Genomic DNA, 115343 nt, shown 5'->3' on the forward strand with positions numbered 1-115343 from the left:
GACTGCATTATACCTTTAGCAAATTCTCCGTGACTAGCAAGAATAATTCCTACCATGTTTTATACCTCCTATTTTTTTATTTGTTACCAAAACAAAAAAAGACATAAACACTCGGAAATAAAATAATACAATAGTTGTTTATATCTCATCACATTTTTGTACACTGAATTTAATCATGTAAAATAGTATAATACCTAAATAGTAATGTACAAAACGTGTAATATTATAAACAAATATTACATTTATTCTATTATTTTCCTCATGCTTATGCCTGATCGAATCAGTAACACGCTAAATATTATTTTTTTATTGCAGTCATTTAGGAGCTTTCATTAGGCTTCCTTTTTGACTACGTTTTCAGTTTATCACTTTTTTAGCTCCATGTCAATACATTCTACATATTTTTGGTTTTTAAGTAGTTTATTGAGAGAATCATCATGGTTTTTATGACTCATAAAACATTTCCTTTTCTATTATACTAACCTTAAATAAGGGACGTAGAAAGTTTAGATTGGAATAACCGAAATAAAGCTCTTATGTGTGGCTCGCTTGCTACAAAAATGAAGCTAAGAATTCAAACATGCAGACATTGTACCCACAAATGTTTGCACCAATGTAAAATTGGACAAACAATTGTGGAACAAGTCTACATGAAGAATTCTAAAGCGTCATTTTTGAATGCAAGACACCGCCAACATAAGAGCTTTATTTCTTTGTTTCATCTAAATTCAGAGTAGTGGTATTATTGTTGCTATACATAAATACATTTTTAAATTAAGGAATAGTTATTTATATATGTTAAAGATTTAAAAGGTTAATATTTTATCATTTTTAAAAAGATATAGATTTATAAATATCAGAATATATATTCTTACGAATTTGCTTATTCTATGCTGGTTAATGTGATTTTTATAGTAACTTCATAAGTTACATCCATTGATTAGAAGATATACTTTAAGGCATAGAATATAAAAAACATTAATCATAATTAAAATAAATTGAGTATATATGATTTTAGAGAAAAACAAAGAAATTCAATATATGAATATGCGTAGTATTGTATTGGAAATTTCAGCTTTTAAATTCTTTGGCAGAGGCTGTTCCAAAATTGTTTGTCCAAAAACTTGCTTTTTGGAGCAAACATTTTTGGACGCAGCCTCTGCCATTAGAATTTTTAGCTGAAAATTCCCTACAATCAGCATATCATATATTGAATTTCGGTTATTTCCCACTAAACTCTGATTCTACACAATATATTTATTTCATGTAAAATAACCCTGTTTTTCATAATATCTAATGATTTTTATCGATATCTAAAATTGTTTGCAATAATACATTAGCACCTTTCCAACATTGTTCAATAAAATCATTTTTTTTTGTACGTGGAACAAGTATCATTGCAGTGGGAATAATATCAGAAATAAATTTCGAGTTATATTCACAATCACTATATATTTTCGTACTTGTATATCCATACTTTTCTATATTTTTCTCAATACTTTGAATAAATTCTGGATAAAAAATTTTTTTGTCATTAGAGCCTTCAATAATTCCCATATCAATATCTTCTTTTTCAAGGTCTCGCTCTTGCTCTATGGCAACCTCTATAAATCCTATATATTTTTCTGAATTCACCCTATTATCAATTGTTCCCATATATCCACTTGCTTCTAGTGCTTCCTTAAATGTAACTCCTTCTGAATCTATAGAATCTATCATAACGCTCTTCTCAAATTTACCACAAATGATACCAGATGCCATCATAGGGGGATAAAAACGTGAACCTTTTGTATTTGTCCATACAACAAGTGTTATTGAATGTCTATGAGGTATTTTCTCTTTTACAATTGTTTCAATAACTTCAAGAGCCGCTAGAACACCTATTGTTTCATTATGCTCTTCTTCTTTAGCAGAATCTAAATGAGAACCAGTTATTATTGATGAATCAAATAAATCGCCTTTAAGTGTAGCATAAATATTAGCCATGTCATCTGTTTGTATCTGCATTCCGAGGTTTCTGCATCTTTTACATAACTCTTCTCTTGCCTCTAACTCTTCAGGTGATAAAGAAAGCCTTGTTATTCGACCATTCCCTGTATCTCCAAATTTATTAAATGTTTCTATTTTATCAGCCATTCGTTCTAAATTTGTTGTTAGCATCTCTCAATCCTACCAAGCTATTGTTTTACAAATCTTATTTATTAGATTTGTAAATATTATTTCTTTGGGAGTCTTTTCCCTTGTTTAATAGCTTCTGCTGGACAAATTGTAACACATAACTGACATCCTACACATTTATTAACTATGAGAACAGGTTTATTATTTTTTTCACTTATTTTAATAGCCTGATGTCCTCCATCATAACAAGATAAATAACAACGACCACATCCGATGCACTTCTCCATATCAAATCTCGGATAACAAATACTATCTCTTTCTAACTTATCTGCAGGTACAATATTAGGTAATGCTTTTCCAATAATATCATTTACACTTTTATAGTCATTTGAAGATAAATATAATTTTAATCCATTTATTAAATCATCAATAATTCTGTATCCATATTGCATAACTGACGTTGTTATCTGTAGATTTTCGCATCCTAATGTTAAAAACTCACATGCATCTCTCCATGTTTCAATGCCGCCCATTCCACTTATGGGAGCATTTTTTAATTTCTCACATTTCTTCATATCGTTTATAAAACGTAATGCAATAGGCTTTACAGCTTTTCCTGAATATCCACCTATACTTGTTTTTCCTTCTACACTCGGTTCTGATTCAAAGTTAGTTAAATTTACATTCATAATACTCTTAATGGTATTTATAGCAGCTATCCCAGTTGCTCCTGCTTCCATTGCCGCCATTGCTGGCACTTCCATGCGTCCAACATTAGGTGTCATTTTTGCTAAGATTGGAAGCTTTGTCCCTTTTCTTGTTGCTTTTGTATATATGGCTACAAGTTCTGGATTTTGTCCAACATCAGATCCTAATCCTTCTTCAACCATTTGTGGACATGAAAAATTACATTCAATTATATCAGCACCTGCTTCAGTCATTATTTCTGCAAGCTTTGTCCATTCTTGTTCATTTTGTCCCATAATTGATGCTACTATTACTTTTGTTGGATAGTTCTTCTTTAACTGCTTTATAAATCCTACATTTTCTTCAAGTGTATGATCTGATATTTGTTCAATGTTCTTAAATCCAACAAATGGAACATTTTCTTTAGTTAAAGCCGCAAATCTTGGTGAAACTTCTTTAGGTACAAATAAACCTATTGTTTTAAATGCAACACCTGACCAACCCATTTCAAATGCTTTTGCTACCATTTCATAATTGTTTCCAACTACTGATGAAGAAAGAAAAAATGGATTCTCACAATGAACATTACAGAAATCTATTGATAAGTCAACTTCTTTTTCTTTTATCTTAGTTTCATCTGAAATATTTTTCATTATTCTATCAATTTGTACAGGAGTATTTAGTTTTCCTTTTAAACAAGCTTCCTTACATGGTTTATCTTCACAAGTATCACAAGGAAGTACATCTGGCAGTTTATTAACTGACCCTGCCTTATTTTCAAATCGCAGTGAACGTATAATTTTATCCACTTCTACCATGTAGGGGCAAGCTTTTGTACAAGGTGCATCTCTGCAAAGTAAACATCCTGCTACATCTTCTCTTAAAGTAATATCCTTATATAAACTGCTCATCTTTATGCCTCCTAATATTAGTAATTTTATTTTCTGCCTTCTCTCTTCACAAATTCTCCAAGTCCTGGCTTTCCAACAAATTCACCATTATCATATACTAAATTTCCACGCACATAAGTCATTACTGGATATCCATGAAGTTTTTTACCTTCCCAGATTGTATGATCATAATCTGAATGCATATTATCTATTGAAATTGTAAATTCCTTTTCAGTATCATAAATAACAATATCAGCATCCTTTCCTACAGCTATTGAACCCTTTTCAGTACATCCAAATATTTTAGCTGGATTAAAAGAACATAATTCTACTACTCTGTTGAAGCTTAACTTACCTTCATTAGCTGCTGATAGCATATATGGATATAGATTTTCTACACCTGCACATCCATTAGGAATCTTTGTGAAATCATCTTTTCCCCAGTCTTTTTCATAGCTTTGGAATGGGCAGTGATCTGTAGCTACTGTATCAATTGCACCTGTCTTTAAAGCTTTCCAAAGTGCATCTTGACTTTCTTGTCCTTTCATTGGTGGTGAACATACAAAGTTTCTTCCATCTTCTCTTTTATAAACATCACATGTAAATTCCAAATATTGTGGACATGTTTCAATATATATATCATTTCCATCCATTTTAGCAGCAATTGCTGCTTCTAATCCTTCTTTGTCTGCCATATGAACCAAATACAATGGCGCATCTACTGATTTTGCCCAGTGAATTGCTCTTTTATCTGCTTCTGCTTCTACAAATTCTGGTCTGCTTAAATAATGATACCAAGCTGAAGTTTTTCCTTCCTTTAAGAACTTTTCAATATTTAAATCAATTACATCTGGATTTTCTGCATGGATATTTGTAATTGCCCCTGTTTCTTTAGCTTTTAAAAGAATTTTAACCAAAGTACCATCATCCACCATCATTCCTTCTTTTTTATAAACCAAGAAACATTTAAAACTTGTTACACCATAATCTACAGCATCTTTAAATTCATCTAATATAGCCCCATCATTTAAATCTGTTATACAGCAATGGAATGCATAATCTACACATGCCTCTTCGTCACACATTTCTTTTCTTGCTTCAATTGTTTCAATTATTCCACTGCCTTTTCTTTGCATTGGATAATCAAAAACTGTAGTAACTCCACCACATGCTGCTGCTCTTGTTCCTGCAAGATAGTTGTCTGCTGATACTGTACCTCCAAATGGCATTGCAAGATGTGTATGTGCATCAATTGCTCCTGGTAATACAAGCTTTCCTGAAGCATCTACAACATTTGCTCCATCTTCATTGAAAGCAGTTCCTATTGCACATATTTTCCCATCCTCAACTAATATATCAGCTTTATAACTTTCAGATTGTGTTACTATTGTTCCATTTTTTATAATTAATTTCATATTATATTCTCCTCCCTTAAATGTATTTAATAAGCTATTTAACTCTTTTAAACCATATTTAGATTTATAATTTATAAAGTGAAAATTATACTTTCTATTTCTTACAAGATTTTATATAGTTCAATCTCTAGGATTTAAAAAGCAATCCTAGAGATAAATTAACTTCTATTTTGTAGCTTCATCCCAATACTTTGAAGCAAATGTTGTATCATCAACTACTGGATCACCTGCTAAGTCTTTATTGTAAAGTTTTAAGAATTTAGCTGTCTGTTTAACAGCATCCATATCAATTTGACCAATTTTACTTGAATCAAATCCTTCTGGTGATACTAACTTTGCAACTTCTTGTGCCATGTAAGTTTGGTGTTCTAAAGAAACTGATTGATCTACATCATAAACAATCTTTCCTGCTGCATCTGGATCTTTACATGCATCCTGCCATCCTTTAATTGAAGCTCTTAAAAATCTAACCAATACATCTTCATTTTTAGATGCCCATTCAGAATTAACAAATAAGCAATCTTCAAGCATTGCAACATCTTCATCATTCATGTCAATTACATTTAAATCATCTTTTGAAATACCATTTTCAAGTAATAAACCAAATTCATTATAAGTCATAGCTGATGCTACATCTATTGAGCCTTCTTGTACTTGATCCATTGTGTAATCTTGTTGTACCAGCTCTAAGTCTGAATTTTTATCTAACTTATATTTTTCTAAAAGTGCAAGAACTTCATATTCATTACCACCAAACCAGTTACCAACTTTCTTTCCTTTTAAATCTGCTGGTGAATTTATTCCTTTATCTTTCTTAGATACTAATAAAAATCCTGATTTTTGAAATGGTTGTGCTACTTCTTGAAGCTCATATCCTTGAGCTTGATATGTCATTAAGCTTGATACCCATGTTACACCAATATCAGCTACGCCATTATAAACATTTTGTTCTGGAATTATATCACTTCCACCTGGAAGTATCTCAACATCAAGTCCTTCTTCTTTATAGTATCCTTTATTTGCTGCTACATAATATCCCATGAATTGAGACTGTGGAAGCCATTTTAATTGAAGTTTAACTTTGTCTAATTCCCCGTCTTTCTTTTCTGTATCCCCACTTTCTTTAGTTTCCGTTTGAGTACCTTGTGCATCAGAAGATTTTGAATCAGAAGATCCACATCCTGCAAGCATCATAACCATCATTCCTGCTGCTAAGAGCATAGATAATATTCTTTTTTTCATAATATTTCCTCCTTTTTAAACAAACATAATTTATCGTTGTGAAGCATGCCATTTAATAGCTTTGCGTTCTACCAATGTAATAATTAAATAAAGAATAATTCCAACTATAGCTGCCATTATTATGTATGACCAGCCCATTGCCATCATTCCTTTTCTCAAATTGTCTTTTATTCCAAAACCTATTCCTGATGTTGATGCTGCAAAGTATTCGCTGATCATAGCTGCCATAAGTGCAGATGCTGCATTAATTTTTAAAGCTGTTAATATACTTGGAATACAATTTGGAAGACGAAGTTTAAAAAATTTAGTCTTAGTATCTGCTGCATATGAATCCAAAAGATCCATTGCAAATGGTCTTAGATTATTCAGTCCATCATAAGCATTTATTGCCATGGCTGCCATACACACAACTGTTACAACTCCAACTTTTTGTCCAAAACCATTTTCAAACCATCTATTCATAATAGGTGATAATGCTACAATTGGAATTGCATTAAATGCTGATATTACTGTAAGTCCTGTATATCCCCATTTTGGAAATAAAGTAGCTATTACTGCAACTATAAATCCAATAAAACACCCTAAAGCAAGTCCTGTTAATGCTCCTGAAACTGTAATCATAGTATCAGACAATGCTTTTGCAAAATTTGTATGCAGTGTTTTTATAATCATAGATGGCACAGGTAATTGAAACGGCTTAAACCCTAGCAAATCATGAATAATTCCTATCTGCCATATAGCAATAATTAATATTCCAAAGCCTAAAGGCCATAATACACTTTTTATTTTTTCTGACATTTGCTCTCACTCCTTCTTACGCTGCTTCTTTTCTCCATGGCATACATATCTTTTCTAAAAATACTATTATGAAATAACTTAAAATCCCCATAAGAGCACTTGTAAGCACAGAACTCCAAAATATGTCCTTTGTTCCTGAATATAATGAATAAAGAAGTTTTACTCCAATTCCTCCACTTGATCCAAGCATGTCTACTAATATTGATGCTGTTATTGACATTGGTGCTGCTATCTTTAATCCTGCAAATAAATATGGAAGACAATAAGGAATCATAAGCTTACAGTATATACTTGGTTTCTTTGCTGCATATGAATATAAAAGTTCCTTCTTTTCACTTTCAACACTATTTAATCCACTGAGCATATTTACTGAAACCGGGAAAAATGTAATGTATCCAGATATTATTATTCTTGATAAATTCATATCTTTAGCAAGTGTAAATATAATCGGAGCAAGTCCAAGTACTGGTATCATTTGTGAAACAACTAAATATGGAAGTGCTATTTTTTCAGCAATTTTTGATAAGCTCATAATAATTGCCAATACAAATCCAACTAATGCACCAAGGGCAAATCCCATAAATGCTCTTGAAAGAGTAAGACCTGCTGCACTCATTAAATCAGAAAAATTCTGCATTAAAGATATAATGACCATATGTGGATATGGAAGTTTGGCCTCTGCCATTGGGTCATGTAATACACCATCTAGAAGGAATGCTGTAAGTTCCCAGAGAACAAAAATTCCAACAGCCCATACTGTATTAATCATGTATTTTTCTTTCTTACTATTCATTCTTATACCCCCTCAAAGCTGTTTCTTATCTTGGTAATATAATCATAAAATTCAGTTGTTTGCTTTGACTCCATATCTCTAGGTCTTGGCAGATTTATATCAATTACTGTTGAAACCCTTCCTGGATGTGGTGAAAGAACAACTACCCTATCTGATAAAAATACTGCTTCTGAAATATTATGAGTTACAAAAATTACTGTTTTATTTGTTTTTCTCCATATCTCTAAAAGGTCAACATGCAATTTCTCACGAGTAAATTCATCTAATGCTGAAAAAGGTTCATCCATAAGAAGAATTTCTGGATTAATAGCAAGAGCTCTTGCTATACCAACTCTCTGCTGCATACCACCACTTAACTCATAAGGATATCTTTTTCCAAAGTCCTGAAGTCCAACTAGATCAAGCATTTTAGTAACTTGTTTAGTACGCTCTGCTTTCTTCATTCCCATAAGTTCCATTGGCATACATATATTTCTTCTTATTGTTCTCCAGTCATATAAAACTGGATTTTGAAAAACAACTCCATATTTCTTTTTAAGTCTTATATCTCTTGGAGTCTCTCCACGTACTGTAATTTTTCCCTCGGTTGGCTGGAGAAGATCAGCTATGATTCTAAGCAATGTTGTTTTTCCACATCCTGATGGACCTAATAAGGAAATAAATTCTCCTTGTTTAATGTCTAAATTTACATTTTGAAGAGCTGTAACTGGCTCCCCACCATTTTTATTTGGATATTTCATACTCAGATTTTCTATCTTTATTTCTGTTTTATTTTCTATATTTTTTGAGTAATCTTTTTCTTCAAATTCTGTTTCCATATTATTCAATGTAGTATTCATTAATAATTCCTCCTTTTCCAAAAGCTCTGAGCTTAACTCTAAATCAAAGGCAACTTGGCATATAACACTTAGCGAGATACTAGCTTAGTGGTATAGCCCTCCTAGGCATATAACACTTAGCGAAGATTGAGCTTAGTAGTATAGCCCTCCTATGAACGGATGTGAATAGGAGTTTCCTTGGCATATAACACTTAACGAAGAATGAGTTTAGTGGTATAGTCCTCCTATGAACGAATGTTAATAGGAGTTTCCTTTTATACAAGTTTTATCAGGGGTTCCATCACTAGCTTCTTGAAACCTCTGATGAAGCTTTATTTTTACGCATATGCCTTTTCAAACGCATGTGAGAAAAATCTGGCAAGTGAATAATTTTTTGTTCTTTAGGTGCTATTAACCTGATATATAGCCATACTTCTCTAAATGTTATCCTCAGTTTGTTCAGCAATATAATTTCTTAAAGAATAAAAAAATGACGCAAAACCCATATGTTTTGCGTCATTGCAAAGTTATTCAGTTACCATAACTTTTCATATATCTTTACTAAATCTTCTTTAGTGACCTCTTTAATTGTATTTGATGGACTTCCACTATCCATTGCATCTTGTGCCATCTTATCTACAACTTTATCAAATTCATTTTTATCAATTCCATATTCCTTTAAAGTTGGAATTTCAACTATTTTGCAGAGTTCACTAAGTTTTTCTAAAAACTTCTCTGAAGCTTCTTTATCACTATCATTTTCATCTGCTACATTTATATCTCTTCCTATATCTGCAAATCTCTCATATACTCCATCTAACACATAAGATAAGCATTCTTTTATAAGCATGGCATTAGAGATTCCATGAGCTACATGAAAAAGTGCTCCTATTGGCCTGCTCATTCCATGAACTATCGTTACAGATGCATTATTTATACATACTCCTGCTTCAAATGCTGCAAGTGCCATTTCTTCTCTTGCTTTTTTATTATCACCATCTTCATAAGCTAGTGGAAGATACTTAAATATTCTCTTTATTGCTGCAAGTGCATAAGTATCTGTTAATGGATTTGCTTTTCTTGAGGTATAAGCTTCTACTGCATGTGTAAGAGCATCCATACCAGTTGCTGCTGTAACTTTTTTAGGTGCAGTTATTGACAATGTATAATCAATAATAGCTAAACTTGGCAATAAACTTTCACCTTTTAAAAGCATTTTTATATCTTTTTTTGAATCTGTTATAATTGTAAACTTAGTAGTTTCAGAGCCTGTCCCAGCTGTAGTTGGTATTAATACTAATGGTGGAAAATCTCCTTCTATGGTTTTTCCCATATAATCTGAAATGTTTCCATCTAAAGTAGTCATTGCTACAATTGCTTTACCACTATCTAATCGACTTCCTCCACCTATAGCTATACAAAAATCACATCCAGTTTCCTTAAAAGCTTTAACACCGGCTTCAATCATAGTATCTGTTGGTTCGCCTGTAATATCATTAAACACTTCATATTCTATTCCAATACCTTCTAAACAGTCTGTTAATAATTTTACAGTTCCCATCTTAGTTACAATTTTTCCAGTTACAATGAATGCTTTTTTACCAAGCTTTTTTAAAATTGATTCACTGTCTTTTAATGCATTTTCCCCAATAATAGTGCGTCCTGGCAAACTAAATTCGTATGACATATTGTTCTCCTACTTTCTAAAAATAAATCTAGTTAATTTTATATTTAAATAAATTTCTCATCTATAATTTTAAGCACTTCATCTACTTTAGCAAGTTCTTCTACTAATTGTTCTTCTGTAATTATTAATGGTGGTGCTATAAGTACCATATTTTCATGAGAATATGTCATAAATTTTCTTTCTTTAAGCATACCAATTATTTTTCCCATTATTCCATCAGGATCTTTACCATATGGAACCATTGGTTCTTTTGATTTCTTGTCTTTTACAAATTCTATTGCTGAAAATAATCCAATATATCTTACATCACCAACACATTTATATTTTTCTTTGAATTCTTCTAATTTCTCTCCAAGCACTTTTCCTACTTTATTAACATTCTCTAAGATATTTGCTTCTTCATAATAATTAACACATGCAACACCAGCTGCACAAGCTAAAGGATGTCCACTATAAGTTAATCCACAAGATAATAAATTATCATCAAAATAAGCTGCAATTTCTTTACTTACTACAACTCCTCCAAGTTGAACATAACCACATGTAACTCCTTTTGCAAATGTTACAATATCTGGTTTAACATCAAAGTTCTCAAAGGCAAACATTTTACCAGTTCTACCCCATCCAGTCATTACTTCATCACATATGATTAGTATATTGAATTCATCACATAATGCTCTTACACCTTTAAGATATCCTTTAGGTGGAATAATAACTCCATTTGAGCCTGTTATTGTTTCCATTACTATTGCTGCCACACTGTCTGGTCCTTCATATAAAATTTGTTCTCTAAGTTTAGCTAGATAATACTTTGTTGCTGCTTCCTCAGATTCAAATTCTATTGCTTCTCTATATACGTATGGATCAAAGAACTTAACGAATCCTGGTATTCCTGGCTCAAGAGCATATCTTCTTGGTTCACCTGTTAAATTACCGGCACCAAATGAAGATCCATGATAACTTCTATAACGACTGAATACTTTTGATTTTCCTGTAAACATTCTTGCCATTTTTACAGCATTTTCATTTGATTCTGCTCCTGCATTTGTAAAAAATACTTTTCCCATATTGTCAGGCATTAGCTCTATTATTTTTTTTGCAAGCTTTGCACGAGATTCTGCACCATAAGATGGCCCTACAAAACAAAACTTATCAACCTGCTCTTTAATTGCATCTCCTATTTTCTTATTTCCAAATCCTAAATTCATATTAACTAGTTGAGCTGACATATCAGTATATCTATTGCCATCATAATCCCAAAAATAAATTCCATCAGCTTTTTCAACTGGAATAGGATCAATATTTCTTTGTTTACTCCAAGATTGTAAATTATATTTTTTTAATGTGCTTTTAATTTCTTCACCATTCATTTTTATCCACTCCCATCAAATAAAAAAACGGAACTTATTTTTTATAAAATAAGCTCCGTTGCTTTGTTTCTTTATTTTCTTGTTTTCTATAATCATATTATATACTCCAGTACTTATGTGTTTCAATGAATAACTGACTAATTATATATGTGCAGCTGCACATATTAAATAAAGGACATAATATCAGAGTTTAGTTTTAAATAACCGAAATTCAATATATGATAGGCTCGATTGCGTAAATGTTTCATCTAAACTCATATCACAGTAAATGCCGTTTAGAGCATCTTTATGGGCAAAAACCCTAATTTTTATTTACATAGATAATATTTTTTATTCATACATTGGGTATATTTTATTACCATATTAAGGTTCATAAATCTTCTGTAACCCGCAATAAATAAGTAAATTCTTAAGATTTTTTAAATTTTTCTTTTTAAATTTATATATTGATAAAATGGAATATACTTAAGAATAAGAAAATATTAATCTTTTACTTTTTAATATATTTAAATATTTAATGCTTAATTCAAGAATATATTTGTTTAATTATAAATTAACTGAAAAAATTTTTTAGTAAGAGAAAACAAAGAAATAGAGCTCTCAGATTCTGCGGAGTCTTTGCATTCAAAAAATGAACTTTAGAATTCTTACATCAATGATTGTTCCAAAACTGTTTGTCCGATTTTACATGGTCTCAAACGGTTTTGAGCACAATCGTTGATGTTTGAATTCTTAGTTCATTTTTTGTAGCAAAGCGAGCATAAGCAGAGAACCCAAATCTTGCATTTGGTGTGAATCGCTTACTCAGAGAGAAACTGAGAGCTCTATTTCGGTTGTCATACACTAAACTTAGTTCTACGTACTTTTTATATAATGTCTTTAATATAAAATGATAAATATAACCTAAGTTTATCATCTAAGTTCATTAAATTACATCCTATGATTTTTTCTATCTTTTTAACCTGATTATTGACTGTATTTCTATGAATATACTGCTTTTCTGCAACACGACTTTGGCTTCCATTGTTCTCTAGATACATGTACAAAAAATCCATTAAATCTGTATTATTTTCTTTATCATACTTCTCCAATATTCCTAGGGTAGTATCATAATATTCCCTTAAAACACTCTTCTCTTTTGTGTTTAAAAGTACTTTATAAATATCAAGTTTATCATAAAATATGACTCCATTACTTTTCTTTTTAGCCATTTCTAACGCCAGTAATGCTTTATTAAAATTCTCTGCCTGAAATTCAATTCCATTTTGATTCTTACTAACTCCAATATTAATTTTACACTCATTCTTAGCTGATTGTTCACTCTTTAAAAAAGTGTTTAGAAAATTATCAATATCATGATCGCTATAGTTTACAAGAACTAGCATCCAATATTCATTATATGAAAAACATATATACAATTCATGAATACTTCTTGCTATTCTTTCTGAGCACTTTTTTATTCTGCTAGTAACAAATTCATTTGTTTTTTTATTTACAAAATCAAAAGACATAGCTATAAAGCAAAAATTGCTGTCTCTTTGATACCCATATCTCTCCATTTGTAATATTTGTGTCTGCAGATCTCCAATTTTAAAAATAATATTCTTAATTGTTGTAGCAAGACTTATTTCCACTTGTTCCTTTTGCATGATACGATAACATATATCTCTTGTTACATCCACCATTCTAGTTTCCCACGGCATAGAATAAAGTGGCATCTTAACTTCATTACAAAATTCTATTACATCTTTTGATATTGTTTTAGTATATGGTCCTAGGTTTACAACAAATGCACTGGTCCCTGATTTATATAGCTTTTCTGCATACTCTAAAAGCCACTTTTCATTATTATTTAAAATCCCTGAAGTGAACACAACTTCATTGCCATGAAGAAATTTACTTACCTCATCATTTTCAATAATATGTACCCATTCTACAAGATTATTAAGGCCCTTTCTTCCGGCTAATAATTTCATTTGATATAAGATTGTCGCATTTCCAAATAATTTTCCCACTGTAATCGCCATATTAATTACCATTATAAAAATTACATAAACCTAACATATAAATTATTTCTTATAGAAATTTATTTTTAGGTTTAATTTTATAATGTCCCCCTTTCATTATTAATAAAATGCTATATATTTATATATTCAAAAAAGCAATAAACATTTTCTCATGCTTACTGCTTATTAATAATTGGTTACAAAAAATTATTTAGCCCAAGAAGCAAATACATAATTAAATTTTTTCTATAGGTTCATCACACTCTTTATATATTATTATCTTTTTGCTAATTTCATACATTAATATAATTATAAGTATAGTTATTATAATGAACTGTATTATACTTAAAACATTCAATTCTATCACCTCAGACACCATCCTATAATTTAAATTTATATTATAATACAATCTTATGTTATCGCTTTCACATTTCTTATATAAATAATACCTAAGTTATATTTTTTTAAATAAAAGCAGTTTTATATATAAAAAAAGACAAAGGCTCTAAAAACACCCTCGTCTTATAACATATATTACTATTTCAACTTGTTATTGTCAATAATTTAATATTAATTATTCTGCATCAGCTTTTAAAACTGCATTAAGCATTACTGTTGCACCTTCAGTACAATGTTCTGGTGTTGAATATTCTGGCTCACAATGTGATAAGCCATCTTTTGATTGTACAAATATCATTGTAGTTGGAAGCATATATGCTGCAAATTGAGCATCATGCCCTGCACCAGAGTGAATATATTGATGTTTAATTTCTGCTTCTTCTGCTGCTTCTTTAACGTATCCTACAAGTTTTTTATCCCAATATACAGTATCTCTATTCCATGCCTTTTCTACTACACACTTACATCCTGCCCATTCTTTCTCTTCACAGCTCTTCACAATGCTCAATACTTTTTCAAGTGCTTTTGGATCTTCATGTCTTGCATCTATTGAAAAATCAAAGAAATCTGGAATAACAGTATGTACACATGGATGGCATACAACTTCACCTGTTGTATAAACCAACTCAGGTACCCCAAGTTTATCAACTTCATCATGTATATAACAAAGTGCCTGTGAGGCTGCATAAAATGCATCTTTTCTTTTTGTCATTGGAAATGTGCCTGCATGAGCCGCTTGTCCATAAAGCTTCACTCTATAATTAAACATTCCAAGTACACAATCAACAACTCCAATATCATTTCCTGCGTCTTCAAGAATTGGCCCCTGTTCTATATGAGTTTCAAACATATATTTATATTTTTCTGGATTTATTCTATACTTCTTGTCTCCTTTAAAACCTGATTTTTCTAGGGCTTCACCGAATGTTTTTGTTGAATCAAGAATACTCTTAGAATTCATCATATCTTCATATTTAAATTTACCTCTTATGTCTTCTGGTAAATAATCATAACATACAATTCCTGAACACATCATTGCAGGTGGATATAAAGAACCTTCTTCATTTGCCCATATCATAGCAGTAAGAGGATGCTTATGTGGTATGTTTTGATCAGCAACTGTTTCAAGTACTTCCATAGCAGACATAACACCAAGGATACCATCATAGTTGCCACCATTTTTTACTGAATCGACATGTGATCCCATTACAATTCTTTTTGCATCTTTATCAGTTCCAGGAAGTGTTGCATACATATTTGCTAAATCATCTATTTCAATTATAGCTCCAATAGCTTCCATTCTCTTTTTAAATTCTTCTCTAGCTTGAATAGCTTCAGGCGATAGTGAATATCTTGTTATTCCCCCATGACCTGCATCTCCAAAAGTCGAGAATGTTTTAATCTTATCTGTCATTCTTTCTAAACTACATTTATACATCTTTCAAGACCTCCTTAGGTAAATACAATTTTAAAATAAGCCAAAAAAAGCAATGAAACTTATCAACATAAATAAGCTTCGTTGCTTTTTCGTATATAATATTAACTATATTTATTATAATCTTAATTTCATTTATGCTTCAACAAATCAGTGCACATATTTAGATGTGCAAATGCACATTACTATAATTCAAACATCCATATAAATGCTCAAATTTATATAATTACTATAATTAATAATCTATTTTATATATGCAAAAATTTCATGTATATTCCCATCCGGATCAGCAAATAATGCTGTTCTTTGATTCCAAGGCATATCTTCTGGAGCATGTATTGCTCTTGCTCCCATAGAAATTAATTTTTTAAATGATTCATCTACATCCTTTGAGTTTTCACATGGAAAAGCCAGCTCAAAAGCCTGCCCAATTGATGATTTATTGTATTCTCCGCTATAGTCATGCATAGTATCTCTTGTGCATATTGCAAATCGCACACCACTATTTTCAAATTCAACATAGCCACCAAGATCACTTTTAATTTTAAATCCAAGAACATTTTTGTAAAAATCTTTCATATTCTCTATATCATCCGTCCAAATTGTAATAAGATTTATTTCTACCTTCATTATCTTAACTCCTTTAAATAAATTTCATAACTTTTTTAAAGATATTATATTTCAATTCTTTCAAAGTTTCTTAATAACATCATCTTCTCAATTGCTTTATATGATTTCCACCAATTTTCACTAATTGCAAACTCCTTAGGGTATTTCTCATTATTATCAAACCAAGACCATGTTATGTTCCAAACATTATTTTCTGGTCTTATTTCTATTAAATAATCCAGTTCTTTTTGCATAATATCTTCATTTTCCTTATAAAAAATGCTGTCAGGTGAGATTATATATCTAGAGGGAGTGTCAACGTAATACTGCCATTTTGACATATCTCTTTCTATTGAATCATTCACAAGTTTTTTAATTTTCATTAATGATATATCGTAGTCAAAGTATTCTTTAAGTGTAGTCTCTTTTATTGTGTCTAATAAAACGCAATATCCGCCAATCCCCATTTCACCAAGGTTCTTTTCTGTATTCAACTTATTAAGAAGCTTCTTTCCTATAGATAATGCCCTTTTATATAGATTGCTTTCAGAATTACAATTTTTTAAAATAAAGCTTACGATTTCTGCGCTTAAACCTATGCTTTGTATTCTGCTTTCTTCACTGCTATATGTCATCCATGGCGCATGTGCATAATTATCATTTGATGGAATAGTAAAAAACCAGCCTTCTTCATTACAGTCTTCTGTGTTTTCTAAATATCTTAATATACCTTTGCAAATTTTATGATCAATCTTTATAAAGTCTATATGTTTTAATATGTTAATTGCATATAATGTTGTATACGGGGATGAATTTGGATTCAAACTATCAGCTTCAAGTGCATTTCCAAAACCACCATCTTCATTTTGATAAAAAGTTAATGCTTCTACCACATCTTCCTTATTTCCATTTTCAAAAAAATACTTCCATAAACTTAACTCAATTGTTCTTGCATTGCGATATATCCAAGTTCTGATTTCTTCATATGATTCTTTATTTATGATCTTCATTTTCTTTCCTCCATCCACACCTTATTTCTTCTCTTTTTTCTTCTTCAGCTTTGGTAATGGTAAGTTTTCACAAGTTAGAGCTACTATTTTTGTAAGAAACTCTTTATCTTCTAAATTTTCAATAATATATGATGGCTTTGCACCTTTATAGGCTGGTCCTTTATCACAATTAGAAAGCAAATTTTCTGCACCTTTTGTTATTTTCAAGTAAAATGTATTATCACATATCAGTCCTATAACCTTTTCATTGCAGTATATACAATACTCTCCCATCATCTTTCTATATCTTATATTTCCTGCATCACTTATCTGACCACACACATATTCCACAAATTCCTCGCTAGATGCCATAATACTTCCTCCTTAGCCTTGTAATTTTATAATATTCTATTCTTTTATTTTTGTATTGAAAAAAAACGACATTTACACATTTTTTATATACATAATGAAACCATTATAAGTTTTAATTTATTTATTTTCATATGCATATTTAAGTGCATTTATAGGCGTTAATGAATGATATTTTTTAAATGTATTTATTAAATGAGATTGATCAGAAAATCCATATTCATGCACTGCATCCTGCATATTATTTATTCTATTATTAACAATATCAGTCCATAAAATCTGATATCGTACTAAATCTTCAAACTTCTTAGGACTTGTCCCAATATTTTCTTTAAATAGCCTTTGAAGCTGCCTATCACTTACAGACGAATATTCACAAAGATCTTTTATAGATACCCTTCCCTTTGTATTTATTATTTTGTATACAGCATTCATTACAACTGCATTTTCACGTTTCTTATTAAGACGCTTCATTAACACTTGTTCTGTTATGTCTATTTTCTTATGTATATCTAGGTTTTCGCTTATTCTTTCCTGCAGTTCCTTCTTCAAATTCTTAAAATAAACTTCTATATCTATAGCAGAATTTAAACAATGTTCCATACTATCATCTGCAAAGAGAATTACTGCCCATGCATAAAATCGTATTCCAAAGGTGCTTATTTTTGATGTGCTGCTTTCATTTATGGAAATAAAGAATTTATCCTGTATTCCAGAAAATATATTGCTGCTATAATTCTCAGTATGATTAGTATTTATTATTATATCCATGCATGTGTCTGGAATTACTAAATCATTTTTTAATTGAGAATATTCACTTGTAGAAATACTTTCACTCGTCCCCCAATAACAGCATATATATGGTGCTAGTGCAGGACATGGCGAAATTTCTGTATACATTTTATTATTGCGAAAAGGATTAGCTGTAATTGGTCTATATATTTTTGATAAATCCACTTATATAAACTCCCTTCTTATATATTCTCCAAGTTAATAACTTTACTTTTTCAGTATATAATCGGAAACTCCTATTCACATTCGTTCATAGGTGGCTATACCTCTAAGCTCATTTATTCGATAAGTGGTATATTCATATGATAATTTTAACATAAATAACATAATCAATAATATTCTAAAATTAGACTTTATTGATCTATAGTATAAAACATTTCAAATACATTTCATTATTGTATCCATACATTTTACAGATGTATTATCATATGATAATTTAGTATAAAAGTAAAGGAAACTCCTATTCACATTCGTTCATAGGAGGGCTATACCACTAAGCTCATTCTTCGCTAAGTGTTATATGCCGCAGAAAGGATATTGTTTATGAAAAATAAATTTGTTTATACTCCAGGACCTACTTATGTAAGAGAAAATGTCAGACTTGAGAGAGCTGTCACTACAACAAATCCCGATGTAGATGTTGAGTTTGTAGAATTTTATAAAAATACATGCGATAAAATTGCTAGTATTCTACATACAAAAAATCCTGTATACATCTTAAATGGAGAAGGAATTTTAGGGCTTGAAGCAGCTTGTGCTTCACTTACTGAACCTGATGACAGAGTTCTTGTTATTGACAATGGAATCTTTGGAAGAGGATTTAAAGATTTTGTAGAGATTTATGGTGGGCAAGCAGTTCTTTTTGAAAGCAGCTATACAAATACTATAAATGTTAAGGACTTAAAGGCTTTCCTTGAAAAAGATCACAACTTTAAATATGCAACAATTGTTCATTGTGATACTCCAACAGGTGTAATGAATGATATATCTAAGATTTGTCCATTGCTTAATGAATATGGAATATTAAGTGTTGTTGATTCGGTTGCTGGAATGGTTGGAGAAGAAGTAAAAGTTGATGAATGGAAAATTGATATAATCATTGGTGGTTCACAAAAGGCTCTTTCAGCACCTCCAGGACTTACAATAGTCGCATTAAGTGAAAATGCACAAAAAGCAATAGATAATCGAAAGCTTCCTGTAACAGGCTTTTATTGTAATTTAAATATATGGAAAACTTATTATGAAGATAAGTGGTTTCCATATACAATGCCAATAAGCGATATTATGTGTCTTGATACTGCTGTAAATAATATTTTAGATGAAGGTCCAGAAAATGTTGTTTTAAGACATAATACTACTGCTATTGCTGTAAGAAAATCTATTACAGAATTTGGTCTTCAGTTATTCTTAGAAAATGGATATTCAAATAATGTAACTGCTGTTAAAATTCCAAAAAGCATTGGAGCATTAAATTTAAAAAGTCACATGGAAAACAAATATAACACTTTAGTTACTACTACTTTGAAGCCATATGAAAATGAATTATTGAGAATCGGTCATATGGGGGAAAATTCTCACTATGATAGGACAATTTTTGTATTAAATGTTCTTGATAAAGCAATTAAAGATTTAGGTTTTGAAAGTGATAAAAATCTTGTAGTTCTATTTAACAAGTATTATGAAGGAAATAGATAAAATACATATGTTTAAATAATAAAATTACATTTAAGATGTTTACAATCTAAGTAAATGTCAGGATACAAAATGTAGAAAACTAATTGCAATATATATAATAAGCAAAATATTAAATTAAATAATAATATAAAAGGTGGGCTATATTTATGGAAGCAAATAAAGAAAGAAGTAAATTTTCAACTAAAGATCTAGTAGAAACTGCATTATTAACAACATTGGTATTTGTAGCAACTGCATTTATCAATATCAGACTACCAATTCTCTCAAGTGGAGGGTTAGTTCATTTAGGAAATGTTATTTTATTTGCAGCCGCAATTCTTTTTGGAAAGAAAAAGGGTGCAATAGCTGGCGCTGTTGGAATGGCTATATTTGATTTATCATCAGGCTGGGCACTTTGGGCACCTTTCACATTGGTTGTAAGGGGTATTATGGGCTACATAGTTGGGACCATTGCATATAGCAATAATAAAAATGGAGATAACTTTTTAATAAATATTTTAGCTGTATTTGTATCTGGAATATGGATGATTATAGGTTACTATATTACTGAAGTAATTTTATATGGAAACTTATTAGCTCCTGTTGCCTCAATTCCTGGAAACATAACTCAACTTGTTGTTGGACTAGTTCTTGGATTACCTTTAGCTAAAATACTAAAAAGATATACTCGTTATTTATAAAATATATAATATCAAAGTTTAATCAAAAAACAGAAATTCAATATATGAATACTGGTTATATTCATATATTGAATTTCTGTTTTAAATTTCTATTTTAAACTTATACGTATCTTATTGATTTTCGCTTAAATTATTTGCTATAGAAATATCATTTTCTAAAAATTCATCTATATTATTTTTAAAACATTTTGTTAATATTTTTAGAACCATTCCAACACATATGGCTGAAATAACTGTTCCTTCCCTAACGCTTCCAAGTTTATTTAAAGATATATAACATGTAACAGCTGAAATCACAACCATTGTTACATCAAATCCAATTTTACATTTTGAAAATTCTATTTTAGTTTTATAAGATACTGCTTGCATGATTCCTTCACCTGCTAATGGAACTAAATCACTGGACATATATAATAAAATTCCAAGTGAAACACATATTATACTAATAAATAAAAATATAATTCTAAATAAATAATTTGATGGATCAGGCAAAAGAGACATTAAATTATTTGAAAATGTTGTAAAATATCCAAAAGCTACGCCTACAAAAACCTGAAGAAGATTCTTTATTTTAAAATCTTTTCTTAAAATTAATATTTGTAATAAAACTAACACAATATGAAATAATATAGTTGCTCGTCCCATTTCTATTCCATATATTAGTGTTATAGTATATGGTATTGTACTAACAGGAGATACTCCTAAGTTAGATTTAACAGACATTCCAATGCCTATTGTCATTATAAATAATCCCAGAAAATAAATTATAAATCTCTTAATTGTACTATTCATTATTTGCTTCTCCTTTTTACTCTATATTTTTCTATGTCTAAGCTACAATAATACTTATTTATTCTATCAAAAATAAATATATTAAAATGTTAACTAGTTAACATTTTAACAAAAAAGATATATATTTATATATAGAGCATTTAAAAAGGGGGATTTTCTATGTATAACATTAAATCATTAATAAAATCAATTTCTATGGATGAAATGTGTAGCTTGTTTGAAAAATCCAAACCAGCTAAAGTTTATAAAAAAGATTCACATTTATTTCATCAAGGCGAAAAAGCCGACTGCTTTTATTTTCTTAAATCTGGAGCTGTAAAAGTATTTTCCATTTCTCCTGATGGTCATGAAAGAACTGTTTTCGTCCATAGAAAAAAAGGCATATTTGCGGCATCTTCCTTTTTCAGTGATGAAATAAGGCGCTCTTCTGCAGTAACACTCAGTAAATCAGAAATTATTTCAATAGATAAAAAAATGGTAGATACTTATATAACACAAAATCCAAAGTTTGCTTTATGCATTATACAAGATATGTCTATAGATATAAACCTTATGTTTGATCAAATCACTTCTACAAGCTTTTTGAATTCTAAAGAAAAGGTTGCTTCATTTATTGTAAATTGCATTGATAATAATAAATATTCCATAAGAGATGATATGGTATGCTTAAATATTGGACAAGATGATATGTCTAAATCACTTGGATTATCTCGTCCAACTATAAACAAAACTTTATCTTATTTTCAAAGAAATTGCTGGATCAAAACCCAATATAAATATATATTAATTTTAGATTATAATTCTTTAAAAGCATATTGCACAGAAAAGCTTTAATATTTATTAATTTATGTTTTTCAAGACTAAATAACGGTTTTATAGATATATTCACTACTGTTTAATCAATGCTTAAAATTACCATTTACTTTTCGAAAAATTGTGTAATATCAGATGTGGAATATATATCTAACAAAATTGAATATAACAACAGAATTTTTTGTGGATATTTTTTCTTATTAATACTATATTTTCACTTCTGAATTAGGAGCTATTGAAAATATAAGACCAATTAAATTGATCAGCTTCATAAATCTCGAAGAGATTAGCTTTTATAACTCTTTTAATTTCAATTAGTTTAGTTTTTGTTTCAATTAATGGTTCTATAAGTTTAAATATAGCGAAGGTCATAATCCCAGTGATTATCTGAATCATCACTGTGTTTAATGATCGTCCTACAAAAGTTTTAAATTTTAGATTTTGTTTTATCCACTTAAAAAAGTTCTCTTTACCTGTTTTATCTACAATTTTTATAAGTCGGTATTCTTGTTTTGTTTGATAAGTATATTTAGATCCAATCTTTACTATTTTGTCACAGATTATTTTAGTTCCTACATCTAAAAGATGTTCATAACTATGACTTATTTTTAAGTCCTTGATTTCTGTAATTACTGCATTATGCTTTAATCTAGTTACAAAATATTTTTCGTCTTTAGTGTATTGATCAAATTTTTCATAATCTAAATACCCCTTTCTATATCTCGTGTACATAATTGTACACAGAGGTAATTTATTTATTTTATACATATGGTGTTAGTATAAAAGTGTAAACACGAACAGATAGTTTTTAGTGATATAATATAAAGGAAGTATCTGCAATGTTAAGGAAAGTTAGAAGTTATACACAAGAATACAAAAGTACAATTGTTGGTCTATTTAACAGTGGGAAAACTTATGCTGAACTTAGCGACGAATATGGAGTGCCAAAAACAACTATAAGACAATGGGTTAATAAAGACAATAATACCGATAATGATAATATGCCTAGTGAAAAAGAGGTTAATATTAAAGTTATGCAGAAAAGAATGGCTAAATTGGAACAGGAAAATGAAATATTATACCAAAGGCTAGCAGAGCCAAAAAGCACTCTTCATATTCCTAACAACAAAATAGAAGAAATCCATAAATTTATTGATGATTATAAGGGCTATTAAGGATATCCTTATGACAATGTTCCAATGGAATCTTTTCATTCCTGCTTTAAAAAAAGAAGATAAAAGAATGAACAAATATATTGATTTTAATGATGCTAAGATATCAACTTTTCAGTATATTGAAAGTTGGTATAACAGGAAAAGAATTCATAGTAGAATTGGATTTATGACTCCACAAGCTTATGAAAATCTTATTATAAAGTCAACTTAAAAAACTAAAAAAATGTGTCTACTATATTGATATAGATCCACACATCGTTGTATAGATGTGTTAACCACAATGGAATTTCACAAGAAACTGCTATTGGTAGCATAAAAATATTGCTCAGTTTAGACTGGACAACACAAAAACTTTGTATTTTTTCAATTGTCTACTTGACGGGATGCACACCATTTAGTGCGACATCCCCATTTTACTATTATATCAAATATTTTTTTATCAAATATACAGGTGTACACCCCCATGCATGACAATAACTGCTTACAATAGAATTTCCATATGGTGAATAATCAGGCTTATCTGGATCAAACGCCTCCCAAAAAGTATCCGCACCCATTTTTATCATCTTTCCCCAGTAAGATTTAATTAAATTTATTGCTTCATCAGTCATGCCTGCTATAAATAATGCTTCTGCAACATGATGATACATATATGGTGTTGCTATCCCTTTAACTGGAAACAATTCTTTAACAGCTACTTCCATAATTGTATGACTTTCTTTTTCTGACATAACTTTGGCAAGAATCATCCATACCTGACTTGCTATATTATATTCTTTATTTTTTCCTGATACAAAAAGATGTCTTCTTTCATCATATAATTCTTTTCTCGAAAAGCTAATCATACTATCTAAAATTTTCTTATATAATAGCAAATCTTTTTCTCTCATCATTTCTGCTAATGATATAAACTGTCTTAATGCATATATACAAATTGCTTGTCCTGCTGTATCCTTATCAAATTCATTTGACCAGTCAACAAATACAGGATATTCATCAGTAATCTTTAACCTTCCATTTTCATCAATTTGCTTAAGTGTAAGATCTATCTGTGTTTTCGCAACCTTATATAAATCATGTAAAACTTCTTTATCATCCGGATGAGCATTTATATAATCATAAAGTACTGATATAAAAAACAAACTATAATCAAGCAAAAATGTATCATCTGGCTGTATTTTAGGTTTCACAAATACATTTGCAGATATCTTTCCTTCTTCTGTTGGCATAGCACCAAACAGATAAAGACATCTCTTAACAATATCTTTGTTATCAAATGTAGCATAACCTGCTAATGCTTGTAATCTAAGATCTCCAATCCAAAGTCTTCTATCACGCTTTGGTCCATCTTCAAATACATCCTGCATACATTCTGCTAATGTTCTTATACTTACATCACATATATTTTTTAATTCAGTATCATTTACTGAATTATTTTTTAACTTTGAATAATCTGCTGAAGTTTCTGAACATACTTCAGGATTTAAAAAAACAGTAGCATATTTAGGAGATGTGTCCATAACTTTTATTTCTACATATCTAAAACTGTAGCGACGTGGTAGTCTTAATTTCTTAGGTAGTTCATCAAGATGTATATATTCCTCCTGAATCCATGATCTGCTTAGCCATCCATCATAATCTGAAGATTTTTCTGCAAGTTCTGCTGGAACTTCCGCAAATTTAATACGCAGAAATAATGGTGCATCCATTGGAGATCCTGTATAATCTAAGTCAATTGAAAAATATCCTACATAGTGATTTCCAAAATCTAAAATTATTGAATCATCCCTCTTTAACTTATATGATGATAAATTTTTTATATCTCTTTGACTTTTTTTTATTCCATATCCGCCAAGTTTTTTATCATCATTAATAAGTTCAGCAATACACTCTGGTTTCACTGTTTTATGCTTAATTTCAGGCGTATTTTCTTCTGCCTTAATTAACAATTTTTCATCGTGTTTAAATTTAACATCATTATTTATTTGAAATGTAAATGCCATAATACCACCTACTTATTAGTTCTTTCTTTTAAATATTTTTTTTGCATAAAGATCATAGTAAAACCTGCTAAAGCACTTACTACAACAATGCCTGAGAATCCAAACATAGTAGTTCTTATATGTTCTGGAAGAACAAGGACAGGAGTTATAAATGCAAACAAACCACAGCATAATCTTGAAAAACCATTAATAAATCCTTGTAATGCTGCACGATTTTCTGATGGGAAAGATTCTTGAGTCCAAACTTTATAAATTGCTTCTCCAGCAACCGGATTACCTAAGTTATAGCATCCAATGCAGATTACTATTGTCCACAAAGCACTTCCGCTTAATGCCATTCCAATCATTGCACAAAATTGAATTAATACCCCAACTGCAAAAGCTTTATTACGATATTTACTACCTGCTACTGATGCAAATATACTTGTTGTTATTAAACTAATAATATTTAATACAATTCCAGTACCAGTTGCAAAACTCTGAGTAGCATTAGCCTTCACTAATGTATATGTCTGAAATTGTCCCCATGTATTGGCTAATAAATTCCAGCATACATAAAAGACAATTATACAAGTAAAAAAGCTTAAATATTCTTTCTTTTTATTTCCAAATAAAAGTTCTTTTATTGAAACTTGTTTTTCATTACCTTCTGCATTTTCTCTCTCTTTTTCTCTATGTCTTTCGCCTTCTTCATGAAGAACTTTGAACTTTGATGATGTGCTTCTCCATACAAATGTTACTACTGCTATTAATGCTAAAATTGCAAACATAACTCTTGCACCAATCGCTCCAGTCATATGTGATACTACAAATGAACATATATAAGACATAAATACGCCTATCTGCCAGAATATCTGCGTAGATGAAACCAAGCTTGCAGATATTTTTTTATCAGGTGCATCATGAGATACTACAGTCAGACTTATCGGAAGATCTGCACCAGAAGCAAAACCTGTAATAATCAAACCAACAAGTAAAGTATAAAAATTAGGTGATAAAACAGCAATAACAGCACCTATTGCATAAAATAAATTCATCATGTTAAATGCTGGAATTAACCCAAATATATTGGTAAGCTGGCCGGCAAACAAAGAACCAAAAGCAATTGCAAACGTTAAAGCTCCTGATAAAATTCCAACAGCACTATTGCTCAAATTTAATCCATTCTGCCACACAGTTATTGTTGCAGATAATCCTACAATAATTCCTGAACCAAGCATTGAACCGATACCTGCTCCCAACACTAAAGTACGATATTTTCTTGGCACACTATTTTTTTCATTCATAAAATAATTCTCCTTTTTATCTTTCTTCTTCAATAAATTCTTTAAAATATGTTTCAAAATTTTTATTATCTTCTGTTTGAATATAAATTGGCTTTTCCATATCAAGACAAAATATTCCCATAATTGACTTTGCATCTACAAGATATCTTTCTTGTGCTAAATCAATATTGCCTGGATAATTGCAGCATAATTTATTAAATTTCTGAACATCTTTAGTAGTCATTGATTTAATTTTTCTCTTTATCATCTATAATTACTCCTTTAATAACTATTGATTATGGCGTTTTTCAATTTCCTCCTTTATCTCTGGATATTTCTTATCTAAATCATAAAAACTCATTGTAATAATAGAGCATATTAATAATATTATTGGGATATATATATACATGACACGAATTGCTAAAACAGCTTTTGCTCCCTGAATCAAAGCATCACTATTATATGAACCCCATGCAAGAAGAACTCCTCCAATTCCTCCTGACACTGCCTGTGCAACTTTTCCTAAGAAGCCATTAACAGCAGATAGAGAACCAGATGCATCTATTCCCGTTTTCCATATACCATAATCTACTGGATCAGCCTGCATTGAAAAATAAATACTTTCTTTAGCACCATACCCTGCTGCAGTAACTAAAGCACCTATAATAATTCCAATATAATTTACACCTGAAATCCAAATAAATATAATACCTGTAAGCTGAATTAAAGCTGCTGATATATAAAGATTCCTTTTTCCAAGTTTTCCTGCCAAAAATGGAACAAAAAAATTTGCCATCAAAGGAACTACAGACATTATGCTTGCTACAGTTATTGATAATTCCTTGCTTCCAACTACAGACTTATAGTAATAGACCAATGCAGCTGTTTGCATAAAATAGCCTGTCCACATAAATAAAATATTAATAGCAAAGATAACCCATGGCTTATTTCTTATTAATGATTTTAATGTATCACCTAAAGTTACATGTGGTGATATTTGTGAAACTCTTTCTTTTACATTTGCAAATGTAATCCAGAATAAAATACATCCAGCAATACCAAATAATATCATTACAACTCTGAACCCAAGTGCCTCATTGCTTCCTCCAAAAAATTCAACCATCTTTAATGCCATTGTACTTACAATTGTTGCTCCAAGAAATCCAAAAAACTTTCTTGAAGTTGAAAGTGCTGTTCTTTCTTTTGAATCCGCTGTAAGGCTTGGCAATATTGAAGCCATTGGAATATTAACTATTGTATATGCAAAAGACAAACCTATATAAGTAATGTAAGCATATACTAACTTTCCATATTCTGAAATATCAGGCACAGAAAATGCTAAAATTGCAAACAATGCAAAGAATGGACCTCCAAATAAAAAGTATGGACGTGATTTCCCCCATCTTGTGTTAGTGTTGTCAATCCAATACCCGACAAGCAAGTCTGCTCCTCCGTCAATTAATCTTGCTATAATAAGCATTGTTGCCAAGGAAAGTGCATTTAATTTCATTACATCTGTGTAAAAATACATCAGATATAACGTTATCATCTGCCATATCAAATTAGCAGCTAGATCTGATATCCCATATCCAAAACGCTGCCGCCAAATTTGAAATTTAACTTTGTCTTCTATTTTCATATTCTCCCTCCCATTAATTTCTTACAGATTAATTTTATTAAATTATTTATAAAGTAGCTATTGATTATCTTAATCAATTTTATTGATATTTTTTAAACATATTGTTACAATTATGCTATTAAGGATGGGGTTAAATTGACAAAAAATGAGATTCTTTTTCATTTGCAGGAATTCAACAAATTTTATTTTGTCTTCTATATTTTATATTCTCTCTCCCATTAATTTCTTACAGATTAATTTTATTAAATTATTTATAAAGTAGCTATTGATTATCTTAATCAATTTTATTGATATTTTTTAAATACATTGTTACAATTATGCTATTAAGGAGGGGTTTAAATTGACAAAAAATGAGATTCTTTTTCATTTGCAGGAATTCAATAAAGATGAACTTTTTTATCAAAAATATTATAACGCTCAAAGTCAACAATGGATGTTCGATAAATTTTTAGAAGAACAGAATACTTCTGAACTGATTAAACGTCAGCTTATTGTTCCTGAATTATCAAGTTCTTTTAACCCAACTAGTTATCTTGCAAAGGATTTTTTTGAAAATGATAATACAAATTGTATTGTATTTAGCAAACATAACAGATTTACACCTCCATTTACTCATTATCATGATTTTTATGAAATGATATATATTTTTGAGGGTGCATGTACTCAGAAAATAAATCTGGATAGTATTTCATTGAAAAAAGGCGATTTCTGCATTATTACACCTGGCACACGTCATTCAATCAGTGTATTTGATCCCAGTCTGGTAATTAATATTTTAATCAGGAAAAATACATTTGAAGATATATTCTTTAATTTAATACGTGAAAGCAATGCAATTTCATTTTATTTTAATCAGACATTGCATTCTGATTTATATAATGATTATTTAATTTTTTCTACCGAAAATGATGCAGATATACAGGATCTTATTTTAGAAATGATACTTGAATTTGAAAATCATAAAAAATACTGTGATTCTATTTTGAACAGTATGATGATGATTCTTTTTTCTATTATACTAAGAAAATATGAAAATACAGTCAAAATATCTCAAGAAAGAAAACATTCAGACATAAAATCCATAGAAATATTAACTTACATAGAAAATAATTATCAGAATATTACTCTGCAGGAACTGGCCGATCACTTTCATTTCTCTATACAATATTGTTCTAGGCTTTTAAAACAAACTACAGGGCAGACTTTTTCTAAAATTCTTCAAAGCATAAGATTTAACAGAGCAAAAACTCTGCTTAAAACTACTAATATATCAATTGCAGATATAAGCACACAGGTAGGTTTTCAAAACCCAGAACATTTTAACCGATGCTTTAAGAAACTTTTTAAAATAACACCTGGCGAATACAGAAAAAATAAAATATGAAAAATTAGATGTCATGCTAGTTTTCTATGCATGACATCTAATTTTATTTAATCAATTTCATCTTTTCTAGCTAACTTCTTAATTTGTCTATATCTCTTTGTATAGTCTTTTCATCAACATTATATTTATCAACCAATTAACTTGCTCTGTTTTGAGCCAATTTTTATTCCGTATTTTCAGTATATTGAAGGAAGAATAACAGCTTAATTTTTGACGAATGATACATTCTAAAATTCAAAAAAACTGCCCACTAAGTTTAGATGGACAGTTTCTATTATAAATTCCTTATTCTTTTTCATTCATTAATCCAAGCTTATCAAATATAATAAAGCTAAGATTTAAAATAATTGCCACAATTGTAGCCAATCCCATTCCTGTAATTTCAAAACTTCCCATTGTAAGCGTAATTCCACTTATCCCAACAATAAATATTACTGATGAAAGTATTAAATTTCTTGATTTAGAGAAATCTACTTTTTCTTCTATGAATGTTCTTAATCCAGATACTGCTATTGTACCAAACAACAAGAAACTAACTCCTCCAATAACTGGTGTTGGAATTGTTCTTATAAGTGCTGACATCTTACCAGAAAACCCTAAAATTATTGATATTAATCCTGCTCCACATATTATATAAACACTATATATCTTTGTTAATGCCATAACTCCAATGTTTTCTCCATAAGTTGTAGTTGGCACAGAACCAAACATTCCTGAAACAATAGTTGATAGTCCATCTCCAAGAAGTGATCTATGAAGTCCTGGATCTTCCAAGAAGTCCTTTCCTACTATACTGCTTGTAACCTTTAAGTGTCCTACATGTTCTGCTATTACAACAAAGGTTGCAGGTAATATTGTAAGTATAGCATTTATGTTAAAATGTGCAATTTTTATGTTTGGAAGTACAAAGAAACTTGCGTTACTTACTAGTGAAAAATCAACTATTCCCATAAAATATGATGTAATATATCCTACTATTACTCCTATTAATAGTGGAATGACTTTTAAGAATCCTCTTAAAAGAACATTGCATAATATTACAGTTAATAGTGTTACCATTGATACAATAACCCATGATACATTTAATGTAGGTGAATTACTTCCTCCAACTGGAAAACCAGCCATATCTGCTGCAGTGCCAGCAAGTTCTAAACCTATTAGTGTAATAATTGATCCCATAGCTGCTGGTGGAAATAATTTATTTATCCATCCAATACCTATATACCCTACAATAATAGCTATAATTGAAAATACTACACCTACTAATACAAAGCCTCCTTGTATTGTTTGAAAATCATAACCTTGCCCATATAGTAGTAATACTGGAGATATAAAAGCAAAACTTGAACCCAAATATGCTGGAATTTTTCTTTTTGTTATAAATGCATAAAGTAATGTACCTATACCGTTAAAGAATAATACAGTTGTAGGATCAATATTAAATAATAGTGGTACAAGAACTGAAGATCCAAACATTGCAAACAAATGCTGAATACTTAATGGAATTGCCTTAAGTAAAGGAATTTTTTCATTTACTTCTATAGAGTCATTTTCATCTTTTAAAATTTCATTATTCATAATAATATTATCATCCTTTCTTAGTTTCACTGAACTAATTTAAAAGTACCCTACCCAAAATATCACTAATATGCATGCCTTGTCAATATTTGTGATATATTTTTTTCATTCTTAAAATAAAATGTAGATAATTTTAAATGCTTTTTAAGTTGTGATTTTTCATAATCATCAAATTTAGACAAAATAAAAACTTGTTAAGATGTAATATTACAATTATGTTCTTAACAAGTGTTATTTTTTATAGATTTAAATTGAATAGACTCTTCAATTTCCCAATAAATAAGCAAATTCGTAAGAATTTGTATTTATTTGTGTATAAAATTCTATATTTATAACTATATATATTTTTATCTTTATGAGTGTATAGAATCTTACATTTATAAGTGAATATCTTCTATACTTTGTAGAATTCTAACTTCATAAAAGCTTTCATTTTAAAAATCAAATATACATTAAATTAATCATTTTTTTCTTCTAAAGTTGAAAAAAATCCACAATCCTTAGTTTGAAATCATATATATTATGTAATAGATTAATAAAGGATGAAAGGATTTGATATGTATGGCAAGAAAAAATTCTATAAATATTCCAAAAAGTGATTTTGATATTGATGATAATGAATACTTATTTACTTTTACTGATGAAGCAATAAGTGATGGAAAATGCCTTGCACAATTTACTTTTGACCCTGATGAGGACTTATCTTCTCATGATGCTACTTCACCAATATTAAAATTAAGTACAAATAATAGTACTAATGATTGTTCTTTAGCAAACTCTGATACTGCAATTATTATAAATAATAATGATGATAATACTGCTGCTATCACAAATAATAATAATGCTGGTAACATAAAAAATTCTAATATTATTAAAAATACAGCTAACCAAATTATAAATTCTACATCTGATAGTACTGAAATTTCCTGCCAAAATATTTCTCAGAATAAATATATGCAGATAAATACTTATGCAGAAAAACTATTTGATAACCGTACAATTTCTATTCCTAATGGTGCTTCTCCTCCCATTAATGGTGAAACTCCAACTATTAGAAGATCTTATATCTTTAGAGCTTCTACCATAAGAAAACTAAATGAATTAAAAAGCATTCATCCTGATATTAATGCTTGTGTCAGCACAATTGTTGATGTTGCACTTGAACATTATTATGCCTATATAACAAAGCAAGGTGGCAGCCAATAACCATAATGTGTAAGCTTTCAAATTTCATGCAAGTTTTCCTTAAAAGCTATTTTTAAACCATATATCTTATTTGAGCAAGTAAGAAAGGAGGAATTTAAAATGGCAGTAAACAAAATTATTGATTCAACTTCTCTAACAATTGAAATTCAAAATGGAGTAGATAAAGCCGGGGATCCAACCTACTCAAAGAAAACTTTTCCTAATGTAAGAAACGATGCTGAATCACAAAGTCTTTATGATGTTGCTGAAGCTATGAAACTTGTTATTGATGGTGGCACTAGAGACACATTAGTAAATGTAACTTCAAATCTTATTAACTCTTAATAAAGAAACTTCTAAAAATTTATTGAAAGGAGGTTTAACTTATGGAATATATTTTAAGTATGAGCTTTACAACTGAAGGTGGAAAATCTACCAGTTTAAACCTTAGTGGCGTTAAAACTACATTAACTAAACAAGAAGTGTTTGCGCTTATGGACTTAATCATAGAGAAAAATATCTTTGTTGTTAGTTCAGGTGCTTTGGTTGCAAAAGGTGGTGCTAAATTTACTGAAAGAAAAGTTACAAAGTTTGATGTAGCTTAAAACTTAATCATTAAGGGCTGTCACATTAAGATGATCAATTACAATATGTTTCATTATAATTAAGTCAATAGATGCAACATATTGTGAATTTTATCTTTTGTGTAACAGCCCCTTTTATATACAATTATATAGAAAGCTTTGAAGCTTAAGCACAGTTTAAAAAACTATTATTACTTAGATAGAGTTTATACATAAATTCTTTGGGATATATATTTCTAAGAATTGAAAATTTATAGGAGGTTAACTTTATGGAATTTAAAGAATTAATAAGTTTAATAGGAAATCTTGGCTTCCCTGTAGCCATAACTGCATATCTTCTTGTAAGACTTGAAAAGCAAATTAATAGTCTTGCCTCTTCAATTAACAAATTAAACACAATAATTTCTGCAAAGCTTGGTGTTGTTATTGATCCTAATGAAAATGCTGGCTCATAAAAAATGAATAATATAGATACGGACAGTAGATAGATTTGTTTTTATGCAAAACTATTTACTGTCCTATTTTATCTGAATTTTAATTTAAAGAATTGTATAAAATCAGATTAATCGCATAAATACTATATTTATCAGTAATTTAGTAAAAGTTTATAAAGGATTTTAACACTTGATTACCACTAACAAATGAGCATTAATACGAAAAATTTTTAACCCAAAAGCCCCCTGTATAGTAACAGAGGGCTTAACTTTATTTATTCTCTTACAACGGAAATTCTCTGCTGTACGTGATTTCCATTTACTGCTTCATCCACCATAGCGATTGCATAATCTGCATAGCTGATAATGCTGTCTCCTTTAGCATTAAGAGTTAATTCCTCTCCACCTAAAATATATTTACCTGTTCGCTCTCCATCTGCTTGGAAATCACCAGCAGGACTGATGTATGTCCACTTCACATCATTTCTAGTACGAAGTTCTTCTAACGCCTTACCCATATTTTCAGCCAGTGGCTTAAACACATCTGGAAAATCAGCTCCGTCCATAACCTGTTCAGTATGCTCTGAATTAACATAAAGGCTTCCTGCACCTCCGACGATTAAAAGTCTTGTTTCCTTTCCACTTATAATGTCACAGAGGTGCTTTAAAGACGTACTGTGCTGTGGAAGTGTCTCTGGTGTCCATGCTCCGAAAGCGTCAATCACAACATCAAAGTTTTCCAAATCAGAAACAGTCAAGGCAAACAAATCCTTATGAATGACTTTTTCTGTATCTGAATGATTTTCACCACGAACAACAACGGTCACATCTAACCCTCTTTCTATAGCTTCTTTAACAATCAATTTTCCTTCTTTGCCATTAGCACAAACAACTGCAATTTTCATAATCCATAACCTCCATATAAAGTTCAACTTGTTATTTTCTGTTTATGTGATTATAATATATCCGTAAGGAAATATTGTAAAGTAAGCACTTTTTTGTGCCATAGTTACCTAAAAGATACTATTGAAAAAGGAGATTGGTTTAAATGAAAAAAGAATTGCCTGCCTGTCCAGTTGAAACAACTCTTATGTTGATTAGTGAACGCTGGAAAGTTTTAATAATCAGAGATTTATTAGATGGAACAAAACGTTTTGGAGAATTAAAAAAATCTATTGGTAACATATCACAAAAGGTTTTGACTGCTAATCTTCGTGCTATGGAAGATAGCGGACTTCTTACAAGAAAAGTCTATCCCGAGGTGCCTCCAAAGGTTGAATATACTTTAACTGAAACAGGATATAGTTTAAAACCAATTTTAGATGCTATGAAAGAATGGGGAGTAGTATACCAAGAAAACAATGCTAAATAATCAATTTACAAGTATTTAAAAATAATTGCTTTTTAAATACTTGTAATTAGCTTAATTGTTATATGAATAATTGGATTATCGTATATAATAATATTATCATAATTATAAAAAATACTTATCAGCTAATAACTTTCTAAGCATAGGCTGTCTCTCTCCTTGATGTTTTCCTTTTAGAGTCAACCAATATTTTTTATTGAAAGCAATAAATACTCATAATACTCTTTAGCCACAAGCCATGCTTTTCAGAAAGCATATATATTTCTTCTGCCAACATATTTGCTAACTCATATTCTAAACGAAAAGTTGAGCTTTCAGAATAAAGTTCCTTTGCTTGACATACATAATCTTTTTTTTAACTTGTGCAAGAAATTAATGCTATTATTGCCATTAATATACCTCCTACATTTGCATTACTATAATTAAGTTTGTTTTTTTACATATATAACTTCATGAAGTTTTTAATTATTCTATAAGTATTAGTGTTTATTATTATAAGTAAATATTTTTAACTACTAAATTATATGAATAGCACTAAACCGCTAGCGCGGTGGTAATATATGTTTTCACTTATTTAGTTCTCATATTTTAATTATAACAGTTTATTTTTTCTATAAATCCTTTAATATATAGATAATTCTAATTTTAAAGGAGATGTTTTAATTATGACAAAAGAACAAGTCTTAGAAAAGTTGAAATTTGATGTGGAGCTTAGAGGTCTAAGCAAACATACCCAAGCTGAATACTATACTAAAGTTAAAATTTTTCAAGATCATTTTAACAAATCCGCTACTGAACTTGACGAAAAAGATATTAGAAAATTCCTTCATTATCTTTCAACAGAAAAAGGTCTTACTTCCGGAAGTGTAAATTCATACAATAGTGGTCTTAGATTCTTATATGGTGTAACTTTAAATACTACTTTGAACTACAAACAAATCCCTCGCCACCGCAGGCAACGTAAATTTCCAGAAATACTTACTAAAAGTGAAATCCAATGCCTTTTTGATGCATGTGATAATCTTAGAGATAAATGTATATTAATGACTCTCTATGGTGCTGGGCTAAGGCTTAGTGAAGTTGCTAGTTTAAAAGTTACTGACATTGATAGTAAAAAAATGCAGTTATTTATTCGCAATGCCAAAGGCTCTAAAGATCGCTATGCTTTGCTTTCGCAAGCTAATCTTGAAATTCTAAGAACTTATTGGAAAGCTTATCGTCCAGAAGAATGGCTTTTTTATAGCAGAGTCAACACTGGAACACATATAACTTCTAAGGCTGTACAAAATATATTCCACAAATACATAGAAAAAGCTAATATCTCGAAAAAAGTTACCGTTCATAGCTTAAGGCATAGTTTCGCTACACATTTACTTGAGTCTGGAATAAGTATATTTCATATTAAACAATTACTTGGACATTCAGATATAAGCTCTACGTGCTTTTATTTGCATTTACTTAAAATTCAATCCTTAAATGTACAAAGCCCTCTAGATTTCTTGACAGAAACGGAGAAAACTAATGGTTGAGGTTCAAGATATATTAATGGAATACGGTGACGATTATTTGGATAATCATAAGATTACCCTTGTTCAACATAAGGCTATATCTGCAATACGTAAATGTAGAACTTCACATTTAGGTGGGCATGTAGATATCTGTGATAGCTGTGGAAATACTCAGATTTCTTATAACTCCTGCCGTAACAGGCACTGTCCAAAATGCCAGACTCTTGCTAAAGAACGTTGGATTTACAATCAAAAATCCAATTTACTTAACGTAGGCTATTTCCATGTCGTATTCACTATTCCAGATACTTTAAATTCCATAATATATCAAAATCAAAGACAGCTCTATACTCTTTTATTCAAGGCTACTTCTGAAACTTTGTCTGAATTATCCTCAGATAAAAAATACCTTGGTGCAAAACTTGGTTTTACATCAATTCTACATACTTGGGGACAAAACCTTATGCATCATCCACATATTCACTGCATTGTACCAGGTGGGGGATTGTCTTCAACAGGAAAATGGATAAACAGCAGAAAAAAATTTTTTATACCAGTTAAAGTACTTTCTCGCAAATTTAGAGGTAAGTTTTTGTATTATCTTAAACAATTATACTATGAAAATAAGCTTGAATTTCATGGGAATCAAAATTATCTTTCAGATGAATCTGAATTCGAAAAATTGCTTTCAGCTACCTATTCTAAAGAGTGGATTGTTTACTGTAAACCACCTTTTAAAGATGCTGCCTGCGTCGTCGAATATTTAGGTAGATATACACATAGAGTTGCCATATCAAACACTCGTATTCTAAGCATTGATAATGGCACTGTCACATTTAAATGGCGTGATTATAAAGACAAAAATAAGTATAAGGTAATGACTATTTCTGCTGATGAATTTATTAGAAGATTTCTTATTCATATACTTCCAAGTGGATTTATGAAAATTAGGCACTACGGTTTGCTAGGTAATCGGAATAAAACTGCAAAGCTGAATATTTGTAAACAACTTACTAATACCCCTATTTTACTTAGACATAAAATTCCAACTCTTGAACTAATTAAAGAAATTACAGGCAGAGATTTATCAAAATGTCCTAACTGCGGTTCAAACAAACTTAGTAGGTCTATTACATTTTGTAACTCTCCTCCTACAATTATCAAAACTTCATAACATTTGTAATGTGTCTTATAATGGGGAGGGGGAAACTATGCCTAGTTTACAATATTTTATGATTTTTTGTATCTTTATATCTATATTTTTAAATTTAATTTTTAAATTATCTTCTAAAATTAGTAGATGTGAGGTTATTCAATCCCCATAATAACTGCTTGTATTTCCGCGGTTTCGTGCTATTGTAATTATACAAAGTTAGGCGGACTTCTGTAACTTTTAAACTCAAGCTAAAATCAAAGTTTGAGTTTTTTTCTGCCTAACTTCGTATAATTTGCTATGAATAATTGGAAGGTTAAAACTAGAAATATTACATAGTAGAAACATTGTCCTGTGACAATATATTATTCTTAATCCATTCTATAATTGCCTTTCTTAAATAATGTTTACCTTTATTATAATCATTAGCCATTCTTTGATGATTATTATCTAATGTAACATCTAAGTTCAAGTTATATTCAGTAAAGAACATTTCTCCTGAATGAAAATGTCCCGAACGTAAATTTCCATATAAGAAATTACAAAAAGTTTTGTCATATTCATCCTTTAAGTACTGCTTCATAAATTCTGAAAATCCAATCTTTTCACTCTTTGCTAAGCATTCAACCGCAGAAATCATATACGCTAACATAAGTGTAGGTTCATATACTCCACATGTCTGAGAAATATTATATAACCTACAACTATTTCTAAAATATATCGACTTTTCACTAGGAAGTTCTAAAATTCCTTTATAATACTGCCTTATTTTTTGAGGAATTTTTAAATCTAAACTATAAAATCCACTATCGGAAATTTCCTTACTGTAGTTATTGTTTTCTTTGCTCTTTTCAATCTTATTTTCTTTAAAAACTTTTTCTAAATTCTGATTTAATTTATATGAGTTATTTTCAATATACGTAGAATCAATTTCTAAAGTTCCTGTCTTTATCATGTCTATTGACAAAAATGATAGCGGTTCAATAGCATAATAATCATTAATATGTCTTAATCCATTCATATTATCCATTACTATTAAATTGAGTTCATTATCTATAAATGCACTTCTTTGAAATTCATCTTGACAATAATAGTTTTCTTTATCCAATTTAATGTAGTGAGCAAATTTTGAGTTTATTTCAAAAAAACCTATATCTATTAATACAGATAGATATGAAACAAATTCTTTTACGATATTTATCGCCTTTGTTCGCGCATTAGTTAATGAAATTGCCTCAACTTCACAATCAAAAGCAATAATTCTTTCAGAAATTGCATTTTTTTGTTTTTCATTTAAGAGTGGTTTAAACTTAATCTTACTTTTCCAATTAACTATATACTCACCTTTAAATCCAACATCATGTAAAATACTGTGATATACTCTTACTGTAAATTTCTCTTCATTTTTATGTACTAAACCTTCTGTGAAACTATGATACACTTCCCTAAAATAGTAATAATCTAAATCAATTTCAGATATATTATCATCAAATACTACAAATTCCATTTTGATAAGATTATTATTGTCAGTAGAAAGGTAGCACTTTGCAGATATATCAATAATATTATCTTTAATCCTTTCCTTATATTCAAATGTAAATGAATTGTCCACATTATTGAAATATGTCTTAACATTTTCCTTATATGAAAATAATTTTTTAATGCTTTCATTTATACTTCTTTCAATTATATTTTCTGCATTAATTTCTTTAGTAATCTTTACCATGACAAATCCCTGCCTCTAATATTATATTTATATAAATTAATTTTCACACAAAATACCACTATAATTAGACTTATTACTTATACTCTTATGCACTATTCTTAGTTTTAGATTATTAGCCTACTTGATATATGAAAGTTGATAATTCATTCAGTTCAAAAACATTTTATATTATTATACGAGTTAAAATTATAATTTTTTTATTATATTAAACTTACTCACAAAAATGGATATTATTTTCCTTAAGATATCTATACATATGTAAATTTTTATTTAGATTCAATTTGGATATAAACACTTCCTCAGTTATATGCCCTGAAACGTAAAGTTCATAAATAAGAATCCAAGAATAAGCTTTATTACATACTTGATCTATCTTTTCTTCTCTCAACAACTCTTTCCTCAAAAGGATAATGTGAGCCATTTCATTTTTACTATCTACAATTTGCTGCACAAGTAAATCGTCAATTTGAATATTATTTGTTTCAATCAACAAATATAACAACCATAGAACTTCTAAGTCATGCTCAAAACTAATATGTTTATCTATCATTTGCCTAATAATAGAAAGATCATCTTCATTTAGTGTCAAATTTTCTTTGTTCTCAATAAATAATGAACAAGCTTTTGATAAAGATCGTTCATTATTTTCAATAATTGTTAGCAGGTAAGCCTTGTATAAAGAGAAATCAGTTTGTTCTATCGGATTCTGTTCTAAAGTTTTAAGCAAATATCTTATAGCTCCTTTAGTACCGTTTTTTTCTAATATAGAATATGCATTAAATAATTCTATTAAATCAGAATTATCCATATTTTCTTTATTGTATTTTTTAAAAATTTTTTCTAAATTTTCTGCTACATAATACGGGAATTCAATTACTTCTGTCTTCTCATTATTAAGAGAAAATCCATACTGTTTAAGCACTCTCGTAAAAATGCTTATTATCATCTTCTCATTATCATCAAAAAGATAAACTTCATAATCATCCACATAACTAGAAAATTTAATTTTTTCACTTTTCAGTTCCTTGTCAATACGAATGAGAATACCTTCAGCAATCATTTTAGATGTTAATGGACCAGAAAGTAGTCCATTGGTTCTGTTTAAGTTCTGCCGTCTATAAACTTCATCGAGCTTTCGATATTTTTTATAAGTATCGCTAATTGTTTCATCATCAGGATTTTTCAAAAATTTATTGTAGTCATTATCTGCCCCTTCTACACCTAACATAATTGCCGGAATCATATGCATGTAAAAACTAGAAAAGCAATTTGATATATCAAGTTTTAAAATTTTCTTAGCTCCAGTTGATTTAACAATCTTTTTGGCAATATTCTCAATATAATCAGAGGAGATATTTCCCAAATTATTTGTAGTTCCATTATATGATTGTTCATGTCTCATAATGCTGTCATTTCGGCCTAAAATAGGAGAAAATGATGCTTCTTCAGTTTCAGTAAATTGAATTATTTCTTTAACGATATTCTCGTGTCTAATATAATTGCGGGTGGCAACATATGCTCCAATTTCAGGAATAAATATACTACGACGAGCATCATTACCGTTATACCTACTCATCGTAAAACAACATGGTTCAATTAAATCGCAATTCTCAGATGGAGATCTCATGAATACTTTTGGGTCTAACTTGAAGCATGGTGGTAAATATTCAGAAAAGAACCCTGTTTCGGCTATTTCTTTTTCTATAGTTGTATAATTTCTATCCATTATGTACTTTTATAACCTCCATATATCAATTCTCATTTTATTTTTTATTGATTTTAATATATCTGATGCAATATTACCTGTCTTTTTTTCGTTAATATATAGGTGATTTTTCCATATAAAATTCTCCTTACAAAATTAAAAGTAACTTATTTGATAACCTCCTATGATTAAGCATCTTCATTGAACTTTACATTATTACTCTAACCCTTGTTATATCCATATTTAAAGCATCTATATTTAGTCTCTAGGGTTTTTTGGCAGATCAATTAATAAACTCAGAAAATCGTCAAAATTATGAGTACCATTTAATATTCCCTTTAAATATTTTTCAGATATTAAGTCACAATCTTTTGAGTTATATGGAGATGTCTTTGCCACAATAATAAAATTATATTTACTTAAATACCTTACTCTCACTTGCGCACCTTTTGCATCAACTACTTTTCCATTTATAACTGCAGCCCCATCATCAAATTCTGCTCTTGATATAGGAACATCTCCCAACAACGCATATTCTTCTGATGCATACCCAAAATCTTTAATTTGCATATTTATATATTGAGGTGATGTACTGTAAACGCCTATTGGCGATTCTGCTTTTGCCTCTATATAGATAAAATCTCTATAGTATGAAGAAGAATGATACACTGCAATTTTCTCTATCTCAATTTCATCATATCCAATTAATATTTTGGTATCACTTAAAACATCAAAACTTTCTATATTAAGACCGCTATTGCCATGTAAAACCCATATTGGATCTGAATAATGTTTTCCATCAGTTTTGAACTTTATCGGCTTTTTAAAAAAGAGTTTCAATCGTTCTACTGCTTCTTTAGGATCATAAAACCATTTCACTCCTCTAATACCTGGAAACGCTCCACATATTCTGTAATAAAAAAATGTGGTGGGATCTTCGTTTAAGACAGATATTTTTTCATTATCAGTATGACAGCTTTCATATGAACTTTTTTCATTATCTGCTGAATCGCATTTTACTAGACTTGTCGTTTGAATTTCTTTAGTAAGCCTTATATTTTCCTGTTTAAAGTCTTCATAATCTTTTAAAATATCTCCTGACACCCATCCTTTGAAAGTAAATCGTTTTTCAAAATCTGTTATAGACTTTATTATAGCAAGCTTAATATCTTTAATATCAGAATAAAATAAACTAGTCTTCCTTAAAACCATTTCTCTAAAATTTTCATATTTATCTGAATTATCAATTTCTAACACAGTTCTACCGAAGTCCTTAACCTTTTTATCTAAAGCATCATCTTTAATAACAACTGCAAAAAATGGTATATTTTTTTTCACAGCATATTCATATTCCAACTGAGTATAACTTAATTGAGATTTTGGTTCTAATGATCCATATCTTCCACCTAAAATTAATACATAAATATCTGATTCATCAATCCATCTCTTAATTGTTTCTAGTTGAGATTCATTTCCTGCTTTAAATAATTCCATTCCCGCAGGAATATGACCTATAGATAAAATCGCTTCTACAGCTGCCTGCCGTTCGTCAATTAAATCAGTGTACGTTGATGATAAGAAAACTTGTAACTTTTTCTTCATTTATTTTCCCCTCCAAAACAGTTCTTAAATTTATAAAACTCTGAATATTATTAATTTAATTTATTTAATCTTTAAAAACTATATTATTTCTGAATTTTATTTTTTACTCTAATTCAGAGTTATTTGTGGATTTAAATTGTCTAATTATTAATATATTTTAACTCATTAAAATTCCTAATTGATGCTAATTTTAATATTTTTTAACTTCCCATTATAGACATAACCCTAACTTCAACTTACAGTCCATATTATATATTCTATCACATAATATTACATTTTTATCATATTTTTCACTATTTATATGTTAATTTGCTAATATTGTTTTATTTGCGCTAAAAAAAGATTCATTTCTGAGTCCACAAATCTTAATCTTCCATGATAGCTATCATATTTATTCTTTTTTAACATCTATCTAAATTATCATAAATTTCTATTCCATATTCCTCCATTTGTGATTTTATTTCTTCATTCATACTATCTAAAAATACTATATCTAAAGAATATATTCCAACAACTTCGTCTAATTCCTCTGCTATAGTACCTTTATACTTTTTATCACATAGTATACCTAAATCTATATCCGAATTATAACTATAGTTTCCCTTTGCTCTTGCCCCAAATAAAACTACCTTTTTCAAACTTTTCTCTTGCTTTTTCAATAACTGTATGTAATTTCCCTTTTAATAATTCCTTTTGTATTAAAATCTTTATAAAATTTTAAAGTCATTGACTTTCCATTCTCAAAAGGATAATAAACTTTAATTTTTCCATCAACAAGTAAATAATAGTATCGAACTTATAGAAACTCTAAGCAAGTCTTACAGACTTGCTATAGTAACTAATGGACTTACCTTAGTTCAAGATAAAAGAATCAGAAAATCTATTATAGCAAAATTTTTTGAGACTATAGTAATATCAGAAGAAATATTAATATCAAAACCAAACCCTGTGATTTTTGAACATACTTTAAAAAATATAAATTTCTTTGATAAAAATAAAGTTTTGATAGTAGGCGATAGTTTAAGTTCCGATATACAAGGTGGGATAAACTCTGGTATAGATACCTGTTGGTATAACCCTAACAAAATTATAAATGAAACATCAATAAAACCTACCTATGAAATCTCTAATTTTGATGAACTTAAATCTTTGCTACTTAATTCATAAAAGTATTTATAAATAAGAGTAAAAAGATATATAGCTAAATCTAATTCTATATCTTTTTAAATATTTGATAAGCTGTGCTCAGTTAATTATGATACGTCTCTCCGTATCATAATTAAGTGATAATGTTTTTTATGAGGGTGTAAATAATTTTGTGTATTCCTAACTTTTTCTTAGAAATAATCAAAATTTTTTACAGAGCCTTTTTTATATTGAAAAAGGATACCTTTTTTGAACCGACCCCAAAAAGTTAGACCAAAAATCTAATGATTTGGAGGTCGGTTTTTTGGCAAAATATAGTTATGAATTCAAAAAAGAAGTTGTTCAAGCGTATTTGGATGGTAAAGGTGGTTATAAATTTCTTGCGAAAGAGTTTGGTATTCCTTCTCCAAGCAAGGTTAAATTATGGGTTGATAATTACCGTACATTAGGCGATGAAGCGTTGATGCGTTCAAGAAAAAATGAATCTTTTACTTTCGAATATAAACTTCATGTAGTAGAATTATATCTAACAAGTGAGGTCTCATATCAGGAGTTAGCCCTTCAAGAAAGGATACATAATCCAACGCAAATAGTTAAGTGGGTAAATGATTTTAGAATTGCTGGTCCTGATGCTTTGCGGCCGAAGAAGAAGGGACGAAAGATATCGTTGGAATCATCAAATAAATTGTCTAGTAAAACAGAATCCGCCGAAATTGTTTCAGTTGACACTACTGCTGAACATGTAAAACAGCTTGAAGATGAATTGCTCAAGCTCAAAATTGAGAACGCATATTTAAAAGAACTGAGGAGGCTGCGTTTAGAGGAGGAAGCTCTTCTGAAAAAACAGCGAGAATCATCCACAGCCTCCGAGGAGAATTCAAATTAAAAGATATTCTCGCAGTTGTAGGCTTTCCAAAAGCGACATACATGTATTGGCAAAAGCGATTTAATAGAGAAAATCCTAATAAAGAACTAGAAGAAAAGATCCTTGAAATACGTAGTATTAATAAAGATTGGGGTTATCGACGTGTATACGGAGCACTACGTAAACAAGGAATACTTATAAATAAAAAGAAAGTTCAGAGAATTATGCAAAAGCTTAATCTTCAGGTGACTTCCTTTACAAGAAAGAGTCGTAAGTATAGTTCATACAAGGGTAAAGTTGGAAAGGTTGCTCCTAACAGAATTCATAGACGTTTTGACACACAGATTCCTCATCAGAAAATCACAACAGATACTACTGAGTTTAAGTATTATGAGGTTGATGATAAGGGACGAATGATAATAAAGAAACTATACTTAGATCCATTCATGGATATGTGTAATAGAGAAATCTTAAGCTATGGAATATCTCAACATCCGTCAGCGGCCAATATCATGGGAGCACTAAACCAGGCAATTGAAATCACAGCTGATTGTCCATACAGAAGAACTTTTCATTCTGATCAAGGTTGGGCTTACCAAATGAAAGCTTATGTACACACTCTTAAAGAAAATCGAATTTTTCAAAGTATGTCCCGAAAGGGCAACTGCCATGACAATTCAGTAATGGAGAACTTCTTTGGAATAATGAAACAGGAAATGTACTACGGCGTTGTTTACTACAGTTATGATGAACTCAAAGAGGCAATAGAACAATACATCAAGTACTACAATGAACAAAGAATTAAAGAGAAACTAGGATGGATGAGTCCCGTAGAATACAGGCTCAACCTCTTGGCTGCATAAAAATAGCGTAGCAGCCATTAAAACTGCTACGCTTAAAAAGTCTAACTTTTTGGGGTCACCTCATTTCAGTATCCTTTTTAGTCCTTTAATTATTTTGAACTCTCCTAAGCATATTTATTTCCTTTTCTGTAAGTCCTGTAAGATTGCTTATTGCTTCGTTATCTAGTCCCATTTTTATTGCTTTTATTGCTGTATCTGTTGCTTGTTCTTCTCTTCCCTTTTTGATTCCATCTTCAACTAGCATTTCTCCAAGCTTTGTCATACTTATCTCCTCCTTTACTTTTTCCAAATCTTTTCCGTCCAAAAACTTTCTCAATCATTGAGTAAGTTCCACTAACCAAATATAAAATTTGGAGTGTCACTTATCTGCAAATGCATATAGCATTGATTCAACATCATATCTATATTGATTATCTATTTTCTTTATAAGTCTTATAGATTTTATTATCTTATCAAGTTTGCTTTGCTTTCCACTCATTATAGGTGTAAATGTTAATGCAATCAAATCTTGCTTTGTTACATCAACATTATCATTTATTTTTTCTTCAACTTCTTTAATTACAATATCTCCATCTCTATCATACATTGATACTGATTTTACATTATTTTTCTATTTTGTTTTGTATATAACTATATTATTGGGGCCTATTTATTACTTTCCCATTCCCTAAATAATTCATCAACAATAAACTCTGAACTTTCTGCCCACATAGTAGATTTTGTATTTTGAAGAGCTTTGTAAGTATTAGATTTATATAATTCAGCAAGTATTTCTTCAAACTGTTTCCCAGTTCTCTCACACAAAATTCTCACTACTTTTTCTATCTTCATTATAATATCTAAAGTTATATCTTCATCATTATATAAATATTTCTGAATCATATTCATCTCTCTAAAATGTTTGTGCCATGAAATAATATAATCTCATTGTTAATTAACATTCTCTTTTCTCCTAACCACATCTTCAACAAAATTTATGCTTTCTTCTAAGCTTTGTGTATGCAACACATCATACTGTGAACGTATTAGCTTAATAATATTATACTTATTAAATATCTCTAATGCTTCACTACTAGTTATATGGTGATTATATGCAAATCCTTCAACTGCTTCTATTATCAATAAATTTATATCATTTTCTAAGCTTGTCAAATTACATTCACCTCTTTATATTTTTATTATTTATTTAGGTTCATCCTAAAATTTTGTGATGAACCTTTTATATTATTTATTTATTATCTATATTATATCCAATAAAATTAACTTAATAAAGAATATCTTCTTAATCAACTCTGGAATCTTAATAAATAAGAATTCTGCTAAACTTACTCAAAGAGTTGTTACTAAGTATGAAGTTGCTTAGTTTAAACATTAAAAAAGCTGTCATTTTTATGGCAGCTTTTTTAATCCATATATTTATTTATATTTTATAATATGACTAATACGGTATATGGGGAATTTCAGATGTTTTCACCTCGTTTAAAGAATTATAGAATTAAGAATAATCTAAGGTTTATCATTTGTTAAGTGAAACAAATTAGAATTTATAAGTACAACATCCACATTAGTAAATATGTAACATTCGCTTGTAATAACTAAAACAATTCTATTATTGCATTTATCTTGTCTTCGCTTTTTACTGTAATAATATATTTATCTGCATATTCTGAATAATAGCATTTAATATTTTCTCCATATACTATTTCTTTTTTATATACAATCCTCACATTATCGAATATTTTATTTTTATAAATATCCTGTGGTAGAATTTCATATGCCATATCAAGATAGCTTAAGTTATGCATATGATTATTCATATCAATATCTCTTCTCTGAACAGAATATTCTTTTTCAAAAATATAATCTTCATATTTAATCTCTTGAATTTCTTCAGAAAATACCATTTTATCATTTTCTGACTCATATAAATCTGCAATATCTTCTGTAAGTCTTATAGGTCTTCTTCTTATTGTATCAATAAAAAGCCATCTTGATGTTCCTATTACAATTACATTACCATCTTTATCCTTAAGCTGAAAATCACGATAAGCACATAGTCTTTCTATTTTTCTTGACCATGTTTCTGCTTTGATCTCTTCATTATATTCAGGTCTTTTTATAACCTTCATCTTCCAGTCCAAAAGCATCCATACTCTTTTTTTGCTTTCAATTTCAAAAACCCCGTATCCTACAGATGCTGAATGAAGTCCTCCTACATCTTCCATTATTGCAAGAAGTGCTTTATTAGTTGCTTTGTTATTAACTCCTATATCTTCTAAACCAATTTTGTAACTACTACTATATATCATAAATTTCCACCTCTCTATTGCATTCATATGATTGTATAAACCAAATTAAATTTTATCTTTCATAAGCAATTTTACCATATGAATTTTAATTTCCCAAACAGAAAAGATGTATCTTAATACTGTCAAAAATATATTTTGGTGTTTACCATTATTTAAATTGATATGTTTGGATAAAATTTGCTATAATTTAATATATAAAATTAAGGAGTTAAATCAATAAAAAACATTATAGAGAATGATGACTATATATTCATTTATATAAATTCTATATCTGCGATTATAATTCCAATAAAAGTATTTAAATCATATATTATTACTTTTTTATCAAACCATTTTACCAGTTTTATCTAATTTATATCCATTTATTGTTGTATTAGCTGCCATAGATCCATCTGAATTTAAATAATACCAGCTTCCATCTGAATTTTTTAACCATCCTGTTTTCATAGATCCATCTGAATTTAAGTAATACCACTTTCCATTAACATTTGCCCATCCTGTTTTCATAGATCCGTCTGAATTTAAGTAGTACCACTTTTCATTAACATTTGCCCATCCTGTTTTCATAGATCCATCTGAATTTAAGTAATACCACTTTTCATTAACATTTGCCCATCCTGTTTTCATAGATCCATCTGAATTTAAGTAATACCACTTTTCATTAACATTTGCCCATCCTGTTTTCATAGATCCATCTGAATTTAAATAGTACCACTTTCCATCTGTATTTTGTAACCATCCTGTTGCTTTAGTACCATCTTCTTTATTATAATACCACTTTCCATCTGCATTTTGTGACCATCCTGCTGCTTTAGTACCAGCTTCTTTGTTATAATCCAAACTTCCATTATTGTCTTTAACCAATTCTGTTTGTATAGTTACATGAGATTTACCACTATCTAATGAATTATTACTGCTACTATGTGATCCAGAACTTGAAGAACCTCCACCTGAACCACCAGAACCAGAACTTGTACTAGATGATTTAATTTTGGAAATATTCCCAACATAATCAAATTCCTTACTTCCACCATTTGTTGATTCTAACTTAATATTTAATGTAAATCTTCCTTCTTTTGAATAAGTTGCTTTAACCAACTTAGAATCTGTAATAGATACAGAAATACCATTAGGTAATGTTAATGAATTTAAAATAGATACTATATTATCTTTTGTTGTAGTATTTGTGTAAGTAATTGAATCTAATTTTGCTTTAACTAAATTATATGCTGTATTTAAAGCAGCAGTATCATCATTAGTGGTATTATTATCTGATGATGTTCCTGAAATTTTTCCAACAACTGCTGTGAAATACTTTTTGGCAGTTTTTACACATACTCCTATATATTTACCTATGTCATTTTTGCTAATTTTATAATCTTTATTTTTACCAATTAAATTATTGAAATCTGAATCTAAATTATCAAGTCTATACCACTTATATTTTACGGCTGCATCTGTAGTGAATTCATTACCATCTTCATCTAAAAGATTAGCAATTAAAGTTTCACCTTCTTCAGGTACACCACTTATTTCAAGTGTTACAGCTGCTCCTGTTGTTTCATGTTTATTTTCTCCAACTATAACATTTATACTAGCTTTTAAGTTTTTTGGATTTGTTATACCTTCAGGTAGTGATAATGTTCCAGTTAGTCTATAAGTATTTGCTATATTTCCATTATAAGAATCTACATTCCAAGAAACTGCAGCTAGTAATGGAGTATTATCTTTACTTAACATAACAACAACTGTCTTAGGTAAAGATACATCTTGTATAGGCGTACCATTTGCCACTCTTATGTCTCCTAATTTTAAAACGCTTGTTACTGTTGCCGTTATAGGCGGTTTTTCTTTTACTACAACATTAATACTTGCTTTTACACCATTAGGATTTGTAATTCCATCAGGTAATGTTATTTCACCTTGTAATTTATATTCCTTTGCAACATTTCCATTATAAGAACGTGTATCCCAAGTTACAGCTGCTGATGTTGTAGTCTTATCACTTAAAATAATTTCTATTGTTTTAGGTAAGTTTAAATCTTCTACAGGTGTTCCATAATTTACACTAAGAGTATTAGTTACTGAACCTCTTATTATTTTCGTCTCCTCAGGTGCTTTATCAACTACAACATTTACACTTGTTTTAAATTTGTTTGACACATATGTTGTATTAAGTAATGTTACTGTCCCATTTAAATTATAAGTTCCAGGACTTTTTTTGTAATTACCTGTATCCCATTTAACTGCTGCACTTGTTGTAAATGAGTCATCTATTGTTACATCTAAAGTTTTTGGTAATGATAAGTCTTTTACAGATGTACCTTCAATAACATTTATATCTTTTACCTCAGGAATGCTAACATTAACTTCATTTACCTCTACATCACAACCATTTAATTCTGCTACTGCAATTGTATCTCCGTAAACAGTTTTAACTGATCCATCTAAACGAGACATCAATACCCATTTACCAATTTTACCTTCTGAAACATTTTGAAGTTCTAATGTACTTTCTAAATATTTATCAGAACCTACATATTCATCTGCTCCAATTACGAAAGAATAATATTTGAATCTTCCATCATTAGCTTTAACAGAATAATTAGCAGTAATTAATGATGCCAAATTTAATTTGTTAATTCTTAAATTCTTATCTCTAGTAATGTTTGTTTTACTTATATCTAAGTTTCCTTCACATTCATTACTAACAAAATAAAATTCAAGATTCTTTAAATCAGTTATATCTATTGTATTTACATCATTAGCATATATCCATCTTAGTGCAGCTTTATTAGATTCTCCTGTTTTTATATTTTTAATATTTGAATCTCCATACATTAAATTGGAAAGAGAGTTCATATTACTAATGTCTATATCACTTAAATTTGTTTTTGATAAATTTAATGATTCTATTGATGTCAATTTTGAAAAATCAAAAGAAGTTATTGGATTACAACTAATATCTACGAATTTTACTTGTGCTAAATTATCTAATGTTAAGTTAGACAAATTACTATTTGCTAATCTTAACTCCTCTAAATTATTACAGTTACTTACAGATATACTTTTATAGTTATCACTTTTACCAAATTCGTCTTTTACAGTAAAGTTACCACCTAGATGTAATACCTTCAGAGATTGGCAATTATTAAATCTTATGTCTCCATTTAATTGCAACCCTCTCATGTATATTTTGTACAATTCTTTTACATTATCAGTATCTTTCCATATAATTATTGGACGTGCATTTAAATAATTATTAACACCATCATTAGGATCATTTTCTTGAGCCTTTTGAATTTCACTAAGAAATTCAGATTCGTCCATAAATAAACTATCTATGCCTTTTTGATTAAGTTCTATTCCACACTTCTTAGCGTTTGTTATACCATTTGAATCTGTTTGAGATAGGAATGCAACTAACTGTTGATAATCAGACTCATTATACCCTTCTGGTGTCCCTATACTAATAGTATCAGCCATAGCTATTAGTGGCTGATCATTAATAATATTAATACCAGCTCCCATACTAGCTATACTTGTTACTACTAAAGCTTTAGCCACTAATTTTTGTGTTTTTTTACTCAAATAATACATTAATCATCCCCCTAAAAATCAAAATAATCATTATTTTTTCATTATTAAATTTATATTTCCATATATAGAGAAAATTAAATAATTACCCACTTTTGTCCTACTCTCTATTTTAAAAAATTTTTATTTAGAAATTGATTTTAGCATTATTTTTTAATATTCTCAACGAAACATTATTCAATTATGTTGTTTTTTGGAAAAACATCATTAATTTTTTACTTTACTGTTAATTTGCTAATATTACTTTATTTACGCAAAAATGGACTCATTTCTGAGTCCATAAATCTTAATCTTCCATGATAGCTATCGTATCTATATATTTTTAATTTCTATCTAAATTATCATAAATTTCTATTCCATACATACTACAACTTCTCCATTGATACCTTATTTAAAAGTTCTTCTATAGCATCTATATATATCTCTACTATATTATTTTTTATCGATTCGTAATCTTCTTCATTATATATATGAGCTGTTGAATTTCTTGCAAGTAGTATATCATTCCAAACAATCATATCTTCTATCAAGCCCTCTTTAAAAGCATGTTTGTAACATCCTCTAGGATTATTTATCTCAAGTCCATCAGCTTTAAAGATTTTAGATAATAATTTCCATGTTAAGTATTCTAAAGTTTCATACTTTTTTATTATGGAATCTCTATATACTTCTAATATTATTTCATCTGCATTTTCTAATCTTTTATAGTTTTCTCTTATATTTTTTAAATGCATAAGCATTCTATATGCGTAATTATAAGTGAGTTTAATTGATTCATCATATTTATCTAATATTCCACTCATCTAATCACTCCTAATTTCTAAATCAAATTTATAATTTTGTCATTTTCTAATCCCTCAAATAATCTCATTTCCATATCTTCATAATATATAAATACAATTTAACTCTCCTTCTCTTTACTTACATGAATCTATTGACTACACTCATTTTAACTATATTTCTATTATAACCACACTCATTATGAAATCCTATTTCACTAATTAAAAAATGTTCATTAAAATTATATTAAAAAAGAATGTAGTAGATTTGTTTTACACAAATCCACTACATTTCCGTATTATCTATAATATTATATTTATCTTTTATTAAAGAATTATTTTTTATTTTTATTCTTTAAGAAGAATATACCTGAAATTATAGCTGCAACTATTACAGCTCCATAACCTAATACTGTAATAATTGTATTCTTTTCATCTACTTTTTCTGAATTTTCACTTACTTCTAATTTTTCGCTTGTTTCTTTATCTTGAGATGTTTCTGAATCATCTGCTACTTCTGAATTTTCAGATTCTGAATTATCCGCTATTTCTTCATCATCAGATTCTTTTGAATTCTCAGTTATTTTTGTATTTTCTACTGCTCCTGTATTATTATTAAAGCTTGCACTTCCATTGCTAGTACCTGAGCCATTTTCACCACTTAAGCTTTCATTATTTCCACCAGTGCTTATATTTCCGCTATTTGAGCTTTCATCATTTCCAGCAATGCTTCCATTTCCACTACTTGAGCTTCCACCATTTCCTCCGGTACTTCCATTGTCAGCGCTTGAGTTTCCACCGTTTCCACTACTGCTTCCATTGTCACCGCTTGAGCTCCCACTATTTCCACCAGTGTTTCCATTTCCGCCACTTGAACTTCCACTATTTCCACTAGAACTTCCATTGCTACCACCAGTGTTACCTGAATTATTATCTGATTTTAGCTCATTTAATCTAGCTTTCAATTGGCTTGCATTACTTAAGTAATTATTCACCTTTATTTCCACGTATATATCTACATTGCTATTGCTATTAAATAATCCAATAGCTCTTATATTTCTTAACTTATCTAATAATCCAACTTCTTGAGTAAGCTTTAACTTATAAACTGTAAAATCTCCCTTAGAATATATATCTTTTATAACTGGGTTTAAATTACTTATACTCTTTAAGAATTCATCTAATTTATCTACAGTTATATTTCTCATTTCAAATTCTACTGGGGAATTTTTTGATCCATCAGTACTTCCTACTATAGGTAATAAAATGTTAGTATCTACTATATCTTTAATATATGAAGGCATTTCACTATCATTTTTGAAGTCAACTACGTTTATTGTAAAGCTATCTGATTTATTGCTTCCATCTTTAGTTGATACTGTTATTGTTGCTTTCCCTTCTGATCTAGCAATGATTTTAGCACTATTTCCAATAACCTCTATTTCAGCCACATTTGAATTACTTGTTGACCAATTTACATCTTTCACATCTGCATCTCCATTAATAGATACAGTTACTGTTTTTTCATTTTCTAAATACATTTTAGAGAACTTATTATTTATAGTTATACTTTCAACTAAATTTAGCTCTCCTTTAACTGTTACAGTTATTGTTTTTGTTGTTATTGCACCAGTGCTATCTTCAACACTATATGTAACTTTATATTGACCCTCTTCATTTACTTTTACAGTATTTTCAATAACCTTTATATTTGTTATAGGTCCATCTTCCTTGTCAGATGCAGTTACGCCATCTAATGGATTGAATGCTGTTCCTAGTTTTATAGTCTTATCAGTTGCATATATTTCTGGCGGATTATTTATTCCAGTTTCATTTGAAATTACAACTACTTTACTTTGTGCCCTCGATGTCTTACCTTTACTATCAGTTGCAGTATATGAAACTTTATACTCTCCTGGAATATTAACACTTACATTACTGTCAACCTGTAATTCTATATTTTCATCCTTATCTATTACTGTAACCCCTTCTCTTGGATCAAAGCTATCACCAACCATTAAATTATGGTCTTTAACTCCTAAAATAACTGGTGCTTTATTTGCATTTACAGTTAAAGTTATTGTTTTTTCGGCTTTATTCTCATACTTATCTATAGCAGTATACGTTAATTTATATTCAGTAGTTGTCTCTGGATCTAAATCAAGTTCTTTATCTACTGAAAGATTAACTTTAAGATCATTACCTTTACCATCTCTTGCTTTGATATCTTCCATTGGATTGAAAATATCTCCTGCATTTAAAGTAACATCTTCTAATTCTTTATCACCTTTAGTTATAATTGGTTCTGTCGTAATTTTTTCTTCAATTACACCTACTTGTATTATTAATTCTTCAGATGTTTCACCATAACTATCTTTTGCTATAGCTTCTAAATTATATACTCCTGGTGTAGTTTGTGAAAATTCTGTTATAACATTGCCTTCATACTTAACTTCTAACGATAAAGCCTTATCATCATCCTCATCATCCTTCATTGTTATTCCTAAGTTTTCAGCTGTTAACTGAATCTTTTCTCCCTCCATAAGCTGAATAGATCTACCATCTGAGCTTATAGTTGGATTAGAGTTCATAGATATTTCTTCTTTAGAATAATCTACCTTCTTACTAACATATTCTTTATTAGCATCACTTACATACTTATACTCTACATCATCATTTGGAGTTATTGTGTATTTATTTGCAACTTTATTTTTGCTTAAAATACCTTCTACCATTTCACCTAAATCTAAATTAAATATACCTTTTGATTTAAATTTTAGATCTATATCAAATACATCTACTTTATTGGCATTCTTAGGAATTGAATTATCAGCTGTTATTAAAACATCAATGGTATTTTTATCTTTATCATATGTATAATCTGTTAATATTTTATTTGAATTACTTTGATCTTCATTAGTATTTACTATAGTTTCTATTTCTTTTGAAACTAAATCATGTATACTATTTTCTCCATCTTTTAATTCTGCTCCATCTAGCTTTATACTAAATTGAAGTGACCTTGGTATCTCTTTTATATTATCTATAGATACCCTAGCAGTATCATTATCTACTTTTTCTACTACTAATTTTAAATTGTCTGTTGTATCAGAATTTATACTCTCAAGAATTTCAGGTGTTGCATAAACAATCCCAGCTGTTGATGCTGCTACTAGACCTGATACTAATGCAGTTTTTGCTGACAGCTTAATCTTTTTCATCTGTTTTTTTCCTTTCTTATCTTAATAAAAGACTATCTCAAAAGAGATAGTCTCTTTTTAAAATTATTATCTATTCTCGTATGCTTTTTTCATAATATCATTATTTATTTCTACTACTTTATCATATGAAGTAGATAAGGCTCTTGTCTTTCCACCATTTAAATCGATTGATGGTAATCTATCTAGCGCTGGTAAATCAAGTAAGAAAGTATCACTTACTAACCTTTGACCAACAGGCTTACCTGATCCATCTAATTTATTGTATCTATATAATTCAGCTTTTATAGCTTTTCCTTCTATATTGTTTTCTCCATTTATTATCTTATTTTCTTGTTCTGGAGTAATCCAATATATCCAGTTACCTTCTGCAACTTCACCAAGTTGTGCATTTTCTGGTAAATTAGCCAATAATATAGCTTGAGATTCCAGTGCAAAATTTCCACCATTTTCATTTATTACTAGAGGAACATTAAATGCTGGATCTCCTTTGTATTCACCAGTTATTATTATTGAACCAGCTGGTATTGATTTACCTGGTGCATATGTATATTCTGTATTTAATCTACCTACACCATTTCTATAAACTTTGTCATTATTATGTACTCCTATTTCTATATTATCACCTGTAGGTCCTAATATATCTAATTCTGCTATAGAAATAGTTTCAGATCCTTTAGCAACTAATTTTACATATTGTGCATCATATGCCCATAGTTGAGTATTGTTATTATTTCCAGCTTCATTAAAGTAGATTGTATTTTCTTTAGTAGTATCAAAAGTTCCTGAATGAGCCTTAGTCCATGACTTTCCATCTTTGCTTACATAAACTTCATATTTACTTATTGGTGAATATGTAGTCTCTGTATTTCTCTTAAAGAAATTCATTAGAGAGAACTTCTTCTCTTGAACTGGTCCTGGAGTATATTTAAGTCCTACAACAGACTTAGTACTTCCCATATCAACTGTTACATATGGGTCTCCACTTGCTACTCCCCCATTTTGATCAGTTGCCTTTGATGCATTATATACTGTTGATACATCATTATCTTTTATTTTATTAATTTCTCCGCCTTGAACTTGGCCATGTCCAGTATTCTCATCTAAAACATCATTATCACTTCTTGTATTTGTATCAAATATCCAATTGTTCTTAGCTATGCTTCCATCATGATTTACTTTTACATTTCCAATTACAGTTTCCTCTGTTACATTTAAGTCATAATCATATGCTCTAACTTTGTATTCAAAAGCTCTATTGTTTACTGAATCTATAACATCTGTAAAGCTAGTTGCTCCATTTTTGCTATCTTTATCTCTTTCAACAAATCCAACTGGAACATCTTCAATTCCTGTTGATGTTGCTTCTTTTCTTATTATTTCATATCCAAGTATCTTATCTGCATCCTTGTTTACACTTAAATTTAATGGAACTTCTTTTTGATTTAAGTAAGTTTTTTCAGCTATTTGAACTCCATTTTTATCAGTTCCAAAAGCTCCATTTACTTTAGTATCTTTTGCCATAGTAATTGCACTCATATTATTATTTTCCATAGCAGCTAATCTTTTTCTTCTTGCTTCATCATTTAAGTAGTAAATTGCTTTATCTTCAACTGGATAATCTTTACTATCTAAGTATTCATTAGTCTTTTGACTCGCAACTAATCCCCACTTTTCAAAGAACGGTCTTAAGTCTTTACCTACAGCATCTGATGATCTCATTATAAATGTTTGAGCTGTAGAATCTTGACCAGATTCATTAGAAGCTGTTCCCTTATTTCTAGTTTCTCTATATAATTTAGCATAGAATGTATCATTACTTAAATCATTATCAGTATTCTTATCTAACATTGTGTAAGTATAATCATTATCATATGCTAAATGTAATTGCCAGAACATTCCAAGTCTAGTTAATCCATCACTTGCAAGACCTACACTTCCTGATGTTACTTTATCATATACCTTCTTATAACCATCTGATAACTCTAGTCTAGATGCATCTATATCATCAAATGTTTGGCTTATAAGAGCTAATACGTTATTAGTAGTTTCTGCATAAGTCAATCCTGGTCTATCATGAACATGACCAATTTCATGATTTATACCCCATCCAAATAAACTTCCTTCATCTTTATTCACTAAATTTCCATTAACATCAAATTTAAATGGTACACCTTGCATCATAGAAGGAGTAGATCCATATCCTATACCAACATGGTGTCCTGAAGCATACATAAATGCTCCTGTAAACATTCTTTGATACTTAATATTAATACGGTTTCTAGGTGCTCTATTAGCATTAAAGTATTGATTTTCAGTGCCGCTTATTTTACCATCACCATCTAAGTCTATTGCTTTTTCAAGTAAACCTTGTTGTGCATAAGAAACTTTCATTAATTGTTCCCAAGCAAGTAATGTATCATAAACTCTATTTACCTCAGCCTCTTCATTTCCAGATAACCCAGTTTCTATTCCTTTAAGTATTTGATCTGCTGGAAGTGAAAGCATTATTCTTTTGCCTTCTATTTCAGTACTATTCAAAATAGAAGTTTCTGGATCATAGGTATAAATATTATTTGCATTATCTTGTGCTGTTGCAGATTCAGGATATCTATTTGGTAAGGTACTTACATAAGATTTTAATTCTCTAATATAAGTTCTTATAGCTTGCTTTACTTCAGCTTCTTTTGTCGTATCATCTATCATATTATTCACATTTAAATGTGGTACTCTTGTACCCCCACTTACACGTACTTGTGCATGTTCTGTGTCTTTAAAATTAGAATCGTAGTTTATATATAGATTTCCACCTTTTTCATAATTAATATTGAAAGATGAAGTTGGAATTGTTATTTCATTCTTACCAACTGTTAATTTTTGATTCCAATTAGTAATGTAAGTTCCAGATTCACCATAGTGCTGAGTTATTGCAAGATTAAATTTTGTATCTTTTCTCTCTGAACCAATATAAATTGTTACTTTATCTCCTGGTTTTACAGCAACTCCTAATGCTTGCCAGTTATTGCTTTGACCTATTGTTTGCCCTTGATTAATTATTCCAGCATCAAGTTTTAAAATTCTATCACTTAACTTAACATCATCAAGTAAATCTTGTGCTCTTTGTAAGCCTTCTAGAATCTCTTTTTGGTTAGAATGATATTCCATATTTACTGGATCTATAGTCTTAGCTCTTTTTGTAAGTTCATCTATCATCTCTTGAGTAACATCATCTTTTATGGATAATTTTAAATCATCTGCAAATAAATTATCTACATCCTTTTCTAAACTATCATATTTATAGAATTTAATTTCTGATACACTTACTTTACCAGACCCTACACCTGCATATACAGATATATTAACTTGTACTTTTTTTGCTGTTATAGGCTCATCTAATTTTAAAGTCGCAACTCTATTGTTTAGATTCACTTTTGCCTTTTTATATTCCCATGCTTTTGTTTCTTCATTCCATATCCCAATATTAGCTAAATACGGCTGGGAATTTATATCTAATCTAGTTATTAAATTTATTGTATCAAGTGTATACTCTTGATCAAATGTAATTATAGGACCTCTCTTACTATAGTTAGATGAATCCCAATCATCTAATGTCCATGCAGTAGAATAATCATTATCAACAACGCTGTCTTCATCATCAGATTTACCACTTGGAAATTCAATCTTTTCTATATGATTAGTTAATTCATTTTCTCCATTTAATGAATTGATAAGATTATAGTTAGTAGTTATTGGAGGTACTAAGCTAGTAGTAGAACCTAGATAACTGTTAGATAAACCACCAGTCCCATGATGATTAGTTGCTGTCATCATTATTTCATAAGTAGTTGTGTCTTTTAAACCACTTATAGTATAATTCGTAGCTCTTATTAATTCATCTTTATCCTTCTTTTCACTTGGTTCTAAATTTGCTACTCCATCTGGTATCTCATTAGTTATGTCACTATCTTTATAGTCTTTATTTGGATCATTTGCTTTTATCCATTCCTTAGTTCCAATTTCTCTATAATATAAATCATAATCTTTAGCTTTTTTGTGAGAAGCCCAGCTAACATTAAGAGATTTATAACCACCTTGAATTTTTATACCTTCTGGTCCTTCTGGAGCTGTTTCTGGTATAACTTGAAGCTCTACTATAGAGTCTGCTCCAAACTTGCTTCCATTTTCCCCATCTTCATTACTACTTAATTCTCCGGTTACAGAGTTCCATCCTTGTGGATTATAGTTTGCATCTACATTATCTGGCTTTCCATCTTTATCATTTTCATTATTTGTTAAATTAGTATCTCCAGTTGAGCTTGCACTATAATCTTCCTGTTCATCCTTGTATCCACTTTTCCAATCTCCAGATGTTGATTGTATACTAACTCTATAAATAGCATATCCGTCTACTTTTTCTATTCTTAAAGTATTTTTACTTGTTTTATATGTGCTTGTACTTACTACTTTTTTACCGTCGTTATCAAGCTTTTCAACTTTAATTTCATATCCAGTTACATTTGGCACATGCTCCCAACCTAGTGTCATGGACTCCTGACCTACTTGCGTTGTACTTGTAAAATTATTTATTATTGGTACATTCATCTTAGGCTTTGGTATTTCTGTATAAACGTTATTTAAAAACTCAACTTTTGATATTTCCGTTAAATTCTTATTTCCTCTACCACCAGTAACTTTTATAGTTATTTCACTCACAGCAACTTGACCCTTTAAATCTATTTCTATAACATCTACATTACCATCAGAAGTTTTTCTTGTTGATCTTGTCGCCTTTGAATTCTTAAATTTGAATTCTAAATTTGTTCCATCCCCCTTAGGTATAATTATGCTTCCTGTACTTGGTGCATTTTTACTTGGAGCCTCTATAACTAACTTTTCAACATAAGTCTCTGATCTTTTTGAATCTCCTAAATTCATTGATAATAATATAGGATTCTCTTCACTTATTTCTTCTCCCTTAGATTTCAGTGAAACTCCAGCACCATTATTTTTTAATATATCCTTTATATTACCTTCTACTTCTGCACCAGCAACTTCTACTTTTGCATTTTCTGGGTTCACAATAAGATCTGTATCTAGTATTACTGGTTCTTGTTTTACTTTATTCATATTTTGATGAACATAAGTTAAATCAGTTATATCAACTTCTCCATCTCTATTTAAATCATAATCACTATCTGATACATCAATTTTCATCTTATTCAGTATGTAATTTTTTATACTATTTTTTGACTTATTTTTAATTTTATTTTTTAAGATATTATAATCTGTATCATTCACCAGGTCACTTCCATCAACATTTCCTGCTAGAAAAACTCCTGGATAATATACTTTCGTTTCATCATCTATAACTATTTCTTTATCGCTTGTTCCAATTAAAACTCTCTTAGAAGAATCCTGTATTTCTATATTATCTACCGATACAGTTTCATATCCGGCTCCCGATATCTCAAGTAAGTATGTTCCTAATGGAAGTTTATCAAAAGTTAAATGGTAAAATTCTAACTCTGTAGCTGAATCTTCTATTTTCTTTCTTTTATAATCTAGAGCTTCTAATTCATAATTTATGCCTTGGGATTCTCTCTTCCCAGCCTTAACAGTATCTGAACCTAGGTTAACCTCAACTTCATCTTCACCTATACCTTTTAATTTTACTGTTATTTTTGTTTGATCAGATGTTGTGAACTTTATAGGAAGAGAAAAGTTTAAATCTAGCTCTAGTTTACCTTTTGCTTCATAATTATCCCCATCTTCAGTTATTTCACCTGCATCAACACCATCATCACCCTCTGCTGTTATCTCATCATTAGTAATATCTCCATTTTCTGTAGTTTCTCCACCATTACTAGTGTTATCACCTTCTACAGTTTCTTCACCTTTAGAAGTATCTATATCACCTATAGTTTCTCCACCTTCTGTAGCTCCTTCACCATTACCAATGTTATCTTCTTCTCTATCTACTTCATCGCTAGAAGTTCCATCCCCATTTGTAACTTCTCCGTCATTAGTAGTATCATCACCTTCGGTAGTTACTCCATCATTAGAAGTTCCATCCTTATCTGTAGTTTCGACACCATTACTAGTATCTACATTTTCAGCCACTTCATCTTTTGGTGATTCTGTTAAAATATCATTATCACTTTTTTCAGTTGTCTGTGATACATCTTCTTTAATAACATTAGTTTCTTTAATGTTATTAATATCTTTTGCAAAAGCAACGTTTTGCATCTGACTTGCAATCAAAGTTACTGCAAGTGTAGTTGATATTTTTCGTTTCATCCCTTAAATCTCCTTTACTATGTATATACATGAATGTAAATTAATAGTTAAATCATAATAATTATTAATACATACATGTTACTTGCACATAATTATTATATTGTTTTTGTTACACATTTCAAGTTAATTTGTCGTTTTTTGCATTTTTTTTTGGATTTATATAGTATTACTATATAACTTTTCATATTCTTAATTTTTAAATTATTTATTTTGGGCATAAATTTAACTTCAAATAATTTCCATGCACCTCTTTTTTAATCTTAATCATAGAATATTATATTTATAACAAAAATGGACTCATTTCTGAGTCCACCAATATTAATCTTCTATATTAAACTATTTAATATCAATTACTTGTTTCAACTTTTCCCAAGCTTCCTCCTAAACTTCAAACAAACACCTTCCCCTTCAAACTTAACAACCTCCTTCTCATTTCCACAAAATATGCATCCTTCTTTATATTTTCTCAAAATAACTGTATTATTAATTTTAATAATTTCTATAGGATCATCCTTTCCAAAGCAAAGTAAATCTCTAATCTCCTTTGGTATTACAATTCTGCCTAATGGATCTAAATATCTTACAATTCCTGAATTACCCATAAATACCCTCCATTACTTCGATCTATAATTATTTCTAATATCATTTTTTATTTCTACAACATAATCCTTACTCATTTCATATATACGAGATCCTATTCCTTCATCAAATTCCAGCATTTTTTCAATTGTAAATTCACTGCTCACAATAATAGGAAGAAAGTTTAGATATCTATAATTTATTATCTCAAACATTATATTTACATCACTTTCATTAAGTCTCCCTTTAAACAAATCATCAATAAGAAGTACCTCACAAACCTGATATTTTAATATCATAGATGCATACTTTTTCTCATCAATTACATTTTGCTTTATTTTAGTAATAACATCTCTATAAAGCATATAAACTGTTCTTATCTTTGCATTTAATAGATTTAATGCAAGTGCAATGCTTAAATGTGATTTTCCACTACCAACCTGTCCACATAATAAAATGCTATTTCTTCTGCTATTTCTGATTTGTTCAAAGTCATTAAAATATGTACTAGCTGTATCTTTAACTAACTTTGAAGTTTCATTCCAGACTTCAAAGTTAGAAAACTTATACCCAACCATCTCTGGGTTTATTCCACATAACTTCCATTCCCTCTTGTTCTTTTGAACTTTCTGACAGTCACAAGTTATTGCAACTGGCTGCATTTTTTCCTGTGGTATAAGAATCCATCCAGTATCCTTACACTTACAACATTTATATGAGAATAGTTTCTGTCTTTTTTCGTTCTTCTTATGTAAGGACTCTTGGTTTCTTAGGCTTAAATCCTGCAAATTCATTCTTATTCTGTCCATTACCTTTTCTATTGAACTTTCCTCCACTCTTATGACCTCCTTCTTTTAGGTTTAAGTTTGGATACCCTTCCCTTCTCCAATTTTTAAGTATTCCATTTATATAATTAAAATCATACTTCGCCACTTCTATAGATTTATCAATAGCATTTTTTACATTATCTACACCATGCATACATATAGCAAGGCGAAGTTTTCCATAATCAAGTGTTCCTATTTTTCCTGTTATGCCCTCATAATACTTAGTAAGCTTTATGCAATTTTCACTTAATTCATCATTTAACTTTTTATCGCTAATCTTATCACCATCACTCTTTTTCTTATTCTTGTTCTGTGTCTTATTCTTTATCTTATCTGTTACAGTAACATTACTTGCTGGTACTGTAACATTACATGTTGTTACATCATCATTACTTAAAATGTTATCTTTTAAAATTTCAATGTCACCTTTAATATTATCTTCTTCTACATATTCCTCTTTATGCTCATTTATAGTCTCTACTTCATCATTTTGATTCTTTAGATTTTTCTTTTTCTCTTCTTCAAGCTTCTTTTTAGCTCTATGTTTTGCTACTCTTCTATTGGTTTCTATTCTCTGCTTTTCAAGTGCATCAACATTCTGATACTTTGTCCAATTCTTTACCACATAAAATTTATCTTCAGTTAATTCAATCATTTGAAGCTTTATTAATACCTTCATAGAAAGTTTAACCTTTTCATAAGGCTTATTAAATTCTATAGCAAGGGTTTTAAGTGTATATGGAATATCTTTCATTAATATATAGATAACCACCATCATTTACTATTCCTGCTAAGCATAAAATTCTAAACCATATGCCTTCTATAAAATCCCCTTCGTCATGATCTGCAATTATCTTCATCTTAGGATCATTAAACATATTGGTTCTAAGCTTAAACCCTCTTTCTTCAACCATAATTTTTCCTCTCCCAATCATGGAATTTTTTAAAATGCATTAGTCCATCAAAGTTTGGAATTATATTCATTCTGCTACATATAAGAACATAATGTCTAAATATATAAAAGTTCAATCTCAATACCTCCTTTAAACATAATCAATCCGCTTTAAATTAGTTACTTCTATTGCATCTGCTTACTTCCAAACTTTCTTTTTGTTTACGAAAACTTTCTTTTCGATTTCGAAATTTTTCTTTGCGAATATAATTTATAGATTTATTTTGTATGTCATATTTAAAATCATTATGGACTTTATTAAACTCTATCTCGCTTTTCTTCAATAATGATTCCTCTCTCATACTTTCTATTTTATTTACTATTCCCTTTTATTAAATTGTAAATTAATACCATTTGTTTGTAAAGCGTTTTTATATTAATTTCATTTAAGAAAAGTTACCTCAGACTATTATTTCTATGAGTAAGATACGTGTATAACCTATATATAATTTAGATTTCTACTTCTACGCATTATGTGGGTGTTGTAAATATCATTTCCATCTTTTTCTATTTTCAATTTACATTTTCGTACATGTATCTTATAGTTATACATAGGAGGAATAAATATGTTTAATAAACGATTGGAAGAGTATAGAATTAAACTTCATTTAAACAAAGAAAGAAATGGCTGATAGTCTAGATATCAGTGAAAGTTATTATAGTTTAATAGAAAATGGTAAAAGGAATCCTTCAAAAACTGTTATAGAAAAACTTGTAGTTATCAGTGAACTTCCTGAAGAATATTGGATATATGGAATAGATAAAGACAATTATATAGATGTAAGAGATGATTTTAAATTTTTAAAAAAGGCTTTAGATACTGTTGCTGAGTGGACTTCGGTTACAGAATCCAGCCAAATTTTTGATGATTATAATAATCCAAAAGACCCTATTGGAAAATTATTAATTTCTGCTTTTAGAGCTGATTTTGATCATATTTTAGCAAAAAGGAATAAATAAAATATTTATTTTTTAGATAATGTGGATATCATACTATTTTAAAGGAAACTCCTATTCACATTCGTTCATAGGAGATATATACCACTAAGCTCATTCTTCGCTAAGTGGTATATACCTGTTAATTATATTATATAGTTCCCCTTAAGCCCCAATAAATAAGCAAATTCGTAAGAATTTATATTCCTAAAAATAATAGTACATTAGTTATTTAGTTCTTTTAATTTTTAATATATTTGAATATCTAAACTTAAATTTACAAATATATTTCTTTTAATAATCGTAAAATCTCCTGTTTATAAATATACTGCTCCATGAAATTTTATTGCTTTTCTGATTTCATAATCCCTTAATCCTGTATAAGAATTCCGTAGTATTTTAAATATAAAAAATACTGCAAATTCATTTATTGAATAGTGCAGTATCTTTAAATATTTCTTAAATTAATACTTGTATCAATTATGTATAGAAATTAAGAATTCTTTTGGATATAAATCTTAATAACCTTAATTAATAAGACCAAAGCATAAATTCCTAAGCCCCACAATATTAATGCTGGAATTCAAAAAATAATCAATGGAATTAATGCTACTATTACCTTCATCATATCCTCCTTAAAAATAATTACTTTAATTCCAATTATATCACATTATACCAATGCTGAATTATTCAATTTTTCAAAACACCTTTATTACTTGCTACATAAAATCTAAGAATTTCGCAGTAAAAAAATTGCATATTCAATCATCTGAATGATACGATTTTACAATTTGTTATTTAATTCTATTGGTTTATAATTTAAGAAAACTGCAAATTATTTAACTTTCTATTCAAATAATTCATTTACAATTGGAACAATATTTATTAATGGTTCTTCATAAGGATGAATTTCTCTGATAATCTTAATTGCATTCTTAGCATATTCTCTTTTACATCTTATCTCCATCTTACATTCAGTACCTTCACATATCTTCCCCACTTCACCATTGAAGGGATTTGAACCTTCTAAAGGTCTCCAATAACCTCTAACATTTGTTATTGAAATAACATTATCATAATCTCCAATCTTACATACATTAACTTTATTAAGTTCATCACGTAATTTTATTATATATTCTTCTGGAACATATATTTCGATTTTTACTTCTTTAAATTCCATCATATATCACTCCTTCCCATTCATTTACAATTGTGCATATAAAAATACCACATATTCAATTTTGAATAGTATGGTATTTTTATTAATATATTTTAAATTTTATTGATGTTAAATTGGTCTACACTTAATTCCATAACCACCTCTACCACCATTAAAACGTAGTATCTCATAAAGTTTGCCATCTAATTTCACTTGCATATTGTCATCTTCATTATTTTCTAGGAATTCATAATCAATCTTTTCTTTTACACAATAATTAGCAATAGCATCCTTTGTAATACTAACTGTTGGATAAACAGTGTAGTCTTCATATGTAATATCAACACTTAATTTTAGCATATTCTTTAAAATATTTCCCATAAACTCCCTCCAATTAATTTATTGAATCTACTCTTTTTAGATTCTTACTCAATTATACAATAAAAATAAAACATATGAAATTGTATTATTATTGTTATTTTATTGTATAATTTTAAATACCGTACTATTCAATTTTCAAAGCTCAAATTTTCTTAATTAGTTTGCAATATCTACATTTTATGCATAAAAAATACCACACTACTCATTTATTATTTAGAATAAAGTGATATGGAAATCAATCCGTTCTTGTCAATAGAATCAACATATTTCTCACCTGTTCAATCCCATAAATATTCAGGAGGAGCAATCTTTTCAAGTTCAAGTTCAACATATACAGGTATTGAATGACCTTGATTTGCACGTATTAATGTTTTATCATCATTAAACAAATATCGCTGTTTATTATCCGTCTTTACAATCTCCTCTAAAATATCCATATTAAACTCATAGTTTTTTGCAATACCGTTAATAAGCTCTTCCACATTTGCCGAACCATGTTCATCTAAAGCAATTCCCACCACTTCTGGATTATGCCGCAAAATTAAACTTATATATCTACTTAATTCTGTTAATAGCATATTATTTTTTCTCCTTTATAATTCTGCTTAGTATAACTAATTATTTATAAACAATCTATATAAATTGTACCAAATTATTCAATTTTTAAAGACCACTTTTTATAATAACTAAGTCAAATCTGCATATGACTAATAAAAAAAATCGAAAATTCAATTATTTTTAATAATGCAATTTTATAATATACTATTTATTTTTATTAATTTATAATTTCAGAAAAATATGCAACAAAACATTGTGACTCTAAAACACAAGCTTAATAATATAAGTGATTATAATAAATAAGCCTACAATTATGGAAAATATTCCTACATGCTTATTTCTCTTACAAGTTTCTTTTGAATCCATACCTTGTGATAATTTAACTTCCCTTAAACCACTAAATAATTGAGAAAATCCCAAAAATATAAGTGCAATATCAATATTTACAAAAAATACAGAAATAATTGTAAGTATGCTGAATATAACACTTGCTACATGATATATTTTATTGTCAATTTTCAATTTCAATCCTCCCTACCTTATTATCTCCAAACAATCTCTTCACAATTGTTTACTATTATAAATCAATTATAACTTATATTTTAAATATCATATTGTTCAATTTTCAAAGAACAAGTTTTTATTAATCATTACGTCAATACCTCTTATATTTTTTCATATAATATACATGATTTTAAAAGTCAGATTATGCTAATATCCTATTAAAATCCCATAGCGACTTTAACAATTTCCATTTCTCCCTTAGATGTAAGCATTTCTAAAAGTTTAAACGCTACACCTGAAGCTGTTTCTGGACAATATGAAGTAATAATATTTCTATCAACTACAATTGGTTCATTTACAACATTAACATCAAATTCTTTTAACTGTTTTTGCCTATATGCATCTCTTAAATGATATGTAGTAGCTTTACGATTCTTTAATACTCCACTTTTACCTACAGGTAAAGCAGCTTCACAAATAGTAGAAATAATTTTTCCTTTTAAATCAAATTCTCTTATCAAATTCAAAAAACGCTCATCATAAGTTTCTTCATAAAAACCAAATTCTTCAAAGCCACCAGGAATAGCAAGTGCATCATAATCATCAACATTGATTTCATCAATTGTTTTATCTACTATTACAGGAATATTAAATGTACTTATAACTTGTTTCTGAAATCCACAAGTTACTACTGAGACATCATGATTATAATCATTTCTAGCCCAGCCCATAACATCTACAAATACACTAAATTCCATTGTTTCAAATCCTTTAGCTAAAAAAAGTAGTATTTTCATTTTACAACCTCCATATTCATTAATAAGGATTCTTTTTCCAATCCGCCTATCTAACATAGCAAACATTCTTTCCAACGGATTCTTGGAAGTTATGCTATCTTTAATACTCTGATTTCGATAGTTTTCAAGTGCTTCACAGAACTCATTATCAGTGTATTCAGTTCTATATTCTATAGGTACAGTATCCATAAGGAACCAAAATTCATCCCAATATTCTCTGATACCAACAGGATTTGAGTTTTTCTTGTATCCATTTTTAATATAATATGTATTAACGGTTTCCCAAGAAAATTGCTTTACCAACTTATCGTCGATATAAATTTCAAAAATATGGCATCCATCCATACCAACATATGAAGTGCAGATATATCTGACTCGTCCACACAAACATTCTGCAAGCATTTCTTGTTCAAGATATTTACGCATACCACTCCAAGAACCTAATATTTTCCCCATTCAATCCCCCCTAAAAATCAAAATTTATAATGATACTTTCTTCCACTTTCTTATCTTAGTCCTAAAAGTCCCAAACGGTGCAACTGTATTTACATGAATAAATTTATATACTTCACATACTGCTGTTTTGGTAGCCTCATCAGCCCACTTCCTTTTATGAGGTTTAAATAATTCCTCTTCAGTCATACCATCTATCATTTTATAAATATCCTCAATATTTTTGTCGAGCATATTTTTTAATTCTCTTAAAGATAAGTGAGCATATGTATCTGTAAACCATTGATACAATTCACCTAACTGGTTCCATTTAAACTTTTCAGTTGGCATTTTGACTTCTATTTCTGCTCTCTCATCACTTTCCCACTTTAAAACTGAAGTTGTCCACCCCATTTGATAGGCAAGGTTTTCAGCAGGAGTTCTGTCTACTTCTTCACATCTTTTATCCTTAAAATCTTCAGGAATGCTATCAAATTCTAAAATATATTTTTCATACGTTTTCTTAATCTTACTTTTTAATTCTTCTTTATTTTCATATACTCTCACTTAATATCTCCTTTTCAAATTACAATTTGTAATAAATCAAAACTTACAATCCACCTTTTGGGTTAATTATATTTTTTATAAATATTGCACTATTTAGTTTTCAAAGAATATTTTTATTACTTTCTACGTCAAATCCACATATAGAGAGCTAATTGAAAGAATTTGTTCTTTGAAAATTGAATAATATGGTAGTTTTCTATAGACATATTAATTATAAAAAAGTTTATATTAAAAAACATAAAAAAACACTTTTATCAAATACTAATATTAAAAATAAAAAAGGTGAATTCATATGATTAAAAAATTATATTTTCTAATAGTATTTATGTTTTTTATAACATTGACTAATAGCGTTATAGCTAGCACAATTTCTAGTAATACTAATATTCCTACTATTTCAAATACTTATACAGAGGGGCTTTACAGGTTTGATAATTCCTCTAACATTGACATGGTAGTAATGCTTAATAATGATGTTCCCACTAAACTTATTATTTTTGATGATGAATTTAAAACTATCTAATAGTCTACATATTGGAATTTTTAGAGCTAGCTATCTTTAGAAAAATCTCCTGAATTAATTATAACTGTACACCTACAATACGCTCATATGAAATTAAGCTTGCCTTAACATCATAAAACCTTATTTCTCCGCTATCTTTTGGAATTATTACTGTAAAAGGTTTATTAGGTTCAATCGGTATATGCTCTACTTCTTGTAAACAATTATCTATTTCTATTTTTGATACATTCATCTTATTAAGAGATAAAAATATACTCCCTTGATCATTACTATTGAATTGTACAATATCATCTGAAATTTTTGACACACTACCACCTGAATAAAAAAAATATCCAAATGAAAATCCACTTCTATTCTGATATATAGAGAATGTATACTCACTTAAATCTTTGGAGTAAAAAAGAAAAGCACCAAAATCATCATTAATATATTTTGCTGTTAACCAATCTTCTTGCATTTTTTGTGATTTGCGTGCATCTTTTTCCATATTATATTTTGATACGCCTATGTTACCTTGACTCATTAGAGTTATAAAAATTAAAATCAGTATACTCATAATCATAATATATTTTTTTGTTTTCATACAGTATCCCCCTCTTATAAATTCACATAATAAATGAAGCTGTTCTTCACTCTAAATAATTAACTGTTCCAACAAATTACATAATTTATCTTTTATCATAAAAACTATTTCCATTCAGCCTCATAAAACAAATTAAACTTAACAACTGAATGATGTTCTTGTCCGCTTATACTGTAATAAACATTGTATAGATCCTCTCTAACACTTAGCCTTTCTATGGTTCCTACTTCTCCCCCAATACTACAAATATGTGCTGTTATCTTTTTATTGCAAACTATTGGCCTCCAACATATTTCATATATAAGTAGTACTACAATTATTATAATCCCTATAATCTCCATCTTTATTTCTCCTTAAATTTTAAGTTTTTATTGTTCTTCATAATAATTTAAAAATCTACTTTTATATTGATTCATATTATCAACATTATCAAAAACAATATCTATATATTCATCTAAGCAGTATCTGAACACTATTTTTTCATTTAATTTAACAATATAATAATCTGCTAATCCTTTATAATTTTTTCCTAAATCCTGTTCTGTCAAGTGCCTGATAAGTTTGTTATAATTTAAATCATTTACTTTACACTTTAGACAATAATGCTTTATTTCTATAACTTCATTTTCAATTTCCATATTTTCACTAATTAAATTTAAAGTTTTTAATACATTTTTATTCCTTATATAACTTTTAATTTTTACAAAGTCATATACAAAATCATCGCTGTAGGTATTAGCAATAAACATAATTTCATCTTTATCTTCAAATATTTCTTTAAAAATTTCAATACACCGTTTATTTACTGTATCTATATATATTGGATCACTTGTTTTCTCATAATCAATATCCTTTGATAAATTTAAACAAAGTGTATATTTGTTATTTTTCCATATGACGGGATATATCTTAAAATCATTTAAAATATCTGATATTGTATTCACCTATATATTCCTACCCTTGATATTCATCACTTTTTTTCTTTTATTTACATTCTATCATCTTTTAATTTTTTTACCATAAAAATTCTTTACTAGACTTGTGCAGTAAATAGGAAAAATTTAAGCTACTAGTCCTAATTTGGCAATAGTAGCCTGTAAATCAATCCCGTTATCTGCACATTCATGTGCAAAAGAAACTATTTTTACCAAATAGTTGTTTCGGAAGTGCAATATTACATCTCCAATATTTTTAAATTTATATAATTTCCACATTTGACTCTGAAAATCTTAAGAAAAGTATACGTTAAAAATATCATGCTCCAATATCTATGTATTGATTTTAAAGATTGAATTTGAAATTCATCAAAACCAAGAGCTGTTTTATGATATCTATAACTTACTTCAATATCCCAACGCTTTTCGTAATATGAAATTATGGTTTTATTATCGAGTGAAACATCCGTACTTATAATGAATGCTGGATTATCAGATAAATCGTTTTTAGTCCAGCTTATAAGTACAACTACATTCTCAATATCATTAAGTTTTCCTTCATATCTATAAACATAGTACTTGTTATTACTAGCGGTAACTAAGCTAGTCTCATTAGTCCTAATGTATGAAGAAAACTTTTTGACATTTGTTTTAATGCCAGCCGGATATATTACTCTGTTAGATTTTATTCTCCCTATAGTGTGACAACCATTTATTAAACCGTGAAGCAAAATTTTTGCTGAAGTATACCATGAATCAACTAGTAAATAATTGTTTTTAGTTACAGGAGTGAATTCATTAATCAGTTCCATCGCAAGTTCATTTTTATCTAGAAATTTTTTAGATAGTTTTTTACTCGATTCCTTTCGGTGATATTGTCTAAAATCTAAAGGTATAGAATAATCATTAATCTTATAATGCGATGTAACTAAGCAGTGTGACCATTTAGGTTTATTGCCATCAGCATGTGAATTGTGAAAATCTAAGCCTTCAATTTTTTTAGTTGAAGTATTTTTCTTAGTTAAGGTATCATCAATGATTAGGAATCCAACATCACTATCTTCACAAGTGTTGGAAATTTCAGATATTGCATGAAATATGCGTTCTTGCGTAACATATTCATGATTCCATGAATATGAACTTAGGAACCTTGAACCAGTACTTCGATCTCTATTGCATGTAATTTTATTATGAACAGATGAAATAGTTTTGCTTCCTTCTGTTACAATAATTCCAGATACTATATTTACCATATGATTCTTTATCGCAGAAGAATATGGCAGATTTAACTCTGAAATATAGTTGATAATTGTTTCATTTTGGTTTAATATTGTTGTCAGCATATAAATCTCCTTAGATTTGGTTTCGCAACAATAAATCTAGCATGTTTGAGGTTTATATGCTACTTTTTTATTTAAAATTATACTGGTAAAATATCAATAAAAATCCGATGGTAAATTTTCTTAAATTAATGCACAAGTCAAGCTCTTTATTTAAACATTTTATATTTAGACACAAAATTGACATATTACACATATATAATATAAACATAAAGTGATTTAAAAGTTTTTCATTATTATCCCTTATTAAATAAATATAGAATTAATATAAAGAGTAGCTTTCCCCAAAGCTGCTCTTTATATTTTCTAAATTGAATTTTATAGTTCTAATTCTTTCATTGGAATTTTTAGCTGAAATATTTACGCAATCAAGCATATCATATATTGAATTTCGGTTTTTATCCACTAAACTCAGTACCTCCATTGTATCTTATGTAATTATTTGTAAAACAAGAGCAAAAACCTTAAAACACTTTTTTAAACCATATATACTGTATATATCTATTACTCACTTTGCTATAAATATGTCTGTTTTAAGGAGACCTTTATGGATTATGTATACATTGAAAATCTAGCTGTAAGATCTAAAGCTGGTGATAAATATTCAAAGGAACTTCTTTTCCTTGAATTTCGCCCTTTTATAATAAGCATTTCTAAAAAAACTTTTATACATGGATATGATATTGAAGATATTCAAAGTGAATGTTACAGTATTCTTTTTAAATGTGTCGTTTTATATGAAGCTTCATATCATAGATTTGTTGCCTATGCTGTAAATGGTATAAAGAATAGTATCAATGCACTAATTGAAAAAAGTAAAAACAGAAGTTCTGCTGAAGGTAATGAAGCTCTTACTTTATGTAGTAATCTAGAATATGTTTTAAGTTCTAACACTCAAACCATAGATGAAACTCTTTGTGAAAAAGCTGATTATGAAAATCTGTTTTTAGCTATTAATAAATTAAATTCCAAAGAAAAAGCCCTTATTACTGCTGTTTATTTTAGAAGAAAAACTCTAACAGAGTATTCAAAACGTACTAATATCCCTTACTATGATATTATTACCATTAAAAATTCTGCTTTAAAAAAGCTTCTTATTTATCTAAATAATTCTAATCGCATATAAATATATAAGCCTACATATGCTTACATTTTATTATTTACTACACTACTAAAACAATATGTACCTAGATCAATATTGGGGACACATTTCTCTTATTTCAATTATAATTTATTTTCAAAATGTGTCCATAAAACTATACTAGCCCCAATTAGTACCTGGCTATATTTTTCTACTCTTTTTTATAATAATTTAATCCTTGTTAAATTTGAAACGTTTTTTTATTTAATCATAACTATTCATCTTTACTACCATCTTTTTAGCAACAATTACAAGAAGTATAGCTAAGGCAGATAATATAGCAGATCCGATATATCCTATAACATACGATCCACTTGCATCATAAAAGCTAGCAGAGATTTTTGGTCCAACAAAGGCACCAATTCCATATCCAATGAAAATAAGTCCATAATTGCGATTATAGTATTTTGAACCAAAAATGATTTTTACCATAGGTGCAAATACAACTAATAATCCTCCAAATGAAAAACCTACTAAAGCAATACAAATAATAAAGTAAACATAGGAATGAGCAATTGTTAACATTAACATAGACAGACCATTAATTAATAAAACAAGAATCAATGAATTCCATCCTTTCAACTTATCATAAATAAATCCAAAGGAAATTCGTCCAAACATATTAAATAAAGTCATTAAACTTACACATAAAGCAGCCGTCATTGCAGATAAACCAATTTGATTTTGAGCAATTGGTGAAGTCGCACTTACCATCATTGTCCCTGCGGCATTAGCAAAGATAAACATAAATAGCATTACCCAGAATACTGGTTTTTTAACCATTTGAGGAATATTATAATCCTTAGCTCTTAATTCCTGACTTTGACTCTTTGAAGGAACCCATCCTTCTGGAACCCAACCATCAGGGCAAGGAATAATCATCCATGCAACTAATCCAATACCAATTAAAAAGACAACTCCTAAAATCTTGCATGCAGTCTGAGGACCAAAATTATCAATTAACATTTGAGCAATTGGTGACATTATAAATGGTCCACATGCTGCACCTGCTTGCACTAACCCTGAAATAGAGCCACTTTTGTCCGGAAACCATTTCAATGCTGTTGGTAAACATGCTGGGTAGATCATACCAGCACCAGCACCAGCAATCACCCCATATACAATGTATAAAAACGGAATTGTATTTGCATACCCAGTTAAAATCCATCCCCCTGAAAATAAAGCTAATCCTATATATATAGCAACTCTAGGTTGAAGTTTTTCTGCCAAGATTCCACCTAGAAAACCTACAGCACAATATATAAACATATATATTGTATAAGCCATTGAAAAATCAGAACTGCTCCAATTAAATCGATTACACAACGGTAATGAAAATAAACTAAAGAAAGCAGTTGCTGAAGTAAATAAACTTTGAATCCAAACGCCTGCAAAAACACGCCATCTGGTTGATTTATAAACATTCATTTTTTATTTCCCTTTATCTTATAATTATTGTAATGTTCCTAAATCTAATGCTACTTCGCGACCATTGAATTTTCCAGCTTCAGGACTTGTTCCAAGCCAATATACCATATTAGAAATATCTTCTACTTCTAAGAATGGAACACCTGCATACATTTCTTCTACAGATTTAAAATCTTTTCCTGTTAATTCATTAATGAAATGAACATAGTCCATAGTTTCACACATTGGAGTTTTTACTTTTGTTGGGCATAAAGCATTGACAATAATTCCTTTAGGACCTACTTCTTTAGCTAAAGTTTTTGTTAATCCCAAAATTCCCCATTTTGACATACAGTATGTTGCAAGTTTAGGTGTACCATATAATCCAGAAGTTGAAGATATATTAATGATTCTTCCGAAACCTTGTTTTAACATATATTTTGCAGCATACTTATTTGTTCTCCATGTTCCAATTAAATTAATATTCATTACTTTCTCAACTTGTCCATCAGTCAATTCCCAAGTATATCCAAAATTGATAATACCAGCATTTGCAATGACAACATCAAAACGACCAAATTTATTCCATGCTTGCTCAAAAAGATTTTCCATATCTTCACTAGAAGTGATATCACATTTCACTCCTAAAACATCAACATTGAATTGTTCACATCCTTTGATTGTTTCTTGGAATACATCGTTTTGAGGATCAAGCATATCAGCTAAAACAACATTATAACCATTCTTAGCATATTTATAAGCATGAGCTCTTCCTTGACCCATTGCGCCTCCAGTTATTAAAACCACTTTTTTTTCATCCATATTTATTTTCTCTCCTTTATTTGATATTTTTTTGACAATCTTATTGTAAACTATCAAACAGCTTGAAAGTCAATGAGATACTCATCATTTATTTTTTATATCTGTATATTTTTAACTAAAGTATGTAACTTATGTTATAATAATTGAAATATAAAACTATAATTTAAGATGGTAATAAAATGACATAATTATTGTGTTTTATTACATTTATACAAAGAAGTGAAGTAGATTATAGAAAAAGAAAATGATGAAAATTTAACTATTTATCAAGCGTATAATTTTACTATACAATACAAAACTGATTCTTATTACAAACTGGACAAACATAGTAAAATAAAATTTATAATTGTTTATAGTATATTAGTTTTATCTTTAGCAATTAGTGCAATATAGCTTTATACTGCATTTGATTATAAAGCTATATTAAAAAGCATTGCCATATTTAAACAATTATAAGTTAAATTAAAAATATAGATGGACAATCATATCTATATTTTTCATTCAATTCCAACATTATATTAAAGCATAGCCTTAACTTAAAATATGATAAAATATATAAGTTCTGACAATAAATCTACGTAATAAATTTAAGAAATCTTGAAGACATTTCAACCTTCATTGTCAATTGTACAATGTACATTGTTAATTAGAACATATATACTAAAAAACTTTAAAACAATTTGAAAGATGGGGTTTATTATGTATCAAACATATACAATTGGAGAACTAGCAAAAATGCTTGGAATCACTGCTGAAACGATTCGTTATTATGAAAGAAAAGGAATTATTCAGCCTATACATGATGAAAATACAGGATATCGTTATTATACAACATGGGATTTACATATGATGATAAGAGCACGTTGTTATCTTGGATTTGGTTTTACAATCGAACAAACTGTAAAAATGTTACAAAAGAGTAATCTTGATGATATTAATGATGTTTTATTTGAACAAGAATTATTGATTGAAAAACAGATTGTTTATTATATGAATTTATTAAAGCAAATACGAATTAATCGTTCACTCATAGAAGATTTTCAGAATCAATCAGTACAATTATCAATAAAAAAGAATCCAGCTATGTTTCGTATCAATACACAAACAAATTATCATCTGATCTTATCTAAACAACAGCAAATTGAAATCAAAAGCATGAGTGAAAAAATTCCCTTTGTTTTTTCTACAGCATTATTTAAAAAAAATAATATTTTAAATAACAATACTGAATTTGACTTTGGAATAGGTATAGAAGAGCAATTTGCAAGACTGCTAAATATACAAGAAACAGGATATATTCATTATTATCCATCACAATTATGTCTTTATATGTGTGTTCCATCACGCTCAAGTCAGTTTTTAACGTCTCAAATTATGCAACCTGCTTTTGATTATATGAAGGAAAATAATCTAGAGTTGAATGGTGATATCATTACACAAATTATAGCTATGTATAAACCTGGAGATGAGTATTTTAATTGGCATAATGTATGGATTCCCATCAAATAAAGTCAAGTAAATAAATGAAAGTGTCTTTAATTATTTTATAAATACTCCATCCATATCAGCATATAATATATCTACTGATTCCCTACGTATTAGCTAAATCATTCTCATATTGGACACATACTTTCTTAACTAAATATATATACTTGTTTTAATATATTTACTACATTACTAAAGCAATATGGTATTATATATATTAGTAAATTAAATCTATTAAGGAGTGATTTTATATGAATATAGATAATGTACTTGTTCTATTACCTTTAGATGATGCTCAAAAAAATAAACTTGAAAATAAATTTGATAAAATAAATTTTATTTTCAAAAATTCCAATGATATCACTAGTAATTTAGTGCAAGATATAGATGTAATAATAGGTAATCCACCTCCGCATCTTCTAAAAGATGCACATAAATTAAAATGGCTTCAACTAAATAGTGCTGGTACAGATAGTTATATAAAAGATGGGGTATTAAGTGAAAATGTAATTTTAACTAATGCAACTGGTGCATATGGACTTGCTATCTCTGAGCATATGATAGCAGTTCTTTTAACCATATTTAAAAAGTTAAATATATATATAGATAATCAAAAAAATCATATATGGCGTGATGAAGGAATGGTTAGATCAATCTATAGCTCTAAGGTTTTAATAATAGGCCTTGGGAACATTGGAGAAGAATTTGCTAAAAGAGTAAAAGCATTTGGGGCTCATACAATAGGCGTAAGAAGATCAAATTTAAATAAGCCTGATTTTATTGATGAATTATATTTGATGGATAAAATTGATGAGCTATTACCTGAAGCTGATGTTGTAGCACTTAGTCTTCCAAATACAAATGAAACATATAAAATGTTTTCAAAAGAAAAACTTGATTTAATGAAAAAAAATTCTGTACTTTTAAATGTAGGAAGAGGTAATGTTTTAGACACTGAAGCCTTATGCGATGCAGTAAAATGCGGTCATCTTTTGGGTGCCGGATTAGATGTAACAGATCCTGAACCACTTCCTAAAAATCATAGAATATGGGATATAGATAATATAATAATTACGCCTCATATTTCTGGTGGATATCATATAAAAGAGACACTAGAAACCATTTTAGAAATAAGTATACATAATCTGAACAATTTATTAAATGATGAAAAATTAATGAATATTGTAGATTTTTCAACTGGATATGCAAAAAAATAATTTGCTAGAATCATATAACATAAACTAAATATATTAACATTAAAAAAGTAGCTGCGCCATGCTCATTCAAAGAAAGATTTTTTAAATTCTAGAAATTAAACCATAGGGAAATACGTTCTCTATGGCTTTTATATTTATATTTTTAATTTTAACACTTCATTAGCTAAATAACCCTGCCCCTTCTATGATTTCCTGTTCCATAAATAAGCTTAAAACTGCTTCGTTATAATCACTTAACTTTTGTGATTTCTTTATTTTTTTATCATACTTTTTATTATCTGAAAATATGTGAATCATGTACCCCCATAATTCTTTCATTCTAAATATTGCATTTTTATCTTCATTAAATAATTCTATATATCTATTTAAAAGTTCATCATGAAAATCTTTTAATACTTCTTTATTTATATTTTGCTATTTCTTTTGCCTTATCTATAAGTTCTAATTTATATGGTTCTGACATATCTGGGAATCTTGTTCCAAGTCTTTCATCATTAACTCCAATTAAAGGATTATCTCCAAATAAGTTTATAAAATCTTTAATTAACATTAATGTTCCTGGTTCAAAACTTGTATTTATACCACCACATACGTTTGTTACAATTATTTTTTCTATTCCTAATCGCTTCATAACATAAACAGGATATGTTACTTCTTTCATTGTATATCCTTCATAATAATGAAATCTTCCTTGCATTAATAATACTTCTACATCATTTATTCTTCCAAATACTAATTTTCCTTCATGGCCTTTAACTGTAGGCACTGGAAAATTCGGAATACTTTCATATGAAATATCTTCTTTATCTTCTACTACATTAACTAAATCACCTAATCCAGAACCTAATATTACAGCTATTTTAGGCTTTCTATTTACCTTTGATTTAATAAATTCAACTGATTCCATTATTTTATCATACATACTTTTTCCTCCACGTTATATAATCTTTTATAGCCCCTCTTCCTTTAGTATATTATAATCAATTTCTAAAATTATGTTTATTCATACATGCTTTAATTATAATGTTGTTTAACTTTTTATGTCTGCTCAATCTACTCTATCGACATAAATCGAACTTAAATTATAGAAACTACAAAATAACTTGTGATTGTTCTTATAATGTGATATCCTTGAAAATTGTTAGCTTTGTTTATGAAAGCAGAAATTAAAATACGGAGGATAATCATGGAAAATATAAATGAAAGACAAAATCCATGGGCATTATTGCCAATTGGAGTGTTTTTAGTTATTTTTTTAGGAGTAGGTTTTTTAAGTAAGGATTTTTATACAATGCCTGCTATTGTAGCATTTTTAATTGCATTATTAGTAGCTTTTCTACAACATCAAAAACATGGATTTAATAAAAATATGAAGGTTATTTCACGAAGCATTGGAGATGAAAATATTGTAACAATGTGTCTAATCTTTTTAGCATCTGGAGCCTTTTCTGGTGCAGTAAAGGCTGCAGGTGGAGTAGAAAGTACTGTAAATTTAGGACTTAGTATTATGCCTTCAAATATTGCAGTAGTTGGTTTATTTATAATTGGATGTTTTATTTCAGTATCTATGGGAACTTCCATGGGAACAATTGCAGCCATGGCACCAATTGGAGTTGGGATTAGTGAAAAGACTGGAATTCCATTACCAATTTGTATTGGAGCAGTAGTATGCGGAGCAATGTTTGGAGATAATCTATCAATGATTTCAGATACAACAATTGCAGCAGTACGTACACAAGGATGTGAAATGAAAGATAAATTTAAGGAGAACTTTATTATTGTTTTGCCAGCAGCTATTATAACAGCAATATGTTTTTTTATAATTGCTGGAAATGAAACATCACAAAATTTTGGAAGTTTAGATTATAGCTTTATTAAGGTAATGCCTTATTTTCTTGTGCTAATTGGTGCATTAATAGGGATTAATGTATTTGTAGTACTCATTAGTGGTACTATCTTATCATTGATTGTTGGATTATCAACTGGAGCAATGAACTTTTCAAATATGTTTGTATCTCTAGGAGATGGAATAACTGGAATGTATGATATTACTATTATATCTATTATTGTGGCAGCAATTGTAGCAATGGTAAAAGAATATGGAGGAGTAAATTATATCTTACATGTTGTAAGAAAGAGAATCCGTGGAAAACGTGGTGCAGAGTTTGGTATATCTATTTTAGTATTATTGTTAGATTTATGCACAGCTAATAATACAGTGGCAATTGTAATGGCAGGACCAATTGCAAAAGAACTCAGCGATGAATTTGAAGTATCGCCAACTCGTGCAGCATCTCTTCTAGATATATTTGCCTCCTTAGGACAGGGTATAATTCCATATGGGGCACAATTGTTATCAGCTGCTACTTTATCTGGCTTGACACCAATTGCAATTATGAGATATCTGCCATATCCCCTTTTAATGGGCATTAGTGCAATATTATTTATTTTGTTTAGAAAGAGAAAATAAAATTAATAGTCTAATTTTTTCAATTAACAAATTAAACATAATAATTTTTTGCAAAAGTTTATGTTGCTATTCATACTAATGAAAATATTGATTCATAAAAGAATAAATATTATAAATAAGGATAATGGATATATTTGTTTAAACAAATATATCCATTATCAAAAATATAAATTCTAAAACAACTTCTTCTTTTAAAAAATATTATATGTCCAACTTCTTAGGCTGTGCAATCAAAGTAATTTTATAAATTAGCTTTAAATCAATTCTTCAACCCTTGCACCAATTCTTTATGGCTCGCATATTGGAGCAAATCTTTCAACAACGCAAGAGAAAGGTCATTTTACATAAAATTATTTTTAATTATATTCTAAAGTGGCTTTACATAAATATTCTTAGATAATTCTCTAAGTTTGTTTATATCTAATATATATATTTTTTTATCACCACATTTTATAATTGATTTTGATTCCATTTCTTTAAGAGTTCTATTCAAATGTCTATATGTTGTACCTAAGAATTGGGCAATGTCTAAATATGATGAATTCAAAATTATATAATTTTTGTCTGTAAGATGTTCAACTAAATAACTAGCTACCCTATTGATAAGTGGATATACAAAATTATATGAGCTATTATTAATCGTTCCATAAAGTTTTTCACTCAAAGAATCTACCAAATGGTGTAAAAGTTTTATATTATCAAAAATGCTTTTTTCTAAGTATAGTAGAAAGTATTGCTATCAAAAAAGTATCTTCTACTGCATCAATATTACAAAGTATAGGTATACCTTTTAAAAGTTCTAAATCTCCTATTGTATTAAAATCTTTATAAAACTTTAAAGTCATATAATTTCTTTATCTAGCTTAGCATCTTTAATAGCTCCAATTACTACTCCATGAGCTCCTAAATCCTTGCATAACTGTACATCATATTTCATTATTTCAAGTTCTTCTTTAGTATAAGTAAAGTTTCCTCCACGAGGTCTTATTATAACCATTACTGGTATATCTAATTTTTCTACTGTCTTTTTAATTGTTCCATAACTTGGAGTAGTTCCATCCTCCATTAAGTTGTCACAAAGCTCTATTCTATTTGCACCTTTTTCAGCAGCTAAGACAGCCTCATTATAATTTCCAACACAAGCTTCAAATATAGTCATATTATTCCCTCCAAGATAATTATTTTAGTGTGTCTTAAATCTTAAAAATATATTCATGGGACCTGGTCCATGCTCTTTTTTTTAGAAAAGTCCAGTTCATCTATTTTATCAAAGTTAATACAATATTAATAATAAAGTCCTTCTTTATCTTTATTAAATTGACTATTATAAAGCTCTGCATAAAAGCCATCTTTACTAAGCAATTCTTCATGTTTTCCACTTTCAACAATTTTACCATCCCTTAGGACAATAATTTTATCTGCATTTTTTATAGTACTTAGTCTATGAGCTATTACAAATGTTGTTTTGCCCTTCATCAAATTTAACATTGCTTTTTGAATTGCCATTTCTGTACGTGTATCAATAGATGAAGTTGCTTCATCTAGAATTAAGATAGATGAGTCCGTTAAGCTAGCTCTTGCAATTGCTAAAAGCTGTCTTTCACCATGAGACAAATCCCCTCCGTTATCTGATAAAACAGTATCATAGCCTTCAGGTAATTGCATAATAAAATGATGTGCATTAGCAAGTTTTGCTGCCTCTTCCACTTCTTCATCAGTAGCATTTAATCTTCCGTATCTTATGTTTTCTCTAACAGTTTCTGAAAACAAAAAAGTGTCTTGTAATACTATTGATATATATTTTCTTAGGCTATCTCTTTTAATACTATCAATATTTTTACCATCAATAATGATTTTTCCACTATCTATATCATAAAACTTAGTCAGTAAATTTATTATTGTAGTCTTTCCTGAACCAGTAGGTCCAACAATTGCAATTAAATTTCCTTTCTCTCCTTCTAAACTAAGACCATCTAGAATCATCTTATCTTTATTATATGAAAAGCTCACATTTTCAAAAGAAACTGTCCCTTCCATACTTTCAATATGCTCTGCATTAATACTATCTTCTTCTTTCTCTTCTTCTATAACTTCAAATACTCTCTCTGCACCGGCTAAAGCACTTTGTATTGTGTTAAAAATATTGAGAATATCATTAATTGGTCTAGTGAAATTTCTCATATATATGATAAAGGTAAAAATTATTCCTACAGATATACTTCCATTTCCTTGTGCAATTAAATATCCTCCACTTACGGCTACTATTAAATAGGATAAGTTATTAATAAAGTTGTTTACTGGACCCATAATTCCTGAAAAAGCTTGAGCATAGATTGCACTGCTTGTTAGTTTTTCATTTATTTCATTAAAATTATCTTTAACCTGTTCTTCTTCTGAAAATAACAATGTTGTCTTTTGACCTGAAACCATTTCTTCAATATAGCCATTTAAATCACCTAGATTTCTCTGTTGTTTAATAAACAATGGCTGAGTTTTAGTTGCAATGATTTTAGTGATAATTATCATTAAAGGAGTTGTCACAATTGTTACCCATGTAAGAATTGGACTTAAAATTAACATAGCTATAAACATTCCTACTACGTTAATAATTCCCGAAAAAAATTGTATAACACTTTGTGATAAAGTCGTATTAATATTATCAACATCATTGGTTAATCTACTCATGATATCACCGCTGGAATGCGTATCAAAATATTTTAAAGGCAACTTTTGAATATTTTTAAATAAGTCCTTTCTAATATTAGAAGCAGTTGTTTGTGCAATATAAACCATCAACCTATTTTGAAAAAAAGTTGTTATACTGCCTACCAAATATATTATTGCTAATATAATACAAATGTTTCGTAATCCGAGCATGTCCCTTTTTTCAATAAAATTGTCTAAAGTATAGCCATTCATTCTAGTACCTATGATATTTATTACTGTACTTATAAATGATAATAAAAATATTAAAGCTATTACTGTTTTACTGCTACCTATATATTTTATTAATTTTTTAATTGTTTCTGATGGATTTTTGAGTTTAATATTTTCTAAGCGCCTGCCTGGACCACCAGGTCTACCTGGCATTTGTATACTAAATTCTTTTGAATTAGCCAACTTTAATCACATCCTCACCAAATTGTAGAATTGCAATGCTTCTATATATTTCATTATTTTTTATTAAATCATCATGTTTTCCAATAGCATTAATAGTTCCGTTATCAAGTACAATAATCTTATCTGCATCTGCAATAGCTGATATTCTTTGTGCAATAACAAACATAGTTTTATTTTTCATTCTCTTTTTTATGGAATTTTGAAGTTTAGCTTCTGTTGCCATATCTAAAGCGCTAGTAGAATCATCCATAATAAAAATTTTACAGTTTCTAATTAAGACTCTGGCTATACAAAGACGCTGTTTTTGGCCGCCAGAAAAATTTTGACCTCTTTGCTCTACACTACTCTCATAAGCGTTTTCTTTTTTCATTATAAATTCATAGGCTTCAGCTTCTTTAACACTTTCTTCTACTAAATCTCTGTCTGCTTCAGCACTTCCAAACTTTAAATTTCGTTCTATTGTTCCTGAAAATAATGTATTTTCTTGAGTAACAAATCCAATATTTTTTCTAAGTTCTGCAAGATTTAAATCTTTTACATTTACGCCTCCAATTAGTATTTCTCCTTCTGTTGCATCATATAGTCTAGAAATCAAACTAACTAAAGTACTTTTACCAGCACCTGTTCCTCCTATTATGCCAATTTTTTCTCCTTCTTTAACTTGAAAACTTATATTTTTTAAAACATAATCACTATCTTCATTGTATTTAAAGCTCACATTTTTAAATTCAACATCATATTTTTCTGGCTTAATTGTTCCATCATTATTATTTATAGCTGGAACTATATCAAATATCTCATTAATTCTATCTGCTGATGCCTTTGCACGTGAAATATTTATTACAATACTTACCGCCATAATCAAAGCATTCATTATTTGAATTATATAATTTATAAAAGCCATAATGATACCTACTTGTATTAAGCCGTTGTTTACCATTATACCGCCAAACCACAATACACTTATTACAGCAAAATTCATTACTAAGGTTACAATAGGCCAAAGCATCATATTTATATTCTGAGCCTTTATACTCTCACTATTTAAACCATTATTTGCATCATTAAACCTGTTAAGCTGTTTATTTACTATATTAAAAACTTTAATTACCTGCACTCCTAAAATATTTTCACGCATAACCACATTAATATTATCTATTTTTTGCTGAACAGCCAAGAATAATGGAAATGATTTTTTCATTACTATAACAACTGAAATTAATATAATCGGAATTACTATTAAAAATATTATAGAAAGCATTGGACTAAGAATATAAGACATTATAAGCCCACCAATACATAGCAGTGGTGATCTTATCATTCCTCTCAAGAGCATTGTCACCATATTCTGAATTTGCATTACATCATTGGTTAATCTCGTTATTAATGATGAAGGTTTTAAATGATCTATATCTGCATATGATAAGGTTTGAATTTTATTAAATAATCCTGTTCTTAAATTTTGACCGAGCTTCATAGATGCTATAGAAGTAAATACTGAACATCCTGATCCACCTATTAGTCCAAGTATAGCTACAATAAGCATTTTTTTGCCTACAGTTAAAATGTAAGTTGTATCATTATTTACAAGTCCTATATCTATAATATTTGCTAATAGTGTTGGCTGAAGCAAATCCATAGAAACTTCTAAAATCATCATTATAGGTGCTATTATTGTACAAATAATTGCTGATCCTTTTAAAAATCTTAGCAATAATTTAATCATAATCTCTTTCATTCCTTTCTAAACTGTTTTCAAATATAAAAATAGGTATTGTGATGATTTTTCTTTAATAACAGAAAAATACTAGAAGTTATTCTAGTATCATCTGTAGTTCTTATTTGATAATCCTTACTAATCTTCAATCAAATGCTTATGATGATCTTTGTGACCATGACAATGGTGATGGTGCATATTTTTTTCGCAATCTCCAAATGTATCAGTTCCATTTATCATCTCAAGATTTTCATTAATTTTATTAATCATATCCAACATTTTTTCAGTTTCTTCTGTTGTAAGGCAGTTAAAAATTGAAGCTGATAATTTATCATTAACCTGGTTAAATCCATCAATGGCATTTCTACCAGTATCAGTAAGATAAACATGCATCACTCTGCGATCTTTCTCATCACTCTTTCGTATGATAAATGAATGTTCTTCTAAATTGCTCAACATTTCTGTTAAAGATGATGGACGAATATCCATCATCTCTGCTAAGTCACGTTGTATTATTCCATCATTTTTTGAAATCAAAAATAATAACCTGATCTGTCCTCTGTTAAGGCCTTCTATTGGTGGCATTATACGATGTCTACTTCTGTGCATCTGTCTATTTAGACGCTGCAGCGCATTATATAAATTATTTGAAATTGTATCTGACATATTAAATTCCTCCTATTTTGGTTACTTATTTATAATTGATTAGGTACCTAACAATTTGATTATAATTGACGAATTTTCTAATGTCAATAATTTATTTAGGTACCTAATTATATTGCTTAGCTATATGAATACTTCATATTGGCATTTAAATACAGTTATAACTTATATTTTTATAGCCTATATTATAATACAATATCTTTTATTAAAGGTAATCTTTTAAGCCGTCGATTTTTTTCAGCACATTCTGGATTTTCTGAGCGAGCCTGCGAAAAGGCCAGGCGCATATAATTTATTTTTTATTCTTTAGGTACTATATATTATTTTTAAAATCTAATCCAACATTAGTTGTCCACAGGCTATTCTGCAATATAATTTCCTAAAGAATAAAAAATACTAAGTAATCATAATTTAATATAATTGCTTAGTATTTCTTCTATTCTTATAGATAATTAAAATTACAGTTCTTAATTTATAAACTCAATTAAAATGTTATTACCTTCTATAAAAGTGGTTACGCCATATCAAAAAAGCTTACTTGATCACTTTCTGAAAGATCATTTAAACATCCAAATTTTCTAAGTAAATCTGTAGCTGAGTTTCCTATTTTAGCTCTCTTTTTCAAATTATCTATTGAACTTATAGGAGTATCTTCACGAACAGCATTATATATAGATTCTGCTGCCACATTCCCCATACCAGATATACTATTTATTGGTGGTCTTAATCCATCCTCTTCTACCTTAAATTTAGTTGCATCTGATTTATATAAATCAATTGGCAAGAACTTAAAGCCTCTTTCATACATTTCTAAAACTATCTCTAAATCATCATACATATCCTTATCTTTTGGTGCAGCATCATTTCCCTGCAGGCTGATTTCCTTCATTTTTTCTTTAACTTTTTCTTTTCCAAAAATCATAAATTCTGCATCAAATGCTTTTGCTCTTATTGAAAAATAAGCTGCATAATATGCCTTTGGTATATGAACCTTAAACCAAGCAATTCTAAAAGCCATCATAACATAAGCTGCTGCATGGGCCTTAGGGAACATGTATTTTATCTTTTTACATGAATCTATATACCATTCAGGTACATCATGTTCTCTCATTAGCGCTTCATATTCTGCCCATTTTTCTGGATCTTTTAATGCTTTACCTTTACGAACAAGCTCCATTATTTTAAAAGCAGTATTTGGTGGAAGTCCTTTTTTAATTAAATAAACCATAATATCATCTCTACAACATACTGCATCACTGATACTTGTTATTACTCCTGAATCAATTAAATCCTTAGCATTTCCAAGCCATACATCAGTACCATGAGATAATCCTGATATACATAATAAATCCGAAAATGTTGTAGGAAGTGTATCTAAAAGCATTCCTCGAACAAACTTAGTTCCAAACTCAGGTATTCCAAAAGTCCCAACTTTTGAATTTATCTGCTCTGGTGTCACTCCAAGAGCTTTTGTTGATGAAAATAGTGACATTGTTTCCTTATCATCAAGATGTATCTTTTGTGGATCAACTCCTGTAATATCTTGAAGCATTCTTATTACCGTAGGATCATCATGGCCAAGTATATCGAGTTTCAAAAGATTCTGATCAATAGAGTGATAATCAAAATGTGTTGTTATAATATCTGACTCAGGATCATCTGCTGGATGCTGAACTGGACAAAATTCATATATTTCTCTTCCTTTTGGAACAACTATTATTCCTCCTGGATGCTGCCCTGTTGTTCTCTTTATTCCTGTACATCCTTTTGATATTCTTGTTATTTCAGCTTTATTAGCAGTTTTATTTCTTTCTTCAAAATATTTTTTTACATATCCAAATGCTGTTTTTTCAGCTACAGTACCTATTGTTCCAGCTTTAAATGTTGTACCTTTACCAAATATAACTTCTGTATATTTATGTGCCTTTGCTTGATATTCTCCTGAGAAGTTTAAATCTATATCTGGTTCTTTATCTCCATTAAACCCAAGGAAGGTTTCAAATGGAATATCCATTCCGTCTTTATCTAGATTTTCTCCACACTGTGGGCAGACTTTATCAGGTAAATCAAATCCATTTTTATATCCATAATCCGTAAAATCTGAATACTTACATTTTGGACATCTATAATGCACTGGAAGAGCATTAACTTCTGTTATACCTGTCATATATGCAACAACAGACGAACCAACAGATCCTCTTGATCCCACAAGATATCCATCTTCATTTGATTTCCACACAAGCTTCTGTGCAATAATATACATTACCGAGAATCCATTTTTTATAATAGAATCTAATTCTCTATCAAGTCTATCCTGAACAATCTTTGGAAGCGGATCACCATATAGTTCATGTGCCTTTCCATAAGCAATATCCTTTATTGTCTGCTCACATCCATCTATATGCGGTGGACATTTTTCTGGTGAAATTGGACTTATTTGTTCACACATATCTGATATTTTGTTTGTGTTTGTTACAACAACTTCATATGCTTTTTCTTCTCCAAGATATGAGAACTCTTCAAGCATCTCTTCTGTTGTTCTTAAATATAATGGTGCTTGATTATCTGCATCTTTAAATCCCTGACCGGCTTCTAATATACGCCTGTAGATTTCATCTTCTGGATCCATAAAATGAACATCCCCTGTTGCCACTACAGGCTTATTAAGTTTTTCTCCAAGTCTTATTATTTGTTTATTTATTTCTTTTAAATATTCCTTATCTGGCACATTCCCATTTCTTATTAAATAATCATCATTGCCAAGAGGCTGAATTTCTAAATAATCATAATCTTTTGCTATATTTTCGATTTCCTCATCAGATTTTCCAAGTAATATGGATTGATAAAGTTCTCCTTCACTGCATGCACTTCCAAGTATTAAACCTTCAGAATATTTCTTATACATACTTTTTAATATACGTGGTTTTTTGTAGAAATAATCTAAATGTGAAAATGATACAAGCTTATATAAATTTTTTAATCCAGTATAATTCTTTGCAAGTATTATTGCATGATGAGTTCTAAGTTTTTTATATGCTACTTTTTTAGATTCTTCATCTGAAGCATATTCTTCTATATCTTCAAGGGTTAATGCTCCTCTTTCCTTTAACATGTCAATCATCACATTAAATACCTTAACAGTAGTATCAACATCATCTAATGCTCTATGTGCAACCTCTACCTTTATGCCAAGATTTTTAGCTATTCTTCCTAATTTATAAGTTTTATAATCAGGAAATAAATCATGCGCTAAAGTCAATGTATCTAAATATGTGAAATCAAAATCATGCCCTAAAACTTTTGCATAATGCTTTAAAAATCCAATATCAAAGTCCGCATTATGAGCAACCAAAACAGTATCTTTAATAAAATCAAGCATTTTAGGGAATACCTTATCTATTGTTTCTGCATTCCTTACCATATCATCAGTTATGTTAGTAACTTCAACTACTCTTTGAGGAATAGACTTTTCAGGATTTACAAAAGTACTAAACTTATCAATTACTTTTCCATCTTGAATTTTCATTATTCCTATTTCGGTAATTTTCTCAAGCTTTGGAGAAAAACCTGTAGTTTCAAGGTCTAGCACACAATATGTTGTATCAATGCTCTGCCCCTTTATGTTGGTTACAGCTGGCTTTTTATCTGGTGCTAAATAAGCTTCTACTCCATATATTATTTTCATATCTTTATTATCTCTTCCAAGCAATTTATGTGCCTCAGGAAATGCCTGCACAACACCGTGATCTGTTATAGCTATAGATTTCATGCCCCAGCTCATAGCTCTTTTAATTAAATCTGTAGCACTTGTCATAGCATCCATTGTGCTCATTTTTGTATGCATGTGAAGTTCTACTCTCTTAACTTCTGAGTTATCTTTTCTTACGGTTTTCTTTAATCCATTTGTCTCAATTATGATATTAGCAATAATCTCAATTTCCCCTGAAAATTTGCTATATCCAGAGTTGCCAAAAAGTCTTACACCTTTAGCTTTTTTAAGTCTTGATAAAACTTCATCACTTTTCTCTGGCTTAAGGAAGGACTTGCAGCTTATAGAACTTGAATTGTCATATAAATCAAAAGAAACTAGAATCTTTCCACTTCTAAGTTCTTTTGTTTCCATGTTTGAAATTTCTCCCTCTACAGCAACCGTTCCTTCATATGGTGAAATATCAGTAATTTTAATAACTGGCTCTTTAATATTTGCACTTCTTCCTAATATTAAAAATGGATTATCCTTTTTGCCTTTATCTTCTTTTTTTGATTCACCTTTTGAATCACCTTGGTTAAATGAACCACTTTTAGAATAAGGATTTCCCATAATCTTCTCAACTGGCTTTGATTGCGGAGTTTTTGGGTATGATGCATCAGATTTAAGTTCATTTTTGATAACAGCCATTCTCTTTTTATGCTCTTCTTCATTTAATTTAAATAACTCTTCATCTGTTATATCATCAATAAAGTTTATTGTATATGATTTTCCATACATATTTCTTAAAACATCTTGAATTTCCTTGTCATAATTTAATTCCTTAAGCATATGTGATACAACAATCTTAAAATTAAAATTTATTTTATTATCTTTTATTTCATATTCACAGCTATTTAATGCTGCTTTTAATAAAGGATGCTTATCACCAAACCTAGTCATTATATTTTCAAAAGTTTCTTCTATTGGTTTCTGCTTTACTTCATCTGTATACATAATGGTTATCTTAGAATCATTTAGGACAAATCTCTCTTTAATAAAATTATTAAGTCCTTCAATTTCACTAAATTCAATATATTTATCAGAAGTAATCTTCAGCTCTAAAATCTTGCTTTTTTTCTTTAAAACAACTCCATCTACAATTGCATTGCTTATGGTAAATCCCGCTTCATAGTCACTAAAAACTTCATTTATCCTTTTCATTATTCTTTCAAACCTTTCTTACAAATGATCTTTTAGTATCTTTATATTATATAATTAATACTATAATTTGTCATATTATAAAAATAATCATAAATATACATCTTTTTAATAAATACTCCATTTATCTCTCTATATGTATTTCCTTCAACATTTAATACATTTTTGGCATGTATATATTTTTATTTGGTAGCATATTTTCACACTTGATTTATATGGTTTTATGGTTTAGAGTAATTAATGTTGAATAGAAAAAATCAATACAAAGTGCAGAGAGGTCTTGCTTTGCTATGTAAAGTGAATACCATGAGAGCTTTAACCATACAAAAAAACGATTTTTTATTCTTATTCAATAATTTCTATCTTAATAATAAATGGAGAACATAAAAAGATGACAATAGAATTAGAAAAATACTACAATAAATTTTGTGAAGATAAAAGATTAACAAGAAGACATGGACAAGTTGAATATATTACTTCCATGAAGTATATTCATGAATATCTAAAAGATAAGGAAAATGCAAAAATCTTAGATGTTGGTGCAGGGACTGGTAGATATTCTGTACAACTAGCTAATGAAGGATATGATGTTACTGCTATTGAGCTTGTAAAGCACAACCTAGGTATTCTAAAATCAAAAGGAAGTACAGTAAAAGCAATGCAGGGGACAGCATTAGATTTATCAAGATTTCAAGAAAATACTTTTGACATAACATTGGTGTTTGGACCAATGTATCATTTGTATAAATTTGAGGACAAAGTAAAAGCGCTACAAGAAGCAAAGAGAGTAACTAAATCAGGTGGTGTTATACTAGTAGCATATTGTATGAATGAATATAGTATATTAACATATGGTTTTAAAGAAAATCATATTCGTGAATCTATTGAAAATGGTAAAGTCAATGAGGGTTTTCACGTTATATCAGAACCAGAAGATTTATATGATTATGTAAGGATTGAAGATATTAATAAGTTAAATGATAAAGTAAAACTCCAAAGGATAAAGCTAATTGCAGCAGATGGACCCGCTAATTATATGAGACCTGTTTTGAATTCTATGGATGAAGATACTTTTAAGATTTTTATTGATTATCATCTTTCAACCTGTGAAAGACAAGATTTGCTGGGTGCAAGCGCACATACCTTAGATATTTTGAGAAAAGAATAATGAAAATAAATATAATATTTAGTTTCCGATAAATTGTTTATTAGAGCATAGCATATTAATATCCACCAAGAACCTTGGCAAGTTTAGTAAAAATAAACTGAGACAGTTTCTAAGCTCGGATAAAAAGGCTTAAAACAAATTTTTGGCTCATCATTAATATTCCCTAATTTTTTCTAGACATAAAAAAGATATAAAAAAGGAGATAACTAAATTAATAGTTGTCTCCTCATTATTTATATGGAAAGTAGCTTTTAGGGATAAACTACTAATGAACCCTGTATTTCATATATTTATTTCTATAAAACACTTACATTCTTAATACATTTCATTCACCGTTTTTCTTATTTGCTAACTAAAGAAAGTTGTGATAAAACTCACAACTCTAAAGTTCAAAAATTATCTTCTATTTCTATTATTTTGATCTTTTCTTGCTCTTCTACAAGCTGGACATCTAACTGGTTCATTATCAAAACCTTTTTCTTTGTAGAATTCTTGTTCTCCTACACTGAAAATAAATTCTTCGTTACAATCTTTACATACTAATGTCTTATCTGTCATATTAAATTCCTCCTTATTTATTAAAGATCAATATTAATTAATATAATTCTCTAATCAGGAGAAATCTACAACTAAAAAAATCTTTTAACTTAATATGTTATAATTATAACATTAATAATATCTAATTGCAAGCTTTTTTATTTTATACGTGGTAGAAGGAATTTTTTAAAGAAATATCTACTCATATACATTCGTAGGTATAAGAGATTCACACCAAATCACATATTGGGGTTCTCTACTTAAGAATTTACTTATTTATTGTAGTATGTAACTAAAAAATAATTTCTACATACTTACTGAAATCAGTATTTTTAGGTATAATATATACTAAAAACCATAAATAGCATTAATTATGAGTTTAAAGAAAACAAAGAAATTCAATATATGAATACCCGACTCATATTCATTCGCTGGGTCAGCGATTCACACCAAACCAAAGATTTTGGTTCTCTGCTTATGCGTAGTATTGTATTGAAAATTTGAGTTATTAAATTTTTAGACAGAGGCTGTTCCAAAATTGTTTGTCCAACACTTGTTGTTGGAGCAAACATTTTTGGGCACAGCCTCTGTCTGTAGAATTTTTAACTCAAATTTTCCTACAATACAAGCATATCATATATTGAATTTTGGTTGTTATCCACTAAACTCTGATTCTACGTAATTTATTTAATAATCTTCTTAATATCAGACACTATCAATTCTTCTGTTAAATGATATCTTTCATATAATTCATCTAGTGGAACTTTATCAGTAAATTCTTTTTGTGCTCCAAAATTTAATACCTTCATGTCTTTATCACCATAGAATCTTGAAATCTTTTCACCAAATCCTCCATCAAGTACTCCATCTTCTAAAGTTATAACTAATTTATGATCTTCTAATAAGCTTGCTAATAAGTTTTTATCTATTCCGCTTATAAATCTAGGATTAATTAATGTAGCATTTATTCCTGTTTCTTTCTTTAATTTTTCCTTTACCCTCTTTCCTAAATGATAGAAACTTCCAAGCCCTATGATTGCTACATCTTTTCCTTCTTCAACTTTTTCATATGTATTTATATTACTAAAGTCTGGTTTAACTTCAATTCCTGTTGATATTAGTTCTGTATTTGGAACACGTATAGCAACTGGGCAGCTTCCTTGTTCTATTCCCCATTCCATCATTGCAAGATATTCTTCTTTATTTGTTGGTGCAAGATAAACTATGTTAGGTATATTACATATTAATGGTATATCAAATATTCCAAGGTGAGTAACATCTCCCCCTGATATTCCTCCACTATAAACCATAATAAGAGCTGGATTATTATTTATAGCTAAATCTTGTGATAATTGATCATAAGTTCTTTGTATAAATGAACTCATAAATCCTACTACTGGCTTTCCACCTTGTGATGCTATTCCAGATGCAAGAGCCACTGCATGTTCTTCAGCTATTCCTACATCAATATATTGATCTTTAAATTCTTCTCTAAATGAAAGTAAATTAACTACTCCTGGAGTTGCTGCTGTAATTGCTACCACTTTCTTGTCTTCTTTTGCTTTTTCCATTAAAAACTTTTCAGTTATACTTCCATAAGTATCTTTGTTATCAAATTTTATTAAAGGTTCTTTTGTTTCTAAATCAAAAGGCATAACCCAGTGGAAAGCTTCCTTATTCACTTCTGCATCCTTGTACCCTTTACCTTTTATTGTTTTAATATGAACAATAACTGGATGATCTATATCTTTAACTTTTGAAAATGCTTCTACAAGAGACTCAATATTATTTCCATCATTAACATAATAATAATCAAATCCTAATGCTTTAAAAAAGTTATTTGAAGCCGTACCATTAGTTTCACGAAGCAGTGCTAAATTTTGATAAAGTCCTCCGTAGTTTTCTGCTATAGACATATCATTATCATTTACAACTATTATTATGTTCTTTCCAGATGCTGATGCATTATTTAAACCTTCATAAGCTTCTCCGCCGCTTAAAGAACCATCACCTATAACAGCTATAATATTTTCATTTCCACCTTTTACATCTCTAGCTTTAGCAAGTCCACATGCTAAACTAACTGAAGTGGATGTATGCCCTACAGTAAAGAAATCATGTTCACTTTCATTAGGTTCAGTATATCCAGTAACAGTTTTATATTCATCCGGATTTATAAATGCATTTTTTCTTCCAGTTAAAATTTTATGTGGATATGATTGATGAGATACATCATATACTATTTTATCTACTGGTGAATTAAATACATAATGAAGAGCAACTGTTGCTTCAACCATTCCTAAGTTTGGTCCAAAATGTCCTCCTGTTGTACTTACTTTTTTTATTAAAACCTCTCTTATCTCATTAGATAATTCTGTTAATTCATTACCTGTAAGACTTTTTAAATCTTTTGGTCCATTGATTTTGTTCAAAATATTTAACATTCTAGTACACTTCCTTCACTCTTATAATCAACTTCTAACTCAGTGTAGCACTTGAAGTTAACTCCAAGTCAAGTATTTTTTATCCTCATTAATTTTTATCTGCATAATAAACCTCAATATAATTATAAAATATAGTAATATCTTTATTGTTTTGATTAGTATACCATATTATAATCATATTATAGTACAACGTTCCTATTAGACATGCATGTTATTTAATAGTATTATAATTATGGAAGAAGGAATTTTAATGATAATAATTGCTATTATAGCCACAATAACTGCTTACATCATTAAAGGTATGTGTGGTTTTGCAAACACATTAGTTTTTAGTTCAATTATGAGCTTTACAGCTAACAATATTAATATAACTCCCACTGAACTTTTACTTGGATATCCATCAAATATATTTATTGCTTATAAACAACGAAAATGTCTTTCAAAAAGAATATGGCTTCCATTATCACTTTTGGTTATAGCAGGAATAATTCCCGGAGCTATATTTTTAAAAACGGTAAACACTCAATTTCTAAAAATATTTTTTGGTCTATCGATAGTTACTATATCATTAGAAATGTTTTTAAGAGAAAGGCAAAAAGAAAAAAATAAAAGCTCCAAAATTGTACTAACAATAATAGGAATAATATCCGGCATTCTTTGTGGATTATTTGGCATTGGTGCATTTCTTGCTGCATACGTAAGCAGAACTACTGACAATCAAAATGAGTTTAAAGGTAATTTGTGCATTGTTTTCTTGATTGAAAATACATTTAGAATCATTTTGTATATATTAACAGGAATTATAAATCTAACCATATTAAAAGCTGCATTATTGCTTATTCCTTTTATGGCTATTGGATTATATATTGGCAGTGTATTATCTAATAAAACAAGTGAAACAGTCATAAAAAAAGTTGTTATCATGCTTCTTATGCTCTCTGGTGTTTCACTTATTATAAATAATATAAGTCATATTATTTAGTCACTTATTTATAAATTCATAAAATATAAATATTAGATACTTTTCTACACAGCTATTTCTTAGAAAATTCTCATATATGACAACAGCTTCTTAGAACATAAAAAAATCGCCAAGGCGACTATTATATAGTCTTCTATAAAAATGCAAATACAATAGAATACAATAGCTTTTATAAAACGTAGTCCTTTAAGCCGTCGATTTTTTTCAGCGCACTCTGGATTTTCTGAGCTTGCCGAAGAAAAGGCCAGGCGCATATAATTTATTTTTTATTCTTTAGGAACTATGCATTAGTCTATTGCAATATTTTTTAAATAACTTATCCATATTTATATATTCTTTTATACATTCAAAATTCAGAAATAATTTCAAATCTTATTATATATTATTCATAGAAATAATTATAAATATTAATTGGTTGAAAAATAATAACCTCATTTCAATAGACATCATATTATAAAGTAATACTATATCTATTAAAACAAGGTTTATTTTTATCTTCTCAAAGTTAACTCAATAATATTAATTATTATATTGAGGTTCTTCTTGCTTTACAAAGTCTAGTCTTGATTGAATTTGTTGTTCTACACTATCCATTGTAGTTGCAAGTTGATCAAACATTTGTTTTGCTTCTTGATTATCTGTATCTAAAGAAAATGTCTTCATATCTGCAGCTAATCCTTTTGCACTAGCTAATGCTGTCTCTAGTTTAGTTCCTGTTGGCATAAAAATCCCTCCTTCAATGTAAATCTATTTTTTATTGCAACTATATTTTTGTTCATAATCAATTTAAATATTCAACTTATCATAATGAAATATCTTCCTTAAATAAATATATCCTATATTTATTTAATTTAGTGTATATAATTTCTATTAATAAGTATAATAAACCTTAACTCTTCTTATCCTACATATCCTTGGAAATTTTCTTTAACATTTTAAATAAATATTTACATTGTTATATGAATTAAAACTAATATTACTGGTTAAAGTAAGTTAGTAAGCAATTTAAACTATAAAGGAGACTTTTTTATGACTGCTATTTCAAAAGTTAAAGAAACATTAGCTACACTAAAAGGAGCTGAAGCAACTTTAGAAATGTATTCATTACAAGAACGTGATAAAGACGCTAAGAGAATTTACAATGAAGCATCTAAAGAAATACATAAAATCAAAGCTGATTTAGAAAAGAGAATAGGATTTATGGAGTTTGAGGAACCCCAATACAAAGGCAACTAAGTGAGGTGACATATGAATACTTGGTTAATAATATTATTTAATTCAATCGTTTTATTTTTTTTAACTTTAATTATAACAAAATATATAAAGAAAAAAACCTTATCAAGAGCTACTCCATTTGACTTCATTTCTTATGCAGTCATTGCAATTATAATTTCTCTAATATCTTTAAATATAGTTCCTAATATTTATTTTGGATTAATTACATTGGCTGTTTGGGCTCTTATGCCTCTTATTTTAGATTATGCTTCTATGAAAAGCAAAGTAATCTACAATCTAATAAATGGCAAAGAAAGAGTTTTAATAAAAAATGGCAAGATAATGGAAGATAACTTATCTAAAGAAAGAATTACAGGCGAGGAGTTTTTACAAGAAATGCGTTCAAAAAAAGCATTTAACTTAGCTGATGTAGAGTTTGCTGTAATGGAAACAAATGGAGAAATTAATGTTAGTTTAAAAGCTGATAAAAAGCCAGTAACTTCCTATGATTTAGGAAAACAAGTAGCATCTAAGGCTGAACCACAAGCAGTAATTTTAGATGGGAATATATTAAATGAGGGTCTTACTAATGCCGGATTAAATCATGATTGGCTTAAAACTCAATTAGAAATAAAAGGTGTCACACTTGAAAATGTTTTTCTTGGTCAAGTAGATTCTTCTGGTGATTTATATGTGGATCTTTTTGACGACATGATACAGGTGCCAAAAACACAAGTTAAAGAAATGCTATATGCTAGCATAAAGAAAACTCAAGCAGATTTTATTTCATTTTCTTTAGATTGTGACGATAAAGATACAAAAACTATGTACTCAAAAAATGCTGAAAAATTAGAAGAGATAATAAAAAAATTAGAGCCATACTTATTACGTTAGAAGGTGAATATATGTCAAATATGAAAAAGAAAAAAATGACTGCCACTCAGCAGGAATATGATAAATTAGTAAATAAAATAGAACCTAAAAGGCCTATTTTTAAGAATTGTATAAGAGCATTTCTTGTTGGAGGTACAATATGTACAATCGGTCAAATAATACAATGGATTTGTATGAACTATTTTAGCTTTGATGAAAAAACTTCAGTATCTCCAACTTTAGTTGTTTTAATATTTTTCGCCGCTTTATTTACTGGTCTTGGAATTTTTGATCATTTGAGTCAATGGGCAGGATGCGGGACTGCAGTTCCTATCACAGGCTTTGCTAATTCTATAGCTTCTGCTTCAATTGAGCATAAAAGTGAAGGATTTGTACTTGGGGTAGCTGGAAACATGTTCAGCCTTGCAGGTGCAATTGTTGTTTATGGAGTTTTTGCATCTTTTATAATTGCTACAATAAAAATGACAATAACTTGGTTAGGAGCGATGTAAATGCTTAAAGGACATCAATCTTGGATTTTTAATTCTAAGCCTACAATATTAGCTTCTGCAGCTGTTGGCGGACCATTTGAAGGCAATGGTGCTTTAGCTAATGACTTTGATATAATTGGTGAAGATTTATGGTTTGGGCAGGATAGTTATGAAAAAGCTGAAAAAACTATGCTTGAGCATGCCTGTCAAAGAGCAATCCAAAAATCAAATTTAAGAAAAGACGATATTAACTTTTTTTTAAGTGGAGATTTAATGAATCAAATTATTTCCAGCAGTTTTGCTGCCAGAACTTTAGGAGTTCCTTATTTAGGAATATTTGGAGCCTGCTCTAGTTCTATGGAAGGTTTATCATTGGCAGCCCAATTAATAGATAGTAATTCTGCAAAATATGTTGTAGCTGCCGCAAGCAGTCATAATGCGGCAGCTGAGAAACAATTTAGATATCCTACAGAGTATGGAGTACAAAGACCACCTACAGCTCAATGGACAGTAACAGGAGCTGGTGCCTGCATCCTTGGCCCAAATGGTGATGGTCCTAAAGTAACTTCTGCCACTATAGGAAGAGTTGTAGATATGGGTATTTCTGATCCTTATAATGTTGGTGCTGCCATGGCTCCAGCAGCTGTAGATACAATAGAAGCTCATTTTAGAGATTTAAATATTGATGCTTCTTATTACGATCTTATTGCTACAGGTGATTTAGGAAAAGTTGGTCATGAAATTGCCAATGCTTTATTTGAAAAGCATGGAATAAATATGCCCATAGACATATTTACTGACTGTGGACTATTAATATATAAGAAAGAACAACCAAGCTTTGCTGGTGGCAGCGGATGTGGATGCTCTGCTACTGTAACTTATGGACATTTGCTTAATCGTATGCGAAAAGGTGAATTAAAGAAAATGCTTATTGTTGCAACAGGAGCATTAATGTCTCCTATATCTTTTCAGCAAAAAGAAAGCATACCTTGTATTGCTCATGCTGTTTCTATAGAAATGTAAAAAGAGGTGTTATAAGTTATGGAAAAATTTATTTTTGCATTTATAATAGGTGGTCTGATATGTGTTATTGGTCAACTTATAATGGATATTTTAGAGATTACTCCAGCACACACAACATGTACATTAGTTGTAATAGGAGCAATCCTCGGAGGATTTGGACTATATGATCCTTTAGTTAAATTTGCAGGTGCAGGTGCATTTATACCTATAAGTAGTTTTGGAAATACTCTTGTGACAGCAGCTATAAAAGAAGCAACTGAGACTGGCTTTATAGGAATATTTACTGGAATGTTAAAGACAGTAAGTGGCGGAGTTTCTGCTGCAATAATCTTTGGCTTTCTTGCTGCTATGATATTTAAACCTAAGGGGTAATAATAATTTACAATTGGCAATATATATTGCCAATGAAAGTCTATTATCTATAACTATTTATCAAATGCTTTTTCTTATTACCAAAATACATTTAAAAAGCCAGAACTTAAATTCAAATTCTAGCTTTTGCTCAGCAACCATATTCTACATATCTGTTTTGTATTTAATATATCAATTAGTTTTTAAAATACCTTGATAAATTATAAAAATAATATTCTATAAATTTATTCTTAATAAAATACAAAACGAACTTGACAATTATATTAAAAAAAACTAAAATCTTATTGTATGAGGTGTGCAAATCATACAATAAGATTTTGTTTTAACAAATTAAAATGTGCGTTTATTAATTTGTTAATGAGGAGCATTTTTTAAGGTTACGCGATGTATTAACCTTTATAACTTCTTTGTTGTGTGCTGACAAAGAAGTTTTTTATTTATTGAAAATATATTTCAATTAGAAGGAGTATTATTTTAATTGAAAACAATTCTCATTTAAAATAATACCTTGTTATCTTATTTCTGTCAATATTTTTTATAAAATTTTCTTAATTTTTAGCTCAAATACTTCTCTCTGCGTGTCCCTTTTAACAGCAGTTCTAATAATTTTCTTTTTCTTCTCCTGTTTTGGCAATGCTCCAATTGAAAATTTATTCTTTCTTTCAATTTATATATCTTTTGAAAAATACAGTAATCCATTCGCTCAAATATTTTTTTAGTGCAAACAAATATATAAACTATATTTATAAATTATTCAGTTAAAGATTAAAATATTTTATTATAACCTTATGTATGAAAACTCCACTTTACAGTAAGTTAAATAAAAAATGATTAAACTATTCATTTATTAAAATTAATAGTTTAATCATTTTATTTTTATGATAATGCAACATCTAAAATCATCATAATTACAAACCCTATAGAAAATCCTATTGTTCCAATATTGGAATGCTCACCTTGAGAAGCTTCTGGAATTAATTCTTCAACTACAACATATATCATTGCTCCTGCTGCAAATGATAAAAGATATGGCATAAAAGGTGTTATTAAACCAGAAAACATTATTGTAACAATTGCTCCTATTGGTTCTACCACTCCAGATAATACCCCATAAAGAAATGCCTTGTTTTTACTTAATCCTTCACTTATTAGTGGCATTGATATTATTGCTCCTTCTGGGAAATTTTGAATTGCTATTCCTATTGAAAGAGCAAAAGCTCCTGCAAGAGTTAATAATGCGCCTTCATTCAAAGCACCTGCAAAAACAATTCCAACAGCCATTCCTTCTGGTATATTATGAATAACAACAGCTAAAACAAGCATTGTTGCTTTCTTTAAATTATTCTTCTTTATTCCTTCCGGCTCATTACTATTTGAATGAAGATGTGGAATCAGCTTATCAAGCATTAGTAAAAATAAAATTCCAACTAATACTCCAACTGCTGCTGGAATAAATGATAGTTTTCCCATATTACTAGACATATCAATTGCAGGGATTATTAATGACCATATCGATGCTGCAATCATTACGCCAGAAGCAAATCCAAGTAATGCTTTATTTACAAATGGATTCATTTCTTTTTTCATTATATAAACACATGCCGCCCCTAATGATGTTCCTACAAATGGTATCAATATTCCTACTAAAGTATTCATATGTTCCCCCCTCTATAAAATATATTTTTATATAAATTCACAAAAATCATGATTGCTAAATAATTTATTTAGCTTAAATAATCGTAATAATTAATAATAATTCTTACTAAGATTTTATATTTTTAGCTTTTGTTTGTCAAGAAACTTAATTTTATCCTTACTATTTCAATTTTTCCAAGAGATTATGAGACTTAAAGTTATATTTTTATTCCTTCTACATTATATGATATTATGCCAGTATTATTCTCTCCTTAATCTTTACCATATTTTCTCTTTCCTCACTAGAAAATTCATCTAAATATGCCTTAAAATAATCATGCCATTCTCTTTCCAAGCCATATACATCAATATATTTTGAAAGCATGATTATCTCCATATTATTTAGAGAATTGAAATATACTACATATTCATCATCAAATAAGCATTCTGAATCAAGCACATCATTTAAGTCAGCTAAGCTTTTAACCTTACTATTAATAATTTCTATCTTTTCTTCTAAATCTGAGCATTCTCTAATTTGCTCTACCACTTTTCTAAACTTTTCATTACTCATTTTTTCTTTATCAATGTATTCAATTATTTCTTCTTCATTTTCTTTTGCAAAAGATACGAAAATATTTTGCAGCTTATCAAGTTGTACTCCTTCATATATGGAATAAGTCATTTTATTTACACATTGATCAATATAATCTACTAAATCATTATTTCTAATTACCAAAATTCTTACACACTCTTTTCCACACCTTAATAATAATCCTTTTATCTCCTCTTTAGATAATTTTTTTAATTTATCCTTTATTATTTCCCTATCATGCTCGGAAATATGAAGATTTTTAATTTCTTTATTACATATAATTAATCCAAGACAGTTGGTAAGTACAATTTCAAATATATTCAAAAGAAGAAGCTCAGAATTTTTATCATATCCTTTTAAAAGCTTTTTGATATTATCTTCATCAAAATTAAAACAAAATTCATTTTCCAAGTTCAGCCTTTCTAAATAATTTCGCATATATTCAACACCAACATAATCTTTAAGCTCTATTGCAAGCTGATAATCTATAGAACCTGGTGATTCATGTGCTCCAAAGAAATCATCATACTGTTTAAAAAATATTGAAATTCCATAGTTGGCAGTATCATCATAAGAATAGTTACCCACTTTAAGCTTATTTTTCTGAATTCTTTTTAATAAGCTTCTACTATATTCCACATTAGCTTTAATTATTATATTTCCTTTATTCAGCATATCATCTATTGATTCACTTTTTAATTTTTTAAGGATTTCATCCACCCTTTCAAATTGTTTTAAATACACACTTATTGTATAATTTATACATTTAAAAAGATCGTCTGCAGTTTCTAACATTACTGAGCTGCTTTCATCTTTTGTATAATACTTTAATAAAGCCTGTAAGCTTTGTAATCTTTCAAAATATATTTTTTCTACCTCTTTATCTTCTATTAACCTTTTTTCATAAGCTTTGGATAAAAGGTCATTTAAAAAGCATTCTTCACTTAAATCTTCTCTCTTTATAATCTCATACTTTATGATGTTTTCTGCATATTTAATAATATCTTCTTTATCTTCTATAATAATTTTTTCATTACTCAAAGTTTCTCATTCCCCTTCATTAATAAATACTCAAAAGACATTTAACAAGCATCTTAGATATTGGCATTTACCAGTCCTTTTCACCATTAATATTCTTATAATCTTTCACACCATTTCTTATATTATCAGCTATTGTATATAACACTTTTCCTTCTAAAAGTTCTAATGAGCCTTGGCAGTAATTATCAAAATACTCTTTCATTATTTCAATTAATTCATCATCTCCTATTACATCTAATGTTTCATTTTTATAGTTATAAAAAATCTCTACAAGTTCATTTATTGTATCGCTATAATTATATTGTGATATATATGGAGAGTCACAAAAATTCATAATAATTTTATCTATTATTTCACCATTGAACTCTAGTCTTCCAGTCTTAGCAAGTGCTACTTTTCTTGTATTAATAAGTTCTTTTACATCTTTTTCAGTAAGCTGTAATCCATATTCACGTGTTTTTTCATTACATTCAATTATTTCATCATGAATCTTACTTTCTATTAGTTTGTTTTCAAATGAAATTAGATCTTTATCCATTTTTTAAACTCCTCCTAAAATATTTTCAAAAAAGTATTGACTTTATTTTTTATTTATGTTATGATTAATTATATAAATATTTTTATTCATAATGCGTTATAATGTTCAATTATATCACTAACAATGTTATTGTCAATGTGTTTTGTATCTTAGAATTAATGAGGTACTATTTTTTTGTGCAAAAAAAGGATATAATGTAACTAAAACGTAGTTACATTATATCCTTTTAATTATTATTTTCCTCTAAAAAATATATTTTTCTTTTAAAGTTCATATACCTATAACCTTCATATAAAATATATTTTCTTAAAATGTTATAATAAAATTTAATTTTATATTTCTTCAATGATTTTTTCTACCCATCTGCATAAATCTACAGATGCTTTTTTAGCTGTTTCAACAACTCTTTCATGGGAATGTTTTACTTTTTGTATCCCTGTTGCCATATTTGTAATACATGCTATTCCAAGTACATCCATACCTAAATAGTTAGCAGCAATTGTTTCAGGTACTGTTGACATACCTACTGCATCTGCTCCCACGCCTCCAATCATTCTTATTTCAGCAGCAGTTTCATAGTATGGTCCCATAAATCCTGCATAAACACCTTCTGCACAATCTATGTTAAGTTCTTTTGCTATTTCTTTTGCTTTATTAATAAGCTCTAATTTATATGGCTCTGACATATCTGGGAATCTTGTTCCAAGTCTGTCATCATTAACTCCAATTAAAGGATTATCTCCAAATAAATTTATAAAATCGTTAATTAACATTAATGTTCCTGGCTCAAAGCTTGTGTTTATTCCTCCACATGCATTTGTCACAATAATCTTTTCTATGCCAAGTTGTTTCATAACATAAACAGGATATGTAACTTCTTTCATAGTATATCCTTCATAATAATGAAATCTTCCCTGCATTAACAGCACTTCTACATCTTTTATTCTTCCAAATACTAACTTTCCTTCATGGCCTTTAACTGTAGATACTGGGAAGTTTGGAATATCCTCATATGAAATATATTCTTTGTCTTCTACAACATTAACTAAATCTCCAAGCCCGGAACCTAATATAACACCTATTTTAGGCTTTCTGCTTACCTTAGATTTAATAAATTCTACTGATTCCATTATTTTATTATACATGTTTTTTCCTCCAACTGATTAATATTTGTATGCCATCCGTCTACATTATAATAAACATATCATATTCTGTCTATTCACTTTTTTATATACTATAATATACACTCAAACTATCAATCAAAGAGATTTCTCACAACATTTTATGGATTATAATATTTATTACTTCTAAATATTATGGCGAATAACTTCAACTAGTTTGAATTTTTTATCTTCATATTCATATTTAAAAATACAGCAGTTAGTAAATCCCTTTCTTAATTCTTCTATTGGATCCTGCCACTCTGTTAAAAACTGCAGGCAGGCTCCAGCATGAGATACAGCAAGTACTACTTCATGATCTTCTTTTTCCATAATTTCTGTACATGTTTTAACCATTCTTTCTCTTACCTGAGCTCTTGATTCTCCGCCATAATCAAGAAAAAATGTTCCAAACACTTCTTTGTTTTTGGGATTTAAATCTTCACTTTCTCCCTCAAATATACCAAAGTTCATTTCTTTTAAACCTTTTAATCTTGTATAAGGAATACTGTTATCTGTAACAATTTCTAAAGTATCACAACATCTTTCAGAAGTTGAGCTATATGCATGATCTAAAGGAATATCTTTAAAATATTCTCCTGCAACCTGAGCTTGTTTAATTCCAAGCTCTGTAAGTGGAGAATCACAAGCACCTTGAATTTTTCTTCTTAAATTAAACAAGGTTTGTCCATGTCTCATTAAATAAAATGTTTTTTTCATATTTATCATCCTCCCTTAATGTTTATGCATATTAATGTTAAATCTTAGAGTTAACTCCATGTCAACAGTTTTTATTGAAATTTATGTTCCTTAATATATGGATTCTTATAAAATGAATATGCAAGCTGTATACACATAAAGCACCAGATAACTGGTTCACATATAATAACGCCAAAGTATTCAAGACTTGGTATTAATAAAATAACAAATAATATTTTCCCTAATAGCTCAATAATACTTGAAACTAGCGGAATAAGTTTTTCTCCCAATCCTTGTAATGAGTTTCTTAAATTTAAAAGAATACCCAGAATCCCGTAAAATGGTGCATTTATTATTAAATATTTTGCTCCATTGTATATAACAGTACTTTCAGTAGATCCTGATAATATTTTTACCATTGTTGGTGCTGCAAAAAATAAAAATACAGAAATTATTATCCCCCAGCAAATGACTAGAATATTAGCATATCTTACTGCTTTTCTTATTCTATATCCTTGATTCGCTCCTTTATTTTGAGAAACAAAAGTTGATAAAGCCATTGAAATAGTCATACCAGGCATCATACAAAAACTATTAAGTTTACGTGCTGCAGTATGTCCAGCAATGATAAGATAGCCCAAGTTGTTAATTGCGGTTTGCAATATAACTGTTCCTGCAGATACTATAGACATCATAAATCCCATTGAAAATCCTTGCCCTAATAATTCTTTATACAATTCTTTATCAAAAGCAAAATGTTTTTTAGATGGTATAAGAATTGGAGCTTTTTTGTATATATAGATAACACATAATAGAGCTGAAATCCCTTGTGCAATAACAGTTGCAACAGCTGCTCCCTTAATTCCCATATTAAATTCTGTAATAAATAATATATCTAAGACTACATTAATTATTGAAGATATAATAAGAAATACTAACGGCATAACACTATCGCCTATTGCCCTTAATAATCCTGCAAATAAATTATATGCAAACATAACACCAACAAATATAGTTATCACATATATATATGAATACGATTCATCTATTATATTTTCAGGTGTATTTAATAATTCTAATAATGAATACAAAAACAGCTTTGATACTATCATGATTACAATAGTTACCAATATTCCAATAACTATGGACCCAGCTACAGATTTTTTCAATAAATTTTCATCATTTGAACCATAAGTTCTTGCAGTTACTATACTGAGCCCATTACCTATACCTAGTGCAAAACCAACTAGTAATTCATATACTGCTCCGCAGGCCCCTATTGCAGCTAATGATGTATCACCTAAGAAATTTCCTACAATCATTGTATCCATTGTGTTATATAACTGCTGAAATATAGATGAAATAAAAATCGGTACTGCAAAAATTACTAATGACTTTAATATGTTCCCCTTTATTAAATCAACTTTTAAACTAAACATAATACTTCTCCCTTAAAAAAATAATATTTAAATTTATAAATAATTGCACAACTTATGGTTTAACTGTTGTCTGAAACATTTAAATTTATACCTTTTCATACAACTTTTCATGTTAGCACCATTTACTTAATAAAAATCGCCAAAATGACTATGATATGATCCTCTATAAAATATAAATCGAATAGAATACAATAACTTTAATTAAAACAATCATAAATCAAGCCGAGAATTGCATGATTCCCAGCTTTTAATCTTTACACTATTATAAACTACTTTCCCCAACTTAAAACTCCTGTTAATTCTGCTTCTTCATATCTGCTAATCTTATGGTTTAAACGTTCTAAAGTTTTCTGCATCTCTTTTATTCTTTCTATAAGCTTTTCACGTTCCTCAACAAGTAATTCTTTTCTAGCAGTTATAGTTGAATCTCCTTCTTGATCAAGTGCTACATATTCAATTAAAGTTTCTATTGGCAGTCCAGCTAAACGCATGCATTTAATAAACTCAATCCATTTACAAGCCTCTTCTGTATAGTCTCTTCTCCCACTTGACGTACGGTTAATATAAGGTATTAATCCAATACGTTCATAGTAACGAAGAGTATCTTGTGTAAGTCCATACTTTTTACTTACTTCTGAAATTGTCATTTTTATATTCCTCCCATCTCTTTGTTAATTATATAAAATATTTTTGCCTCAACACCAAAATGTGTTCTCGACAGAATTAAGATGCCAATGCACGTTTATTACATTCAAAAAAATTCTTGCTTCATATTGTCAAGCACAGCTTTTAGTGTTGAGCCATATTTTTATATAAAGTAATTTCAATAAGATTATCAAAATACAAATTATTTGCTTTTGGTTTCATCTTTTTCATCAGTACTACTTATACTAATAAATAAATTTATTATTCCTTCTATAACATATCACTTGGAGTTGACTCAATGTCAAGCTTTTTTTATTTTTTAGGAAATTATATTTGGATATAACCTGTGAACGAGGTGTCCCTTAAGGGTGTAAATTATTTTTGATAATATCATAGTAACTTAATATTATTCTTCCATAGCCTTAATCTTATCATATAAATATTCATTAACCTTCAGAATATTTATAGAATTAAAAAAATCATCCAAATCATTAAACATAGCCCTTTTATACTCTTCTTTTGGAATTCCAATACATAATTGCCCTAAATGAGAAAAGGTAAGCTCATTTCCAATTTTACCTGCATCTTTTCCTAATTTCTCTACGAAATAATTTCCAAATAAAATCTCCAAATCTCCCATTCCTACAATAGAAATCTTATTAATTTTCATACTTATTCACCTCTTAATTTTAAAAGTTATTTCTTAATAATCTAACTAATTATAATTTCCAAATTCCCAAACAAAGCTTTATTATGTGAGCTAAAATCTTTGATATTCTTTCATTATATCATAACACTTCATTACATACCTTAAACAAAATACATGAAACTAAAATTTAGTGAACAACACCGAAATAAAGCTCAGATTTTCAGCATTATTAATATTTATATAAATACATTTTTAAATTATAGAATAGTTATTTAAACAAGTTAATATTTTATCATTTTTAAGAAGGCAACAATATATAAATATAAGAATATAAATTCTTAAGAATTTCCTTATTTTATGCGGGTTAAGGTCAATTTTTATATGTGCCTTAATAATTTTCTGCATTAATTGAAACTATATTTAAAGGAATAAAATAACATTAATCATAACTAAAATAAATTAGGTATTTATGATTTTGGAGAAAACAAAGAAATCCAATATATGAATATGCGTAGTATTGTATTGGAAATTTCAGCTTTTAAATTCTTTGGCAGAGGCTGTTCCAAAATTGTTTGTCCAAAACTTGTTTTTGGAGCAAACATTTTTGGGCACAGCCTCTGTCATTAGAATTTTTAGCTAAAATTTCCCTACAATCGAGCATATCATATATTGGATTTCGGTTATTATACACTAAATTCTGATTCTACACAATTTATTTATCTTGGACAATATTATAATGATTTACTTATAACTTCATCATTGATTCTATCAATTAATTCTTTTAACTCTAAGCTTCCTTCATCACCATTTTTTCTGCTACGTAATGAAATCTTCTTTTCATTTTCTTCCTTTTCACCAATAACAATAATATAAGGAACTCTTTCATTTCTAGCTTCTCTTATTTTATAACCTATTTTTTCATTTCTATAATCCATTTCAACTCTTATTCCATTTTTCTCTAATTTATTTTTAATCTGTTCTGAATAATCATTGAATTTATCTGATATAGGTAATACTTTTACTTGAACTGGTGCAAGCCATGTTGGGAATTTTCCTGCAAAGTGTTCTATTAATATTCCTATAAATCTTTCTATACTTCCGAAAATTACTCTATGGATAACTATTGGTCTATGCTTTTCCCCATCGCTTCCAACATACTCTAACTCAAATCTTTGAGGAAGCTGGAAGTCAAGCTGAATTGTTCCACATTGCCATGTTCTGCCTATGCTGTCTTCAAGATGAAAATCTATTTTAGGACCATAAAAAGCTCCATCGCCTTCATTAACTATAAAATCTAAATTTAATTCTTCTAAAGCACCTTTTAAAGAATCTTCTGCTAAATTCCATTCTTCATCACTCCCCATAGAATCTTCTGGCCTTGTAGATAATTCCACATGATACTTGAATCCAAATTTTGAATACACTTTATCAATAAGTTCTACAACACCTTTTATTTCTGATTTTATTTGATCTGGAAGCATGAATATGTGGGCATCATCTTGTGTAAATGCTCTTACTCTCATAAGTCCATGAAGTGCTCCTGAAAGTTCATGTCTGTGCACTCTTCCAAGCTCTCCAACTCTCATTGGAAAATCTCTATATGAATGCGCTTCTGATTTATATACAAGCATTCCACCTGGACAGTTCATTGGCTTAAGTGCAAATTCTTCTCCATCAATCATTGAAGTATACATGTTTTCTTTATAATGATACCAGTGACCAGAAGTTTCCCATAATTTCTTATTAAGCATAATTGGTGTTTCAACTTCAACATAACCTGCTTCATAATGAAGTTTTCTCCAGAAATCAATTAATGTATTTTTAAGAATTACTCCTTTAGGTAAGAAGAATGGGAATCCAGGTCCTTCTTCTGCAAATGTAAATAGCTTTAATTCCTTACCAAGTTTTCTATGATCTCTCTTCTTAGCTTCTTCTAAGTTATGAAGATAAGTTTCAAGACTTGTTTTATCTTTAAATGCTACACCATATACTCTTTGAAGCATCTTATTCTTTTCATTACCTCTCCAATAAGCCCCAGCTACGCTTGTAAGCTTAAATGCTTTTACATACTTTGTTGATGGAATATGTGGTCCTCTACAAAGGTCAACATAATCACCTTGCTTATATAATGATATCTTTTCTCCTTCTGGAAGATCATTAATAAGCTCTACCTTATATGGTTCATTCTTTTCTTCCATTAAATTCAACGCTTCTTCTCTTAAAACATCCATTCTTTCAAACTTTAAGTTCTCGTTAATGATATTATTCATTTCTTGTTCTATTTTTTCTAAATCTTCAGTAGTTAATGGTTTTTCTATATCAAAATCATAATAAAATCCATTTTCTATTGAGGGACCTATAGCAAGTTTTGCATCTTTATAAAGTCTCTTTACAGCTTGAGCCATAATATGAGAGATAGAATGTCTAAGCACTTCAACAGCTTTTTCATTATCTGTTGTTAAGATATTTACCTCATCATTATCTTTTAACTTATGGCTTAAATCAACTAGGGTATTGTTTACTTCTCCTACTATTGCATTTTTACCTAAATTCCTGCTTATTAAATTTGCAAGATCTAAAACACTTGAATTTTCTTCAACTTCTCTTAATGATCCATCATTTAATTTTACTTTTATACTCATTTTTCTATCTCCCTTCTAATAATTTATTATCAATTTTTTTCATTACTTCAAAATATAATTAATAAAATTATTAGTAATCATAATATTTTTTTAATTTTAATATAACAAAAAAGCATTCGTCCCAAAAATCTTGGGACGAATGCTAAACATCCATGGTTCCACCCAAATTGAATTAAAAAATTCAATTCATCTTAACTGTTTCTTAACGGTTCTACTAACCGATGACATTTCGCCAAATTTAGAGAAACTTCTTATTGCATAAATTATATAAATTCTTGTATGTAATAAAATTTCACTAAATACTCAGCTAATCAGTCATAGCTCCAGGGTAGTTTTTCTTATAGTCATATTTAAAAATGCTCTCAGCCGGTGGCATTTTCTCTCTAAAAATTGTACTCTATAATACTTTTCCCTTTCATTGCTTATTTTATATTTAACTTTAAAGTTATGTGCACTTAACTTTATATTTGCATTATATTCCTTTTAATTTTAATTGTAAATAGTTTTATACAATTAAAACTGCTTTTTATGTTTAAGTAAAAATAAAGAAAGAAGCATCTATATTCATTGAGCTTCTTTCTCTACTTTACCTACATTTTAAAAATATATAAACTTATATAGCAAAGTTAAAATTCAAAGCAATACCCAACATGCCGTTGCTTACATATTCAATACCTGCTCCCTGCAGGTGGGTTAAACTCAACTTACCTCTTATAATCTTCTGCTGCAATTATGGACAATCCTTAATTACAAATTACTGAAGCCCTATATCCATAAGTATATTGTAAATCCCGAATATATTATGTAGGTTGAATATAATAAGCTATTCGTACATCTCAGGTTACTGTATCTTTATTATATCACTTTTTTCTCTTTATTCAATATGAATATTTTGGATTGAAAACATTTTAATTATTTTATTATAATTATCTGATTAAAAATTTTCTGCAATCAAACTTGCTCTTTTTATTGCCTCATTAATTTTACCCTGAACATCAGCACCAATAACATCCATATTTTCTAGTGAAATAGTCTCTATATCTGTAATTCCAAAGAATCCTAATATAGTTCTTAAATATCTTTCTCCCATTTCATATGGTGAGTTTGTATAATCTCCACCTCTAGCTACTACATATACTGCCTTTTTATCTTTTAAAAGTCCAACTGGGCCTTCTGCAGTGTATTTAAATGCTATTCCTGTAACACTTATATAATCAATATAGTCTTTCAATATTGCTGGAATGCTTAAATTCCACATTGGCGCCGCAATTATATACTTATCTGCCTCTGCAAATTGATATGCATATTTTAATATTGGGTTATTCTTACTTTCTTCATCTTTAAGTGCAAATAATTTTCCTAAATCATCTGGTCTTAAGAAGTCTATACCTTCTTCATATAAATCTAAAACTATTACTTCATCTTTTGGATTATTCTTTTTATATTCTTCTACAAATTTATCAGATACCTTAAAAGTTCTTGATTCACCTTCATTTTTTATGTCTGCTTTAATATATAGTACTTTACTCATTTTTCTTCCTCCTGTTAACTTTATATAATCTATAAATATTATTATTAAAATTCTTCTATTCCAAACTTACCATTTCTAAAATCTTCATAAGCTTGATATATTTCTTCTGTAGTATTCATAACAAATGGACCATGTGAAGCAATAGGTTCATCTATTGGTTCTCCACTTAATACAATGAAGAGACTTTCCTCTGTTACTGACTCAACTACAATATTACCTTGTACATTATCAAACAAAATAAAATCTTTCTCTTTAGCTTCTGTATCATTATTTATTTTAACTTCACCTTTTAATACAAGTATTCCTGTGTTAAAATTGCTTGGTTCACTTAAAATAGTCTTTCCATGATTTTTTAAATTTACATTATAAAGATTTATTTTAGTAAATGTACTAGCTGGCCCTTTTACTCCATTAACTTCTCCAGATATAATGCTAATTTCTCCTTGATTATTATCAAGCTTTAATATGCCCATATTTTCTTTTAATAAAGTTTGATATTTAGGCTCTGTCATCTTTTTGTCTTTAGGCAAATTAACCCAAAGTTGAATCATATGCAAAGTTCCACCTTTATTATTGAATTCTTTTTCATGATATTCCTTGTGCAAAATTCCTGATGCAGCAGTCATCCACTGAACATCTCCTGGCCCTATAATCCCATGATTTCCTTTATTATCGTGATGTTCAACCTTTCCCTCATAAGCAATAGTCACAGTCTCAAAGCCACGATGAGGATGAGCCCCAACACCACGAATATTAGATGATGGTTCATAATAATGTGGTGCATGATAATCTAATAATATCATTGGGGATAAACGCTTCATGTCATTTATTCCTACTGGTAAGTATTGTGATACCCTAAATCCATCTCCAACCATATGAAATTCTGGTCCTCTAAATATCTTTTCTATAGTTCTTAAATCTTCCATAATACTCTCTTTTCTATTTATCACTAATTAGTGATAAAATTCTAAAAATTTGTTTTTACTTTTATTCTTAAATAATTATATGTTTTTAAATTTTTTAAGTATGCTTTTTAGCATAACTTTCTCTTCGTCATTTAAAATTTGAAAAATATTGCTAATATTCTTAATATGTTTAGGTAAAATTTCCTCTATAAAATCTTTACCCTTTTGAGTCAATGATATTATGCATGATCTCTTATCTTCCGGATCTGCATTTTTTTTAATTAATCCATCCTTTTCTAAATTTTTTATTACTACTGTTATATTCCCAGATGTGGTTAATATCTTTTCTATTAACTCATATATCTTTAAGTCACCTTTATTATATAAAGCTTCTAATACTCCAAATTGAGCCGGAGTAAGTCCGCTTTCTTTGATTGTCTGGTATTCTTTTTTATGAATTTTATGTTCTGCTCTTGTAAAAACAACCAAAGTAGATAAATCTAGTTCATTTTCTTTAATTAACTTTTTTATATCTTTCATGAGCTTAATATATCACTAATTAGTGATATTGTCAAATCATCTTACACAGCTACATATAGAATGTGCATTTATATAAAAAACATAAATTTATAATTTTCCTTACAAAAAAATCGCCAAGGCGACTGTGTAACCTTTTCCTCTCAAAAAATAAATACATTAACAGTCAATAACTTTAATTAAAAGTCTTATGAGCCGTCGATTTTTTTAGCGCATTCTGGATTTTCTGAGCTTGCCGAAGAAAAGGCCAGGCGCATATAATTTTTTTGTTCTTTAGGAACCTTACATTAATTCATTACAATAATTATCAAAAATAACTTATACCATCAGGGGGCACCCCGTCCACAGATACAAGATAATATAATTCCCTAAAGAACAAAAAGCAGATTAACTCATTCCCGCCTTTTAATATATAAT

General features: G+C 28.9%; 101 protein-coding genes, 8 pseudogenes and 1 other annotated feature (1 of these 110 cut by a window edge). Of the genes and pseudogenes, 29 read left to right on the forward strand and 80 right to left on the reverse strand.

Translation table 11 applies throughout. The features are described from left to right. The 16 genes from CNEONATNEC86_RS13475 to CNEONATNEC86_RS13550 all read right to left on the reverse strand — a co-directional run. Nucleotides 1-56 carry the 5' end (the start) of a mannose/fructose/sorbose PTS transporter subunit IIA gene (locus tag CNEONATNEC86_RS13475; protein WP_125148522.1) on the reverse strand. 922 nt of this gene lie to the left of the window's left edge, so only the first 56 of its 978 coding nucleotides appear in the window; the start codon lies at nucleotides 54-56; the stop codon falls past the left edge of the window. A gap of 1237 nt (nucleotides 57-1293) precedes the next feature. Next, nucleotides 1294-2160, reverse strand: coding sequence for an amidohydrolase (locus CNEONATNEC86_RS13480; protein ID WP_159136195.1), 867 nt, complete (start codon nucleotides 2158-2160; stop codon nucleotides 1294-1296). A 56-nt stretch (nucleotides 2161-2216) separates the two neighbouring features. Continuing rightward, nucleotides 2217-3716: an NAD-dependent dihydropyrimidine dehydrogenase subunit PreA gene (gene preA, locus CNEONATNEC86_RS13485; protein WP_125148524.1), complete on the reverse strand. Its 1500-nt coding sequence runs from the start codon at nucleotides 3714-3716 to the stop codon at nucleotides 2217-2219. 26 nt (nucleotides 3717-3742) lie between these two features. Continuing rightward, a complete protein-coding gene (gene hydA / locus CNEONATNEC86_RS13490) occupies nucleotides 3743-5110 on the reverse strand; it encodes a dihydropyrimidinase (protein ID WP_159136196.1) in 1368 nt (455 codons plus the stop codon). A gap of 165 nt (nucleotides 5111-5275) precedes the next feature. Continuing rightward, nucleotides 5276-6352: an ABC transporter substrate-binding protein gene (locus CNEONATNEC86_RS13495; protein WP_125148526.1), complete on the reverse strand. Its 1077-nt coding sequence runs from the start codon at nucleotides 6350-6352 to the stop codon at nucleotides 5276-5278. A gap of 30 nt (nucleotides 6353-6382) precedes the next feature. After that, entirely contained in the window at nucleotides 6383-7150 is a 768-nt protein-coding gene (locus CNEONATNEC86_RS13500; protein ID WP_159136197.1) for an ABC transporter permease, read from the reverse strand. Nucleotides 7151-7166: 16 nt separating this feature from the next. Further along, entirely contained in the window at nucleotides 7167-7943 is a 777-nt protein-coding gene (locus CNEONATNEC86_RS13505) for an ABC transporter permease (protein ID WP_125148528.1), read from the reverse strand. Nucleotides 7944-7945: 2 nt separating this feature from the next. Continuing rightward, nucleotides 7946-8761 carry an ABC transporter ATP-binding protein gene (locus tag CNEONATNEC86_RS13510; protein ID WP_125148932.1) on the reverse strand — a complete coding sequence of 272 codons (816 nt, stop codon included), beginning with the start codon at nucleotides 8759-8761 and terminating at the stop codon, nucleotides 7946-7948. Nucleotides 8762-9296: 535 nt separating this feature from the next. Then, nucleotides 9297-10448 carry an iron-containing alcohol dehydrogenase gene (locus CNEONATNEC86_RS13515; RefSeq protein WP_159136198.1) on the reverse strand — a complete coding sequence of 384 codons (1152 nt, stop codon included), beginning with the start codon at nucleotides 10446-10448 and terminating at the stop codon, nucleotides 9297-9299. Nucleotides 10449-10492: 44 nt separating this feature from the next. Further along, on the reverse strand, nucleotides 10493-11818 hold the full coding sequence (locus tag CNEONATNEC86_RS13520; protein ID WP_159136199.1) for an aminotransferase class III-fold pyridoxal phosphate-dependent enzyme: 1326 nt from the start codon (nucleotides 11816-11818) through the stop codon (nucleotides 10493-10495). A gap of 866 nt (nucleotides 11819-12684) precedes the next feature. After that, nucleotides 12685-13845 (reverse strand): PucR family transcriptional regulator, encoded by a 1161-nt coding sequence (locus tag CNEONATNEC86_RS13525; protein ID WP_125148531.1) that lies wholly within the window; start codon nucleotides 13843-13845, stop codon nucleotides 12685-12687. A 553-nt stretch (nucleotides 13846-14398) separates the two neighbouring features. Continuing rightward, a complete protein-coding gene (locus tag CNEONATNEC86_RS13530) occupies nucleotides 14399-15661 on the reverse strand; it encodes a Zn-dependent hydrolase (protein WP_159136200.1) in 1263 nt (420 codons plus the stop codon). Nucleotides 15662-15901: 240 nt separating this feature from the next. Then, nucleotides 15902-16288, reverse strand: a complete 387-nt coding sequence (locus CNEONATNEC86_RS13535; protein ID WP_159136201.1) for a VOC family protein — start codon at nucleotides 16286-16288, stop codon at nucleotides 15902-15904. 44 nt (nucleotides 16289-16332) lie between these two features. Beyond that, on the reverse strand, nucleotides 16333-17277 hold the full coding sequence (locus CNEONATNEC86_RS13540; RefSeq protein WP_159136202.1) for a hypothetical protein: 945 nt from the start codon (nucleotides 17275-17277) through the stop codon (nucleotides 16333-16335). A gap of 21 nt (nucleotides 17278-17298) precedes the next feature. Next, a complete protein-coding gene (locus tag CNEONATNEC86_RS13545) occupies nucleotides 17299-17628 on the reverse strand; it encodes a TfoX/Sxy family protein (protein ID WP_159136203.1) in 330 nt (109 codons plus the stop codon). A 117-nt stretch (nucleotides 17629-17745) separates the two neighbouring features. Then, nucleotides 17746-18582, reverse strand: coding sequence for a helix-turn-helix domain-containing protein (locus tag CNEONATNEC86_RS13550; protein WP_230132137.1), 837 nt, complete (start codon nucleotides 18580-18582; stop codon nucleotides 17746-17748). Between the two features lie 378 nt (nucleotides 18583-18960). Here CNEONATNEC86_RS13550 and CNEONATNEC86_RS13555 point away from each other — a divergent pair, with 378 nt between their 5' ends. Both CNEONATNEC86_RS13555 and CNEONATNEC86_RS13560 read left to right on the forward strand, forming a co-directional pair. After that, complete coding sequence (locus tag CNEONATNEC86_RS13555; RefSeq protein ID WP_159136204.1) at nucleotides 18961-20112, forward strand: pyridoxal-phosphate-dependent aminotransferase family protein; 1152 nt, start codon at nucleotides 18961-18963, stop codon at nucleotides 20110-20112. Nucleotides 20113-20258: 146 nt separating this feature from the next. After that, the gene (locus CNEONATNEC86_RS13560) at nucleotides 20259-20792 is read left to right on the forward strand and encodes an ECF transporter S component (RefSeq protein WP_159136205.1); all 534 of its coding nucleotides are present in this window, start codon (nucleotides 20259-20261) and stop codon (nucleotides 20790-20792) included. A gap of 111 nt (nucleotides 20793-20903) precedes the next feature. On the opposite strand, the gene CNEONATNEC86_RS13565 is transcribed toward CNEONATNEC86_RS13560, so the two are convergent. Then, nucleotides 20904-21584: a YczE/YyaS/YitT family protein gene (locus CNEONATNEC86_RS13565; RefSeq protein ID WP_338149287.1), complete on the reverse strand. Its 681-nt coding sequence runs from the start codon at nucleotides 21582-21584 to the stop codon at nucleotides 20904-20906. A gap of 159 nt (nucleotides 21585-21743) precedes the next feature. Here CNEONATNEC86_RS13565 and CNEONATNEC86_RS13570 point away from each other — a divergent pair, with 159 nt between their 5' ends. Then, entirely contained in the window at nucleotides 21744-22418 is a 675-nt protein-coding gene (locus tag CNEONATNEC86_RS13570) for a Crp/Fnr family transcriptional regulator (protein ID WP_159136206.1), read from the forward strand. A gap of 204 nt (nucleotides 22419-22622) precedes the next feature. Here CNEONATNEC86_RS13570 and CNEONATNEC86_RS13575 read toward each other — a convergent pair whose 3' ends face one another. Further along, nucleotides 22623-23129 carry a hypothetical protein gene (locus tag CNEONATNEC86_RS13575; protein ID WP_230132138.1) on the reverse strand — a complete coding sequence of 169 codons (507 nt, stop codon included), beginning with the start codon at nucleotides 23127-23129 and terminating at the stop codon, nucleotides 22623-22625. A 107-nt stretch (nucleotides 23130-23236) separates the two neighbouring features. Here CNEONATNEC86_RS13575 and CNEONATNEC86_RS13580 point away from each other — a divergent pair, with 107 nt between their 5' ends. Together CNEONATNEC86_RS13580 and CNEONATNEC86_RS13585 are read left to right on the forward strand one after the other, a co-directional pair. Then, nucleotides 23237-23572: a transposase gene (locus tag CNEONATNEC86_RS13580; RefSeq protein WP_159136207.1), complete on the forward strand. Its 336-nt coding sequence runs from the start codon at nucleotides 23237-23239 to the stop codon at nucleotides 23570-23572. Between the two features lie 10 nt (nucleotides 23573-23582). Further along, nucleotides 23583-23783, forward strand: coding sequence for an IS3 family transposase (locus CNEONATNEC86_RS13585; protein ID WP_159136208.1), 201 nt, complete (start codon nucleotides 23583-23585; stop codon nucleotides 23781-23783). A 208-nt stretch (nucleotides 23784-23991) separates the two neighbouring features. On the opposite strand, the gene CNEONATNEC86_RS13590 is transcribed toward CNEONATNEC86_RS13585, so the two are convergent. Genes CNEONATNEC86_RS13590 through CNEONATNEC86_RS13605 form a run of 4 tightly spaced genes read right to left on the reverse strand, consistent with a single transcriptional unit; the run spans nucleotide 23992 to nucleotide 28479 of the window. Then, nucleotides 23992-25575 (reverse strand): alpha-L-rhamnosidase-related protein, encoded by a 1584-nt coding sequence (locus CNEONATNEC86_RS13590; RefSeq protein WP_159136209.1) that lies wholly within the window; start codon nucleotides 25573-25575, stop codon nucleotides 23992-23994. A gap of 8 nt (nucleotides 25576-25583) precedes the next feature. Continuing rightward, entirely contained in the window at nucleotides 25584-26861 is a 1278-nt protein-coding gene (locus CNEONATNEC86_RS13595) for an MFS transporter (RefSeq protein WP_125148544.1), read from the reverse strand. A gap of 16 nt (nucleotides 26862-26877) precedes the next feature. Next, on the reverse strand, nucleotides 26878-27108 hold the full coding sequence (locus CNEONATNEC86_RS13600; protein WP_159136210.1) for an HPr family phosphocarrier protein: 231 nt from the start codon (nucleotides 27106-27108) through the stop codon (nucleotides 26878-26880). A gap of 21 nt (nucleotides 27109-27129) precedes the next feature. Next, the gene (locus CNEONATNEC86_RS13605; protein WP_159136211.1) at nucleotides 27130-28479 is read right to left on the reverse strand and encodes an MFS transporter; all 1350 of its coding nucleotides are present in this window, start codon (nucleotides 28477-28479) and stop codon (nucleotides 27130-27132) included. A gap of 340 nt (nucleotides 28480-28819) precedes the next feature. Between CNEONATNEC86_RS13605 and CNEONATNEC86_RS13610 the strand changes: the two genes are divergently transcribed. Then, complete coding sequence (locus CNEONATNEC86_RS13610; RefSeq protein ID WP_159136212.1) at nucleotides 28820-29863, forward strand: AraC family transcriptional regulator; 1044 nt, start codon at nucleotides 28820-28822, stop codon at nucleotides 29861-29863. 285 nt (nucleotides 29864-30148) lie between these two features. On the opposite strand, the gene uraA is transcribed toward CNEONATNEC86_RS13610, so the two are convergent. Next, nucleotides 30149-31441 (reverse strand): uracil permease, encoded by a 1293-nt coding sequence (uraA, locus tag CNEONATNEC86_RS13615; RefSeq protein WP_200848532.1) that lies wholly within the window; start codon nucleotides 31439-31441, stop codon nucleotides 30149-30151. A 561-nt stretch (nucleotides 31442-32002) separates the two neighbouring features. On the opposite strand from uraA, the gene CNEONATNEC86_RS13620 reads away from it, so the two are divergent. From CNEONATNEC86_RS13620 to CNEONATNEC86_RS13635, 4 genes are all read left to right on the forward strand, one after another. Beyond that, nucleotides 32003-32647, forward strand: coding sequence for a hypothetical protein (locus tag CNEONATNEC86_RS13620; protein ID WP_159136213.1), 645 nt, complete (start codon nucleotides 32003-32005; stop codon nucleotides 32645-32647). 99 nt (nucleotides 32648-32746) lie between these two features. Further along, nucleotides 32747-32971 (forward strand): DUF1659 domain-containing protein, encoded by a 225-nt coding sequence (locus tag CNEONATNEC86_RS13625; RefSeq protein WP_159136214.1) that lies wholly within the window; start codon nucleotides 32747-32749, stop codon nucleotides 32969-32971. 41 nt (nucleotides 32972-33012) lie between these two features. After that, complete coding sequence (locus CNEONATNEC86_RS13630; RefSeq protein ID WP_159136215.1) at nucleotides 33013-33231, forward strand: DUF2922 domain-containing protein; 219 nt, start codon at nucleotides 33013-33015, stop codon at nucleotides 33229-33231. Between the two features lie 248 nt (nucleotides 33232-33479). Continuing rightward, nucleotides 33480-33665, forward strand: coding sequence for a YvrJ family protein (locus CNEONATNEC86_RS13635; RefSeq protein ID WP_159136216.1), 186 nt, complete (start codon nucleotides 33480-33482; stop codon nucleotides 33663-33665). Nucleotides 33666-33919: 254 nt separating this feature from the next. Here CNEONATNEC86_RS13635 and CNEONATNEC86_RS13640 read toward each other — a convergent pair whose 3' ends face one another. Next, complete coding sequence (locus CNEONATNEC86_RS13640) at nucleotides 33920-34549, reverse strand: NAD(P)-dependent oxidoreductase (RefSeq protein WP_159136217.1); 630 nt, start codon at nucleotides 34547-34549, stop codon at nucleotides 33920-33922. A gap of 143 nt (nucleotides 34550-34692) precedes the next feature. On the opposite strand from CNEONATNEC86_RS13640, the gene CNEONATNEC86_RS13645 reads away from it, so the two are divergent. Then, nucleotides 34693-35016 (forward strand): winged helix-turn-helix transcriptional regulator, encoded by a 324-nt coding sequence (locus CNEONATNEC86_RS13645; RefSeq protein ID WP_159136218.1) that lies wholly within the window; start codon nucleotides 34693-34695, stop codon nucleotides 35014-35016. A gap of 190 nt (nucleotides 35017-35206) precedes the next feature. On the opposite strand, the pseudogene CNEONATNEC86_RS22065 reads toward CNEONATNEC86_RS13645, so the two are convergent. Next, nucleotides 35207-35356 (reverse strand): annotated as a pseudogene (locus tag CNEONATNEC86_RS22065) (hypothetical protein); the annotation flags it as partial. Nucleotides 35357-35678: 322 nt separating this feature from the next. Between CNEONATNEC86_RS22065 and CNEONATNEC86_RS13650 the strand changes: the two are divergent. Next, nucleotides 35679-36542 (forward strand): tyrosine-type recombinase/integrase, encoded by an 864-nt coding sequence (locus CNEONATNEC86_RS13650; protein WP_125148298.1) that lies wholly within the window; start codon nucleotides 35679-35681, stop codon nucleotides 36540-36542. Next, nucleotides 36535-37695: an IS91 family transposase gene (locus CNEONATNEC86_RS13655; RefSeq protein WP_125148297.1), complete on the forward strand. Its 1161-nt coding sequence runs from the start codon at nucleotides 36535-36537 to the stop codon at nucleotides 37693-37695. Before CNEONATNEC86_RS13650 ends, CNEONATNEC86_RS13655 begins: the two co-directional genes overlap by 8 nt. Before the next feature lie 310 nt (nucleotides 37696-38005). On the opposite strand, the gene CNEONATNEC86_RS13660 is transcribed toward CNEONATNEC86_RS13655, so the two are convergent. The 4 genes from CNEONATNEC86_RS13660 to CNEONATNEC86_RS13675 all read right to left on the reverse strand — a co-directional run bounded on the left by CNEONATNEC86_RS13660 (nucleotide 38006) and on the right by CNEONATNEC86_RS13675 (nucleotide 43366). Beyond that, nucleotides 38006-39400, reverse strand: a complete 1395-nt coding sequence (locus CNEONATNEC86_RS13660) for a hypothetical protein (protein WP_159136219.1) — start codon at nucleotides 39398-39400, stop codon at nucleotides 38006-38008. 211 nt (nucleotides 39401-39611) lie between these two features. After that, complete coding sequence (locus CNEONATNEC86_RS13665) at nucleotides 39612-40976, reverse strand: RNA-directed DNA polymerase (protein WP_159136220.1); 1365 nt, start codon at nucleotides 40974-40976, stop codon at nucleotides 39612-39614. A gap of 387 nt (nucleotides 40977-41363) precedes the next feature. Continuing rightward, complete coding sequence (locus CNEONATNEC86_RS13670) at nucleotides 41364-42707, reverse strand: DUF4062 domain-containing protein (RefSeq protein WP_159136221.1); 1344 nt, start codon at nucleotides 42705-42707, stop codon at nucleotides 41364-41366. A 401-nt stretch (nucleotides 42708-43108) separates the two neighbouring features. Continuing rightward, nucleotides 43109-43366, reverse strand: a complete 258-nt coding sequence (locus tag CNEONATNEC86_RS13675; protein WP_276508226.1) for a nucleotidyltransferase domain-containing protein — start codon at nucleotides 43364-43366, stop codon at nucleotides 43109-43111. Between the two features lie 121 nt (nucleotides 43367-43487). Here CNEONATNEC86_RS13675 and CNEONATNEC86_RS13685 point away from each other — a divergent pair. Together CNEONATNEC86_RS13685 and CNEONATNEC86_RS13690 are read left to right on the forward strand one after the other, a co-directional pair. Further along, nucleotides 43488-43874: pseudogene (locus CNEONATNEC86_RS13685) on the forward strand (HAD-IA family hydrolase); the annotation flags it as partial. A gap of 283 nt (nucleotides 43875-44157) precedes the next feature. Then, a protein-coding gene (locus CNEONATNEC86_RS13690) for an IS3 family transposase (protein WP_230132317.1) occupies nucleotides 44158-45581 on the forward strand; the annotation gives its coding sequence in 2 pieces (ribosomal slippage) (nucleotides 44158-44647 and nucleotides 44647-45581; 1425 coding nt in all). Between the two features lie 85 nt (nucleotides 45582-45666). Here the strand turns inward: CNEONATNEC86_RS13690 and CNEONATNEC86_RS21590 are convergent. The 5 genes from CNEONATNEC86_RS21590 to CNEONATNEC86_RS13715 all read right to left on the reverse strand — a co-directional run bounded on the left by CNEONATNEC86_RS21590 (nucleotide 45667) and on the right by CNEONATNEC86_RS13715 (nucleotide 47890). Then, complete coding sequence (locus tag CNEONATNEC86_RS21590) at nucleotides 45667-45843, reverse strand: hypothetical protein (protein WP_159136222.1); 177 nt, start codon at nucleotides 45841-45843, stop codon at nucleotides 45667-45669. Between the two features lie 96 nt (nucleotides 45844-45939). Next, on the reverse strand, nucleotides 45940-46167 hold the full coding sequence (locus tag CNEONATNEC86_RS21595; protein WP_159136223.1) for a hypothetical protein: 228 nt from the start codon (nucleotides 46165-46167) through the stop codon (nucleotides 45940-45942). A gap of 59 nt (nucleotides 46168-46226) precedes the next feature. Beyond that, nucleotides 46227-46463 carry a hypothetical protein gene (locus CNEONATNEC86_RS13705; RefSeq protein WP_159136224.1) on the reverse strand — a complete coding sequence of 79 codons (237 nt, stop codon included), beginning with the start codon at nucleotides 46461-46463 and terminating at the stop codon, nucleotides 46227-46229. 48 nt (nucleotides 46464-46511) lie between these two features. Then, nucleotides 46512-46733: a DUF3791 domain-containing protein gene (locus CNEONATNEC86_RS13710; protein ID WP_159136225.1), complete on the reverse strand. Its 222-nt coding sequence runs from the start codon at nucleotides 46731-46733 to the stop codon at nucleotides 46512-46514. A gap of 443 nt (nucleotides 46734-47176) precedes the next feature. Beyond that, nucleotides 47177-47890 (reverse strand): acyl-[acyl-carrier-protein] thioesterase, encoded by a 714-nt coding sequence (locus CNEONATNEC86_RS13715; RefSeq protein ID WP_159116512.1) that lies wholly within the window; start codon nucleotides 47888-47890, stop codon nucleotides 47177-47179. A 225-nt stretch (nucleotides 47891-48115) separates the two neighbouring features. Here CNEONATNEC86_RS13715 and CNEONATNEC86_RS22035 point away from each other — a divergent pair, with 225 nt between their 5' ends. Then, nucleotides 48116-48241, forward strand: coding sequence for a hypothetical protein (locus tag CNEONATNEC86_RS22035; protein ID WP_407712879.1), 126 nt, complete (start codon nucleotides 48116-48118; stop codon nucleotides 48239-48241). Here the strand turns inward: CNEONATNEC86_RS22035 and CNEONATNEC86_RS21835 are convergent. The 9 genes from CNEONATNEC86_RS21835 to CNEONATNEC86_RS21840 form a co-directional block, all read right to left on the reverse strand. Then, nucleotides 48215-51490, reverse strand: coding sequence for an Ig-like domain-containing protein (locus tag CNEONATNEC86_RS21835; RefSeq protein WP_159136226.1), 3276 nt, complete (start codon nucleotides 51488-51490; stop codon nucleotides 48215-48217). The genes CNEONATNEC86_RS22035 and CNEONATNEC86_RS21835 overlap by 27 nt on opposite strands. A gap of 362 nt (nucleotides 51491-51852) precedes the next feature. Next, complete coding sequence (locus tag CNEONATNEC86_RS13730) at nucleotides 51853-52290, reverse strand: HI0074 family nucleotidyltransferase substrate-binding subunit (RefSeq protein ID WP_159116514.1); 438 nt, start codon at nucleotides 52288-52290, stop codon at nucleotides 51853-51855. A 311-nt stretch (nucleotides 52291-52601) separates the two neighbouring features. Beyond that, a complete protein-coding gene (locus CNEONATNEC86_RS21615) occupies nucleotides 52602-55487 on the reverse strand; it encodes an immunoglobulin-like domain-containing protein (protein WP_159136227.1) in 2886 nt (961 codons plus the stop codon). A gap of 66 nt (nucleotides 55488-55553) precedes the next feature. Then, entirely contained in the window at nucleotides 55554-61781 is a 6228-nt protein-coding gene (locus CNEONATNEC86_RS13740; protein ID WP_159136228.1) for a M60 family metallopeptidase, read from the reverse strand. Between the two features lie 359 nt (nucleotides 61782-62140). Beyond that, nucleotides 62141-62383, reverse strand: coding sequence for an AbrB/MazE/SpoVT family DNA-binding domain-containing protein (locus CNEONATNEC86_RS13745; protein ID WP_159136229.1), 243 nt, complete (start codon nucleotides 62381-62383; stop codon nucleotides 62141-62143). 12 nt (nucleotides 62384-62395) lie between these two features. Then, complete coding sequence (locus CNEONATNEC86_RS13750) at nucleotides 62396-63022, reverse strand: ATP-binding protein (RefSeq protein ID WP_125148935.1); 627 nt, start codon at nucleotides 63020-63022, stop codon at nucleotides 62396-62398. Between the two features lie 85 nt (nucleotides 63023-63107). Continuing rightward, on the reverse strand, nucleotides 63108-63965 hold the full coding sequence (locus CNEONATNEC86_RS13755; RefSeq protein ID WP_253073999.1) for a phage replisome organizer N-terminal domain-containing protein: 858 nt from the start codon (nucleotides 63963-63965) through the stop codon (nucleotides 63108-63110). Beyond that, complete coding sequence (locus CNEONATNEC86_RS21620; RefSeq protein WP_243145361.1) at nucleotides 63916-64101, reverse strand: phage replisome organizer N-terminal domain-containing protein; 186 nt, start codon at nucleotides 64099-64101, stop codon at nucleotides 63916-63918. The genes CNEONATNEC86_RS13755 and CNEONATNEC86_RS21620 overlap by 50 nt, the downstream gene beginning before the upstream one ends. Beyond that, nucleotides 64094-64216, reverse strand: coding sequence for a hypothetical protein (locus CNEONATNEC86_RS21840; RefSeq protein WP_276508228.1), 123 nt, complete (start codon nucleotides 64214-64216; stop codon nucleotides 64094-64096). Before CNEONATNEC86_RS21840 ends, CNEONATNEC86_RS21620 begins: the two co-directional genes overlap by 8 nt. Nucleotides 64217-64763: 547 nt before the next feature. Between CNEONATNEC86_RS21840 and CNEONATNEC86_RS13760 the strand changes: the two genes are divergently transcribed. Beyond that, nucleotides 64764-65099, forward strand: coding sequence for a helix-turn-helix domain-containing protein (locus tag CNEONATNEC86_RS13760; RefSeq protein ID WP_125148567.1), 336 nt, complete (start codon nucleotides 64764-64766; stop codon nucleotides 65097-65099). Nucleotides 65100-65922: 823 nt separating this feature from the next. Here the strand turns inward: CNEONATNEC86_RS13760 and cutA are convergent. The 7 genes and pseudogenes from cutA to CNEONATNEC86_RS13790 all read right to left on the reverse strand — a co-directional run bounded on the left by cutA (nucleotide 65923) and on the right by CNEONATNEC86_RS13790 (nucleotide 69473). After that, on the reverse strand, nucleotides 65923-66258 hold the full coding sequence (cutA, locus tag CNEONATNEC86_RS13765) for a divalent cation tolerance protein CutA (protein ID WP_370468818.1): 336 nt from the start codon (nucleotides 66256-66258) through the stop codon (nucleotides 65923-65925). A gap of 105 nt (nucleotides 66259-66363) precedes the next feature. Beyond that, on the reverse strand, nucleotides 66364-66615 hold the full coding sequence (locus tag CNEONATNEC86_RS13770; protein WP_159136230.1) for a DUF4318 domain-containing protein: 252 nt from the start codon (nucleotides 66613-66615) through the stop codon (nucleotides 66364-66366). 278 nt (nucleotides 66616-66893) lie between these two features. Continuing rightward, on the reverse strand, nucleotides 66894-67193 hold the full coding sequence (locus tag CNEONATNEC86_RS13775) for an RNA 2'-phosphotransferase (RefSeq protein ID WP_159136231.1): 300 nt from the start codon (nucleotides 67191-67193) through the stop codon (nucleotides 66894-66896). Between the two features lie 241 nt (nucleotides 67194-67434). Next, the gene (locus tag CNEONATNEC86_RS13780) at nucleotides 67435-67695 is read right to left on the reverse strand and encodes a hypothetical protein (RefSeq protein WP_159136232.1); all 261 of its coding nucleotides are present in this window, start codon (nucleotides 67693-67695) and stop codon (nucleotides 67435-67437) included. A gap of 200 nt (nucleotides 67696-67895) precedes the next feature. Then, on the reverse strand, nucleotides 67896-68474 hold the full coding sequence (locus CNEONATNEC86_RS13785; RefSeq protein ID WP_159136584.1) for a DJ-1/PfpI family protein: 579 nt from the start codon (nucleotides 68472-68474) through the stop codon (nucleotides 67896-67898). 33 nt (nucleotides 68475-68507) lie between these two features. Next, nucleotides 68508-68930 (reverse strand): annotated as a pseudogene (locus CNEONATNEC86_RS22040) (SF0329 family protein); the annotation flags it as partial. Between the two features lie 24 nt (nucleotides 68931-68954). Further along, a complete protein-coding gene (locus CNEONATNEC86_RS13790) occupies nucleotides 68955-69473 on the reverse strand; it encodes a ClbS/DfsB family four-helix bundle protein (RefSeq protein WP_159136233.1) in 519 nt (172 codons plus the stop codon). 292 nt (nucleotides 69474-69765) lie between these two features. Between CNEONATNEC86_RS13790 and CNEONATNEC86_RS13795 the strand changes: the two genes are divergently transcribed. Then, the gene (locus CNEONATNEC86_RS13795; protein ID WP_125148571.1) at nucleotides 69766-69996 is read left to right on the forward strand and encodes a hypothetical protein; all 231 of its coding nucleotides are present in this window, start codon (nucleotides 69766-69768) and stop codon (nucleotides 69994-69996) included. Nucleotides 69997-70054: 58 nt separating this feature from the next. Here CNEONATNEC86_RS13795 and CNEONATNEC86_RS13800 read toward each other — a convergent pair whose 3' ends face one another. The 5 genes and pseudogenes from CNEONATNEC86_RS13800 to CNEONATNEC86_RS13820 all read right to left on the reverse strand — a co-directional run bounded on the left by CNEONATNEC86_RS13800 (nucleotide 70055) and on the right by CNEONATNEC86_RS13820 (nucleotide 73260). Continuing rightward, complete coding sequence (locus tag CNEONATNEC86_RS13800; protein ID WP_159136234.1) at nucleotides 70055-70579, reverse strand: hypothetical protein; 525 nt, start codon at nucleotides 70577-70579, stop codon at nucleotides 70055-70057. A gap of 104 nt (nucleotides 70580-70683) precedes the next feature. Further along, nucleotides 70684-70920, reverse strand: coding sequence for a hypothetical protein (locus CNEONATNEC86_RS13805; RefSeq protein WP_125148573.1), 237 nt, complete (start codon nucleotides 70918-70920; stop codon nucleotides 70684-70686). 27 nt (nucleotides 70921-70947) lie between these two features. Further along, nucleotides 70948-71523, reverse strand: coding sequence for a DUF3885 domain-containing protein (locus CNEONATNEC86_RS13810; RefSeq protein ID WP_159136235.1), 576 nt, complete (start codon nucleotides 71521-71523; stop codon nucleotides 70948-70950). A gap of 117 nt (nucleotides 71524-71640) precedes the next feature. Then, nucleotides 71641-72857, reverse strand: a pseudogene (locus CNEONATNEC86_RS13815) (IS701 family transposase). 259 nt (nucleotides 72858-73116) lie between these two features. After that, nucleotides 73117-73260: a hypothetical protein gene (locus CNEONATNEC86_RS13820; protein WP_159136236.1), complete on the reverse strand. Its 144-nt coding sequence runs from the start codon at nucleotides 73258-73260 to the stop codon at nucleotides 73117-73119. 141 nt (nucleotides 73261-73401) lie between these two features. Here CNEONATNEC86_RS13820 and CNEONATNEC86_RS13825 point away from each other — a divergent pair, with 141 nt between their 5' ends. Then, entirely contained in the window at nucleotides 73402-73980 is a 579-nt protein-coding gene (locus CNEONATNEC86_RS13825) for a sigma-70 family RNA polymerase sigma factor (RefSeq protein ID WP_159136237.1), read from the forward strand. 219 nt (nucleotides 73981-74199) lie between these two features. On the opposite strand, the gene CNEONATNEC86_RS13830 is transcribed toward CNEONATNEC86_RS13825, so the two are convergent. Further along, nucleotides 74200-75423 (reverse strand): L-lactate MFS transporter, encoded by a 1224-nt coding sequence (locus CNEONATNEC86_RS13830; RefSeq protein WP_159136238.1) that lies wholly within the window; start codon nucleotides 75421-75423, stop codon nucleotides 74200-74202. Nucleotides 75424-75447: 24 nt separating this feature from the next. Continuing rightward, complete coding sequence (locus CNEONATNEC86_RS13835) at nucleotides 75448-76224, reverse strand: SDR family NAD(P)-dependent oxidoreductase (RefSeq protein WP_159136239.1); 777 nt, start codon at nucleotides 76222-76224, stop codon at nucleotides 75448-75450. Nucleotides 76225-76923: 699 nt separating this feature from the next. Here CNEONATNEC86_RS13835 and CNEONATNEC86_RS13840 point away from each other — a divergent pair. Both CNEONATNEC86_RS13840 and CNEONATNEC86_RS13845 read left to right on the forward strand, forming a co-directional pair. Further along, the gene (locus CNEONATNEC86_RS13840) at nucleotides 76924-77733 is read left to right on the forward strand and encodes a helix-turn-helix domain-containing protein (RefSeq protein WP_159136240.1); all 810 of its coding nucleotides are present in this window, start codon (nucleotides 76924-76926) and stop codon (nucleotides 77731-77733) included. A gap of 227 nt (nucleotides 77734-77960) precedes the next feature. Beyond that, nucleotides 77961-78926 carry a D-2-hydroxyacid dehydrogenase gene (locus tag CNEONATNEC86_RS13845; protein ID WP_159136241.1) on the forward strand — a complete coding sequence of 322 codons (966 nt, stop codon included), beginning with the start codon at nucleotides 77961-77963 and terminating at the stop codon, nucleotides 78924-78926. 159 nt (nucleotides 78927-79085) lie between these two features. On the opposite strand, the pseudogene CNEONATNEC86_RS22045 reads toward CNEONATNEC86_RS13845, so the two are convergent. Beyond that, nucleotides 79086-79334, reverse strand: a pseudogene (locus tag CNEONATNEC86_RS22045) (diguanylate cyclase); the annotation flags it as partial. Nucleotides 79335-79338: 4 nt separating this feature from the next. After that, nucleotides 79339-79848, reverse strand: a pseudogene (locus CNEONATNEC86_RS13855) (purine-nucleoside phosphorylase); the annotation flags it as partial. A 264-nt stretch (nucleotides 79849-80112) separates the two neighbouring features. Here CNEONATNEC86_RS13855 and CNEONATNEC86_RS13860 point away from each other — a divergent pair. Then, nucleotides 80113-81396, forward strand: a complete 1284-nt coding sequence (locus CNEONATNEC86_RS13860) for a Na+/H+ antiporter NhaC family protein (RefSeq protein WP_159136242.1) — start codon at nucleotides 80113-80115, stop codon at nucleotides 81394-81396. A gap of 367 nt (nucleotides 81397-81763) precedes the next feature. Here CNEONATNEC86_RS13860 and CNEONATNEC86_RS21320 read toward each other — a convergent pair. From CNEONATNEC86_RS21320 to polC, 6 genes and pseudogenes are all read right to left on the reverse strand, one after another. Next, a pseudogene (locus tag CNEONATNEC86_RS21320) lies at nucleotides 81764-82241 on the reverse strand (Crp/Fnr family transcriptional regulator); the annotation flags it as partial. Between the two features lie 5 nt (nucleotides 82242-82246). Then, nucleotides 82247-82555: pseudogene (locus CNEONATNEC86_RS13875) on the reverse strand (copper homeostasis protein CutC); the annotation flags it as partial. A 125-nt stretch (nucleotides 82556-82680) separates the two neighbouring features. Beyond that, complete coding sequence (locus CNEONATNEC86_RS13880; RefSeq protein ID WP_230131752.1) at nucleotides 82681-84516, reverse strand: ABC transporter ATP-binding protein; 1836 nt, start codon at nucleotides 84514-84516, stop codon at nucleotides 82681-82683. Then, complete coding sequence (locus CNEONATNEC86_RS13885; RefSeq protein WP_200848533.1) at nucleotides 84509-86242, reverse strand: ABC transporter ATP-binding protein; 1734 nt, start codon at nucleotides 86240-86242, stop codon at nucleotides 84509-84511. The genes CNEONATNEC86_RS13880 and CNEONATNEC86_RS13885 overlap by 8 nt, the downstream gene beginning before the upstream one ends. Before the next feature lie 129 nt (nucleotides 86243-86371). Then, nucleotides 86372-86899 carry a MarR family winged helix-turn-helix transcriptional regulator gene (locus CNEONATNEC86_RS13890; protein ID WP_159136244.1) on the reverse strand — a complete coding sequence of 176 codons (528 nt, stop codon included), beginning with the start codon at nucleotides 86897-86899 and terminating at the stop codon, nucleotides 86372-86374. A 511-nt stretch (nucleotides 86900-87410) separates the two neighbouring features. After that, a complete protein-coding gene (gene polC, locus CNEONATNEC86_RS13895) occupies nucleotides 87411-91811 on the reverse strand; it encodes a DNA polymerase III subunit alpha (RefSeq protein ID WP_287553351.1) in 4401 nt (1466 codons plus the stop codon). A gap of 385 nt (nucleotides 91812-92196) precedes the next feature. Between polC and CNEONATNEC86_RS13900 the strand changes: the two genes are divergently transcribed. Next, complete coding sequence (locus tag CNEONATNEC86_RS13900; RefSeq protein ID WP_159136246.1) at nucleotides 92197-92973, forward strand: class I SAM-dependent methyltransferase; 777 nt, start codon at nucleotides 92197-92199, stop codon at nucleotides 92971-92973. A gap of 396 nt (nucleotides 92974-93369) precedes the next feature. On the opposite strand, the gene CNEONATNEC86_RS13905 is transcribed toward CNEONATNEC86_RS13900, so the two are convergent. After that, nucleotides 93370-93531 carry a zinc-ribbon domain-containing protein gene (locus tag CNEONATNEC86_RS13905; RefSeq protein ID WP_058295796.1) on the reverse strand — a complete coding sequence of 54 codons (162 nt, stop codon included), beginning with the start codon at nucleotides 93529-93531 and terminating at the stop codon, nucleotides 93370-93372. A gap of 662 nt (nucleotides 93532-94193) precedes the next feature. Then, on the reverse strand, nucleotides 94194-95954 hold the full coding sequence (locus tag CNEONATNEC86_RS13910; protein WP_159136247.1) for a 1-deoxy-D-xylulose-5-phosphate synthase: 1761 nt from the start codon (nucleotides 95952-95954) through the stop codon (nucleotides 94194-94196). A gap of 250 nt (nucleotides 95955-96204) precedes the next feature. Here CNEONATNEC86_RS13910 and CNEONATNEC86_RS13915 point away from each other — a divergent pair, with 250 nt between their 5' ends. Next, on the forward strand, nucleotides 96205-96936 hold the full coding sequence (locus CNEONATNEC86_RS13915) for a sulfite exporter TauE/SafE family protein (protein ID WP_058295798.1): 732 nt from the start codon (nucleotides 96205-96207) through the stop codon (nucleotides 96934-96936). A 519-nt stretch (nucleotides 96937-97455) separates the two neighbouring features. Here CNEONATNEC86_RS13915 and CNEONATNEC86_RS13920 read toward each other — a convergent pair. After that, nucleotides 97456-97659 (reverse strand): DUF1657 domain-containing protein, encoded by a 204-nt coding sequence (locus CNEONATNEC86_RS13920; protein WP_058295799.1) that lies wholly within the window; start codon nucleotides 97657-97659, stop codon nucleotides 97456-97458. 306 nt (nucleotides 97660-97965) lie between these two features. Here CNEONATNEC86_RS13920 and CNEONATNEC86_RS13925 point away from each other — a divergent pair, with 306 nt between their 5' ends. From CNEONATNEC86_RS13925 to spoVAE, 5 genes are read left to right on the forward strand one after another with little or no spacing between them, the layout of a single operon-like run. Then, on the forward strand, nucleotides 97966-98172 hold the full coding sequence (locus CNEONATNEC86_RS13925) for a DUF1657 domain-containing protein (protein ID WP_058295800.1): 207 nt from the start codon (nucleotides 97966-97968) through the stop codon (nucleotides 98170-98172). Nucleotides 98173-98184: 12 nt separating this feature from the next. Beyond that, complete coding sequence (locus CNEONATNEC86_RS13930; protein ID WP_125148581.1) at nucleotides 98185-99045, forward strand: DUF421 domain-containing protein; 861 nt, start codon at nucleotides 98185-98187, stop codon at nucleotides 99043-99045. Between the two features lie 11 nt (nucleotides 99046-99056). Continuing rightward, a complete protein-coding gene (gene spoVAC / locus CNEONATNEC86_RS13935) occupies nucleotides 99057-99536 on the forward strand; it encodes a stage V sporulation protein AC (protein WP_058295802.1) in 480 nt (159 codons plus the stop codon). Next, entirely contained in the window at nucleotides 99537-100538 is a 1002-nt protein-coding gene (gene spoVAD / locus CNEONATNEC86_RS13940) for a stage V sporulation protein AD (protein WP_058295803.1), read from the forward strand. An 18-nt stretch (nucleotides 100539-100556) separates the two neighbouring features. After that, complete coding sequence (gene spoVAE / locus CNEONATNEC86_RS13945) at nucleotides 100557-100910, forward strand: stage V sporulation protein AE (protein ID WP_058295804.1); 354 nt, start codon at nucleotides 100557-100559, stop codon at nucleotides 100908-100910. A gap of 876 nt (nucleotides 100911-101786) precedes the next feature. Here spoVAE and CNEONATNEC86_RS13950 read toward each other — a convergent pair. The 12 genes from CNEONATNEC86_RS13950 to CNEONATNEC86_RS14005 form a co-directional block, all read right to left on the reverse strand. Then, the gene (locus tag CNEONATNEC86_RS13950; protein WP_159136248.1) at nucleotides 101787-102566 is read right to left on the reverse strand and encodes a ZIP family metal transporter; all 780 of its coding nucleotides are present in this window, start codon (nucleotides 102564-102566) and stop codon (nucleotides 101787-101789) included. Nucleotides 102567-102795: 229 nt separating this feature from the next. After that, nucleotides 102796-104181 carry a DUF6179 domain-containing protein gene (locus CNEONATNEC86_RS13955; protein WP_230131749.1) on the reverse strand — a complete coding sequence of 462 codons (1386 nt, stop codon included), beginning with the start codon at nucleotides 104179-104181 and terminating at the stop codon, nucleotides 102796-102798. A gap of 67 nt (nucleotides 104182-104248) precedes the next feature. Further along, nucleotides 104249-104719 carry a DUF6323 family protein gene (locus tag CNEONATNEC86_RS13960; protein WP_159136249.1) on the reverse strand — a complete coding sequence of 157 codons (471 nt, stop codon included), beginning with the start codon at nucleotides 104717-104719 and terminating at the stop codon, nucleotides 104249-104251. Between the two features lie 332 nt (nucleotides 104720-105051). Further along, nucleotides 105052-105864 carry a purine-nucleoside phosphorylase gene (locus CNEONATNEC86_RS13965; RefSeq protein ID WP_159136250.1) on the reverse strand — a complete coding sequence of 271 codons (813 nt, stop codon included), beginning with the start codon at nucleotides 105862-105864 and terminating at the stop codon, nucleotides 105052-105054. A gap of 162 nt (nucleotides 105865-106026) precedes the next feature. Then, nucleotides 106027-106599 carry a histidine phosphatase family protein gene (locus CNEONATNEC86_RS13970; RefSeq protein ID WP_058295808.1) on the reverse strand — a complete coding sequence of 191 codons (573 nt, stop codon included), beginning with the start codon at nucleotides 106597-106599 and terminating at the stop codon, nucleotides 106027-106029. 71 nt (nucleotides 106600-106670) lie between these two features. Next, on the reverse strand, nucleotides 106671-108017 hold the full coding sequence (locus tag CNEONATNEC86_RS13975) for an MATE family efflux transporter (protein ID WP_159136251.1): 1347 nt from the start codon (nucleotides 108015-108017) through the stop codon (nucleotides 106671-106673). A gap of 269 nt (nucleotides 108018-108286) precedes the next feature. Continuing rightward, a complete protein-coding gene (locus CNEONATNEC86_RS13980; protein WP_159136252.1) occupies nucleotides 108287-108664 on the reverse strand; it encodes a MerR family transcriptional regulator in 378 nt (125 codons plus the stop codon). A 404-nt stretch (nucleotides 108665-109068) separates the two neighbouring features. Further along, a complete protein-coding gene (locus tag CNEONATNEC86_RS13985; protein ID WP_125148655.1) occupies nucleotides 109069-109332 on the reverse strand; it encodes a hypothetical protein in 264 nt (87 codons plus the stop codon). Nucleotides 109333-110042: 710 nt separating this feature from the next. Then, the gene (thrS, locus tag CNEONATNEC86_RS13990) at nucleotides 110043-111953 is read right to left on the reverse strand and encodes a threonine--tRNA ligase (protein ID WP_159136253.1); all 1911 of its coding nucleotides are present in this window, start codon (nucleotides 111951-111953) and stop codon (nucleotides 110043-110045) included. A gap of 128 nt (nucleotides 111954-112081) precedes the next feature. After that, nucleotides 112082-112381 (reverse strand) — a binding site (T-box leader). Between the two features lie 506 nt (nucleotides 112382-112887). Further along, nucleotides 112888-113484, reverse strand: coding sequence for an FMN-dependent NADH-azoreductase (locus CNEONATNEC86_RS13995; protein WP_159136254.1), 597 nt, complete (start codon nucleotides 113482-113484; stop codon nucleotides 112888-112890). A 44-nt stretch (nucleotides 113485-113528) separates the two neighbouring features. After that, on the reverse strand, nucleotides 113529-114410 hold the full coding sequence (locus tag CNEONATNEC86_RS14000; RefSeq protein ID WP_159136255.1) for a pirin family protein: 882 nt from the start codon (nucleotides 114408-114410) through the stop codon (nucleotides 113529-113531). Between the two features lie 75 nt (nucleotides 114411-114485). Next, a complete protein-coding gene (locus tag CNEONATNEC86_RS14005) occupies nucleotides 114486-114929 on the reverse strand; it encodes a MarR family winged helix-turn-helix transcriptional regulator (RefSeq protein WP_058295815.1) in 444 nt (147 codons plus the stop codon). Between the last annotated feature and the right edge of the window lie 414 nt (nucleotides 114930-115343).

The organism is Clostridium neonatale (genome assembly GCF_900465025.1).
GTDB classification, from domain to species: Bacteria; Bacillota; Clostridia; order Clostridiales; family Clostridiaceae; genus Clostridium; species Clostridium neonatale.

Excerpts from the sequence above, each read along its gene's own strand:
- hydA (WP_159136196.1), bottom strand. The coding sequence starts at position 5,110 with ATGAAATTAATTATAAAAAATGGAACAATAGTAACACAATCTGAAAGT.
- CNEONATNEC86_RS13920 (WP_058295799.1), bottom strand. The coding sequence starts at position 97,659 with ATGCCAACAGGAACTAAACTAGAGACAGCATTAGCTAGTGCAAAAGGA.
- CNEONATNEC86_RS13495 (WP_125148526.1), bottom strand. The coding sequence starts at position 6,352 with ATGAAAAAAAGAATATTATCTATGCTCTTAGCAGCAGGAATGATGGTT.
- CNEONATNEC86_RS13840 (WP_159136240.1), top strand. The coding sequence starts at position 76,924 with ATGTATCAAACATATACAATTGGAGAACTAGCAAAAATGCTTGGAATC.
- CNEONATNEC86_RS13635 (WP_159136216.1), top strand. The coding sequence starts at position 33,480 with ATGGAATTTAAAGAATTAATAAGTTTAATAGGAAATCTTGGCTTCCCT.
- CNEONATNEC86_RS13570 (WP_159136206.1), top strand. The coding sequence starts at position 21,744 with ATGTATAACATTAAATCATTAATAAAATCAATTTCTATGGATGAAATG.
- CNEONATNEC86_RS13845 (WP_159136241.1), top strand. The coding sequence starts at position 77,961 with ATGAATATAGATAATGTACTTGTTCTATTACCTTTAGATGATGCTCAA.
- CNEONATNEC86_RS13740 (WP_159136228.1), bottom strand. The coding sequence starts at position 61,781 with ATGAAACGAAAAATATCAACTACACTTGCAGTAACTTTGATTGCAAGT.
- CNEONATNEC86_RS13555 (WP_159136204.1), top strand. The coding sequence starts at position 18,961 with ATGAAAAATAAATTTGTTTATACTCCAGGACCTACTTATGTAAGAGAA.
- CNEONATNEC86_RS13755 (WP_253073999.1), bottom strand. The coding sequence starts at position 63,965 with ATGATGGTGGTTATCTATATATTAATGAAAGATATTCCATATACACTT.
- CNEONATNEC86_RS13660 (WP_159136219.1), bottom strand. The coding sequence starts at position 39,400 with ATGGTAAAGATTACTAAAGAAATTAATGCAGAAAATATAATTGAAAGA.
- CNEONATNEC86_RS13905 (WP_058295796.1), bottom strand. The coding sequence starts at position 93,531 with ATGACAGATAAGACATTAGTATGTAAAGATTGTAACGAAGAATTTATT.
- spoVAC (WP_058295802.1), top strand. The coding sequence starts at position 99,057 with ATGTCAAATATGAAAAAGAAAAAAATGACTGCCACTCAGCAGGAATAT.
- CNEONATNEC86_RS13540 (WP_159136202.1), bottom strand. The coding sequence starts at position 17,277 with ATGAAGATCATAAATAAAGAATCATATGAAGAAATCAGAACTTGGATA.
- CNEONATNEC86_RS13530 (WP_159136200.1), bottom strand. The coding sequence starts at position 15,661 with ATGTATAAATGTAGTTTAGAAAGAATGACAGATAAGATTAAAACATTC.
- CNEONATNEC86_RS13595 (WP_125148544.1), bottom strand. The coding sequence starts at position 26,861 with ATGAATGAAAAAAATAGTGTGCCAAGAAAATATCGTACTTTAGTGTTG.
- CNEONATNEC86_RS13600 (WP_159136210.1), bottom strand. The coding sequence starts at position 27,108 with ATGATAAAGAGAAAAATTAAATCAATGACTACTAAAGATGTTCAGAAA.
- CNEONATNEC86_RS13925 (WP_058295800.1), top strand. The coding sequence starts at position 97,966 with ATGACTGCTATTTCAAAAGTTAAAGAAACATTAGCTACACTAAAAGGA.
- CNEONATNEC86_RS13785 (WP_159136584.1), bottom strand. The coding sequence starts at position 68,474 with ATGAAAATACTACTTTTTTTAGCTAAAGGATTTGAAACAATGGAATTT.
- CNEONATNEC86_RS13510 (WP_125148932.1), bottom strand. The coding sequence starts at position 8,761 with ATGGAAACAGAATTTGAAGAAAAAGATTACTCAAAAAATATAGAAAAT.
- CNEONATNEC86_RS13575 (WP_230132138.1), bottom strand. The coding sequence starts at position 23,129 with ATGTACACGAGATATAGAAAGGGGTATTTAGATTATGAAAAATTTGAT.
- CNEONATNEC86_RS13985 (WP_125148655.1), bottom strand. The coding sequence starts at position 109,332 with ATGAAAATTAATAAGATTTCTATTGTAGGAATGGGAGATTTGGAGATT.
- CNEONATNEC86_RS13890 (WP_159136244.1), bottom strand. The coding sequence starts at position 86,899 with ATGTCAGATACAATTTCAAATAATTTATATAATGCGCTGCAGCGTCTA.
- CNEONATNEC86_RS13625 (WP_159136214.1), top strand. The coding sequence starts at position 32,747 with ATGGCAGTAAACAAAATTATTGATTCAACTTCTCTAACAATTGAAATT.
- CNEONATNEC86_RS13640 (WP_159136217.1), bottom strand. The coding sequence starts at position 34,549 with ATGAAAATTGCAGTTGTTTGTGCTAATGGCAAAGAAGGAAAATTGATT.
- CNEONATNEC86_RS13970 (WP_058295808.1), bottom strand. The coding sequence starts at position 106,599 with ATGAAAAAAACATTTTATTTAATGAGACATGGACAAACCTTGTTTAAT.
- CNEONATNEC86_RS13590 (WP_159136209.1), bottom strand. The coding sequence starts at position 25,575 with ATGGCATTTACATTTCAAATAAATAATGATGTTAAATTTAAACACGAT.
- preA (WP_125148524.1), bottom strand. The coding sequence starts at position 3,716 with ATGAGCAGTTTATATAAGGATATTACTTTAAGAGAAGATGTAGCAGGA.
- CNEONATNEC86_RS21620 (WP_243145361.1), bottom strand. The coding sequence starts at position 64,101 with ATGGTTGAAGAAAGAGGGTTTAAGCTTAGAACCAATATGTTTAATGAT.
- CNEONATNEC86_RS13520 (WP_159136199.1), bottom strand. The coding sequence starts at position 11,818 with ATGAATGGTGAAGAAATTAAAAGCACATTAAAAAAATATAATTTACAA.
- CNEONATNEC86_RS13830 (WP_159136238.1), bottom strand. The coding sequence starts at position 75,423 with ATGAATGTTTATAAATCAACCAGATGGCGTGTTTTTGCAGGCGTTTGG.
- CNEONATNEC86_RS13515 (WP_159136198.1), bottom strand. The coding sequence starts at position 10,448 with ATGTCATACGAATTTAGTTTGCCAGGACGCACTATTATTGGGGAAAAT.
- spoVAE (WP_058295804.1), top strand. The coding sequence starts at position 100,557 with ATGGAAAAATTTATTTTTGCATTTATAATAGGTGGTCTGATATGTGTT.
- CNEONATNEC86_RS13750 (WP_125148935.1), bottom strand. The coding sequence starts at position 63,022 with ATGCAGCCAGTTGCAATAACTTGTGACTGTCAGAAAGTTCAAAAGAAC.
- CNEONATNEC86_RS13705 (WP_159136224.1), bottom strand. The coding sequence starts at position 46,463 with ATGATTCAGAAATATTTATATAATGATGAAGATATAACTTTAGATATT.
- CNEONATNEC86_RS13930 (WP_125148581.1), top strand. The coding sequence starts at position 98,185 with ATGAATACTTGGTTAATAATATTATTTAATTCAATCGTTTTATTTTTT.
- CNEONATNEC86_RS13650 (WP_125148298.1), top strand. The coding sequence starts at position 35,679 with ATGACAAAAGAACAAGTCTTAGAAAAGTTGAAATTTGATGTGGAGCTT.
- CNEONATNEC86_RS13995 (WP_159136254.1), bottom strand. The coding sequence starts at position 113,484 with ATGAGTAAAGTACTATATATTAAAGCAGACATAAAAAATGAAGGTGAA.
- CNEONATNEC86_RS13585 (WP_159136208.1), top strand. The coding sequence starts at position 23,583 with ATGACAATGTTCCAATGGAATCTTTTCATTCCTGCTTTAAAAAAAGAA.
- CNEONATNEC86_RS21835 (WP_159136226.1), bottom strand. The coding sequence starts at position 51,490 with ATGTATTATTTGAGTAAAAAAACACAAAAATTAGTGGCTAAAGCTTTA.
- CNEONATNEC86_RS13480 (WP_159136195.1), bottom strand. The coding sequence starts at position 2,160 with ATGCTAACAACAAATTTAGAACGAATGGCTGATAAAATAGAAACATTT.
- CNEONATNEC86_RS13645 (WP_159136218.1), top strand. The coding sequence starts at position 34,693 with ATGAAAAAAGAATTGCCTGCCTGTCCAGTTGAAACAACTCTTATGTTG.
- CNEONATNEC86_RS13795 (WP_125148571.1), top strand. The coding sequence starts at position 69,766 with ATGATTAAAAAATTATATTTTCTAATAGTATTTATGTTTTTTATAACA.
- CNEONATNEC86_RS13500 (WP_159136197.1), bottom strand. The coding sequence starts at position 7,150 with ATGTCAGAAAAAATAAAAAGTGTATTATGGCCTTTAGGCTTTGGAATA.
- CNEONATNEC86_RS14000 (WP_159136255.1), bottom strand. The coding sequence starts at position 114,410 with ATGGAAGATTTAAGAACTATAGAAAAGATATTTAGAGGACCAGAATTT.
- uraA (WP_200848532.1), bottom strand. The coding sequence starts at position 31,441 with ATGAATAATGAAATTTTAAAAGATGAAAATGACTCTATAGAAGTAAAT.
- CNEONATNEC86_RS13775 (WP_159136231.1), bottom strand. The coding sequence starts at position 67,193 with ATGCTATTAACAGAATTAAGTAGATATATAAGTTTAATTTTGCGGCAT.
- CNEONATNEC86_RS13730 (WP_159116514.1), bottom strand. The coding sequence starts at position 52,290 with ATGAGTGGAATATTAGATAAATATGATGAATCAATTAAACTCACTTAT.
- CNEONATNEC86_RS13620 (WP_159136213.1), top strand. The coding sequence starts at position 32,003 with ATGGCAAGAAAAAATTCTATAAATATTCCAAAAAGTGATTTTGATATT.
- CNEONATNEC86_RS13835 (WP_159136239.1), bottom strand. The coding sequence starts at position 76,224 with ATGGATGAAAAAAAAGTGGTTTTAATAACTGGAGGCGCAATGGGTCAA.
- CNEONATNEC86_RS13525 (WP_125148531.1), bottom strand. The coding sequence starts at position 13,845 with ATGGCGATTACAGTGGGAAAATTATTTGGAAATGCGACAATCTTATAT.
- CNEONATNEC86_RS21595 (WP_159136223.1), bottom strand. The coding sequence starts at position 46,167 with ATGTATGATAGAGATGGAGATATTGTAATTAAAGAAGTTGAAGAAAAA.
- CNEONATNEC86_RS21590 (WP_159136222.1), bottom strand. The coding sequence starts at position 45,843 with ATGACAAAGCTTGGAGAAATGCTAGTTGAAGATGGAATCAAAAAGGGA.
- CNEONATNEC86_RS13715 (WP_159116512.1), bottom strand. The coding sequence starts at position 47,890 with ATGATATATAGTAGTAGTTACAAAATTGGTTTAGAAGATATAGGAGTT.
- CNEONATNEC86_RS13560 (WP_159136205.1), top strand. The coding sequence starts at position 20,259 with ATGGAAGCAAATAAAGAAAGAAGTAAATTTTCAACTAAAGATCTAGTA.
- thrS (WP_159136253.1), bottom strand. The coding sequence starts at position 111,953 with ATGAGTATAAAAGTAAAATTAAATGATGGATCATTAAGAGAAGTTGAA.
- CNEONATNEC86_RS14005 (WP_058295815.1), bottom strand. The coding sequence starts at position 114,929 with ATGAAAGATATAAAAAAGTTAATTAAAGAAAATGAACTAGATTTATCT.
- CNEONATNEC86_RS13915 (WP_058295798.1), top strand. The coding sequence starts at position 96,205 with ATGATAATAATTGCTATTATAGCCACAATAACTGCTTACATCATTAAA.
- CNEONATNEC86_RS21615 (WP_159136227.1), bottom strand. The coding sequence starts at position 55,487 with ATGAAAAAGATTAAGCTGTCAGCAAAAACTGCATTAGTATCAGGTCTA.
- CNEONATNEC86_RS13910 (WP_159136247.1), bottom strand. The coding sequence starts at position 95,954 with ATGTTAAATATTTTGAACAAAATCAATGGACCAAAAGATTTAAAAAGT.
- CNEONATNEC86_RS13770 (WP_159136230.1), bottom strand. The coding sequence starts at position 66,615 with ATGGGAAATATTTTAAAGAATATGCTAAAATTAAGTGTTGATATTACA.
- CNEONATNEC86_RS13565 (WP_338149287.1), bottom strand. The coding sequence starts at position 21,584 with ATGAATAGTACAATTAAGAGATTTATAATTTATTTTCTGGGATTATTT.
- CNEONATNEC86_RS13950 (WP_159136248.1), bottom strand. The coding sequence starts at position 102,566 with ATGAATACTTTAGTAGGAATATTGATACCATTTGTAGGAACATCATTA.
- CNEONATNEC86_RS13825 (WP_159136237.1), top strand. The coding sequence starts at position 73,402 with ATGGATTATGTATACATTGAAAATCTAGCTGTAAGATCTAAAGCTGGT.
- CNEONATNEC86_RS13885 (WP_200848533.1), bottom strand. The coding sequence starts at position 86,242 with ATGATTAAATTATTGCTAAGATTTTTAAAAGGATCAGCAATTATTTGT.
- CNEONATNEC86_RS13745 (WP_159136229.1), bottom strand. The coding sequence starts at position 62,383 with ATGGGTAATTCAGGAATTGTAAGATATTTAGATCCATTAGGCAGAATT.
- CNEONATNEC86_RS13860 (WP_159136242.1), top strand. The coding sequence starts at position 80,113 with ATGGAAAATATAAATGAAAGACAAAATCCATGGGCATTATTGCCAATT.
- CNEONATNEC86_RS13900 (WP_159136246.1), top strand. The coding sequence starts at position 92,197 with ATGACAATAGAATTAGAAAAATACTACAATAAATTTTGTGAAGATAAA.
- CNEONATNEC86_RS13760 (WP_125148567.1), top strand. The coding sequence starts at position 64,764 with ATGGCTGATAGTCTAGATATCAGTGAAAGTTATTATAGTTTAATAGAA.
- CNEONATNEC86_RS13805 (WP_125148573.1), bottom strand. The coding sequence starts at position 70,920 with ATGGAGATTATAGGGATTATAATAATTGTAGTACTACTTATATATGAA.
- CNEONATNEC86_RS13975 (WP_159136251.1), bottom strand. The coding sequence starts at position 108,017 with ATGTTTAGTTTAAAAGTTGATTTAATAAAGGGGAACATATTAAAGTCA.
- CNEONATNEC86_RS13535 (WP_159136201.1), bottom strand. The coding sequence starts at position 16,288 with ATGAAGGTAGAAATAAATCTTATTACAATTTGGACGGATGATATAGAG.
- CNEONATNEC86_RS13655 (WP_125148297.1), top strand. The coding sequence starts at position 36,535 with ATGGTTGAGGTTCAAGATATATTAATGGAATACGGTGACGATTATTTG.
- CNEONATNEC86_RS13960 (WP_159136249.1), bottom strand. The coding sequence starts at position 104,719 with ATGGATAAAGATCTAATTTCATTTGAAAACAAACTAATAGAAAGTAAG.
- CNEONATNEC86_RS13580 (WP_159136207.1), top strand. The coding sequence starts at position 23,237 with ATGTTAAGGAAAGTTAGAAGTTATACACAAGAATACAAAAGTACAATT.
- CNEONATNEC86_RS13980 (WP_159136252.1), bottom strand. The coding sequence starts at position 108,664 with ATGACAATTTCAGAAGTAAGTAAAAAGTATGGACTTACACAAGATACT.
- CNEONATNEC86_RS13605 (WP_159136211.1), bottom strand. The coding sequence starts at position 28,479 with ATGAAAATAGAAGACAAAGTTAAATTTCAAATTTGGCGGCAGCGTTTT.
- CNEONATNEC86_RS13630 (WP_159136215.1), top strand. The coding sequence starts at position 33,013 with ATGGAATATATTTTAAGTATGAGCTTTACAACTGAAGGTGGAAAATCT.
- CNEONATNEC86_RS13545 (WP_159136203.1), bottom strand. The coding sequence starts at position 17,628 with ATGGCATCTAGCGAGGAATTTGTGGAATATGTGTGTGGTCAGATAAGT.
- CNEONATNEC86_RS13965 (WP_159136250.1), bottom strand. The coding sequence starts at position 105,864 with ATGTATAATAAAATAATGGAATCAGTAGAATTTATTAAATCTAAGGTA.
- CNEONATNEC86_RS13670 (WP_159136221.1), bottom strand. The coding sequence starts at position 42,707 with ATGAAGAAAAAGTTACAAGTTTTCTTATCATCAACGTACACTGATTTA.
- cutA (WP_370468818.1), bottom strand. The coding sequence starts at position 66,258 with ATGATGGAATTTAAAGAAGTAAAAATCGAAATATATGTTCCAGAAGAA.
- CNEONATNEC86_RS13665 (WP_159136220.1), bottom strand. The coding sequence starts at position 40,976 with ATGAGTAGGTATAACGGTAATGATGCTCGTCGTAGTATATTTATTCCT.
- spoVAD (WP_058295803.1), top strand. The coding sequence starts at position 99,537 with ATGCTTAAAGGACATCAATCTTGGATTTTTAATTCTAAGCCTACAATA.
- CNEONATNEC86_RS13505 (WP_125148528.1), bottom strand. The coding sequence starts at position 7,943 with ATGAATAGTAAGAAAGAAAAATACATGATTAATACAGTATGGGCTGTT.
- CNEONATNEC86_RS13800 (WP_159136234.1), bottom strand. The coding sequence starts at position 70,579 with ATGAAAACAAAAAAATATATTATGATTATGAGTATACTGATTTTAATT.